The sequence below is a fragment of the Shewanella sp. W3-18-1 genome, assembly GCF_000015185.1.
GTDB classification, from domain to species: Bacteria; Pseudomonadota; Gammaproteobacteria; order Enterobacterales; family Shewanellaceae; genus Shewanella; species Shewanella putrefaciens.
Genome location: NC_008750.1, coordinates 4,607,922 through 4,708,380, shown reverse-complemented (window position 1 = coordinate 4,708,380; position 100,459 = coordinate 4,607,922). Strand labels below are relative to the sequence as shown.

Below are 100,459 nucleotides of genomic sequence, written 5' to 3'. Positions count from 1 at the left end.
CATTTCACGCAAATCCTGCTTTATTAAGCGATCCACATTGATCTATAATGGCGCCCCTTTGATCTCGTTGAAGATCCCCTACACTACTATATGTAGTGTCCATACACAGAGTTATCCACATCTTATGGTGTATAGTGGGGATGGATCTAAAGCTACACTGGCAGAAATAACCCACTTACCGACTTTCGTTGTTGACGGGACCAAGTAAAGTGATTACAATTCGGCCTCTTTTTTGCCCTTACCTCTATACCAGAGATAAGGAATGTTCACTAATAACAAAGACGGATTGCCATCATGAGTAAACGTACTTTTCAACCTAGCAACCTGAAGCGCAAGCGTTCTCACGGCTTCCGCGCTCGCATGGCTACTGTAGGCGGCCGTAAGGTGCTTGCACGTCGTCGTGCGAAAGGTCGCGCTCGTTTATCTGCTTAATAAGTGGATAACTAGTTGACTAGCTATACCTTTACGCGGGAGTTGCGTTTGCTAACTCCCGCGCAATTTAAATCTGTATTCTCCAACCCCATCAAAGCATCTTCTGCTGAAATTACCTTGCTCGCTATTCCTAATTCGGAGCAACATCCGCGTCTGGGCCTTACTGTGGCTAAACGCTACGTAAAGCGTGCTAATCAACGTAATCGCATTAAGCGTATCATCAGAGATAGTTTTCGTTTAAATCAGCACGATATTCCTCATCTTGATATTGTCGTGCTTGTCAGAAATGGCGTGATGGAAATGGAAAACGCAGAGATCAACAAATTGATAGAAAAGCTATGGCGCAAACTCAGTCGCCGCTACAATGGCTAGCGACCACGTTAATTCGTGGCTATCAAATCTTCATTAGCCCTATACTGGGCCCTCGTTGTCGTTTCAATCCCACTTGCTCTCATTACGCCATTGAAGCAATAAAAGTGCACGGAACCGCGAAAGGTTGTTGGTTTGCATTGAAACGCATATTAAAATGTCACCCTTTACATCCCGGCGGTAGCGATCCCGTCCCCCCTAAAAATGACAGGTGTAATAAATAGGCTATGGAATCTCAACGCAATATATTGCTCATAGGACTACTGTTTGTCAGCTTTTTGCTGTGGCAACAGTGGCAAGCAGACAAAGCTCCTAAACCCGTTGCAACAGAATCGTCCTTAGTGGCGAATGTGGCTAGCACTCACAGTGCCGATGTTCCAGAAGCTGATACAGGTGTACCAGCAGCAGTAGCTGCGAGTAAAAATCTTATCACAGTAAAAACTGATCAGCTTGATGTACAAATCAACCCTGTAGGTGGCGACATCGTCTTTGCTGCACTAGTTTCACACAAAATGGAGCAAGGTAAAGAGCAACCTTTTGTATTGCTTGAGCAGACAAAAGATTACACTTATATCGCCCAAAGCGGTTTGATCGGTCGTGATGGTATCGATAGCAGCGCCAACGGTCGTGCAGCATTCACAACCTCTGCAACTGAATTCACATTAGCCGAAGGCCAAGACACCTTAGAAGTGCCATTAACCTACGTGGCCGATAACGGCGTAACTTACACTAAAGTGTTTGTTTTCCATCGTGGTAAGTTCAACGTAGATGTTGACTATAAAATCAACAACACTTCAGCAGCACCGCTGCAAGTTCAGATGTACGGTCAGATTAAACAAACAATCAAGCCATCTGAAAGCAGTATGATGATGCCTACCTACCGTGGTGGTGCGTTCTCAACAAATGATGTGCGCTACGAGAAATACAACTTTGATGACATGGCCAAAAGCAACCTGAACCAAGCCACTTTAGGCGGTTGGGCTGCCATGTTACAGCACTATTTCGTTTCAGCTTGGGTGCCACCCGCAACTGACAGTAACACTATTTTTTCAAGTGTCAGTGCTGGCGGTTTAGCGAATATTGGTTTCCGCGGTGCGGTATACGATATCGCACCTGGTGCTAGCCAAGAAATTAGCTCACAGTTCTATGTTGGTCCTAAAGATCAAGCGGCACTATCCGCCATTTCAGAAACCTTGAACCTTGTCGTTGATTACGGTTTCTTATGGTGGTTAGCGGTACCAATCCACTGGTTATTGATGTTCTATCAATCATTTGTGGGTAACTGGGGTGTAGCAATTATCCTGATCACCTTAACCGTTCGTGGTTTACTGTTCCCGCTAACAAAAGCGCAGTACACCTCAATGGCTAAGATGCGCAATCTGCAACCTAAACTTGCCGACTTAAAAGAACGTTTTGGTGATGACCGTCAGAAGATGGGTCAAGCTATGATGGAACTGTATAAGAAAGAAAAAGTTAACCCCATGGGTGGCTGTTTACCTATTATTTTACAGATGCCAATCTTCATTGCCTTGTACTGGGTATTGCTAGAAAGTTTCGAACTACGTCACGCTCCCTTTATGTTATGGATCCACGATTTATCGGTACAAGATCCTTACTACATACTGCCGTTGCTGATGGGCGTATCTATGTTCATCATGCAGAAAATGCAACCTATCGCACCGACGATGGATCCAATGCAAGTGAAGATGATGCAATGGATGCCAGTAATCTTTACCGTATTCTTCCTGTGGTTCCCATCAGGTCTAGTACTATACTGGTTAGTGGGTAACATTGTTGCCATCATCCAGCAGAAGATTATTTATGCAGGTCTTGAGAAAAAAGGCTTAAAATAAGCCCTACCTTTAGCAAAGCATAAAGTGAAAATGACACTAAAGGCGGCTTAATTAGCCGCCTTTTCCTTTACAGGGTATTGGTAAATATTAGTTTGGTGGGTATTTCCGTGACAACTGACACTATCGTGGCTCAAGCCACCGCACCCGGACGTGGCGGCGTTGGCATCATTCGAATTTCAGGTGACAAGGCAACTGATGTTGCCATGGCAGTTTTAGGTCATTTACCTAAAACCCGATATGCCGATTATTGTGATTTTAAAAATGCAACAGGCCAAGTAATAGACCAAGGCATAGCGCTATTTTTTAAGGGGCCTAACTCCTTTACCGGTGAAGACGTATTGGAATTGCAAGGCCACGGCGGCCAAATAGTCCTCGACATGCTGATCAAACGTGTATTGGAAGTTGAAGGTATTCGTATCGCCAAACCCGGTGAATTTAGCGAACAAGCCTTTATGAATGATAAGCTCGACTTAACCCAAGCCGAGGCGATTGCCGATCTTATCGATGCCACCAGCGAGCAGGCCGCCAAAAGCGCGCTACAATCGCTGCAGGGTGAGTTTTCTAAGGAAGTCCATGAGCTGGTGGATCAAGTCACGAACCTGCGTTTATACGTTGAAGCCGCAATTGATTTCCCCGATGAAGAAGTCGACTTTTTAAGTGATGGCAAAATTGCCAATGCACTCTATAAAATCATCGACAAACTCAGCACCGTACAAGCTAGTGCTAAACAAGGTTCTATCATTCGTGAAGGCATGAAAGTGGTGATTGCCGGCCGCCCTAATGCCGGAAAATCCAGTTTATTAAATGCGTTAGCAGGTAAAGAATCGGCGATTGTCACCGAAATAGCCGGTACTACTCGCGATGTACTACGTGAACATATCCATTTAGATGGCATGCCACTGCATATTATCGATACAGCAGGCCTGCGTGATACCACTGATACCGTTGAACAAATTGGTATCGAGCGCGCTTGGAATGAAATCAACAGCGCTGATCGCGTGTTATTTATGGTCGATGGCACCACCACGGATGCTGTCGATCCCCATGATATTTGGCCAGATTTTATCAATCGACTGCCCGCTAATTTAGGGGTAACCGTAATCCGCAATAAAGCCGATCTTACCGGTGAAAACCTCGATATGACGGAAGAAAAAGGTTATAGCGTTTACCGGATCTCAGCCAAAACAGGGCTCGGTGTTGATGAGTTAAAACTGCACTTAAAGTCACTTATGGGCTACCAAAGTAACTTAGAAGGTGGATTTATCGCACGCCGCCGTCATCTTGAGGCCTTAGATGTAGCCGCAAGCCACCTGCAATTAGGTAAAGAGCAATTAGAGGTTTACCTCGCAGGAGAGCTATTAGCGGAAGAGCTCAGAATGGCACAAATAGCCCTATCTGAAATCACAGGCCGTTTTACCTCAGACGATCTATTGGGCAAAATTTTTAGCTCATTCTGTATCGGGAAGTGAAGCTCGCAATTCAGATGAAAAACAAAGCAAAACCCTTCAAAGCATATCAAAGCAACTTACTGTTATTTAGGTGATTTTATAGTGAACCTCTTATAGTTAGGTTTTACTTCCCTTTCCACGATTTTGCTCCGTTTTGCTAAATATTGATCCGTATTTGCTCCCGAGTTAAAATTTTGGAGTAACGGGAGCAAAGCGGAGCAATTATGAAGGTATCAGTAAACAAGCGTAATCCTAACTCGAAGGGGCTCCAGCAACTTAGGCTGGTGTACTACTACGGTGTTGTTGAAGGTGAGGATGGTAAAAAACGTGCAAAGCGCGACTACGAACCTTTAGAGCTCTATCTCTACGAGAACCCAAAGACACAAGCAGAGCGTCAACACAATAAAGAAATGTTGCGTCAGGCTGAGGCTGCGCGGTCAGCAAGGCTCGTTGAATCTCACAGTAATAAGTTCCAACTGGAAGACAGAGTAAAACTTGCTTCGAGCTTTTACGAATACTACGACAAGTTAACTGCCAGCAAAGAGTCTGGAAGTTCTTCAAACTATTCTATTTGGATCTCAGCAGGTAAACATCTTCGGAGCTATCACGGAAGAGCAGAGCTAACTTTTGAAGAACTTGATAAAAAATTCCTAGAAGGGTTTAGGAAATACCTTTTAGAGGAACCGCTAACGAAATCTAAGTCAAAGCTTGCCAAAAACACGGCCTCTAGTTACTTCAACAAAGTCAGAGCCGCCCTAAATGAAGCGTACAGAGAAGGCATCATAAGGGATAACCCAGTCCAGCGAGTAAAAAGTGTCAAAGCAGAAAATACCCAGCGAACCTACCTCACTCTGGATGAAGTTCGAGCTATGACAAGGGCGGAATGTCGCTATGATGTTCTTAAACGGGCATTTCTTTTTAGTTGCACAACTGGCTTGAGATGGAGCGATATTCAGAAGCTTACATGGAAAGAAATAGAAGAGTTTCAGGATGGGCACTACAGAATTATTTTCAAGCAGACTAAATTACTGAATGCCGGAAACAGCTTAGTCTACTTGGATCTACCAGACTCAGCAGTTAAGCTTATGGGAGAGCGCCAAGATAAAACCGAGCGAGTCTTTAAAGGGTTGAAATATAGTAGTTACACCAACGTCGCTTTACTACATTGGGCAATGCTAGCAGGCGTTCAAAAACATGTTACTTTCCACGTTGGCAGACATACATTTGCGGTGGCCCAGCTTAACCGTGGCGTTGATATCTATTCTCTCTCTCGCCTTCTTGGGCACTCCGAATTGAGAACAACGGAAATTTATGCTGATATCCTTGAAAGTCGCCGGGTAACAGCAATGAGAGGCTTTCCAGATATTTTTGAAGATAAGGTAAAAGAGCCTGAAACTTGCTGTCCTCACTGCGGAAAATCCGTACCCCATAAAACACTTTAAGATGCCCTACGGCTGCGAGGTGAGCACGCAATGTAATTTGCAACATCTTGGTGAAGTTCATCTTGGGACTTCACTCTGTTCTTTTCCAACCATGCTTGAAGGTCTGAGCGCTTAATTAGCACCCGATTACCACCCGGCTTAGTAAACGATAAGCGCTTTTCATGCGTCAGGCGGTAGATGTATGAGCGTTTTGCTCCAACTAATGCCGCCGCCTCATCGACGGTAAGATATTCTTTATCAGATGGAGGTAAGTTTGATTTGCTGCCGTCACTCACCGTATTTTCAACGACCTGAGCCAGTAATTGTTTCATTTCTGCAATTTCGCTTATCAAGGCATTCAAGGTTTCATTCATGTCTACATTCATCAGCCTATCCGTTACACACCAGTTATTGATAGACCTAGTTTATGAGAGGTAGCTACCAATCCTCGGCTCTGGATCTGCCTTTTTAGGGCGCGAACAGAGTTATTAACACCTGAGCATGGTTCAACTATAGGTATCTCTATAGGATTTTTTTAAAGGCAATACCTATAGGTTTAGGGGGGGGGTAATTATGCGTGGCAAGGGGGGGTGATTATGCGCAACTTGTCAGTAGTTAGGGGGGTAATTATGCGTAAAAAAGGGGGGGCGATTATGCGTGGACAAAATCCAAAACCAACAGGGTTTTCCACAACTTTGCAAAGCAATAACATAAAAAAACCGGCACATTGGCCGGTTATTAAGTCAATTACGGTATGGAATCGGTGGGGGGCTGGACATCATCAGAATTCCGCCAGTCACTTTCTTAACTTTTGCATCCGGATAAACAGTAAGGACTCTCTTTAGCGCAGGAAGGAATACCTTCTTAAAGTTCCTGTCAGCGTCGTCTCCGGTATATTCTTGACCAAACTGCTCGCGCAAATTACGCCAGTACAATACGACAGGCCTACCGCTAATTCGATGTAAACGATCCGAGAGCATGGCATAAATATCCATCGCAAGAGCACTGCTATTAAGCTGATTTAGAGCCCTTAAATCAAGCGGTACAGCATGTTCGCTTAGCGTCGTAAAGTACTCGTGTGAAAATGTAATAACACCAGGCCATAGAGCACCTTGACCTTGATTGTCGCTGTTACCAATCCAAGCTTCAAATTTTTGGATTGGCTTACCATCGTAAGTGAACGCTTTATCAGCGGTACTAAAACCAAGGGTAATACTACAAGCAGATAACGCCAAAAGCTGTTTACGGAAGTTTGTATAGCTCCCATTTTTTCCTCCTGATGACTCCTTGCCTAGTTGTTTAAGGAAAGCACTGGCGCTATTGCCGACATCAATCTCCGGTGATTTTGAACGCAACGCTTGAGTATTCAGATATGCCATTACCAAACGGGGCATTGGCCCATAGGGAACCGGCTGCTGAACAAACTGTTTTCCATCCCATATTTTACCCGCTCGAATGTATAGACCAGCAGCACCGCAGCGCCTTTCAAACTCAACTCCATTTACTCTTGAACGAGGTAAACCGATTTGGCACATTATTGAGTGCATAAAAGTGAAATCATTGGACAAGGGTGGATCTGATTTAATCCTTACAGAAGCATCTATTAATTCAGACTCAGCCCTACTCAAGCCTTGTGGTCTACTATTATTTTTTACTTCAATATCTGCCTGATACTGTGAAAAAAGTTGGCTAAATGGCTTCATTACTGATCCTGCGTGAATCAAGCCATGCTTCCAACTGATCTAATCTGTATCTTAGTGTTTTATCTCCACTGAGCTTGTATGGTTTGGGAAATGAAGGATCGTTTGTGCGGATTCGTTGAAGCGTTGGCGCTGAAATCTTTAGTAAAGCCGTGACTTCGTGCACTGACAGAAGCTGTAGATGCCTGTGACCAGTGCTACTTTCGATTTGGATTGTCTGCTGCATAAGTTCCCCTAACGAATTTGATTGCAGGGAAAATTTTGCGGGATAGCATCTAAAAACCTCGGCTCTGGATGTGCCCTATTCGGGCGCGAAGAAGAAGAAAAGGACAATGAGAAAACTTTCACATGTGAAAGTTTTCTCATTGATAAACATCAACCACCATTTCCATCCAAGTCAGGGAATATTTCACGCGCTTTGTCGTTTCTAATTTTGTCCACATTAATCCCTTCCAGCCGCTCCATGATACGTTCTGAGGCGTCTTGTCGAGTACCATCAATATTAAAATCACTTCCAGCTCCCGTTAAAGCATCCAAGTTTAACGATGCGGGATCAGGAAGTTTTCCATTTTGCTGAAGTATCCCCAACCACTCGTCTAGGTTGACCTTACTCCAATCAATATCCGCTATTCGATCCAATGGAATTCCGCCGCATTGAGGTGTACGCGCATCACCAAAGTTAAGGCCAAGTTGTGGCCGCACTTGCTCTTGGATGATTCGAGAGAGTGGCGAGTTGAAACAGCAATAGGACTCTCGCTCCTCGACACATGCTCCCAGTACTTTGGACTTGCAGTAAGATCCAACGTATGTGCAGCTATTTAGTGCTCTTTTAGCATTCATGGTGAATTCCTTTTCCTCACACTTCCAAATCATTTGGATCATGACCATTGACACTACATAGACTGTGTAAACAGTCATAACGGTGCTTAGCATGGCGGCACCTTGTTGGCCGAGGATTTGTTCAGTCATTGATTCAGGAGCACCAGCAGGTACGCCAGCGGCTCCCGTCGCAGAAGCATTCCCTAGAGCTTCAGAAGTCAGCTTGGTAATTTGCTCCTTTAATGCGCCAATAGTCTCCTTGGCAAACTGTTGAACAGGCTGGAGAAAACTATCAACCGCTCCACTAATGTTTTCGATATAACTTGCAAAAGGCTGTGTTATTTCGGTCCAGCCAGACATTACGGGGTCTCTTAATACTTGGTATGCTCCTTTCACGGCACTGCCATCAGAGAGTCCCATAACGGCACCGTCTAGCTTAGGCACGGCCATAATCAAATTGAGATAGTCAGCAAACGAAATATTCGTCGGTTTTTCACAACAATCTGAGACACCACCCACAGCAATCTTGCATTCCCCGGCCTCACCGGCAAAAGCTGAACACATCACATTTTCTTCACCCGTGGGGTTATCATTACCATTTTGACCAGTACAACTCATATCCTGAGTCATGAACTGAGCTGCATTCAACAATGCTGATGCACGAGCGAAATCAGTGCTTTGTGACTTTGTTATATCGAGACAATCATCCCCCATACACCTAATGGGTCCGCCACATTGATACGTCGTTTCTTTCTCTAAAGTAGGTATTGATACGTCCGTTCCGCAGTCGTAGGTATCTTTAAACACATAACACTTACCCGAGGAACCTTCTGCTCCATCAATACATTCCGAACTAATAAATCCACACTGAGGATTATCCTCGTACATCTGGCAACTGTTAAGATTTCCACCAGTATTTACAGGGCAGTGTGTTTCACCTTGAGGATCTGTCCAGCAGTCCATTTGCCCCTTATAAAAGTCATAGTCGGCTTTAACTCGAACCTTTTTGCACAGCTTTGGAATGCCAGGCAAAGGTGACGGTTTGAGTTGGGATTCGCAAACTTTGACCCCGTTGATGACTGTGCAGCCCGTAGCATCAGTCGGGTCATCTATACAAGTGATCTCACCTTCTGCAAAACCATCTACAACCCCTTTTGCCGAATCCATGCAGCTTTGTGGAGACCACTCATCCTTGGTAATAGCTTTGGCAGGGTCATAACGGAGTTTAATGCGTCCATAGCCTTCACCAGCACCACCAACGGAAACTCGTATTTTGAAATTGACAATTCCGTTACGATTTTGTCTTTTGAATATGTTCGTTACGTCTACATTTGGTGTGCTTTCCCATTCAGTTTTGAGCTCACATTTTCCACCTGTTTCAGGGGGGAAGTTATTATTCGGCCCATTCCACACTTGTACTTCTTTACCAGGCTCTCCTACCAGTACCTTAATATAGTCATCCCACTTAACATATTCTAAGGTCGCAGAAATTATTGCCTCAGGGTTACTTACTTGAACGCTGGTCTGTTCTTCAAATATTTTACAATTCCCTTCCCAGTAGTTGTTCCCTACCTTACCAATCCAGAGTTCTGTACATCCTTCACCACAAGATTTGAGGTTGTATGGGCCATCATGGTGCTTCACAACTGAGGCGTCGTAGTCATGAACAACTTCGCAATCGGCGCTTTGGTCCACAACTCGCTGGCATCGCTCATACTCTGGAATATGCGCGTTGATGGTATTCTGATTAATAGTTGTTTCGGCAGAACAATCCCCAAAGCCACCTGCGATGAGGTCCATATCCTCATAGGTCTTTTTGCTTAGATTTAGTACTGGGTCATTACTGAAATCAGGGCGTGAGCGATTGGCCGCATCCATAAGAACTTGATATGCAGAACCTGATATTGAGGGATTGGCGCTGTTGGCGTCTTGGAATAAATTGGCTTTTGCCTCATTACCAAACTGATCCATAGCATCAGCATCACTGAATATCTGTTCTAGCTCCTCCTGAGATGCTGCATCAGGGAAATACTCTGCGGTATTTTGCCCAGGTTGAACTCCAGGAAACAGTTCATTTATGTTTATGGATGTTGATTGGCCATTACCAACTGGTAGAGAAATTTTACCATCTTGAATCTGAGCAGAGTTTTGCTTAACTCCGTTCGCAATAGATAAACCAAATTGTTTGGCATCACGACCAACAGCTCCGATGTTAGGTTCCTGATTACCCGCATAAGAATGTATCGGAAGAACTGAGATGGTTAAACATAGGAGCGAGGCAACAAACCTCGCCATGATGGGCGGCATAGTGGACATAGCATTTCTCCAGCTTTTTATTTTGGATAATGCTATGCCGCTCTCTCATAAAAATTAGCATCGCTATTTGCCCTTTTGCGGCATACGCGGCTGTATTCAGGCAGCTTTTGAGACCCGGCAGAATGGGCATTCAACACATGTTCGCTGATTAATTGACGTAAAAAAAGTGCATTGGCATTGCTCGCAATGCTCTATCATTGCGTTCCCACTTCTCAGCTCCGAAGCAAGACACCAGGCATCTGTAATGTCGAAGGGCTCCCATTTTCCTCCTTTCATACCTGGTACTTCTTTACGGATAGCGTGATACATCCTAAACGCTTTATTCAGAGCGCTAATATCTACAGAACGCTTAACCTTTTCCCCTCCAAGATTTGAATAGAGCTGCATTAAAAGCGATGCTTGAATTTTAGATGTCTGACTGTGGATCAGCGTCGCTCCACCACGGAATGTCCTGGATTTCTTATCCTTCACATCATATCCGGAATATTGAAGCTCAGCGTACAGCCTGCGAACTTGCTTATAAGTCAAACCAGTCTCTAGGATAATTATCTTTGTGATATAACCCGCCAATGCCATGTGCCTTGCCTTTACCCAGCGAGATAAAGAACCAGATGTAAAACATTCACTCATGATTATCTCCACACCAAAGATTGCTGAATCTTTTTTAATAAAATCGGCGTTGTATCGGCAAGAGCTGCTGATAAGAATTGATCGAGTACGCCAATATCAAATCTCAATGAAAATCTAATAACGACCCTATGCGATAACGACCTTAACTGGCTGTTTGAGGAGGCGGCGACTGAGGAAGCAAGACCAGAAGATACACCAAAAATTTGCATCGCCATGTCCAAGTTTCTACTAGCTAACTTATTAAGCAATAGCCAGTACGCTGCGTCAAAGTCGTCCACAACATTTTTAAGGCATATGACAGAATCGTAGCTAACGGCAAGAGTATCGATCACTTCCATTTGATCTGTTTCAAGTTTAAAGCTTAGAAGAACTCCACTCGCTAATTGTGAAAGATAACTGTCAGGAGCTGACGCCAATTTATTAACAAGATCTTCTGGAAGAGAAAAATGATTACTTACCTCGGATGGTGCATTGACTGATAAAAGCTTCAGTAGTGTCCACAGAGTCAAATCGAACTCAAAAATATCTTGGTCCGGCCTTTCTTCACTTAATTGAATGGCAAACTTGTCAAAGCTACCAATAACATCACGTTCTAGCGGCTCTAGCGCATACATCAGCAGCTCTCCTTAACTTTCTTGATGCGGCCCAGATTGATTGAAGCTAACGCCACCCCGGCAATCAACGCCAGCAAGGTAAACCCATATTGGCCATCTCTCCACGACGAGATAACCAAATGGGTAAGAAAGCCTAGAATAAACAACGTTCCGATTGCCTTAACGACTGTGTTTAATCGCTTTTCAGTTTCACGATCTAAATGCTTCATATCTTTCTCCATAACACACCTGATCTATTCAATGGTTAACTTTGTCATCAATCATAAATACCATGACTTTTTAATAATGCAACGCCAAATACTGTGTTTTTTTACAGTATCATTTTATGGTGCTATGAAGATTTGCATTTCTGAACGATAATCTATAATCGGTTACATATTAATCAGGAGGCGTAAATGAAAAAGGCGCTATTCTCTTTGTTTTTAATCGTAAGTTTGTTCTATTCGTACAAACTTCTTGGCCTATGGTCGCTCATATTTTTTGTAGTCGGAGTTTCTCTGCTGGCATCTTTAAAGATTGGTAAAAGAGCCAATCTAATCAGTAGTTCCGGGAGTAAAACGAACACATTATCTGGGCGAGATCTGTTTGCAGACGTCACATACAACCCTGCCACAGGATCTCCAATGGTAAGTGACGTAGATGTATCCGGAAGCTTCTATGGATTGAATAAAAACAAAGGCTCCTGAGAGCCTTTGTTTCTATTAATTATAGACTTAACGTTAACTGCCTATCTTTATATCTTAATAACGGATACCGTTGAGGCGACGAAAAAAAACCTATCAAAATGTGTTTATTAAGTTCCGGATGCTCTCTGATTACATTGTTCAACACCGAACCATCGACGATAAATTTTTTATTTCCACAGGAGATTGGCTTTTCTTTTAGCCATCTCCCTTCCCCCAGTAATATCATCACTTTAAGCTCTTTAATGGCGCGTCTATATTCAGCTCGTCTGCTCATTAACGGCCTCCTTTGGCTACAGATAAGTATCTTGAAACAGGCGCTAAATATCCGCCCGCTTGGTCTTTACCTGCCCCCGCCGAACTTTCAATAATCGCAGCCATTTTATCTGCCAATGCGTTATCACCAACCTCTTCTCTGAGATTTTCTCTTAGTTCTCCAGAGCGCGATGAATCGCCGCCCATCAACGATGCAGCAAACAATTCTGCTCCTGCCTGACTATTCAAACCATAATCATATCTTGCAGTATCCATTGCTATCTGCCTGAATTCGTCACCATATTGCTGAACAAACTCAGCCGCCTTTCCAGCTCCAGCCTCGCTTGCACTTGCTAATGCAGAAGCAAAAAACATCCCTCTTTCTCTAACAGACATTCCCTGTGCTGCCTCTGAAAGATCTGACTTACCGGTTAACCATTCTTTACCGGCTTCAAATCCACTGATTCCCACACCAATGATATCCCTACCCAGATTTGCAGCACCTACAGCCAGGAAGCCTCCAAGACCATACTCTTGCTTGACGTAATCGTCCCCTTTCTTTGTGTCCTCAATAAACTGATCTCGTTGTGCTGGAGTCATCTGGGCTAACTTAGACATTGATTGCCCAAAATTCTCTGCGAACCCATCTTTGGCGGCTCCTGCGCCACCCACAACTTGCTGTACAAAACGACCAGCGCCTTCAGCACCTGCAAACAAAGTGCTGGATGTTGAAGGGGCTAAATCAGATGCCATGATCTGTGACTTTAAAGCAGGCAAGCGGTCATTAAGGTATTCATTTCTGCTGGACCCATAACTCTGCTCAAGTTGTTGGATACCCTTTTCATGAGCGTCACGAACAGAATTTTCAGATCCAATACTGCCTGATTCAGCCAAAAGCTTTTGTTCACTGCTCATTCTTTCCGGTGCCGAAAGTGAGCTCGTATTTTCGACCGGTGAAATATAGCGCGGAGCATCCTTTACCAACATTGCACTTTGACCTGGTTGATTAAAGTCGATGCCACTGTTGCCACCAGTCGCCTTTGCTATTGCACTGGCTGCAATTGCTTGTTCAGATGGAGAGTTGGAATTGAGCATAGCAAACAACTGCCCTCCAACTATTGCCCTCTGGGAATCAATGCCTAAATCTTGGTAATGCTGGGCTTTTCTTTGCGCAAAATCTCTTGTCTCTGGCGATGACTGTCTAACGCCATCTGACAATGACTTACCAGCTGACCAGTTGTTCAGAACTTTGTCAGCTAACGCGCTAATATTATTGTTGCTAGTAGTCCCGATAGTTTGCTGAGCCTGAGATAACTCTTGGTAGGTTTGTTGCGAAGACAAAAGATCAGAACTGGATTGCATGAGCTGCTTTCTCTGCTCTTCACCTAAGCTCTGGGTAAAACGTTGACCTTTATCAGTGGAAACTTGACGAGCCAAATCACTCGTTAATGCTGAACTGTCATCTTTTGTAAAACCAAGTCCGCGAGATAAAGAGTCAATATCAGAACTAAGCTGCTGCCTACTATCCTGACTCTGTGATTGCGCAGATACATCTAAACTACCGTTCATAGATACCGGGTTAGCGGCATTTACAGCGGCACCAACCGGTCCTGTAAAAGCAGCAGCAAGTTTTCCGGCATCCACACCAGCGCTGGCCCGCATAGCAATAGCTCCAGCCACAGCATCCGTGTGAGAGGAATTTAATCCATGATCACGAGAGTAGTTCTGAGCGGCGGACAAAATACTTTTAGCCTGAGTTGAATCGGACGCTCTCAGCGTTTGTCCTAATGATTGTAGTTGTGAATAAGTCTGTTCTGAACCATGTCCAGAAAACACACTATTACTTAATTGATTAGCGAAGCCTTTCTGAGCCTGTGCAGTAGCAGCAGAACTACTGCTAAGGGCATTACTTACGGTACTTCCTAAGTTAATACTATCAACTAACGACTCACCTCCAGAGGTCATTGTTCCAGCAATTCGGGATTGATTAAATTGTGGTTGTTGACTCAAAACAGAACCACGGTCCACTAAGTCTGGAGACATTAGTTTTTCATTGACTGTATCACTCGCCCCCACTCGTTGAGCAAGACTATTGAAGGCATATACTGAGCCAGTTACTAACATCAACGATAGGACTGGCGTTGCTGCGGCCATCATTCCACCTATCCCTATCCAACGCTCAATTTCGGCCCCAGCATATGCAACACCTTCAAATGAGGATAAGTTCCCTGTGGTATATTTTGCGAGCGCCTGCTGCCCCATTATGTAAATGAATAGATTGATTACCGACATAATTGGCAACCAAAGTTGTACCCATATAAGCATTTGAAGATACTTACCGACCAATAGCAAACCTTTAGAACCTAGCACCATAACAAATGCGGCTATGGGCGTAATCGCATAGGCAAACCCCTCTACCAAGGTCATAAGAGGTTGAATCGATTTTACAAACAAAGACTGTTCGGCTGCATATTGCGTATTTCGCTGAGACTCAGCTTGAGTGAGCATGATTTGTGCGTACGGATCATTCATATCACTGTAGTACTGAGCAAAGCCACGCTGTACGATAGGTTGTAGAAAATTGGCTTTTATAAAATCACCTGCGGCCACATTCGTAACCTGCAGGCGATATAAAGAGTCAGATGTAGCATTCAAAGCATCAGTGGTAGACAACAAATAGCCAAGAGCTTGTTGCGAAAGGCCAGAATTGAAGGCAGTTTCAAAGGATTGGCTCAACTGAATCCAGCCATCTGTACAACTGGGATCTGTCGGGCCAGATGGAGACAGGAACAATCGGGTCCCATATATTTGTGAATCAAATCTGAGAGCTGTACGCCAATTCTCTGTGTTGATTTGATCCTCATTTGACTCACCTAATGAAAATTTAATTGCTGTGCATTCTGATATGTAGTTAGTCAGGCTTTTCTTCATATCAACAGCACCGCCTCCTAGAGAATCATTCCAGACAGTCCATAGTGCTGACTCCATTTCGTGATTTCTGAGCTTTGATAATAACTCTAAAGAATCCATGAACTTTGATTCAGTCACACTCGCGACAGGGCTATATGCAACCTCAAAGAGTTTTGTGAGACCAAATCCAACGCTTGAGATTATAGAACCAGCGGCGGCTGGACCAACAGGTACGTTATCCACTACTCGCACTTGTCCGTTGTACGCGTCCTCAATAGTTACCGTAACGCCGGTTCCAAAGGAAATGGCATACACTAGCCAACAAGCAAAAACTTGATGTAAATCCCAGGATTTAGCGCCCTGGAATAACGACTGAAATGAGATGATAAGAGCGCCAATTAAAAGGCCAATACTTACCATGCGTTCAAAATCACCGGTGCCTGTAGCCATCGCCACAGCAATCATTATTTGCTCTAGAAATGCGGCATCACCGACGGAATAAATACTAAAATCCATTAGTTACTCCTTTTTCCCTGATGCTTGGGCCGCAAGTAAAAGCCGCTGCTTTTTTGTGACATCGAGTAAGCTGTTGTAATACCCCATCAGATCACTTAGCTTCCCGTGTCTCACAATTAATTGGTCATACTCTTGTCTGACAACAGCACGAGAAGCATCAAGTACATCAACAGCTTTTTGTTGATAGGCATTATCACTGTTAGCTAACGCAATAGTTGTTGCCCGGTATATCTCCTCAATAAACCTGTAGGTTATATCTAGCGCTATGATGGTCTGTGCTTGCTGAGCAAACTGCTCTGCTGTATCACTGGAAACAGCTGAAAGATTTCGGAAAAGTGAGCCAAAGCTACTGGGGAGATTTGATACAAAAGCTATCTCGGCAGAACTTAAAGCCCCAACATTGTTTGCATATTTATAAATCAATCCAGGTGAAGAATCAGAACCAAGAAGTAAATCTGACATTTGATTGCCAATACCCCTGAGCTGAACACTCTTCAGCTCAGAACCAGCAGAAATACAGTTAACCGTATCACTGTCACATGAATAAACTTTAACAGAGCCACCTGAAATGAGATCTCCAAGGGTAATTCGATTCCCCGGTAAGGTGACGATGGGATTAGTACTGTTGTTTGCTCCAGCAAGATTTGGATCATTAATTAAATCACCAATGACAACGGCACCAGTTATAGACATCATGGCTTCAAGCAGGCTGCTATCCCCGTACTGGAACCATGAACTTACACTATTCTTTTTGAGTTGCTTCCAGACAATATTACCTATCATCTCTTGGTAGGCCTGTGGCGAGTTGTCTTTCAGAGTCTTGATTGCCGTTTGTCCATCCGTTTCCTGCGTTGCAGAAAACATGTCTTCAAATAAGCCTTTGGTCGATGCTTTTGTACGAGTATCGTTTTTTAGTTTTGTGTCAAAAGCACTTAGTGAATCGTTAACAATACCCTGAGCTAACTGACAAGAATTGCCTAAATGTTGGTTCAAAGCCTGAACTTTTTTCTGAAAGTTTTCTATCCATTTGGCACCATCAGGAAAAACATTATCCAGAGCTAGTTGAAAAGCATAGCCCTTTGCATTTGCTGCCACAGCTCGCATCAGTTGAACAATCTGATCTGCATTCACAAACGATAAAGAACCACCGAATAGATCAACGCCACCACACCCAGCTTTCCAAGATGGAGGGACAAAGCTAACTAGGTTTTCATCAAAAATACGCGCTTTGGTGGTCACACGCCCACCCGCAATAACTCCACGGCGTTGTGTCTCATGAATACCAGGTCTGGTTGTATTACTCATTTCATTGAATAGTCTATCCATCTCGGACTGAAGTCCTTCAGCCGAGGCATGAGTGGCGACGACAGAGAAGATGATTAAACAAGAGGCAGATAGTGTTCTAATGTAAGGGGGAGAGACTCTCATACTGTTGCTCCAATAGGTTTCGTGTCACCCGAAAGCCTACCGAGCAAATGAGTACAAACCGAACTGCCAAACTGTCCAATTTGGGCAACCCAAATAAAACTTCCACATGTGAAATGTCGGTAACTTTGTCACGTCCGTACAAACTTATGATTTTTAAAAAGTTTTACTTAACCCTTGTTGCATTTTCACAAACCAATGGCACTCTATTTCTAAAAGAGGAGCTTTAAATGAAAATGAATATGTCAACTTCCGTAAGTTCAGCTACAGCCTTGTTCGCCGCCATTATGCTCGCAGGCTGTGCTACAACCCCAAAATCCTATAATCCAGAGATGTCCAGAGCGCTAAACTTGGCAAGAGCTGGAGGTATTTATGACCAAGATCTGAGAGACTCAGAAGATGGGCTGAACTCATATAAACAGTCTCTATTGATGAAAGCGCTAAATATCACAAGCCTGGCCTCATCGCTTGATGCTCCATTAAGAGGATTGAACGGTCAGCAAACTCTCATGTTTAACACTGCAAGCATTCTTACATCACCGGATAACCCATCCGCTAGGCCAAGTTTGATGGCATGGATGCCTGCATCAATGGCTAAATCCTCAGAAGAAGCTTATAGCAACTATATAAACCTAATTGATAATGCCGTTGCGGTAGCAGCGAAATCTATGAACCTGGATTTAACTAAAATAGTGGAAAGTACGGCGCCTAAGATTGATGGAAACCCCTTAATTATGTGGGCAGTAACGGCTCCGCAATTTGGCTGTGATGGCTCAAACTGCGTAATTGCATACAACGTTACAATGCCGAATCCTTGGAAAACACCAGCCTTTGTGGGCAGTGGTAATATTGATAGCTTTAATCTGGCTGCTAATAACACAACCAAATATTCTCGATTGATTTTCTCCCAGGTCAGCGACGTGAAATCATTTCCAATGGACGATTTTTACAAAAGTACGAGCCGAGCGCTGCCGGAATGGGCAGTCATATATTTCCCGCCCAATAGTGTGTTCCAGGATGGTAAAGCTTTGCCATATCCAGTTATCTATGAAAAAGGCCAGCAATTGCTATTCAGGAAGGCACAATGAGTCTGTGGCATGAAGAACTGGAGCTGGCTTTGCTAAATCTGGAGGATTCAAAAGCCAGTTGTGATGTGATGACTTACGTGATCAGCCACATTCTAGCCAAATCAGACATTCCACATCAGTGCAGAGTAGGGTTTGTTGAAACAGTGCATAGCAAGACACAAATCAATCCGCATTGCTGGATAGAGCTAAAGGATGGATGGGGTATAGATCTGACTTTACGCCGGTGGTTGGGTGACGAGGACCGATGGCCGCATGGAGTATTTAGGCTTTCAGACTATCCACAGGTTCAATTCTGGGGAACGCCCCTGTTTGCTCCGAAACTAGACGATGAGGAAATTAACGCTATGTCCGATCATCTAATTGAAACAGTAAAAATACCAGTTTGTTGCTGAATTATTCAGCATTGATAACAGGGCCGTTTAATACACATATAATTATTGTTCAGAGCGGTTTTGATTGTGTTTGTTGTATAAATACAAACTTCCGAACGTCACAATGGTAAAAAATGCGAGCAAACTTAACATTGCAATAGTAAAGGCATCCACGGAACTGAACCTCTCTTGTAAAACCTTATATACTTAGAGTCTAACTAAACTAGCGAGATTTACCAGTGGCAAAAACACTAGACCAGATCTTGGAGCAGGAGAAGCCAGAAATTGTAGCCGAGGCCAGACGCAAGGCGTCAGAGATGCTCCGCCTCTTGGATGAGCAAACGGCCAAGCAGGATCATGAAACCGATTCAGTAGATTCCTATCCCCAGAAGTAGCAAAGGGCCAGACAAGCTGGCCCTTTGCTTTTCTCAGTAATTACATCACTAAGTACGGTTCATCGTTGTCGCTTTCAGCTATCGTCAAGTCAATAGTGAAAGTGATATCGATGCGCTCAACAGTCCGATTACACTCACGAGCATACTCATCCTGCAGGCTTTTAAACATCGCTTCAGCTTCATCATGAGAAGTAGCTTCTACTGTTTCAACAGCCAACTCACCTTCTTTTTCAGTGTAGTTAACCCCACGATAATACACGCGGCCACACACATCGAATTGATGGATCTCTGTTTGATTTTGTCCCAACATATTAATTCTCCGAAAGTTTAATAGCCGGGACTTAGCCCAACCGGGCAAAGTACCCGGTTGGGTTATTTAATTAGGGATTAGGCTTCAGGTATGTTGCGTATAGTGAAGGACTCACAAACACCATGCCCGTAAAGCACTGCATTTCCCTGGGGGTTTTGTTCCAAAAACTTGCGCGTGGCTTTGAGAGCTGCCCTATAACCAGCATCAGAAGGCTGATACTCTCGAGTTCGCTTCTTTTGGTTTGATAGAATCAGTCGATACATTAAATCTCCCTCATCTTTGAGCTGACAATAATTTCCTGGTGGAACCTATTACAGCGCGTTCTGCAACCAGCTCACCCTCAAGCGGAGCGCATTCGACAGCATCGGAGACTCCAGGTTGATTGCTACCGGAGGTAGCTTTCAACCATTCACCACACAATGAACTGCTATTAGTTACCAATGGACTGACGACCCGTACGGGCCGCGTTTTTCTCAATGATCGATATGCAAGAATCGAAGCCTTATTTAGTAGTTTGGCGACAATGGTAGCCCCGAAAGCAATAACGCCCACGGTAACAATCATGATCAAAACGAACGTAGAAAAGTACATAAACACCTCCAATTAGTTGGAATTGAAGGGGTTACACCGCATAACCGGTGAACCCCGGTTACGGGATAAATTGATAAAATGCTGTTTGTTTTTGGCGACCAGCTATCGCACATACTCAGCACGGGGCTGAAGTTGATTCAAATTTAACAGCTCAGTTCTGAATCGACACGCGCTGTATTGGCCCTTTTTGGGCACAATTAAACAATGCAGGAACTATTTTTATTATGCAGAAGTCCCCATTCCACCTGCTTTTTATCGTAATTACGATAATTATGATAATACGGTAATTACAAACGGTAATGCGGCGAACGGAAGGTCTGATTAAGGAATATGACATAGGCATAGATGGCTTTTAATCAGCAGAGCCGGTGTTTTTTGGGCGTGGAGGCTCTCCGGGACGGTTAAGCAATTCCCACAAGAGTCGGAACGCATAAAAATGATCCCGTAATGTCGTTGTACTCAATCCTTGGTGCCTAGTGTAATACCGGTGGATATGAGCTCTTCCAATTTGCGATGGTGCGTTGACTCCTTTTTCATTGGCGGCAATATCGTTTAGAGCCGCAATTAGCCTTTTTACCATAGCTCGCCGAGCCGTCTTCCCTCCATGTCGCACATAAACATGGCTTCTTTCTCTTACCCATTTTTCCATCAATTACCCCAAATAACTATTTGTCACATCGATGCGACCGTGACCCAATTCCAAAGCCACTTCAGATCTGATTTCTTTGTCCAGCATTTTGGCGTGAGCTATTGATACTCCAAGTTCTTTGGCTAAATATTCATAGTGCTCTCGCCCATGTTTAACACCTGCTTTTACCGGGCAATCAGCACGCATCAAAGTTTTGTAGCGCGTTTGAGCGTAGTGGTGCCGTTCGCCGTGGAAGTTCACCGGATGGCGGCCGATCTCCCGGTAGGCTTCTTGCCGAAACTCACGATAATTCTTCTCTGCGGGGATCATGCTGCGGCCATCCTGTATGGCGGCGGCTCGCAGGAGTGCCGTAATTTGAGCATCACTGGTGATCGGAACAGTGCGCGCCCGGCCACCTTTGGTGCCATCTTTTATGCTCACGGAGCCAGTTTTCTCGGCCTCTCTTAGTGCTCTGGCTGCATCCAGCTTGGCCGATTCCTCGAACCGCAGACCGAAATTACGCTGTAGTTCCAGCAAAGCCCCAAGGCGCTCGGAGGCTGCCCCCATTGCGGCATTATGGGAAGCTTCCGAAACACTTCGGTCGCCAGTGGCGATACCTGAGCGCTTTGGAAGTCCCCCCTCGGAGACAGGATCTACACGTACCTGTCGGTCGCCACGCGCAATCTCCATCACCCGATTCACTGCGCTCAGGTAGTTCTGCGCCGTGGATGGCGCAATTTCTCCCCGCTCGTAGCGATCATTAAGGTGCGCCGCATAAGCGACCAAATGAGCCTTTTCTATGTCCCGCATGTCCTTTATGCCCTGTTCGGACTTAATCCAAGCGCTAAAAACGCTCCATCGGTCATGAATAGTGGCTATGGACTGAAAACTCTTCATCCCCTCCTTGAGAGCGTTCAGGGCTGCCTTGTTTATATCTCGACTACGAAGACCAAAATTCCGTGAATCCGGATTAGTCCGCTCTGAACGCATTGATCCCCCTAACTCTGTTAATCAAAATTGTTACTTTGTTGGCCCGTCCGTATCCGGTGGTAAGTGAAACGCAGTTTTTTAATTAGCTCTGCATGCTAAGGCCAACGTTGGGATCTTGCCCAAACACAGGACAGTTAAACCCGATGTCCACGGTCATTAATTACGAATTGTACTGCTATGGAGCGAACTGCTCATTCCATTGGCTGGTCTGTTCCGACGGAACAAACTGCCAGCAGATCCGGCTGGTACTGTCGTGTCATTCTTTGGAAAGGAAAGCGCGAAGCGCGCTAACCGCCGAAGGCGGTATAATTCGCGCACATTCGTGCGCGGTGCGAAAGCCTAGAGCCCTTGAGGCTCAAGGCTTCCGTCGGGGGCTCTACCCCCGTCTCTGTTTACGCCTACGGCGACAGAGACGGGGTGGAGCATCGAGCAAGTTGGGTATTCCAACACTCGTCCTGATGTTGAGGGTGGTCCTCTTTGGTTTGGCTGCTCGGAATCGAGTACCAAGGACACGACATTGCTTTGAGCAAAATCGCGGTATGGAAGCCTGTTAACTTGTGCAATACACAAGCACAGGCAGCAGCATAACGCTGCAAGCATAATGATGATAAACATCTGATTTTCCTCCGGGGAGATTGTTATAGACGGAGGAATGCCCATAGGGGGCAGTCCCCCTGAGGGTTAAGAAATGAAGGCAATCGCCTTAGTTTTGCAGAATGCTGTTTGAAGGCCAGCTACCAAAAACACTTTATATATTAATCAAACAGATAGAGGCGTCAAGTACATCGTAAAGTTGCTTTTGGGTTGCTTTTCAGTGCTTGTCTTTGGGGTGCGGTTTGTTCGTTGGGCTCGAATTTAACTCAACGGTCGCTTTTAGGTGGCTTTTCGGTAATGCTTAGAGCGATGACCAAATATTTAGTATCAATAGATTGCTTTTCGATGGGGTTTTAGTAGGTATATCAGATGTCAGTAAACTTTGAATTAGATGAATTGGAAAGTAGAGCAAAAATAATTGTTGAAGATTTCAGCGGTATTTTTTCTCCATACGACGCTTTTTATATACATTCGATAATTTATTCAGCTAGCCGATGTTTGGAAGCTTTTGAACACTACGAATTTGCAAAGGAAAAACAGGCTGATTCAGACTACTTAATTAGTTTGGTACAAGAGGCAATAGGGCATGCGGCGGCTTTATCTCGATACTTCTGGCCGGTTTGGTATCCGGGCAAGCTAAACAAAACCCATCCCTATCAAGCAGCTCTGAGAAAAAAACGAGGCGAAAAGTTAATATCTGCTTTTGGTATGGAAGAAGACTCACCTATTCATAACAGGGATCTACGGAACGCTTGGGAACATTTTGATGAAAACTTAGACGACTACCTTCTGAAAAATGATGCTGGACATTTTTTTCCTGACTCAGCAATTGGCAATCATACTCTTGCTGACGAACCGGCCTATCACTTGTTTAAACTTCTGGACCCAGAAGCAGAATGCCTTGTCCTAATGGGGAAAAAGTACTTTTTTGGTCCAATAAAATCTGAGATCGCAAGAATTTATGATAGGGCCAATTACCTACAGCAAAATGGATATAACTTGAAACCGTTATAGACCCCTGAGCTATAGAGCAATCATAAAGCTGGCTTACCAAACCAGCTTTATGATTATTATGTCCTATAAAAGCTCTGACAAGATTATAGAACTGCCATCTCTTAGCTCAATTAAATTATCTGGTTCAGAACAAAACCACGCATAAGTTCCCCACGCGAGTTCTGACATTGCTTTTTTGAATGGAGCGGCTGAACGATCTTGAAATGCAGTTACAAAAGCAAGATTCTGGGCAGAGAAGCCAGCTTCAATAGCTATCTCAGTTAGCTTCTGTTTACGCATAGAGTTAATTGGACCATCTGAAGCAACAATTTCAATAAAAACAAATAACATGTCACTACCGTCAGTCTTGGTCCCAAGATCAACTAAAATAACGTCAGGTAACGTTTTTGAAGGGTCAATTTTGAGCTTTAACCTACTCGCAAGATCAATACCAACCTTTTCCCCTGACTGAGACAACCATAATACGGCTGGCGTCTTTAAAAACTTCCGAGCGAATTGTTCGATCACCGCCTTACCTATTACGCCTGACGGACCAGACTCAAGCATTACTAACCCAGAATTAGGTAATGTCGCGGTTATCTGATCTGATGCTGCGGCAGTGGCATGCGCACCAAGTAATCGAATTCGACTTAAAGCGGCAGCATTAAGGTGAGAGTTCTGCCAGCTACGAATTAAAGCCTCTAAATCATCCCCAATTAAATCTACATTGAACAGAGCTGCAAATGCTTTTGACATTGCGTATTTAGGAAGAGGAGTTGTCACAGGCAAACCAGTGCGTTCAATAACGGCACCAAGGGCTATAAACCCATATCGAATAGTCTCATCTCTGACAGGTTCTCGAGAATTTGGAGCATACCAGGTCGTAACAGGCCTATCTTTCTTACTAGATAGCGCCTGCTTAACCCAAGACTGACGCTCCTCGTCCGTCAAGAGAGCAGCCTGAACATCAGACATGTCGGTTACTTGGCTTGGCCGAATCCAACGATCAGCACCTTCGACAGCTCCTGCGTAGAACATAACATAGAGAGTTCTTGCAGCCATTTCTCGGATGACATAATTACGATTTTCTGTCCCTTCAGGGAATATTAGAGGTAAGCGTTCAGCAATCACCTCCAGACTTGGTACATGTGGCCAGCTCAAGTTTGCTCTCTCCATACAATCCTGCGATACACTTCTCGATGGAGAGTCTATCAGAACCTGCTGCAATGATCTTCTCCAGCTTTTTCATATCGTCCAAGCTCGGTAAAGGCACGGCCATAAGCTCATAAGCAGAAACAGCTACACTACCGCTTATGCAACGGTATATACGGTCAAAGACCTGAGAATTAAGTAATCCGTTGATAGTTTCTACGCTTAACTCCCGTATAAGTGTATCTGCGTATACGATATTTAAATGATTTTCTACAACGACACCACCATATCGATCAATAAAGTCTTGTGGTATGACAGCACCGAGAACTCTTCGATTTTGTTCTTTAGATGTGGTTCGCTGCACCAAAACACATGAATCAGTAGTTACAAGATGTCGCTGGTTTTTTTCAATTTGAATATAAGGAACATGGTTTCTCTTCACCGAAGAGAATTTAAAGCCATTTGAAGTTACCGATTCAGCCCAAACAAGAGGTAGTGCCCCTTTTGTTTTTTCAGTACGTAACTGGCTTTTATGTCTATTCCAAACAAGTTTCCCAGTCGAAACAACGTAGCCCAGATCAGGGAGACGGGTCTTCATCTTCTTGAGTCGATTTAACAATGCAGCGTCTTCAGCTACTCTAGGGATTAGCCACGGACCATCACCTTTAATAATTGATACCTTTCCAATAGGCTCTACTCTTGCTTCGTTAAGCCCCTCCGGTACTAACAATGAAACCTTTGCCGGTGTTTTTCTTGCTGACTTTTTGAATGTTGCAAGAAGAGTTTCTTGTAAAACATCGTCAAAAACACCCTCTCTATTTGATATAAAATCAAAAGCTCGTGGCGCAGATTCATCAATTAACAGCTCACGTAATGCCTTGAAATATTGCCCACCCAAAAATGATGTAGGTGTTAAGTAAGCTATTACCCCTTCAGGCTTGGCGAGTCTTAAAGCGAGGTCGGTGAAAAGACCATATAAATTGGCATGACCAAACAGTGAGCGACTAAACTTCTCTCTAACTTCTGTATCAAGAGAAACTTTACCGTATGGAGGATTGCCTATTACCAGATCAAAATCTACAGGTGACTGGTACGTTAGAGCGTCACAAATACTGATAACGCTTTTTGCAAGCCGCCTCCTGGCAATAATGCAATGTTCTATTAATACACACTCTAATAAGACATGCGTCATCCAGGCAGCAAATGGATCTATCTCAACCCCCTTGAGCCTCTTGCCTATTTGCGCAAGCTTCCATTCACTTGAAGCATGTTTGGAACGTTGGAGCATTCGCATAGCGACTGGCGCAAGGAAAGCACCTCCGCCGCATGCAGGATCAATTACCGACGCGGTACTGAAATCAACGCCTGCTTCTTCTGCCAAATCAAGAAGCCTAGATACCAAAGGTGGCGGAGTGTAATAAGCTCCTAAATCAGATCGATAAGCAGTAGGCAACATGGCTGTATATATTGATCCGATAAGATAGCCCGCATCAATATCAGGGAATTGTGCAATCACTTTACCGGTATTTTTAGCAACATCCTCTGCATCGAGAGTAATTTCGGCCAATTCAGAATCAGTTGGGATTGAAAAAATTTTAAGCTTGCTATTGTGCCTAGCGTTAATTTCGTCCCAATAAGATTTTATTAAAGCTGCGCAATAAGACCTGGCGATTTTAAGTCGATACTGGTCATCTATGACAGAGTTAGCATAACCACGAGCCATACCTTTGCAGGCCTCATAACGAACGAGAGGCTCTGCTGACTCACTTAAAAGATCCTGAAAGTGGAAAGCGTTCATATACTTGCCCCCTCACGGTCAGGTTTTATGACCCCGACACTGTTATAAATTGTTGTTCTAGATACACCAAATCGTTTAGCTACATCGGAAACGGGTATGCTTGGATCTTTTAGTAATACCTTAATCTCTCGAATATCCTTTGGTGCGAGCTTCGGCTTTCTGCCACCTTTACGTCCCCGAGCCCTAGCAGCATCAAGTCCAGCTTTAGTCCGTTCACTAATTAAATTACGCTCAAACTCAGCTAAAGCTGCAAATACATGAAAAATCAACTTTCCAGAAGCACTATTGGTTTCAATCTGCTCTTGTAAGCTCAGGAATCCAACTCCCCGTTCATCAATCAAATTAGTCACGACTTTAACCAAATCACCCAGGCTGCGACCGAGTCTATCGAGCCTCCAAACAACTAACGTATCACCTGGCCTGAGAGCCTTTAGACAGTTATCTAGTTCTGGCCGGGCAGTACTTTTACCGCTGGCTTTGTCCTCATAAATGATTTCACAACCGGCAGCAACCAACGCATCCCGCTGGAGATGCAGGTTCTGGTCATCAGTTGATACTCTGGCATAGCCGATTCTTTGATTCATGCACGTTTTATTTACATAGTTTTTTATACGAGTATTTTAACAGATTATTGATTAAAAAACCAATCCATAGGTAAGTGTTCTAACTGTTCAATAAACGGTGGTTTGTTGGACAAAAATAAAAGATCTGCTCATTTTCTAAGAAAACTTGATCTATGAAATAAATCATATATAGTTCTATATATGATTAAACCTATGGAGGTATTAAGATGCCAGTCACAATAAGTATTTCCGATGACGTGTTCCGCAGATTGGAGGGGTTGGCTGTCGGGTTCGACACGCCAGAGAGAGTTATCGAGCGATTGCTCGATTTGGTTGAGGAGAGCGGATCTAAGTCCAGCGAAAGCAAACCGTCCCTAACTTTTGTTCCTGATGAAGCAGCTTTCAAAAATGAGCTGATAGCTCGCAAGAAAGCACAGGTCGTTCTTCATTTGAAAAACGGTGAACGAGATGTCATTCATTGGAATGCGTCTAGATTTCAACCCAGTTCAAATCTTCGAGCTAATTTGTGGTCTGGGATTCTGAGAAACTGGAAGGATAAAGGGATCATCTCTGCGGAACTTTCGGTTCTACCTCGGGGCCACAACCATCCTGACGACAACACAGATCTATTGATAGCTATTGCCGGAGAAGTTCACTGGACGCTCGAAGAGGTAGAGCAGTACTTCGTTGATTACGACCTGGTTAGCAGTGATGACGGCCATCCTTACTACTACCTTGCGACGTTCAGTGATGAAACACCTGACGAGCTGAAGCAAATTGCCGGGCTGAACAGCTCAAATCAACTTCACTTGGGTCTGAACATAGTTCCGGATGAAGATCAGGGAGAGTTCGAGTAAAGTAATAGCTTCAGATAATCAATACGTTATGTGTGTAGAGGCTGGCAAATCTTGATCCGCATTTGCTCCAAAAAGCATATAATCAATTGATTTATAAAAATTAATTACTTTCTGTATCGGGAAGTAAAATAGTAAAACGAATCAAACCAAATCAAAACAACATTATGATTTTAAAATAATTTTATTTTGTGGGATGTGATTTGAAGGGTTTTGTCGATTCTTGCGCCACGTGTGCTCCGAAGATAAATTCTGGAGCACATATGGCGCACAAGATGAGAAAAACCAATGAAAATCAGCATACATAAACGAGATTCAGATAAGAATGGCCTGCGCCCCATCAGGCTGTGTACTATTACGGCTCAAGAGCTCAGAAATGCTCATATGAGACGTTAACCTGTTCCTCTCTAACAAGCCAAAAAACGCAGTTGCGCGCGAACACAACAAAACCACATTACAAAAAGCAAAAGCCATTCGTGCCAAGCGTCTGCTGGAAATGGAATCAACCAAAAATGGTTTAGACGACCGTCAAAATCTTATTAGTCGATACTGGATTAAAGTTCATATTTAACAGGTTATCAGCCACTGCATCTGAGTGTTTTCGCTGTGTCGTCACCTTGTGAGCGCGTCGCTGATAACCTTGCTCTAGCACCATCAAGACGGCTTCATCTTTAAATGCCTGCGGATAACTCTTATGTGATTTTTCAGACTCATATAGACCTCTTAATTTATTGACCATACTGTCTCAAAATTAAGTGTCCGATGGGATTAATGATTACCTCCTGCTTTATAAAGATTCGCATGGAGGCCGTAAAACGCAAGAGGTTTAGTAAATTTATTATTTTAAAATCAATATCTTGCACTAAAAAAACAAACTTCAAAATAGTTAATGAACGGAAAAAGAAACTATTTACCCCACTGACTTAATAGATAATGGCCTGTAATATCTGAATTTTCTAGATTCAACAAAGCACATTATCAACTTGAAGGACAGAGCTAGCCTTAAAGAAAGATTATTTAACACAGTTACACAATGTAGCCCTTGCTAACGTGAATCATACGTATAGAAATAACTAAGCACGCTACCTTATTGTAGATTTAATGGCTTTTAAACTTGCCTTAACAGGCCAAGAAAGAACGAATATTGTTCCTCCATGGCCCGATGGCTGGCAAACCACGTGGCCGCCGTGAGCTTCAGCAATTGTCTTAACCACTGCGAGACCGAGTCCACTGCCACCACTTTTTCGAGAGCGAGACGGATCGACTCGGCGAAATGCTTCGAATACGTAGCTTGCAGCTTCATCAGGGATACCGGGGCCTTCATCTTCTACGCTGAGGTAACAGCTTGCCCCCGAGCGGTAGAATCGTACAGTCAAAGTGCCAGGATCAGCATGCTGGCGTGCATTTTCCAGCAGCGCCATCAGCGCCTGACATATTCGTATAGCATCACAGTAAACTTTAAGTCTTGTATCGAGTTCCTGCTTCAGTATGAGTCCCTTAGCGTCTAACACCGCAGCGAAAGTCTCAATCACTGCACTAAGTTCCTCGGCTAAACAGACCTCATCCCGCTGTAACTCTAGATGACCACTGTCATTAAGGCTCAGCACTCGTAAATCTTCGATCAGGTGATTAAGGCCTTCAACCTGGCGTAACAGTCCCTCGAAGAGCTCACTGCTGGGGCTAAAAACACCTTCCGCTAATCCCTGCAACCGACCACGCAGAATGGTGACTGGGGTACGGAGTTCGTGAGCGATTGCCGCGTTCCAAAACTCCCGTTCGCGAGTCATATACTCTAGGCGCTCGGCCATAGCATTAAAGTCACTCACCAGTTGCGCCGTCTCCCCCATCGCATGTTGGTCCATTCGCGCACGCGCGTTGAGCTTGCCTTGGGCGACTTCGCGTAGGCTATATGCCACAGAGTTCAGTGGTGTAAGAATGCGCCGTGACAGGCGAATGGCAACAAATAGCGCCATCCCCAATGCGGCTATGATAGTGCAAACTATCCATAGCATTTCCATCTGAGAAGGCATCCAGGTTTCAGATATACTGCCTGGCAGGTAGGCCACTGCAATGGCATAGAATACATAGGAGCCAAACACTGACAGGAAAATGATGCCTAATGTCATTACCGCTAGGGACTGGATAATTTGCCTGCGCAAACCCGGTGTTTGCCTCATACTTCACCACCAAAGCGATAGCCAACCCCCCAGACACTGAGCGGCACTCCTTGAATATCGAGGGCTTCAAGTTTTTTACGCAGCTTACTTATATGGCTGTCTACAGTGCGTTCCTGAGTATCGCCCTCAGGCAAGCAATTAATTAACAGCTCCTCACGGCTAAAAGCACGTTTCGGTGTACGCATCAAGCAAGCGAGCAGTTTGAACTCGGTCAAGGTCAGATCCAGTGCCTGCTGCTGACCGTTACAGATTACGCTAGCCTCGTGGCTGTCTAAGTCGATTTGGAACTGGCCGACGCGCAACATTTGGGTATTTATAGGCGTGTTAGTGCGGGCGCGTCGCAGTACCGCCTGCACCCTAGCCACCACCTCGGCGGGATTGAATGGTTTAACCACGTAGTCGTCAGCACCGAGGCGTAACCCCATTAATTTATCGATATCCTGATCAAGCGCGGTGAGCATGATCACCGGCGTGTCACCACGGGAGCGAATTTCATTCAGTACATTCCAGCCATCGAGATTGGGCATCTGTACATCGAGCAATAATAGATCGGGCTTAAATGTTTGGTGCATGGCTAACGCTTGGATACCATCGATAGCGTGTTGAGTTCGCAGCCCACTACGCTGCAAATAAGCGATAAGGATATCGGCAATCTCTGCTTCATCCTCTGCGATTAATACCAGTGCCGAAGTCATAGAACTTACGGATGCATTGAGATTAGACATGGATTGCCCCAACATTAAAATGGCTGAACTTTATCATCCCCTCCATACATTCTCCACAATGTCTCGAATAATTCGCAATAGTGACTCGTCATAATTCAGCATTAGTTCTCTAGCGTTTGATAAAACGCCATTAGTGAGATCGCTGTACATTGAGGAGAGTAGATTATGTACATCAAACAGCGGCACTTAAGCTTTGTATTAGTTGTAGGAATTGCCGTGTTGGGATTGGTAGGTTGTGATTCAGCGGTACAGGATGAAGAAACATCTGCTCCGGTTCAAGTGTCAGTAATGACATTAAAAAATGAAGAACTATTGGTGACTAAAGATCTGCCCGGTCGTGTCGCTGCGGTTCGCAGCGCTGAGATCCGCGCGCAAATTAGCGGCATAGTGCAAGGTCGCCTCTTCGAACAGGGCGCCGAGATAACATCTGGCACTGTGCTGTTCCAAATAAATCCAGCACCATTTAAAGCGGATGTCGATATTGCTGCGGCAGCGTTACTGCGTGCCGAAGCGGTATGGGTTCGGGCTCGTCAAGAAGCCGATCGCTTGGCCTCTTTGATACAAACCGAGGCCGTCAGCCAACAAATGTATGACGATGCTATTTCCCAGCGCGATCAGGCTGCCGCGGATGTAGCCCAAACCAAAGCGACGCTGGCACGGCGTCAGTTAGATCTACAGTTTGCCAGCGTCGAGGCACCAATCTCCGGACGTATAGATGAAGCATTAGTGAGTGAAGGTGCATTGGTCTCACCGACCGATACCACACCCATGGCGAGGATCCAACAAATCGACCAAGTGTACGTTGATGTACGTTTGCCAGCATCAATGTTGAAGGCGATGCGTCAGCAGGCCAACTCTGGAGCCCCGGAGTTGGCTGTTGAGATCCTTAGCAGTAGTGGCGAGCCTCTTGGCATGCAAGGGCATATCTTATTTTCCGGCATTCAAGTAGATGCAGGTACTGGCGATGTACTGCTGCGCGTACTGGTAGATAACCCGCAGCATCGTCTATTACCCGGTCTTTACGTAAAAGCTCGCATTCCACAAACTTACTATCCTACGACGCTGAACGTGCCTCAGCAGGCAGTGACTCGCAAGGCTGGTCAACCCCAAGTGTGGGTGCTTGATGAGCAAGCTAAAGTGCAACCTGTGGCCGTTAAGGTCGATGAATTGGTGGCAGGTCACTATCACGTAGTATCCGGCCTAAGCGCTGGTCAGCAGATAGTTGTTGAAGGCATCGAACGCCTAAGCCCTGCGGCGCAGGTCGTCGCGCGCCCTTGGCAACCTACTACTGCTAATCAGCAACTTAGCGCCGTCGTGCGCTAAATTTGGAGAAGTCGCCATGCCCCAGTTTTTCATCAACCGCCCAGTATTTGCTTGGGTGATAGCCTTATTTATCGTACTGATTGGCGTCATCGCCATTCCAAAATTACCCATCTCCCGCTACCCCTCAGTGGCACCCGTGTCGGTGAGCATTTATGCCGCTTATCCTGGAGCCACGCCACAGACACTTAATGACTCTGTAGTAAGCCTTGTCGAGCGTGAACTATCGGGGGTAAAAAACCTACTGTACTTCGAATCATCGGTGGACAGCTCGGGCAGTGCACAAATAACCGCTACCTTCAAACCAGGCACTGACGCGGAAATGGCCCAAGTTGATGTGCAAAATCGTATTAAGGCTGTCGAACCACGCCTACCTCAAGTTGTACGGCAGATCGGTCTGCAGGTTGAGTCGGCCGCTTCAAGCTTTTTGATGATGATTGGTATGACATCTCCAAACGGCCAATTCGACGAAATCGCGCTAAACGACTATTTAGCACGCAATATTGTCGAGGAACTGCGCCGAATCGACGGTGTTGGTCGCGTGCAATTATTCGGTGCCGAGCAAGCCATGCGCGTCTGGGTAGACCCGAATAAACTCACCGCCTATAGCCTGACAATGAACGACCTTGCTATCGCTATTGAGCAGCAAAACGCACAAATTGCCCCAGGGCGACTCGGTGATGAACCTGTCTTACAGGGACAACGACTGACGGTCCCCCTAACAGTGCAAGGACAACTCAGCACGCCCGAGGAGTTCGCTGCTATCGTCCTACGTGCCGGTGCCGATGGCGCAAAATTGGTGCTCGCAGATGTGGCTTGGGTCGAGCTTGGCGCTCAGTCCTATGGTTTTTCTAACCGTGAAAATGGTGTGGCGGCGACCAGTGCTGCTATCCAGCTCTCGCCAGGAGCCAACGCTGTACGCACAGCTTCTGCGGTACGTGAACGTCTAGCCGAACTGGCGCCGATGATGCCAGCTGGCATGAACTACTCAGTGCCATTCGATACAGCTCCCTTCGTCAAAGTGTCTATCGAAAAAGTAATCTATACCCTGTTTGAAGCTATGGCGCTGGTATTTATGGTGATGTTCCTGTTCCTGCAGAACCTGCGCTACACACTTATACCAGCTATCGTCGCACCCATAGCGCTACTCGGTACCTTCGCGGTGATGTTACTGGCTGGCTTCTCAATCAACTCGCTGACCATGTTCGGCATGGTGCTGGCCATTGGCATTATTGTTGACGATGCGATTGTGGTGGTGGAAAACGTTGAACGGCTGATGGCTACCCAAGGACTGTCGCCGCGGGAGGCAACCTCACAGGCGATGAAGGAAATTACCGGCGCGGTGATCGGTATCACGCTAGTGCTGACCGCCGTATTCATCCCCATGGCCTTCGGTAGCGGCTCGGTGGGAGTTATCTATCAACAATTCACTTTGTCGATGGCGGTGTCTATTCTGTTTTCGGCCTTCCTCGCACTGACCCTAACGCCAGCACTATGCGCCACGCTACTGCGCCCAGTCAGTGCTGATCACCATCAAAAAGGCGGTTTCTTCGGTACCTTCAACCGTGGATTTGAACACCTCACCGCTGGCTACAGTGAACGCGTAGCACGATTGGTTGGACGCAGTGGACGTATGATGGCGGCATTTGCCGTACTCTGCATGGTGCTGATCCTCGCTGCTGGGCAATTGCCGTCGTCCTTTCTACCAGAAGAGGATCAAGGCTATTTCATGACCTCCATCCAATTACCCACAGGCGCTACTAGCGAGCGCACGCTGGATGTGGTCAAAGCCTACGAGGCGCACGTCGCATCGCGCCCAACGCTGGATGCAAATATGGTAGTGCTGGGCTTTAGCTTTGCAGGCTCCGGCCCCAATGCAGCCATGGCCTTCACTATGCTCAAAGATTGGGATCAGCGTAATGGTGCTACGGCTGCCGAAGAAGCGGCACTGGCGCAGCAAGCTATGGCTGATAACGTTGAAGGCACAGTGATGAGCCTGATGCCGCCAGCCATCGACGAGCTGGGCACATCCTCCGGTTTCACTCTGTTCCTGCAGGATAGAGCTAACCGGGGCGAGGCTGCATTGATAGCTGCACAGACACAATTGCTGGCACTGGCTGCGCAGAGCGAGGTGGTCAGCGATGTCTACCCAGATGGCCTACCGCCCGGTGAGAGCATTAGCCTGAATATCAATCGGTCAAAAGCCGAGGCTATGGGTCTGTCCTTCGCCGCGGTCAGCAGCACACTTTCGGCGGCCATGGGATCACTGTATGTCAATGATTTCCCTAATAATGGACGTATGCAGCAGGTCATCCTGCAGGCCGACGCTACGGCACGAATGCAATTGGACGACGTGCTCAGCCTGCGCGTGCGTAATTCAAGTGGTGGCATGGTGCCTCTACGGGAAATAGTGACGGCTGAATGGAAAGAGTCGCCGCAGCAAATGATGCGCTTTCAGGGCTTCCCTGCTATGCGTATTTCCGGGGGTGCTGCAGCCGGCGTTTCCAGCGGCGCAGCGATGACCGAGATGGAACGCTTAGTGGCGCAATTGCCGCAAGGGTTCGCGGTAGCGTGGACGGGGGCATCATTGCAAGAGCGCCAATCGGCGGCGCAGGCACCATTGCTGATGTTGCTGTCCGCTCTAGTGGTATTTCTGGTACTCGCTGCGTTGTACGAAAGCTGGTCGATCCCACTGTCGGTGATGCTAGTAGTGCCGCTGGGTCTGCTGGGCGCGGTAGCGGCAGTAATATTGCGTGATATGCCTAACGATGTGTTCTTCAAGGTAGGAATGATCACCATCATCGGTCTATCGGCAAAAAATGCTATCCTCATCGTCGAGTTCGCCCGCCAATTGCATGCCGAGGGCCATACGCTGATAGATGCTGCAGTGACCGCTGCACGCCTGCGTCTGCGTCCAATTCTGATGACGTCACTGGCATTTACTCTCGGAGTGGTACCCTTAATGCTTGCGAGCGGCGCCAGCGCAGAAACTCAGCATGCTATCGGTACAGGCGTATTCGGTGGCATGCTCAGTGGCACCTTGCTGGCAATATTCTTCGTACCGGCATTTTTTGTCTTTGTCATCGGCACCCAAGAGCGCTTGAGTGCCTGGCTAGGAAGACGTAATCATTCCAAAATGGCCAAAGGATAAACACCTATACTGAGTGAAGACTCCTACGATCCCCACTGAACAGTAGTAAGCTAGCCCTAACAACGGCTGGCTTACTACTATCATGTAGTGGCGCAACCAAACAATAATAAATATTTTTATATCTAGAACTGAATATTGCCACTTATTAGCTAAATTAAGATTCAACTTGGCGATAGTGATCTTGCATCTGGTAGGATCTAGCATAAAGCGCAAATATCAATGCCGCCAAGATGGCAAAACCTGCGAAGAAAAACATCTGAAAAGCAGTAATGCTGATCCCTGTTTGAGCTATTTGTTCAGTGACCGCCGGACTTTTTACACTAACATTAGCAAGTAATACCCATAAGTTACCGACAGTAACCGACAAAGTCCAAAAACTCATAATAGTACCTTTCATAGCCTTTGGGGCTTGGCTATAGGCAAATTCTAATCCAGTAGCAGAAACTAATACCTCGCCAAATGTTAGAAGAGCATAAGGTAAAATTTGCCAAAAAATAGAGAGCACCGATCCTCCATCCATGACTAATTGAATGCTCCCTACCACAATCCAACTTAAACCAGTGATCGCGATACCCGCCCCCATTTTACGCAGTGCAGTTAACTTTATCCCCATGCGCTCAATAGCTGGATACAGCACAAAATTATTAAATGGGATCAGTAACATGACTAATAATGGATTCAATGCTTGCATCATCGCAGGTTCAAACCATTGAGGTTTAGACATATCATTGGCCTGCAAAATCCAAGTTGAAGCCTTTTGATCAAACAAGGACCAAAACGGCGTAACTAAAGCAAATAGCACTAAAATACGTAACACCGAGCGCACACCATCAACCGCAATATCAGGATGTATCCCTCTGGCACGCTCAAGTTGCAACGAAGCACCAACACCCGTGAATCCCATCAGTAGTACAAGCGCACTACATAAACCTGCAACAATCCCCAGTGTTGGAATATTCACTAAAGCATAGGCAGCAGAAATACACCCAATTAACGCTAAAACTAGCCCAACATTCGCTTGGCCAGCCACTTTAGTCAGTAATGCAGTGCGAATAACAGGTAAGAAACCATGGGGATTTTTAGGTTCGGGTGGCATATGCACATAACGCTTGCGACCTAACCAGAAGAATACTGTAGCGATGAACATCAATATTCCTGGGATCCCAAATGCAACAGCAGCCCCATAGTTTTTTAATAGAAGCGGCATAGATAATGAGGCAAAAAAGGATCCAAAATTAATCGTAAAATAAAACATATCAAACGCTTTTTGTGCTAATGATTTGTTCGTTTGATCAAACTGATCACCCATAAAGGAAGAAACTAAGGGTTTAATACCACCCGACCCTAATGCGATCAAAAATAATCCCGTATAAAACCCTTGAATACTGTGTTCAAAGATGGCCAAAAAAGCATGACCAACACAATAAAGTAAACTCAACCACAGAATCGTGTTGTACTTACCGAAAAAACGATCCGCAATCCAGCCTCCTAGTAGCGGAAAAAAATAGACCCCTATAACAAATGAATGGAATACATCCTTAGCGACTGCCCCACGAAGATCTTCAGGGATAGACAGCAACAGCGCCGTCATAAGGAATGGTGTTAGAATATTTCTCATACCGTAAAAGCTGAAACGCTCGCAAGCTTCACTGGCAATAATGTAAGGGATTTGACGTGGCCACTGTGGCGCATGAACAGGAGTTGTCATCGATTGTCCTATTATAATTGTTATAAAAACTGTCAGGTTATGAATTTAAAGCGAGAATATGCAGCAAAGAATACTAACAGACCAGATGTTAGCTGTGCCAAATTTATCCAAAAAACGGAAAAATCCTAAGCAAGTACAGTATCAAATACTAGATATTTAATGATCAAGAGAGTTGTAATAATGACAAATATAGCAATATTAGTAGGAACAACATTAGGTGGCAGTGAATATATTGCCGATGAAATGATGTCTCAATTAGAAGCATTAGGGCATCAAGTTAGCCTTTATCTCTCCCCTAATTTGAGTGAATTAGATTCTAAACATCTTTGGATCATCGTTTGTTCGACCCATGGAGCAGGCGATCTACCTGACAATATTCAACCATTTTGCTCTGAAATAATGCTCCACACCCCTGATCTTAGCCATATACAATTTGCTTTATGTGCTATTGGTGACTCAAGTTATGACACATTCTGCCAAGGCCCAGAAAAACTGATCTACGCTATAGAAAGCTGTGGTGGAAAAGCATTTGTGGATAAGATCCAGATCGATGTACAGCAAGATCCCGTTCCAGAAGACCCAGCCCTCGCATGGTTAAGCCAATGGCAAGATATAATTTAAGATCAAATTTTGATTATATTCAGAATAACACACAGTTTAGATCATATTTATCCACATATTAATCATTTAATGTATAAATATGTGGATAAGCTATTATTTAGATCTGATCAACCTCTGTGCTATTCACAAAGGGATCAGCTTAAAGATCCTCCTTGTGGATAAGTAGTCGATCTATCCCCATGTTATATGAGGTTAGATCGCTAGCAGATCACAGGATCGCGATCTCGTTATATTATGATTTATATAGTTAATTAGGCTTATGCACAGAAAACTGCGATCCTAATAGTAAACATAATAAGAAGATCTATATAAAGATCTTAAGATCTATTAGTCCGGATCAATTCGATCTTTCAACGTAAAATGATCATTCACCTAGCTCAAAGCAAATGCTAAAATACTCGGCTCGTGTTTAGTCTCTTAAGTTATTAAAGGTTGTGTCATGCATTTTCATGAACGGTTTGATGTTATTGTTGTTGGTGGTGGTCATGCCGGAACTGAAGCCGCATTAGCAGCTGCAAGAATGGGCTCAAAAACATTATTACTAACGCATAATATTGATACGTTAGGACAAATGTCATGTAACCCAGCAATTGGTGGTATCGGTAAAGGTCATTTAGTAAAAGAAATTGATGCTTTAGGCGGTGCAATGGCGATCGCAACCGACTATGCTGGGATCCAATTTCGTACCTTAAACTCAAGCAAAGGCCCCGCCGTTAGAGCGACACGAGCTCAAGCTGACCGTGCTTTATATCGTCAAAAAATCCAAAATATACTGCAAAATCAAGCTAATTTACGGATATTTCAACAAGCTGTAGATGATTTGATTGTCGAAAACGATCGTGTTGTTGGTGTTGTTACTCAAATGGGTTTAGCCTTTGAATCACCAGCAATAGTGTTGACAACTGGTACATTTTTAAGCGGAAAAATCCACATAGGTCTAGAAAACTACAGTGGAGGTCGTGCTGGCGATCCACCTGCGATAGCCTTAGCAAATCGTTTACGTGAATTACCTATTCGTGTTGGTCGTTTAAAAACCGGCACTCCACCACGTATTGATGCAAATACTATTGATTTTTCGCAAATGGCAGAACAAAAAGGTGATTCTCCATTACCCGTAATGTCATTTATGGGGGATGTAAGCCATCACCCTAAACAAATTTCTTGCTGGATCACCCATACCAATGAAAAAACCCATGAAATTATTCGTGGTGGTTTAGACAGAAGTCCTATGTATTCAGGTGTTATTGAAGGTATTGGTCCACGTTATTGCCCTTCAATTGAAGATAAAATTCATCGTTTTTCAGATAAATCTTCACATCAGATCTTTATCGAACCAGAAGGGCTAAATACGACAGAAATCTACCCTAACGGGATTTCGACCAGCCTCCCCTTTGATGTACAGTTGAATTTAGTTCGCTCAATCAAAGGGATGGAAAATGCAGAAATTGTCCGTCCAGGATATGCAATAGAATATGATTATTTTGATCCACGAGATCTTAAAAACTCATTAGAAACAAAAACGATCAATGGTTTATTTTTCGCTGGTCAAATTAATGGCACAACGGGATATGAAGAAGCTGCTGCTCAAGGCCTATTAGCAGGGATGAACGCTTCATTGCAGGTTCAGGGCAAAGATGCTTGGTGCCCACGCCGTGACGAAGCGTATCTTGGGGTGCTAGTTGATGATCTATCGACTCTAGGGACCAAAGAACCGTACCGCATGTTTACTAGCCGTGCGGAATACCGTTTGTTACTCCGTGAAGATAACGCTGATATTCGCTTAACGGCAAAAGGTCGTGAATTAGGTTTAGTGGATGACATTCGCTGGGCGGCATTTAGTGAAAAATTAGAGTCGATTGAACTTGAGTTACAACGTTTACGTGCTCAATGGGTGCATCCAAATTCACCTTTGATCCATGCATTAAACCCACACTTGAATACGCCGATCTCTCGCGAAGCGTCATTTGAAGAATTACTGCGTCGTCCAGAAATGGATTACAGCAAGTTGATGCAGATCGAAGGTTTTGGTCCAGGACTTGAAGATCCACTGGCCGCTGAACAAGTACAAATCCAAGTAAAATACTCTGGTTATATTCAGCGTCAGCAAGAAGAGATTAATAAAGCCGTACGTAATGAAAACACAGGTTTACCATTACACCTTGATTATAAAGAAGTTCCTGGTTTATCAAATGAAGTTATCGCTAAATTGAATAGCCATAAACCTGAAACGATAGGTCAAGCATCAAGGATCTCTGGAGTCACTCCAGCAGCAATTTCAATTTTACTTGTGCATCTTAAAAAGCGTGGCTTATTACGTAAGAGCGCGTAAAAGCTAGCTTAATCGATAGTTTGGTCGCAGAAGGGAAGCATTCAGGCTTCCCTTCGACGTTTCAGGGCTTCATAATAGCCTTCGAATTTATAATCGTATTTTTGTTGAGGTTGCTTAGTGTTATCAGCCCAGTTAGAGGCTTATTTAGCCGAAATTAATCTGTCCGCTACAGCGGAGCAGAAAAAACAACTAATTGATTTTGTTGGCATGCTCAACAAGTGGAATAAAGCCTACAATCTGACATCTGTGAGAGATCCTGAGGCTATGCTTGTCCGTCATATTATGGATAGCTTAGTCGTGTCAAAGCATTTACAGGGGGAACGCTTTATCGATGTTGGTACTGGCCCTGGTTTACCTGGTATTCCTTTAGCGATTATGAATCCAAATAAAACCTTTGTGTTGCTCGATAGCTTAGGAAAACGTATTCGTTTTCAAAAACAAGTGGCCTTTGAATTAGGGATCCGCAATATCAGTTCAGTTGAAAGCCGTGTCGAAGCCTATCAAGCTGAACAACAATTTGATGGTGTACTGAGTCGCGCTTTTGCATCCATTCAAGATATGCTGAGTTGGTGTCATCATTTACCTGCTGAGAATGGGCTGTTTTATGCGTTAAAAGGCCAATTGAACGACGAAGAATTGCAACAAATGCCCAGCGGATTTGTTATTAAAGAAATCATCGAACTTAAAGTACCAAAACTCGATGAACAGCGTCATTTATTAAAGATTATCAAAGAATAACAGGCTTAAAGGTCCTCCTATTGTGTGGATTTTTAAGTAGGCAATAAACCAGAATTTACATACAGGGTGATATTGTGGGTAAAGTAATTGCCGTGGCTAACCAGAAAGGTGGCGTAGGAAAAACAACTACTTGCGTTAACTTGGCTGCTTCATTAGCTGCAACAAAACGCAAAGTGCTACTGATAGATCTCGATCCACAAGGTAATGCCACAATGGGCAGTGGTGTCGATAAGTACGATGTCGAAAATACAGCTTATGAACTCTTGGTTGAAGATAAGCCATTTGATGAGATCGTAGTCAAAAATACCGCGGGTAAATATGATCTTATTGCCAGTAATGGCGATGTGACGGCTGCTGAAATTAAACTAATGGAGTTTTTTGCCCGTGAGATCCGTTTACGTAATGCTTTGGCACCGATAAAAGATCAATATGATTATATCTTCATCGATTGTCCCCCTTCATTGAATATGCTGACTGTTAATGCGATGTCTGCCGCAGATTCAGTGCTAGTGCCAATGCAGTGTGAATATTTTGCGCTCGAAGGCTTAACTGCACTTATCGATACCATAACCAAATTAGCCGCTTTTGTTAATCCAGGTTTGGGTATAGAAGGGATTTTGCGCACTATGTACGATCCCCGTAATCGATTATCTAATGATGTGTCAGATCAGCTAAAACAACATTTTGGGGATAAAGTATATCGCACAGTGATCCCTCGTAATGTGAGGCTGGCAGAAGCACCAAGTTTTGGCGCGCCAGCGATGTATTACGATAAATCCAGCGCAGGTGCTAAGGCATATCTTGCACTCGCAGGTGAGATGATCCGCCGCTCAGAACAGAAAAATCAGGCTAAGCAAGCGTAAAGGATAACCATGACGTTAAAGAAAAGAGGGTTAGGTAAAGGGTTAGATGCCCTGCTGAGTAACAGTCATGCTGCCAGTAAAAAGCACACAGATGAAATGGCTGTTATTGATAAAAATGAAGAACTTATACATCTTGATCTCGACCTGTTGCAGCCTGGGAAGTATCAGCCGCGTAAGGATATGTCCCCTGAGGCATTAGAAGAGTTAGCTCATTCCATACGTAATCAAGGTATTATCCAGCCTATTGTTGTACGTCAAGTGAATGATACCCAATATGAGATCATTGCAGGTGAACGCCGCTGGCGCGCATCACAACTTGCTGGTATTGATAAAATTCCTTGTATTGTTAAGCAAGTGCCTGATGAAGCTGCAATTGCTATCGCTCTTATTGAAAATATTCAACGAGAAGATCTTAATGCCATGGAAGAAGCCATTGCATTACAACGTTTAATGCAAGAATTTGAACTGACTCACCAACAGGTTGCCGATGTTGTGGGAAAATCCAGAGCGAGTGTATCTAATTTGTTGCGTTTAAATGGCTTAAATGAGCCAGTAAAGCGTTTACTCGAGTATGGCGATATCGATATGGGTCATGCTCGCGCCTTGTTAGCAATTGAGGGTGAAGAACAAACAAATTTAGCAAGATTAGTAGCAGCTAAGGAATTAACCGTTCGCGAAACTGAACGATTGATTAACCAAACCTTAAATCCGCCTAAACAAGCCGAAACTACGACTAAAGATCAAGATGTTTGTCGTTTAGAGCAGCAGTTAATTGAAAGATTAGGTGCCAAAGTTTCTATTGCTCACAGCAGTAAGGGCAAAGGTAAAATTGTAATTAACTATCAGAATCTGGCTGAATTAGACGGAATTCTTAGCAAAATTCATTAAGGTCTGTAGATTAACAGTTTTTAATGTAAATTTGTGACAAATGTTAATTTTACATTTTGGCTGTTTAGACGCTATATCACGTTAAAAGTGTTGTTTTTCCTTATCTCAAAGTTGCAATGAAGGCGTGAAAAGGTATACTTTCGCAAGCTTTTTGTGCATCGACAAAAATACGGATATTTGTCATCCGGTCATCGAAACAAAAAGTATAAATGCGGAGAGGATGAATTGAGTAAGGTTTTAGCGCGTCGTGGCCAGTGGTCAGCCTATAAATTGGTGTTGATGCAGGCGGCGGTCGCTGGGGGTGCTTCAATTCTCTTTTTCGCTGTGTGGGGAGTTCAGTTTGGCTATTCTGCATTAGCAGGTGGTTCAATCGCTGTACTCCCTAATTTTGTATTCGCAACCTTTGCTTTCTCTCATATGGGGGCAAGTTCATCGGGAAAAGTTGTTAAATCATTTTTCCTGGGGGAAGCGGTAAAGTTGCTGTTAACTATAGTATTGTTTGGACTTGTATTCAGTACGTTAGATGTAGATTTTACATCTTTGTTTGTCTGTTATGCATTAAGCCTCATAGTACCTTTTACAGCCTCTTTATATTTCAAGCAAAATTAAGTGAGATTAATCATGGCGACAACTGGTGAAGCCTTAAATGCTTCTGAGTACATCCAGCATCACCTGACTAATGCGAAAATGTGCTCTACTGATGGTGGAGTTGCTTTTAATCATGCATGTCAAGATGCTGGATTTTGGACTTGGCACATTGACTCACTTTTATTTTCAGTAGGCCTTGGGGTTCTGTTTTTATGGTTGTTTTATAAAACAGGACAAAAAGCAACGGCTGGTGTTCCAGGTAAACTTCAATGTTTTGTTGAAATGTGCGTGGAAGGTGTTGATAAGATAGCAAAAGAATCATTTCATGGTAAAAATGTTGTCATCGCACCATTAGCTCTTACGATTTTCATTTGGGTTTTCCTGATGAATTTCATGGATCTAATACCTGTTGATTTTATTCCCGAAGCTGCAAACAGATTTTTAGGTGTTCCTTATCTAAAAGTTGTGCCAACAACTGACCTCAATGTCACTCTCGGTTTATCTTTGAGTGTATTTGTGTTGATTGTTTTCTACAGCATTAAAGCTAAGGGAATTGGTGGCTTCACTAAGGAGCTAACCTTGCAACCTTTCAATCATTGGTCATTGATTCCTGTAAACTTTATTTTGGAATCAGTAACCTTGATTGCGAAGCCTATTTCTTTAGCGCTTCGTCTGTTTGGTAACCTGTATGCGGGTGAGTTGATCTTTATTCTGATAGCACTAATGCCTTGGTGGGCTCAGTTCGCACTTTCTGTGCCTTGGGCAATTTTCCACATTTTGATCATTGTGTTACAGGCCTTTATTTTCATGATGCTTACGATTGTTTACCTAAGCATGGCGCATGAAGAACATTAATTTTATTAAAAAATTTGATATAAATTGGAGATAACATGGAAACGGTAATTAGTTTTACGGCAATCGCTGTTGCTATCATGATTGGTTTAGCTGCACTAGGTACTGCTATTGGTTTTGCTATCTTAGGTGGTAAATTCTTAGAAGCTTCAGCTCGTCAACCTGAATTGGCTCCAGCTTTACAAATTAAAATGTTTATCGTTGCTGGTCTGCTCGATGCGATTTCTATGATCGCAGTGGGTGTTGCACTATTCTTCGTATTTGCTAACCCATTCTTAGCTCAACTTGGCTAATTTTGCACCCTGTAAGGAGTTGTCGTTATGAGTATTAACGCTACCCTGCTAGGCCAGGCAATTTCTTTTGCGCTGTTCGTGTGGTTCTGCATTAAATTTGTGTGGCCACCGTTGATGAATGCAATCGAAGAGCGCCAGAAGAAAATTGCTGATGGTCTAGCTGATGCTGGTCGTGCAGCAAAAGATCTTGAATTGGCACAAGCGAAAGCAACCGAGCAACTAAAAGAAGCCAAGGTAACTGCTAACGAAATTATTGAGCAAGCGAATAAACGCAAAGCTCAAATAGTCGAAGAAGCAAAAGCTGAAGCCGATGCTGAGCGTGCAAAAATTATCGCTCAGGGTAAAGCTGAAATTGAGAATGAACGTAGTCGCGTAAAAGATGACTTGCGTAAGCAAGTAGCTGCTCTGGCTGTTTTAGGTGCAGAAAGAATTCTTGAGCGTTCGATTGATCAAGCCGCCCACAGTGACATAGTTGATAAACTAGTCGCTGAAATTTGATAAGGGAGTAGAGTCATGGCTGAATTAACTACCATCGCTCGCCCTTACGCAAAAGCAGCTTTTGACTTTGCTATTGAACACAATGCAGTGGATAACTGGGCTGAAATGCTCACGTTTGCCGCGCTGGTAAGTGAAAACGAAACCATGCAGCCCCTGCTTAATGGCGCTTTAGCCAATACAAAACTTGCTGCACTTTTTATTAATGTGTGTGGTGAGCAAATCAATAAGCAAGGTCAAAACTTGATAAAGGTAATGGCTGAAAACGGTCGCTTGAGTGTTCTACCTACGGTATCGAAATTATTTTCAGATTTCCGTAATGAGTGGGCAAAAGAAGTTGAAGCTAATGTGGTTTCGGCAACTGAGCTTAGCTTAGAACAACAGCAGCATATTAGTGTTTCTCTAGAGAAACGTCTCGCACGCAAAGTTAAGCTGAATTGCAGCACGGACACCGCGCTTATCGCCGGTGCAATTATTCAGGTGGGTGATCTGGTCATTGATGGCTCGGTCCGCGGTAAATTATCGCGCCTGTCTGATACGCTGCAGTCGTAATTGGGAGTTTGAGCATGCAACTGAATTCCACTGAAATCAGCGATCTGATTAAGCAGCGGATCGAGCAGTTCGAAGTCGTTAGCGAATCTCGTAACGAAGGTACTATCGTTGCGGTAAGTGACGGCATCATCCGCATCCACGGCCTAGCCGATGTGATGCAAGGTGAAATGATCGAACTGCCTGGTAACCGTTTTGCAATCGCGTTGAACCTTGAACGTGATTCTGTCGGTGCCGTAGTAATGGGTCCTTATGCTGATTTAGCAGAAGGCGTAAAAGTTAAAACGACTGGCCGTATTCTGGAAGTTCCAGTAGGCCGTGGTTTGCTAGGCCGTGTCGTTAACACTCTGGGTGAGCCAATTGACGGTAAAGGACCTATCGATAACGATGGTTTCTCTCCTGTTGAAGTGATTGCACCTGGTGTTATTGAGCGCCAATCAGTATCACAACCTGTTCAAACGGGTTATAAAGCCGTTGACGCTATGATCCCTATCGGTCGTGGTCAACGTGAATTGATCATCGGTGACCGTCAAACTGGTAAAACAGCGATGGCGATCGATGCAATTATCAACCAAAAAGATTCTGGCATTAAGTGTGTGTACGTTGCGATTGGCCAAAAAGCCTCTACTATCGCCAACGTAGTGCGCAAGCTAGAAGAACATGGTGCGTTAGCTAATACTATTGTTGTGGTTGCAACGGCTTCTGAAGCTGCAGCGCTGCAATTCTTAGCACCATATTCTGGTTGTTCTATGGGTGAATACTTCCGTGATCGCGGTGAAGATGCTTTGATCGTATACGATGACCTGTCTAAGCAAGCTGTTGCTTACCGTCAGATCTCGTTACTACTGAAGCGCCCACCTGGTCGTGAAGCTTACCCTGGTGACGTATTCTATCTACACTCTCGTTTACTTGAACGTGCTTCACGTGTAAACGAAATCTATGTAGAAAAGTTCACTAAAGGTGCAGTAACGGGCAAAACCGGTTCTTTAACCGCGTTGCCAATTATTGAAACTCAAGCGGGTGACGTATCTGCATTCGTACCGACCAACGTAATTTCTATTACAGACGGTCAGATCTTCCTTGAGACTGATCTGTTTAACTCAGGCCTACGTCCTGCAGTTAACCCAGGTATTTCTGTTTCTCGTGTTGGTGGTGCGGCTCAGACTAAGATCATCAAGAAACTGTCTGGTGGTATTCGTACCGCACTAGCACAGTATCGTGAACTTGCTGCGTTCTCACAGTTTGCATCTGATCTTGACGATGCAACTCGTGCTCAGCTAGAGCATGGTGTGCGTGTTACCGAACTGATGAAGCAAAAGCAATATGCTCCGATGAGTGTAGCCGCTCAGTCTGTGTCTATTTTCGCAGCTGAAAAAGGTTATCTGAAGAGTGTTGAGCTGAAGAAGGTCGGTGATTTCGAAGCCGCTCTGCTCTCGTTCATGAACAGCGAGCATGCTGCTTTAATGAAGCTTATTAACGAAACTGGCGATTATAACGCTGAGATCGAAGCTGAATTAAAAGCTGGCCTCGACAAGTTCGTAGCAACCCAAACCTGGTAACAATGATAGAGGTGTCTTAAGACACCTCAGGTCCAGATTGGAGAGTAGAGATGGCCGGCGCTAAAGAGATTAAAACCAAGATCGCGAGTGTTAAAAACACTCAAAAGATCACGTCCGCCATGGAAATGGTGGCAGCCAGCAAAATGCGCAGAGCGCAGGAACGTATGGCTGCGAGCCGTCCATATGCGGAAAGCATGCGTAAGGTGATCGGTCACGTTGCGCAAGGTTCTCTCGAATACAAACACCCCTATTTAGAGGTGCGAGAGGCTAAGCGGGTTGGTTACATTGTTGTCGCAACCGACCGTGGCCTTTGTGGTGGTCTAAACGTTAACCTATTTAAAAAGGTTCTTTTAGATCTGAAAAACTGGAAAGAGCAAGGTGCAGAAGTTGAATTTTGCCCAATTGGCGCTCGTAGTGTGCAGTTTTTCAAAAGCTTCGGTGGCACTATGCCTGCTCATGCATCAGGTTTAGGTGATGCTCCTAGCATCGCTGATCTGATCGGAACAGTGCGTGTGATGCTTAAAGCTTACAACGAAGGCAAACTGGATCGTCTGTTTATTGTGTTTAATAAATTTGTTAACACTATGACTCAGGCTCCTGTGATCGAGCAGCTGCTACCTTTGCCTAAATCAGAAGAAGTGGCTAATAAACATCCTTGGGATTACATCTACGAACCTGATCCAAAAGTACTTTTGGATACGCTGTTGGTTCGCTATATAGAATCACAAGTATATCAAGGTGTTGTTGAAAACATTGCCTCTGAACAAGCTGCCCGTATGGTGGCGATGAAAGCGGCAACGGACAACGCTGGTGAGCTGATCAACGACTTGCAATTGGTATATAACAAGGCTCGTCAGGCTGCTATTACGCAGGAACTGTCGGAAATTGTTTCAGGTGCCTCTGCGGTTTAGGTTAGGTAACGAATACAAGTTTTAGAGGATTTATCATGAGCACAGGTACTGTTGTCCAAGTAATTGGCGCGGTTGTGGACGTAGAGTTTCCGCAAGATGCCGTACCTCAGGTATATGACGCTCTGAAGATCACAGGTGAAGGCGCCTGTAATGGTTTGGTGCTGGAAGTTCAGCAACAGCTAGGCGGTGGTGTAGTTCGTACTATCGCTATGGGTTCTTCTGATGGTCTGCGTCGTGGTCTTGAGGTTGTTAACTCAGGTTCACCTATTTCTGTTCCTGTTGGTACCGCCACGCTTGGCCGTATCATGAACGTATTAGGTGAGCCTATTGATGAAGCGGGTCCAATCGGTGAAGAAGAGCGTTATGTTATTCACCGTGCAGCACCTTCATATGAAGATCAATCGAACACTACTGAACTGTTAGAGACAGGTATCAAGGTTATTGACCTTGTTTGTCCATTCGCTAAGGGTGGTAAAGTAGGTCTGTTCGGTGGTGCGGGTGTTGGTAAAACAGTTAACATGATGGAACTGATTAACAACATCGCTAAAGCTCACTCGGGTCTTTCTGTGTTCGCCGGTGTGGGTGAACGTACTCGTGAAGGTAACGATTTCTACTACGAGATGAAAGATTCTGGCGTTCTCGACAAAGTGGCCATGGTTTATGGTCAGATGAACGAGCCACCAGGAAACCGTTTACGCGTAGCACTGTCAGGTCTGACAATGGCTGAGAAGTTCCGTGACGAAGGTCGTGACGTATTGTTGTTCGTTGACAACATCTACCGTTATACCTTAGCCGGTACTGAAGTATCTGCACTGTTAGGTCGTATGCCTTCTGCGGTAGGTTATCAACCAACATTGGCTGAAGAAATGGGCGTTCTGCAAGAGCGTATTACTTCAACTAAGACGGGTTCTATTACCTCTGTACAAGCGGTATACGTACCAGCGGATGACTTGACTGACCCATCACCAGCAACAACCTTCGCTCACTTAGATGCGACTGTTGTACTGTCTCGTCAAATTGCTTCTCTGGGTATTTACCCAGCGGTTGACCCATTGGATTCGACTTCACGTCAATTAGATCCATTGGTTGTTGGCCAAGAGCATTATGATGTTGCTAACGGTGTACAAACGGTATTGCAACGTTACAAAGAGCTGAAAGACATTATTGCGATTTTGGGTATGGATGAATTGTCAGATGATGACAAGACCACTGTATTCCGTGCTCGTAAGATTGAGCGTTTCTTGTCTCAGCCTTTCTTCGTAGCAGAAGTCTTTACAGGTTCTCCTGGTAAGTACGTTTCTCTTAAAGACACTATCCGTGGCTTTAAGGGTATTCTGAATGGTGAGTTTGATCATCTGCCAGAACAAGCGTTCTATATGGTTGGTTCTATCGATGAAGTCATCGAAAAAGCCAACAAAAAGAAATAACTAAGTTTTTACTTAGTTTTTTAAGGAGAACCGGATGGCAGCCATGACAGTACATCTTGATATTGTAAGTGCAGAAAACAGCATTTTTAAAGGTCGAGTAGCATGTCTACAAGTGACTGGTGTTGAAGGGGAATTAGGTATTTTACCTGGTCACGCCCCTCTGCTGACCACTATCAAACCTGGCATGGCGCGCATCATCAAGCAAGATGGCAGTGAAGAGGTTATTTATCTTTCAGGCGGTTTTCTGGAAGTACAACCCAATTCTATTGCCGTTCTCGCGGATGTCGTAATGCGTGCCGATGAAATTGATGAGCAGGCAGCATTAGAAGCAAAACGCCGTGCAGAAGCCCATATGGCCGATGCAGGTGCTGATTTTGATTATGATGCAGCTATGGTTGAGTTAGCGAAAGCAATGGCTCAATTACGTGTTGTTGAAACCATCAAGAAAAACATTGCCAGATAAGGTTATTGTTTATGAAAAAAGGCGACCATAGGGTCGCCTTTTTGTTTCTAAAATCGGGATAGATTGGCATTTTTGTACGTCTTTGATTGATTAGCATCGCTATCCGCTTCGCTTTTCGATGGGCTTTCCGCTAAAATTACGCCACAAAATCGACGGTAATTTTTTCACCCTCTTGGAATTTGTTCAAGGATATGGCAATGGCATTAAATGTAGTGATCTTAGCGGCAGGTAAAGGAACTCGGATGCGCTCAGATCTTCCTAAAGTATTACATCCTATCGCCCATAAAAGCATGGTACAGCATGTGATTGATACAGCACATAGCATTGGCAGTGATGCGATTCAATTGGTCTACGGCTACGGTGCCGACAAACTACAAGCCAGCTTAGGTGAACAACAACTTAATTGGGTATTACAAGCTGAGCAATTGGGTACAGGTCATGCGGTTGCACAGGCTAGTCCATATATCGCCGACAACGATACTGTACTGATTCTTTACGGTGATGTGCCGTTGATCCAAGCATCGACTCTTGAAGCATTACTCGCCGCTCGTCCTGAAAATGGTGTTGCTATTTTGACAGTTAACCTTGCTAATCCAACAGGTTATGGTCGTATTGTTCGTGAGCAAGGAAAAGTGGTAGGTATTATTGAGCAAAAAGATGCGAACCCAGAGCAGTTGCTGATCAACGAAATCAATACTGGCATCATGGCAGTTCCAGGTAAACAACTTAAAACTTGGTTGAGCCGTTTATCGAACAATAATGCTCAAGGCGAATACTATCTAACGGATATTATTGCTATGGCGCACGCAGATGGCGTTGCTATTGATACTGCTCAGCCACAATCGGCCATTGAAGTGGAAGGCGCCAATAATCGCGTGCAATTAGCGCAACTTGAACGAGCTTACCAAGCTCGTGAAGCCGAAAAACTGATGTTGGCGGGGGCGAATCTTCGCGATCCACATCGCATTGATATCCGCGGTGAAGTCACCGTCGGTATGGATGTGATGATCGATATTAACGTGATATTCGAAGGCAAAGTTATTCTTGGTAATAACGTCACCATTGGCGCTGGTGCAATATTGATTGATTGTGAGATTGCCGATGGCGCCGAGATTAAGCCTTACTCTATTATCGAAGGGGCTAAACTGGGTGTTGCTGCCAGTGCCGGCCCATTTGCCCGTTTACGCCCGGGAGCAGAACTTAAGCAAGATGCCCATATCGGCAACTTTGTTGAAGTCAAAAAAGCGATTATTGGTGTAGGTTCTAAAGCTGGGCACTTAGCCTATTTAGGTGATGCTATTATTGGTGATGGCGTTAATATTGGCGCTGGTACTATTACCTGTAACTATGATGGCGCTAATAAGCATTTAACCGTTATCGAAGATAATGTCTTTGTTGGCAGTGATACTCAGTTGGTGGCACCTGTGACTATCGGTAAAGGTGCTACTTTAGGGGCCGGTTCAACGATTACCCGTGATGTGGGTGAGAATGAGTTAGTGATCACTCGTGTAAAACAAAAGCATCTCTTGGATTGGAAGCGCCCCGTTAAAATAAAAAAGTGAATCTAACTTCGTAACATTAAAAACTAAAAGCGGCTCTGTGCCGCTTTTGTCTTTACAGATATTCAAGATTAAGCATTAAAAACCTTTTTATTAAGAAATGCTTAATAATTAAGGTTTGATTAACATTTGTATGTTATGTGCAACTTGTTAGTTTTTAAGCTAATTTGATCGGTATCACACTCAATTGTAAATTCACGTAAAGAAGATAAAATAAAAACACTTCTCATTTATATTGCCAGCAATTCTAAGACTAAAGATTTATTCGAGGTGTTGGCAATGGTATTTAAATATTCAATCGTAGGTCTTGCTGTTGGCGCAGCATTAATGGCTATGCCTGTTTTAGCTGATGATGCAACAGATGCCAATATTGAACGTATTAAAGTCACTGGCCGTACTTTTAACGACTATAAAGTGGGTTCTGCATCGGGTGCTATGCGTGGTGATATCAACTTAATGGATACTCCACAGTCCGTTAATGTTATCCCCGATTTTGTTACAGATGAACAGTTAGCCACTAACCTCGCTGAAGTCTTAGTCAACGACTCAAGCGTAACTGCTGGTACAACGCGTTGGAACCGCCAAGTCTTTAGTATCCGTGGTTTCGAGATTGATTCCGGTAATGGTTATCTTATCAATGGCCATCAGCAGTGGTCTCACTATGTACAACCTATTGAAACCCTACAGCAAGTTGAGGTGTTAAAAGGCCCTTCTAGCATGCTTTATGGTCAGTCTGGTCCTGGTGGTTTAGTGAATATGGTCACTAAAAAGCCTACCTATGACTCCATGTTGGATCTTGGTTTTGATACCGATGGCTACGGCTCAACCCGCGCACAATTAGACGCTGGTGGCAGCTTAAATGATGCTCAAAGTATTCGTTACCGTGGTGTGTTAGTGAAACAAGACACTAAATACTGGCGTGAGTATTCGACCACTGAAGAAAACCAAGAGCGTGACCGTTGGTTAGGTTACCTAAACCTAGAGTTTGATGTCAGCGACGATGTTACTCTGTCGGTTAAATACGATCATACCCAAGATAAAGCGGGTATTGATGCTGGTGGTTGGCTAGATGCTCAAGGTAATGTGATAGGTGGACGTAAAACCGTTTGGGATGCGCCATGGGCCTTTACTGATAATACTATTTCAAATTTAGGTGCCGATATTACTTGGCAAATGACTGACGATTGGAAAGTTAAAGTAGGTTATAACGATCAACAATTTGACCGTCAACGTTTCGATTCTGCGCCTGTTTATACGGCAGATCCTTTCACAAATGGTTATCGGATCAGCCCATTTGATCGTTACGATGATTGGCAACATAAAACGGCTTTTGTGGACTTTACAGGTGAGTTTTCTTTAGCAGGTATGGAGCATCAATTCCTTATTGGTGCTAACTACTTAGACTATTTCTACCAACAGCAAATTAAGCGTGGCACAGCACAAACCGTCATTCCTGGGCAAGTGGTGATTAAGCCAGAGCTTGATTACCATCAAGGAAACTTGAGTATTCCAAGTGAATACAAATATTACGGTTTCTATCTGCAGGATTTAATGACCTTAAATGAACAATGGAAATTGCTTGCTGGTGTGCGTTATGACGAGCAGAAGAAAGATGGTGTAGGCGGCAACAGTTATGCCGTATCGCCTAAGTTTGGGGTGATCTACTCACCAATGAGCAATGGTAGTATTTACGTTAACTATTCAAAAAGCTTCGCACCAAAAGGTTCTGTCACCAGTTCTGAAGATGTTAATGAAGGTGATAACCTTAAGCCTGAGTATGGAACTCAATATGAATTAGGGACTAAGTGGGAGTTATTTAATGATAGCTTACTATTAACTGCTGCTGTGTTTGATATTACGGTTTCAAACGTTGTCATTGAACTTGACAGCCCTATACCGAGTAAAAAAACAATGACAACCCAAGGTGGTGAGCAACATCACCGTGGCTTTGAAATTGGTGCCCAAGGTCAGTTAGGTGATAGCTGGTTTGTGACTTCATCTATGATGTATTTAGATGCGGAATATAATACTGGTGCAGGCAAAATCGGTGGCAAGAGCTTAGATGGTAAAACCCCTATTGATGCTCCTGAGTGGTCAGCCAATATTTGGACTCGCTATGAAGTGACAGACAACTTTGCGATGAACTTTGGTGCTATCTATGTCGGAGAGCGTTTTGCTGATGATGTAAATACTATCACCAAAGATGGCTATGTACGTTTTGATATCGGTGCGGCCTACACTATGGATATCATGGGTAAAGATGTGAGCCTTCGCGCCAACGTCAGAAACCTCTTTGATACTGAGTACCTAGACGGTGGCAGTGATAGAATGGTCACTATCGGCCAAGACCGTAACTTCAGTGTTGCTGTTGAAGCTAAGTTCTAAAATTTATTAGGTTTTTAATCCATTTAAAGCAGTTTATCCCTAAAGGATAAGCTGCTTTTTTATTGGCTTATTTCCAAGTTGACTAGCTAGACAGATAAAAAATTGCTCGGATCATGCAAAAGTGTGTTTCCCACGACTAGCAAAAAAGTTTCGTTTCACTATAATGTATCTTTCGAATCGAAACTTAACTGAAAGGTTTTATGAACAAACGAAACACACAGCAGCGTCGCCACAGTATAATCACCATATTGAACGAACAGGGTGAAGTAAGTGTCGATGAATTGTCGTTACGTTTTGAAACCTCAGAAGTGACGATTCGTAAGGATCTCGCCGCGCTTGAGAAAACGGGTTTATTATTGCGCCGTTACGGTGGCGCCGTGGCGATTCCAGACGAAGTCACTCAACAGTTCTCTGCCAAGATCGCGCCTAATAAACTTTCTATTGCGAAAACTGCCGCGCAGCTGATTAAAGATCACAATCGCATCATTATCGATAGTGGCACTACGACGTCAGGTTTGATTGAACAGTTGAACGATAAGCGTGGGCTGGTGGTGATGACGAATGCGCTGCACCTTGCCAATGCCATCCATGAACTCGAAAACGAGCCAACTTTATTGATGACCGGTGGGACTTGGGACCCGCATTCTGAATCCTTTCAAGGCCAAGTCGCCGAGCAAGTGCTGCGTTCCTATAACTTCGACCAACTGTTTATTGGTGCCGATGGTATCGATCTTGAACGCGGGACCACCACCTTTAACGAGTTAACAGGCCTAAGTAAAGTGATGGCCGAAGTTTCCCGCGAAGTGATCGTTATGGTCGATTCTGACAAAATCGGCAAGCGGATCCCTAACTTAGAGTTACCGTGGGCCAAGGTCAGTGTGTTGGTCACCGACTCACGTATCGACGAGAGTGCGCTCAAACAAATTTCAGATCAGGGCGTGCGAGTTATGTTAGCGCCCTACGCTCAATAGACAAAATAGCTTAACAACTTCATTTTAATTTATAGGTAAAGACTATGTGTGGAATCGTAGGCGCCGTGGCGCAAAGGGATGTGGCTGAAATTCTGGTAGAAGGCTTACGCCGTTTAGAATATCGCGGATATGACTCTGCAGGTGTTGCGGTTATTCACAATGGTGAACTCAACCGTACGCGCCGCGTTGGCAAAGTACAAGAGTTGTCGGCTGCGCTTGAAACTGACCCATTAGCGGGCGGAACTGGTATCGCGCACACTCGTTGGGCGACCCACGGTGAGCCGAGTGAGCGTAATGCTCATCCGCATTTATCGGAAGGTGATATTGCCGTGGTGCACAACGGTATTATCGAAAACCACAATAAACTGCGCGAAATGCTTAAAGGTTTAGGTTACAACTTTAGTTCAGATACCGATACCGAAGTGATTTGTCACTTAGTGCACCATGAGCTGAAAACCCATAGCACTCTGCTTGGTGCTGTACAAGCCACAGTTAAACAACTCGAAGGCGCCTATGGCACAGTCGTTATTGACCGTCGTGACAGTGATCGTATGGTTGTGGCTCGCTCTGGTAGTCCATTGGTGATTGGTTTTGGTTTAGGTGAAAACTTTGTCGCTTCAGATCAACTTGCCTTATTACCCGTCACTCGCTCATTTGCTTTCCTAGAAGAAGGTGATGTGGCCGAAGTGACCCGTCGCAGCGTGAGTATTTTCGACTTAAACGGTAATGCCGTTGAGCGTGAAGTCAAAGAATCTGAAATTACCCACGATGCCGGTGACAAAGGCGAATATCGCCACTATATGCTTAAAGAAATTTACGAGCAGCCATTGGCACTGACGCGCACAATTGAAGGTCGTATTGCTAATAAGCAAGTGCTAGACACGGCTTTTGGTGACAACGCTGCTGAGTTTTTAAAAGATATCAAACATGTGCAAATCATCGCCTGTGGTACTAGTTACCATGCGGGCATGGCGGCACGTTACTGGTTAGAAGATTGGGCAGGTGTGTCTTGTAACGTCGAAATTGCCTCTGAATTCCGTTATCGCAAGTCGCATTTATTCCCAAATAGCCTGTTGGTGACGATTTCACAATCGGGTGAAACTGCCGATACCTTAGCGGCCATGCGCTTAGCGAAAGAAATGGGTTACAAAGCCACATTGACGATTTGTAATGCGCCAGGTTCATCACTGGTTCGCGAATCTGACATGGCTTACATGATGAAAGCGGGCGCCGAGATTGGCGTGGCATCGACTAAAGCCTTCACAGTACAACTTGCTGGCTTATTAATGTTGACTGCGGTGATCGGTCGCCACAATGGTATGTCTGATCAAATGCAAGCCCAAATCACTCAAAGCCTACAATCTGTGCCAGCAAAAGTGGAACAAGCTTTAGGTTTAGATGCTGCTATTGCAGAATTGGCTGAAGATTTTGCCGATAAACACCATGCATTATTCCTCGGCCGTGGCGATCAATATCCGATTGCGATGGAAGGCGCGTTAAAGTTGAAAGAGATTTCTTATATTCATGCTGAAGCTTATGCCTCTGGCGAATTAAAACACGGCCCACTAGCGCTTATCGATGCCGATATGCCAGTGATTGTCGTTGCGCCAAACAATGAATTGCTCGAAAAACTGAAATCGAATGTTGAAGAAGTGCGTGCCCGTGGCGGCTTAATGTATGTGTTTGCCGATGTGGATGCCGAGTTTGAGTCGGATGATACGATGAAAGTGATCCCTGTGCCACACTGTGACATCTTTATGGCGCCACTGATCTACACTATTCCTTTGCAGCTATTGTCGTACCATGTTGCATTAATCAAAGGTACCGACGTGGATCAACCACGTAACTTGGCAAAATCTGTAACAGTAGAATAAATAGAGATATTTAAATGAAAACCGCCTTTATTGGCGGTTTTTTTATATAGAGTTCACGACAAAATGACGATAACTTACAGTAATAGCAAATGCTGGTGACTTAGCTTGCTATGCTGGAATGGTTTCTAGCTCGTGCTGCTTTTTTGCCTCAATGCGTTTCCACACTTTGTCATGGAAGTAAAATACAACAGTGTTAACCGCGGGTTCTACTAAGGCCACTGCGCCACCGACGAGCACACTGCCAGTTAATAAATAGGTTACGGTAAAAGCGACGCTAAAATGCAGTACGGCAAACGTGAGTGTCTTAGTCATGATCTTGTCCTCTAAATAGGCTCCCAGCGGGAATATTTAGATGATAACAATTCTCATTAAAAATAAAAGCTGTGTTTTCAGATTAGTTTAAACGGTTTTATCTATTTATCCGTTGTAAAAAACATAAAGCCCTCACGATGGAGGGCTTTGAGCATTTAAACGTAAATTAATACGATTCTAAAATTAGTAGTGCCAAGGGAAGGCTGAAAAATCTTGATCGCGTTTTTCGAGGAAGGCATCACGCCCTTCCTGTGCTTCGGCGCTCGCATAGGCTAAACGCGTTGCTTCACCGGCAAATAATTGCTGACCAACCATACCATCATCGGTCATGTTAAAGCCGTATTTAAGCATACGCATAGCCGTAGGTGATTTAGAATTAATCTCTTTCGCCCACATCAATGCTTCGGTTTCTAGCTCGGCGTGGGGGACGGACTTATTGACCATCCCCATGGCAAAGGCTTCATCGGCACTGTAGTTAAAACCGCAGAAGAAGATTTCTCTGGCGCGTTTTTGGCCGATCATCTTGGCGAGATAAGCACTGCCATAACCTGAGTCGAAGCTCGCAACATCGGGATCGGTTTGTTTAAATATTGCATGTTCTTTCGAGGCTAAGGTTAAGTCGCACACTACGTGTAAACTATGGCCGCCACCCACCGCCCAACCTGGCACAACGGCGATGACCACTTTAGGCATAAAGCGGATAAGGCGTTGCACTTCTAATATATGTAAGCGGCCCATTCTGGCTTGATCGGCTTTACCTTCTTCGGCGCCTTCATATTTATAGCCATCTTTGCCGCGAATACGTTGATCGCCACCGGAAGAAAAGGAATATTGACCTTTAGCAGAGGGACCATTGCCTGTGAGTAATACACAACCTACATCAGACCATTGACGTGCATGGTCGAGTGCAATGTAAAGCTCATCGACGGTTTTGGGCCTAAAGGCATTAAGGCATTCGGGACGATTGATAGCAATACGCACTGTGCCGTGTGCTTTGGCTCTGTGGTAGGTAATGTCGTCAAAATTAAATCCACTGACTTCATCCCATAAAGTGGGATCAAAAATGTCTGATACTTGTTGGGTCATGGTACTTGGCCTATGTCTGTCGGGTCTCAAAGGCTAGGTGGAATCATATAAGGTCAATCAACTAAGCATAAAGCTTAGTGTTATATGGCAAAATTCCCTTTTAACCCGAGGAAAGTGATTAGAGATGATCGCAAATATAAAGCAGATTGTCTCGGCTGAAAACAGGATGTTCTGGTGCTTTTGTACCACAGTAGGTTTTCTTAAAGTCTGCTATGGCGTCTGGGGTGAAGGGTATTTTGTTAAACTCTTCAAGTTCAGGCGCCGATAAGCGCTCTACGATTTCCTTTCTCGCTTTTGCTAATTGTTGATCGATTTTAATGATTTGTGTCCCAGAGATGGATTGCGCTTTATTCTTCACGTCTTTAATTATCGTTTGTACCTCTGCAATTGGTGCATCTAATTTGTCTGTTTCTGTGTAGAGGTAATATAATGCGCCTGCAAGTAATGCGAGTATGATCCAACCTTTCATCTTTTAGTCCAACATAAGTGAATAACCATTAATTATATGGGTATAATAAGCCCGTTTTCGTCCAATATTAAAGCAGTAAAAGGCTGTCAAGATGAGCACAGAATCTAATAACAAGGACTATTCGAAAACCAATCGAATTAAGATTCACCAGCCAGATGCGAGTAAAGCTGATCGCTTTAACCCTCGCAACCGGATTTATGTCCGAGCCATCGACGGATTGTGGACTTCTTTGCGCCGCCGTATGGGGTGGGTTGCAATGTTATTCTTCCTGATACTCCCGTGGATCCCGTGGGGAAATCGCCAAGCCGTATGGTTTAACTTAGGTGAGCAAAAGTTCCACGTATTCGGCTTAACCATTTGGCCTCAGGATCTTACCTTACTCGCCGCCCTCTTTATGATAGCTGCTTTTGCTCTTTTCTTTGTGACAACTTACCTTGGCCGAGTTTGGTGTGGTTATACATGCCCCCAGACAGTATGGACTTTTATGTTCATTTGGTTTGAGGAAAAACTCGAGGGTGCGCGTAATAAGCGTATAAAGCTCGATCAAATGCCATGGAGTTTCGATAAAATTTGGCGAAAAGTGGCTAAACATACAGCTTGGATACTGCTTTCTTTCGTCACTGCGATGACCTTTGTGTCTTATTTTGTACCGAGCCGCGAGGTTTATCTCGACGTATTTACCCTTAACGCTTCTGGTGGCATCTATTTCTGGGTCGTGTTTTTTACACTTGCCACCTACGGGAATGCTGGCTGGATGCGTGAAATCATGTGTATTCACATGTGTCCATATGCTCGTTTCCAAGCCGCTATGTTTGATAAGAATACATTTATTGTTGGTTACGATACTAAACGTGGTGAAACTCGTGGCCCGCGTTCACGTAAAGCCGATCCGAAAGAAATAGGCTTAGGCGACTGTATTGATTGCGATCTCTGTGTGCAGGTGTGCCCAACAGGAATCGATATTCGTAATGGTTTACAGTATGAATGTATTAACTGTGGTGCTTGTATCGATGCTTGTGATCAAACGATGGAGCGTATGGGTTATCCATTAGGACTTATTAGTTACACCACGGAAAACAAGCTTGAAGGTATAAAAGAGAAAGTACTAAGGCCCAAGTTAATCGGATACGGTGTTGTGCTGGTGGTTATGATACTGGTATTCATCTATGCCAGTGCAACTATTGCGCCTGTGCGTATGGATATTATCCGTGATCGTAATCAGCTATATAGAGAAAATAACCAAGGGCTGATTGAAAATACATTCACCCTTAAGATCCTCAACAAAACGGAAGAAGCACACGAATACACTATGAGTGTCGAAGGCTTAAACAACTATAAATGGTATGGCCCAAACTCAGTTACCATTGCGGCGGGCGAGGTATTTACATTACCTATTAGCGTTGGAGTCGACCCAGTAGAGTTAGCTCGTTCAGTGACGAATATTGAAATTAAAGTGAAAACGCATATTAACGGTGAAGAAGTAGAAGTTAAGCAAGAATCTCGTTTCTTCAGCCCTTAGTATCCATTGTTCATTCTTGATGTATTAGATAGTTGAGTTTCGTTACATCAGGAAATAAACCTTAAAAAGGGACTTTATAGTCCCTTTTTTATTCGCTTCGTTCGATAAATAGCCGTCTAAACGCCTTGTTGCCATTTTATTTTAAAAAGCACTTGCAGAAAAAGTTTCGCTGCCTATAATGCGCATCCACTGACACGGCAGACAGCGTTAAGCAGCCTGATGTGACAGTTCATTGATGAGTTTACTGATTGATGAGCGAAAAGAAAGTTTGCAAAAACTCCTTGACGCGAAACGGGAAATGCGTAAAATACGCAGCCCTAGCCAGCTGGAAGCGTTCGGCGCTCAGTGTGGTACTCACCTTCTCTTACGAGGTTGAGTTGCTCTTTAACAAGATAAAACAAGAAATCTGTGTGGACACTCACAGGTGTTGAGTTAATCGAAACTGCTTAACCTTCGGGTTGGCAGTCAAAAATTTAAATCAATGTAATAATGAGTGTTCATAGCAATATGTACATAATTTTGATTTCGCTTTTTTAAAAGCGGAAACAAATGACAGAATTCATTGAGCCGCTGAAGTCGCAAGACGGAAGCAACAAAACTTTAATTGAAGAGTTTGATCATGGCTCAGATTGAACGCTGGCGGCAGGCCTAACACATGCAAGTCGAGCGGCAGCACAAGGGAGTTTACTTCTGAGGTGGCGAGCGGCGGACGGGTGAGTAATGCCTAGGGATCTGCCCAGTCGAGGGGGATAACAGTTGGAAACGACTGCTAATACCGCATACGCCCTACGGGGGAAAGGAGGGGACCTTCGGGCCTTCCGCGATTGGATGAACCTAGGTGGGATTAGCTAGTTGGTGAGGTAATGGCTCACCAAGGCGACGATCCCTAGCTGTTCTGAGAGGATGATCAGCCACACTGGGACTGAGACACGGCCCAGACTCCTACGGGAGGCAGCAGTGGGGAATATTGCACAATGGGGGAAACCCTGATGCAGCCATGCCGCGTGTGTGAAGAAGGCCTTCGGGTTGTAAAGCACTTTCAGTAGGGAGGAAAGGGTAAGGTTTAATACGCCTTATCTGTGACGTTACCTACAGAAGAAGGACCGGCTAACTCCGTGCCAGCAGCCGCGGTAATACGGAGGGTCCGAGCGTTAATCGGAATTACTGGGCGTAAAGCGTGCGCAGGCGGTTTGTTAAGCGAGATGTGAAAGCCCTGGGCTCAACCTAGGAATAGCATTTCGAACTGGCGAACTAGAGTCTTGTAGAGGGGGGTAGAATTCCAGGTGTAGCGGTGAAATGCGTAGAGATCTGGAGGAATACCGGTGGCGAAGGCGGCCCCCTGGACAAAGACTGACGCTCATGCACGAAAGCGTGGGGAGCAAACAGGATTAGATACCCTGGTAGTCCACGCCGTAAACGATGTCTACTCGGAGTTTGGTGTCTTGAACACTGGGCTCTCAAGCTAACGCATTAAGTAGACCGCCTGGGGAGTACGGCCGCAAGGTTAAAACTCAAATGAATTGACGGGGGCCCGCACAAGCGGTGGAGCATGTGGTTTAATTCGATGCAACGCGAAGAACCTTACCTACTCTTGACATCCACAGAACTTTCCAGAGATGGATTGGTGCCTTCGGGAACTGTGAGACAGGTGCTGCATGGCTGTCGTCAGCTCGTGTTGTGAAATGTTGGGTTAAGTCCCGCAACGAGCGCAACCCCTATCCTTATTTGCCAGCACGTAATGGTGGGAACTCTAGGGAGACTGCCGGTGATAAACCGGAGGAAGGTGGGGACGACGTCAAGTCATCATGGCCCTTACGAGTAGGGCTACACACGTGCTACAATGGCGAGTACAGAGGGTTGCAAAGCCGCGAGGTGGAGCTAATCTCACAAAGCTCGTCGTAGTCCGGATTGGAGTCTGCAACTCGACTCCATGAAGTCGGAATCGCTAGTAATCGTGGATCAGAATGCCACGGTGAATACGTTCCCGGGCCTTGTACACACCGCCCGTCACACCATGGGAGTGGGCTGCAAAAGAAGTGGGTAGCTTAACCTTCGGGGGGGCGCTCACCACTTTGTGGTTCATGACTGGGGTGAAGTCGTAACAAGGTAGCCCTAGGGGAACCTGGGGCTGGATCACCTCCTTACCTATACGACTAGCTCGATGCTTGGTCGAAAAATGCTCCTGCATTTTCGACATTCGGTACATCCGTGTACCTTTTGAGTGTTCACACAGATTGCTTGTTTATCCTGTCTTAGGACGGGTAGAGCGAAACATCCCTCTAGCAGGTCGATGTAGTTCTTTAACAATTTGGAAAGCTGATAGTAATTAATGGCATGAGTCTGTCATGTGATTAATTACAAAAAGTTTAATGCGAAAGCATTGAACATTGAGTTCTCAAACACTTTATTAAGTGTCTTGAATATTCAAGTCTAAGGCGCGTCCACTTCTTTGGTCAGAAGTGAGACAAGTAAAACCAGCTGGTCGCAACAATTCAAGTGAAACTCATTTGGGTTGTATGGTTAAGCGACTAAGCGTATACGGTGGATGCCTTGGCAGTCAGAGGCGATGAAGGACGTAGTAACTTGCGAAAAGCGTTGGCGAGCTAGTAACAAGCATTTGAGCTAACGATGTCCGAATGGGGGAACCCGGCCGCATAAGCGGTCATCATGTAGTGAATACATAGCTACATGAGGCGAACGAGGGGAACTGAAACATCTAAGTACCCTTAGGAAAAGAAATCAACCGAGATTCCCCTAGTAGCGGCGAGCGAACGGGGATTAGCCCTTAAGTCTATGGGGTGTTAGTGGAATGGTCTGGAAAGTCCAGCGGCACAGGGTGATAGCCCCGTACACGAAAACTAACCGTAGATGAAAACGAGTAAGGCGGGACACGTGACATCCTGTTTGAATATGGGGGGACCATCCTCCAAGGCTAAATACTCCTGACTGACCGATAGTGAACCAGTACCGTGAGGGAAAGGCGAAAAGAACCCCTGTGAGGGGAGTGAAATAGAACCTGAAACCGTATACGTACAAGCAGTGGGAGCGGTCCTTGAGACCGTGACTGCGTACCTTTTGTATAATGGGTCAGCGACTTACATTTTGTAGCGAGGTTAAGCGAATAGCGGAGCCGTAGGGAAACCGAGTGTTAACTGCGCGTTTAGTTGCAAGGTGTAGACCCGAAACCCGGTGATCTAGCCATGGGCAGGTTGAAGGTTGAGTAACATCAACTGGAGGACCGAACCGACTAATGTTGAAAAATTAGCGGATGACTTGTGGCTGGGGGTGAAAGGCCAATCAAACCGGGAGATATCTGGTTCTCCTCGAAAGCTATTTAGGTAGCGCCTCGAGCGAATACCATTGGGGGTAGAGCACTGTTAAGGCTAGGGGGTCATCCCGACTTACCAACCCTTTGCAAACTCCGAATACCAATGAGTACTACTCGGGAGACAGACGGCGGGTGCTAACGTCCGTCGTCAAAAGGGAAACAACCCAGACCGTCAGCTAAGGTCCCAAAGTGTATGTTAAGTGGGAAACGATGTGGGAAGGCTTAGACAGCTAGGATGTTGGCTTAGAAGCAGCCATCATTTAAAGAAAGCGTAATAGCTCACTAGTCGAGTCGGCCTGCGCGGAAGATGTAACGGGGCTAAACATACCACCGAAGCTACGGGTGCAGCCCATTAGGGTTGCGCGGTAGAGGAGCGTTCTGTAAGCCGTTGAAGGTGAAGGGGTAACCCACGCTGGAGGTATCAGAAGTGCGAATGCTGACATGAGTAACGATAAAGGGGGTGAAAAACCCCCTCGCCGAAAGACCAAGGGTTCCTGTCCAACGTTAATCGGGGCAGGGTGAGTCGACCCCTAAGGTGAGGCCGAAAGGCGTAATCGATGGGAAACAGATTAATATTTCTGTACTTCCGCTAACTGCGATGGAGAGACGGAGAAGGCTAGGCTAGCGCGGCGTTGGTAGTCCGCGTTTAAGGTGGTAGGTGGGTGACTTAGGCAAATCCGGGTTGCTATACACTGAGAGCTGATGACGAGGTCCTAAGGGACTGAAGTAGTTGATGCCATGCTTCCAGGAAAATCTTCTAAGCTTCAGGTTAGTGGGAATCGTACCCCAAACCGACACAGGTGGTCGGGTAGAGAATACCAAGGCGCTTGAGAGAACTCGGCTGAAGGAACTAGGCAAAATGGTACCGTAACTTCGGGAGAAGGTACGCTCCTGTTGGTGATGAGACTTGCTCTCTAAGCTGACGGGAGTCGCAGATACCAGGTGGCTGCAACTGTTTATCAAAAACACAGCACTGTGCAAACTCGCAAGAGGAAGTATACGGTGTGACGCCTGCCCGGTGCCGGAAGGTTAATTGATTGGGTTATCGCAAGAGAAGCTCATGATCGAAGCCCCGGTAAACGGCGGCCGTAACTATAACGGTCCTAAGGTAGCGAAATTCCTTGTCGGGTAAGTTCCGACCTGCACGAATGGCGTAATGATGGCCACGCTGTCTCCAGCCGAGACTCAGTGAAGTTGAAATTGCGGTGAAGATGCCGTATACCCGCGGCTAGACGGAAAGACCCCGTGAACCTTTACTATAGCTTGGCACTGAACATTGAACCTACATGTGTAGGATAGGTGGGAGACTATGAAGTTGGGACGCTAGTCCTGATGGAGTCGTCCTTGAAATACCACCCTTGTAGTTTTGATGTTCTAACCTAGACCCCTAATCGGGGTTAGGGACAGTGCCTGGTGGGTAGTTTGACTGGGGCGGTCTCCTCCCAAAGAGTAACGGAGGAGCACGAAGGTTGGCTAAGTACGGTCGGACATCGTACGGTTAGTGCAATGGCATAAGCCAGCTTAACTGCGAGACATACACGTCGAGCAGGTACGAAAGTAGGTCATAGTGATCCGGTGGTTCTGAATGGAAGGGCCATCGCTCAACGGATAAAAGGTACTCCGGGGATAACAGGCTGATACCGCCCAAGAGTTCATATCGACGGCGGTGTTTGGCACCTCGATGTCGGCTCATCACATCCTGGGGCTGAAGTCGGTCCCAAGGGTATGGCTGTTCGCCATTTAAAGTGGTACGCGAGCTGGGTTCAGAACGTCGTGAGACAGTTCGGTCCCTATCTGCCGTGGGCGTTGGATGATTGAGGGGAGTTGCTCCTAGTACGAGAGGACCGGAGTGAACGAACCGCTGGTGTTCGGGTTGTCATGCCAATGGCATTGCCCGGTAGCTACGTTCGGAATCGATAACCGCTGAAAGCATCTAAGCGGGAAGCGAGCCCCAAGATGAGTCATCCCTTGGACTATAAGTCCACTAAAGAGCCGTTCGAGACTAGGACGTTGATAGGCATGGTGTGTAAGCGTTGTGAGGCGTTGAGCTAACATGTACTAATGACTCGAGAGGCTTAACCATACAACCCAGATGGGTTTTACAAAGAAGCCTTAGACAGAATATAAACACTTAATGAAGTGTGGACTCAAAAAACAATCAGTTTTCCGAATTATTAAATAAGATAAGAGCAGGTTTTAGTTCCTAGAATCTAGCAGCACGCAGTGCGCTCTCGAGTCTTGTTTAAAACCAAATATGCTTGGTGACAATAGCATTGTGGAACCACCTGATCCCATCCCGAACTCAGAAGTGAAACGCAATCGCGCCGATGGTAGTGTGGGGTCTCCCCATGTGAGAGTAGGTCATCGCCAAGCGCCTAATTTAGGTTAACGTGCAAACGTTAAGCTAAAGGAGCGGTAGTTCAGTTGGTTAGAATACCGGCCTGTCACGCCGGGGGTCGCGGGTTCGAGTCCCGTCCGCTCCGCCAACATTAAGAGATAAGCCTCATCGAAAGATGAGGCTTTTTTCGTTTTGCTAATATGACTCTACAATCTTTTTATCTAGGATTGTGTAGTCGGCCATTTGAGCCAATTATTAACATGGTTTCTTTCACTAATAGAATGGCTCTTGTGCGCGACTTGGCAGTATTGAGTTGTAACACTTATCTCGGACAAATTAAGCGGTATAATCCCTTATGTCTTTCATGAGTAACAAAAATGAATTGTCGTCTTGGTTGTGGTGCTTGCTGTATTGCACCTTCAATTAGCAGTGTTATTCCGGGTATGCCTAATGGCAAAGCTGCAGGAGAGCGCTGTGTTCAACTCAGTGATGATAATTTATGTTTGATTTTCGGCTCACCAGCTCGTCCCGCCGTTTGTAGTGATTTTGATGCATCTCTGGATGCATGTGGTAATACAAATGAAGAGGCGTTTTGGTTGATCACTAACCTTGAATCTCAGACTTCTCATTAGGTTTATCGCTGACAGGTGAATTATGCAGTTAACACGCTATACCGATTTTGGCGTTCGTACACTTATGTATTTGGCTGTCCAGCCCGATAGGACGACGCTGTTTAGAATTGCTGAAATTACCCAGGTATTTGATTTATCACCTAATCATGTTTCTAAAATTGTGCATCATCTCGGTAAGCTAGGCTATTTAGAAACCATTCGAGGAAAAATGGGTGGCTTTCGTCTCGGCAAGCCAGCTTGCGAGATCAACTTAGGCCAATTAGTGCGAGTTCTTGAAAATTCATTAGCACCAATTGACTGTAGTAAACCTTACTGCCGGTTTACACCAGCCTGTAAGCTTAAAGGCGTCTTGGCGCATGCGGTTGATGCTTATTTAAATGTGCTCGATCAATATAGTTTGCAAGATATAGTCAGTAATCGTGATGAGCTGTTAGTTTTGCTGCCGGATTTGTCTATTTCTGTTTTACAGTTGGATTAGTCTATTTTCCTGAGCTATATCAATAGGCAATAAATCTGATACGGGTACCAGATCTATTCCTTCTGCTTCAAGTAGTGGTAAATTCGCTTGTAAGAAGCGAATGGTTTCAGGATACGGATGAGCTATTACCACTAGACTTCCTTGCATGTGTGCATTGCTAATCATGAGATTAAATTGCTTTTCAAGGGCTTTTTTACTGACGTTGTTATCGAGAAAGAGTTGGCGTTTCAAACTTGGGATACCTAATTGATCTGCTTTCTCTCCCGCTTTAGAAAATGGTGTAGTCATACTATCCACAAAATACAGTTGATTTTGCTTTAGGCATTCCATAACCCAAAGCATGTGTGAATCGAGTTGTGTTAATAAACTCCCCATATGGTTATTTGCACCCTTAGCAAAAGGGATATTCGCAATCGCACTCGATACGTTAGCGCGGATCTCTGCTTCATCCATACCCTTGGTTAAGCCTCCGGGACCTAATGCTTTACCGTTAATAGCTTGCATAGGTAAATGCAGCATTATTTCATGCCCTTTACTGTGACCCACTTTTGCGAGATTTTCACCTAGAGGCGTATGAGGTAACACTGAAAGAGTTACTGTGTGAGGCAGTGACAATACTGCTTCATCTGTTTGACGATAACCTATGTCATCGATGATCAGTGCAATTTTAGCCGCGTAAGATGGCGCAACATATAAGATGAAGACAATAAAGATATAAAATAAACGCACTGTTTCTGCTTATTCGTCATGGTGTTGTATCCAAGCTATAGCAGAGTTGACTATATAGTCATGGGCAACATCGCTTGGAGTTGAGTTGGCGTCGATTATAGCCATATTCTCTTTGTTTGAGCTAGTTTCGGGGTTGACTTTCACATCTGGTACTATGCCAATCTCGTGGATATTTCCACCTTTTGGCGTGTTGTATTGGGCTATTGTCAGTTTTACAGCGTTGCCATCGTTTAGTATTGGGATCAAACTTTGGACGGTTCCTTTACCAAAACTGGTTTCACCTAATAGCTTAGCGCGACCATTTTCTTGCAATGCGGCTGCAAGCACTTCGGCTGCAGAGGCTGAACCTTTGTTGATCAACACTAATATTGGCACTTTGTTGAACATTGTTTGAGGTGAAGCGTAGTAGTCTGAATTCGCATCAAAAAATCGCCCAGAAGTTGAGACGATACGGCCCTTAGCGAGGAAGATATCCGCAATTTTTATTGCTTGGTCGAGTAGCCCTCCGGGATTATTACGCAAATCGAGAATAAGCCCTGTCAACTCTGTGCTTTGCCATTGGCTTAGTGAATGCAACACATCTTTGGTGGAGTTTTCTTGAAAGCTACTGAGTCTAATGTAGCCAATATTGCCTTTTAGCAGTGTGCTACTCACAGATTGCATAGTGATCATGCTAGGTCTGAGTGAAACCTTAAACTCTGTACTATCGTTTAGATGTTTTAGTGTTAAATCAATCGGTTGATTACGTAGGCTGTGCTGTTTTATTTCTGCAAGAATATCGGAGAGATTCGCTTCAGTTGATAGAGTATTATTGAGTTTGATAATAGTGTCCCCAGCTCTTATCCCCGCTTTTTCTGCGGGGGAATTAGCGAAGGGCGCTATGATACTGATCTGATTTTTATTGCTGGCGACTTCAAACCCAAAACCAAAGTACTCACCTCGGTTGGCATCTTTTAAATCGAGGAATTCTTGGTGATTTAAAAAGCTAGAGTAAGGATCTAAATGTTCAAAAATTCCCTTGATGGCCGCTTGGACCAATTCTTCCTTTGAAACGGTTTTAACATAATAAGTTTCAACTGTTTCAATAACATCCTGCAGCAATGGATAGTCAAAATTATTTAAAGAAGATTTTGTATTCTCTTTACTGGATAGGCTAATAGACAGGCCTAGTACTAGGCCTAATCCAACACAACCAATGTCGCGGAACACATGTTTCATAGCCGCCCCCTATTGTTAGGGCTGCCATGTTAGCGACAGTATTTCGCTGGATCGACGGCTTGCCCTTTATGCCTTATTTCAAAGTATAGGCCAGGCTCGGTTTGTCCACCCGAACGTCCGACTAAAGCAATTGCGTCGCCACTTTTTACCATGTCACCAGGGCTTTTTAGTAGTGTTTGTGCATGGCCGTAAAGACTCATATAGCCCTTACCGTGGTCGATGACCATCACCATACCAAACCCCTTTAACCAATCGGCATAGATGACTTTTCCTCCTGAAATTGCATGTATATTTTGTCCTTCAGGTGCCGATAGCATAGTGCCTTTCCACACTACTTGCCCTGAACGTGGGCTGCCAAAGCTGGCACTGACTCGGCCTTTGGTCGGCCATTTCAGCTTACCTCCCTGTTTGCCAAAACCTTCCATTGATGGACTGTCTTTCATGGCACGTAGTGCTTGTTCTACCACGCGTTTTAAGCTGGCTTCCTCAATTTGTAGTTGTTCAAGTTCAGCGCCCTTAGTGTTGAGGGTACGTTGCAATTCATTGAGGGTGAGTTGGCGCTGACTTTGTTCCTGGCTTAAGCGCTTAGACTGAACTTGTTGCTCTGCTATCAACTTAGTGAGCTGCTGCTGTTTACTGATCTGTGAAGCCTTGATGTCATCAAGCTCGGTAAGAGTCTGTTTTAATTCGTTTATCGACTTCATTCGAGCTTTGTTCAGGTATTGATAATAAGCCAGCATTCGCTCAATAGTGGCAGGACTTTGTTGATTTAGCATCATCTTGGTGTAATCGTGATTGCCAGCTAAATAGGCGCTAGAAAGCTGTTTTGAAAGTGTTTTTTGCTGGCTAATTTTCAGTGTTTCTAACTCATCTTGGCGTTGTTTTAGCTCTGCGAGTTTATTGTCTATTTGTTTTAAACTATTTTTTGTGTTGTTTACTTTTTTTGCCGCGGCAGCAATGGCTTCTTCATCACTTCGCAGTAATGAAAGTAATTTTTCTCGTTGTTTACTGGTGCTTTTTAGTGCGCTTTGTTGTTGGTTTATTTGCGCTTGGATTGATTTCAACTCGGACTGACGCTTCTGTAAGTCAGAAGCGTTGGCCGAGAAAGATAACATCATAAAGCCAGCAATAATGCTGGCTTTCACAAGGAGTCGAGTACTCACTAGGTAACAATTACTCTTTAATGTGGATTAAGGGTTTGCCCTTCATCTCTGCAGGAATAGTTTCACCAATTAACTGCAAGATGGTCGGTGCGACATCGCTGAGTTTACCACCTTTATCTATAGTCGCATCGCGTCCAACAAAGATAAAAGGCACCAGTTCACTGGTGTGGGCAGTATGGGCTTGACCTGTGGTTTCGTCAGTCATTTGCTCTGCGTTACCGTGGTCGGCGGTAATAATACATTCACCACCCACTTTAGCCAGTGCTTCGACAACGCGGCCAATACAAGTATCAACCGCTTCACAGGCTTTGACTGCGGCATCGAAGTTACCCGTGTGGCCAACCATATCGCCATTGGGGTAGTTACAGATGATCACATCGTATTTTGTTGATTCAATTGCTGCAACTAACTTATCAGTCAGCTCGGTTGAACTCATCTCTGGTTGTAGATCGTAAGTTGCCACTTTAGGTGAATTGATTAGGATGCGATCTTCGCCCTCAAATGGTTCTTCTTTACCGCCGTTGAAGAAGAAAGTGACATGGGCATACTTTTCTGTTTCAGAGATCCGTAGCTGTGTACGACCACGATTTTGCAGTACTTCACCTAAAGTATTCACTAAGTTTTCGGATGGATAAGCGATAGGTGCCGTTATGTCGCCAGCGTACTCAGTGAGGGTGACAAAGTGCATTTTAGGCACAACTGCGCGTTCGAAACCATCAAAGTCTGGGTGAATAAAGCTACGGGTAATTTGGCGGGCGCGGTCAGCGCGGAAGTTCATAAATATTAGTGCGTCGCCATCCTGTAGTGTTGCTACTTTACCATCGACATCGGTAATGGCCGATGAAGACACAAACTCGTCGTTTTCATCACGGGCATATGCGGCTTCTAACGCCGTCACAGCGTTATCGTATTGGAATTTAGCCTTACCTTGGGTGATTAACTCATAGGCTTGGGATACACGATCCCAACGGTTATCACGGTCCATTGCAAAGTAACGGCCTATGATTGATGCGACACGGCCATGGCCTAATGTAGTAAACAGATCATCAAAATGACTCAAGCTAGCTTTAGCGCTACGGGGTGGTGTGTCACGGCCATCTAAGAACGCGTGTAAATAGACCTTGGTTGCACCGCGTGCAACGGCCATGCGGCACATGGCTTCGATATGCTCTTCATGGCTATGTACACCACCGGGAGAAAGTAAGCCCATAATGTGTACCGCGCCGCCAGCATTAATTGCCGAATCAACGGCATCGCATAGGGCTGGGTTTGTCTCAAACTCATGGTCGCTAATCGCTTTACTGATGCGAGTAAGCTCTTGATAGACAATGCGGCCAGAGCCTAAATTGATATGGCCTACTTCAGAGTTGCCCATTTGACCATCGGGCAAACCTACATCTAAGCCTGAGCCAGAAATCAAACCGTGGGGATATTGAGCGTTGAGTCGGTCGAGCACTGGTGTTTTGGCGTGAAAAATCGCGTTCATGTGCGTGTTTTCACGGTAGCCCCAGCCATCGAGGATCAACAGCGCGATCGGACGTTTAGTTGTCGTCATGGTGATACCTTTAAGTTTTGAAGAAGCGGTAGAAATCTGAAATTGGTTAAATATTACTACGTAAGCAGGGTACGAAAAAGCGCTTTACCTAGATTAAGGTCATCGAATCGTTAATTAGGCAGAATATTGGCGAATGGTCGGATAATCGCTTTGCTACAAGGTTCAAACTGTGTTCTCTAACTGTGACTAAACTGCTGCAATCTGCCAAGGCAATGGGTATACTCTGTGCCCTTATTGAATTTTCGCCATTTATACGGGCTGTAATCATGCAAGAATATATCGAATTTTTTAAAGCTCACTCTATGTTAAGTCTTGCTTGGGTGGGATTATTTGTTGTACTCGTGATAAGTGTCATCAAATCGAGCTTCTCGAAAATCAAAAATATTAGTCATCAAGAGTTAACCATTATGGTGAACAGACAGGATGCCAAAGTGGTTGATGTGCGTTCAAGCGATGAGTTCCGTAAGGGCCATATTGTTGATGCACTTAACGTTACGCTCGCGGATATCAAAAATAATCAGACTTCGGCACTTGAAAAGTTTAAAGCCAGTCCCATTATACTTGTATGCAATGCTGGCATGACCTCGTCTCAAGCGGCTCAGCTTTTAAGTAAACAGGGTTTTGAAAATCTGTATAACTTAAAAGGTGGTATGGGTGAATGGCAGGCAGCTAATATGCCTGTTTCAAAAAGCAAAAGATAAGTTGTCGGCGGCAGTTATGATTTGTGCTACAAAGGCCATCTTGCCATGGTAGCAATAGGAGTCATCATTGTTTGGCATACTGATCCTGTGGTCGCTAAGGGCTTAAATTAAGTTTTGAAAGATGCACTTTAGGGTTAAATATTGGGATGGCACTGGGATCTAAGATTGGCCTTAAGTCGCAAAGCCCGAGCTAAATAGACATATAAGCCAGCCTTCAACGAAAAGCTGGCATAACATTGATAGGATAGGTAGGAAATTATGGCTGAAGTAGCAAACAACGAACAACAAGCCCCACAATTCAACATCCAACGTGTTTACACTAAAGATGTGTCTTTTGAAACACCTAACAGCCCAGCGGTATTCCAAAAAGAATGGAATCCAGAAGTGAAGTTAGATTTAGATACACGCAGTGCTAAATTAGCCGATGATGTGTATGAAGTGGTTCTGTCTTTGACTGTAACTGCACAAAATGGCGGTGAAACCGCATTCCTGTGTGAAGTACAACAGGCGGGTATCTTCTCTATTTCTGGTTTAACTGAGCCACAATTGGCGCACTCCTTAGGTGCATATTGCCCTAATATTCTATTCCCATATGCTCGCGAAGCGGTAGGCAGCTTAGTAGGTCGTGGTACTTTCCCACAACTGAACCTTGCACCTGTAAACTTTGATGCTTTGTTCGCGCAATATGTGCAACAACGTCAAGCCGCTGCGACTGCCCCTGCAGCCGAAGAAGCAAACGCTTAATTACATGAAAAACTCTGCCGATATCACGGTATTAGGGGCGGGTTCATATGGCACCGCCCTTGCCATTTCTTTAGCCAGCAATGGTCATAAGACCTTGTTGTGGGGACACGATCCTGTCCACATGCAAACGCTCGCACAAGACAAGTGCAACCAAGCTTTTTTGCCTGATATTGCGTTTCCAGACTGTTTACAGATCGAAGCCGATTTAGCCAAAGCCTTAGCCGCCAGTAACAATGTGTTAGTGGTCGTGCCAAGCCATGTGTTTGGTACTGTGCTTGAGCAAGCGAAACCGTTATTGCGTAGCGATGCGCGTATCGTGTGGGCAACTAAAGGACTTGAGCCTGAAACGGGACGTTTACTGCAAGATGTAGCCCGTGATGTATTGGGCGAACAATATCCGCTAGCGGTATTATCTGGGCCAACCTTTGCTAAAGAACTTGCTATGGGTTTACCTACGGCGATTTCGGTTGCAGGAACCTGTCCACAGTTTACTGAAGATTTAGTGGAATTGCTGCACAGCCCAAAACGCTTGCGGGTTTACGCCAATGATGATTTTACGGGGTTGCAACTTGGCGGCGCGGTAAAGAACGTGATCGCCATTGGTGCAGGTATGTCTGACGGCATTGGCTTTGGTGCTAATGCTAGAACGGCCTTAATCACCCGTGGTCTAGTCGAACTAACGCGCTTAGGCGAAGCCCTAGGCGCCAGCACAGCTACTTTTATGGGCATGGCTGGGTTAGGCGACTTAGTGTTGACCTGTACCGACAACCAATCCCGTAACCGCCGCTTTGGTTTAGCCTTAGGTAAAGGCTGTGATGTGATGACTGCACAGGCTGAGATCGGCCAAGTGGTTGAAGGTTATCGCAATACCAAAGAAGTGTTTACTCTGGCGAAACGCCTTGGTGTTGAAATGCCGATCACTGAGCAGATTTACCAAGTTTTGTATCAAGGTAAATCACCGGTTGATGCCGCAAAAGAACTGCTCGGCAGAGAGAAAAAATCAGAAACGCCAACCCAGTAAGTGTATTTATTACGAGGTAATAGCGGTTCGTCGAAAGGGTGCTAAAATAGCGCCCTTTTTTATGCTCGGACTTCTGGTGTGCAAGATGTATCCCCGGTCACCAGGGTCCTTGATGTTCCCGACATCAGACGGGCATTTCCTCCATCCTTGGAGGTCAGATGGTGAAAGAGGGGATTTGTGTCTAACGTTTGAGCTTATCTTTGCTCCGTTTAGCTGTTGCATGACTTGCTTGCTAAAGGTTCGCGAGTCATCAAATTGCCCGTTGGCAGCCAATACCAATCAATTTTCTGTGTGGAGTAAGAGCGTGAAACATCATGATGTGATTATTATCGGAGCCGGCGCCGCAGGATTAATGTGTGCTGCAACAGCGGGTTACCGAGGCCGTGATGTACTCGTACTCGATAACGCCAAGCAAGCGGGGCGTAAAATCCTCATTAGCGGTGGCGGCCGTTGTAACTTCACTAACCTTAAAGTTGAGCCCGCTAACTTTATCTGTAGCAATCCGCACTTTGTAAAATCGGCACTTGCGCGTTATCCCTCACAGCAGTTTATCGAACTGGTTGAGCGCCACGGCATTGAATACCACGAGCGCGATCATGGCCAGCTATTCTGTAATGACTCGGCCAAAGAAATTGTCACTATGCTGCTGACTGAATGCGAATGGGCTGGTGTGAGTATAAAGCTGCGCACCGATATTCTGGCCGTTAAAAAGACCGAAGTTGGGCGCTTTGAGCTTAACACTTCTAATGGCGAGTTAAGTTGCGATTCATTGGTGGTTGCTACTGGCGGCTTATCTATGCCCAAACTCGGCGCCACGCCTTATGGTTATCAACTGGCCGAGCAATTTGGCCTCAAAGTATTACCAACCCACGCAGGGCTAGTACCTTTTACCTGGCACAGTGAAGATAAAATTCGTTTCGAGCCCTTATCGGGCATAGCCGTACCTAGCCGCATTACCGCCAAAGACGGCACTAGCTTTAGTGAAGCTCTGCTATTCACCCATCGCGGCTTATCTGGCCCCGCGATTTTGCAGATTTCCAACTATTGGAAAGCGGGCGAAACCATAGAAATCAATCTATTACCCAATATGGATTTGGCGCAGACGCTAGAGCAACAATTGGCTGCACATCCAAAGCAGAGTCTGCGTAATACCTTAAGCCAGTGGTTACCTAAGCGGCTGGTGGAAGTATTATTCGATGAGGCGTTATTAAACAAAGCGTTAAATCAGCTTGTGCATGCAGAGCGCGCTAAGCTGGTCGACGATCTGCACCGCTGGACAGTATTAATGAATGGCACCGAAGGCTACCGCACCGCCGAAGTGACGTTAGGCGGTGTGGATACCCATGAACTATCCTCCAAAACCATGGAAGCTAGCAAAGTGCCTGGACTCTACTTTATCGGTGAAGTGATGGATGTAAGTGGTTGGTTAGGTGGGTTTAATTTCCAATGGTCTTGGGCCTCCGGCGTCGCAGCAGGGCAAGTAGTGTAAAAATCAGCTTTCTCGGCTTGTGACAAAAACAGAGCAATTTAGGGCTAATGGAAAAGTCTGGTATTTATGTGCGTTATTGACTCACAGGAATATGGTATGTTGTAAAATACCTACCAGCAAGCTCGGTTTTATGAACTTTCATCGCTATTTTGTTGAGTGTTTTATAAGCAGGTCTACTGTCAAGTAGATGAAATATGACTTCTTTATGTCCTAGTTCTCTCGCCCAACAAATCAGCGTTTTGAAAATAGATATACCAAACCCCCAAAATCTCTTAGCGATAACAATCGCTAATTCAAAGCCATTATCATCTGGTTGAATTCCGCACCAACCAGCTAACATCCCATCTATATAAACGGCACGTATACGACAACCATTTGTTGCATCGAGCTTAATTTTATCCTCCATCCATACTCTAACGCTGGTGGCATCAAAATATGGATGTTCTATCAGATGTATTCTTAGAGAGTCTTCATTGATAATAGATATGAAATCTTCAGGCTTTACTTGATCAAAAAATAGATATTCAATTTTACTCATGTTGTGATACTTCCTACCTACCTCGGTTTCACTTGATAGGTAAACTTAACCTATCAGCTTCTGGCATGATTTGATTTTGGCATATGGCGATATTGGCCCATTTTTCTTTTGTTATTCCACTATTGGGCCTGTGTAAAGGAGCTCACTATCAGTGCTTAAGCATATAGTGAGCACTCCTATTTTCACAATGTAATGGTTTGTTGATACATCAACATTATTGTTCTGTATTCTTTTACTCAGTCAAGAAGGTTTAGAGTTTGATGATATTGCTGACAACAGAGATAGCGTCTTCACCTTCAGTTACCCAATCGCCAATTTGGTTTCTGCGTAGCGCAGTTTTTTCACTCTTGGGTTGGCGAGGAAGTAGGCCAGCATCAGTGGGCCTAGGCGTCCCATATACATCATAAAGATAATGATCCCTAGGCCCATATCTGAAAGACTCCCTGTTAAACCGCGTGATAAACCGACAGTGCCCAGTGCTGAAACCGCTTCAAATACAATATCGACTAGCGGCGCTTTTTCAGTTAACACTAAAGCAAAAATAGCGAGCCAAGTCACGCCGATGGAGATCATGGTAAGGGCTAAGGCCTTACTAATGGTGTCTTTGGGAATTTCCCGCTTAAACACGTAGACAGCTTCATCACGGCGCAAGTAGCCATAAGTTGCCAAAATCAACACCATAAAAGTGACTACCTTAATCCCGCTGGCGGTACTGAGAGAGCCACCGCCGATAAACATCAATACCAGCATAAGTAGTGTTGAGCCATCTTCGAGCTGGTCAATGGCTAAGGTATTAAAGCCAGCAGTGCGAGGGGTAACGGCTTGAAACCAAGAGGCTAACCATTTACCGAGTTCGCTTAAGGGCGCGAGAGTATTGGGGTTGTTGTACTCAATCAGGTAAATAGCAATCACTGCTACGGCATTGATCAGTATGGTGCCTGTAATCATCATTCGGCTGTAGACGGTCAATTTCGACCAACATTTATTGCGGCGAAGGTCAATCCAGACTGAAAACCCTAAACCGCCAATGATAAATAAACCTGTGATGGTGAGGTTAATTACAGGATCGGCCACATAGGGCATTAAGCTGTCGGCACTGAGGGCAAAACCTGCGTTATTAAAGGCGCTAATCGTATAGAAAAAACCGTGGAATAAGCTGGTTTGCCAACCGAGTTCATTGCTCCAATGCACTGATAAAATCAACATGCCTATGGCTTCTACCAAGAGCGAAAACAGTAATACGGCCTTAGCAGTCGAGACTAATGTTGAAGTATCGGTTTGATTAAAAGCCTCTTTTGCGACGGTTTGCTGTAAAAAGCCAATCTTACCGCCAAGGGCGATAAGGGTAACAATCGCAAAGGTCATCAGCCCCAGCCCGCCGCATTGGATTAAAAGCGCGATGACGATTTGGCCAAATGGCGTAAATACTGTCCCAGTGTCGACAACGACTAGCCCAGTCACTGTGACCGCCGAGGTTGCAGTGAACAGACTTTGTAACCAAGTAATAGGCGCTTCGGTCGCTATGGGCAGTTTCAGTAAGCAAGTACCAAGGATGATCAGTAGTGCAAAGCTCACGCTTAAAATAAAGGGTGGCGCACCGAACAGTTTTCTATCCGACCTTGGATGATGTTCTATTGCCATGATGGAGGGATGCCATTGAACCACCTTACACCAACCTTGGTGCGAGATATTTAAGCTCGCTACGGCTACCACATAGCAACAATGCATCGTTAGCTTGCAACACAAAACTACCATCGATCTTGCTAAATACCGCTAAATCACGTTTAACCATAATGGCTGCAACTTTACCTTTAGGGTTGCGCTTTATATTGGTTAATTCATCACTAAAACCATCTTGAACTGAGCCTAGAAGTTGGGCAACGGTGGTTTTATCTAGGTGGGGTTTAATATGAATTTCAACAATATATAGTCCATCACCAATGGCGAGAAAGTTATTGACCATAGGATAATTGAGCGACTGAGCGACACGTATCCCCATTTCTTCTTCAGGGTGAATGATGCGTGCAACGCCGAGTTTTGACACGATAGTGTGATGCGCTTTAGTGCTAGCCTTGACCCAAATGGTTTGTACACCCAGATTCTTAAGCGCCAAGGTGCATAGTAGGCTGGATTGCATATCCTCACCGATAGCGACAAGTACGGCTTCGCTGTTGTTGAGGTCAAGCTCACGCAGCGATGCCTCATCGGAACAGTCGCAAATCACGGCTTCAGTTAGGTTCTCTACATATTTTTCAACCATTTTAGGGTCACTGTCGACACCTGTGACCGTGTGGCCTAAGTGGATCAATTCAAGGCTGGCTGCAACGCCAAATCGCCCTAAACCAATAACGGTAAAATGCGCCATACAAATATCCTTTTATGTTTGCTTTTGTGATGATGAGAACGCTTACTGCTGATTGATGTCTGTTAAGCGGTAACCTAAACCCGCTTCTGTTTTAATCAGTTGCTGCTCGTTATTGTCATTGAGTTTTTTGCGTAACTGGCTGACTAAAATCCGCAGATAGTGACTGTCTTCTTGATGGGTTTCGCCCCAAATTTTTCGCAGTAATACAGTTTGCTTGACTAACTGACCAGGGGGAGACATTAAGGTCTCCATCAGGGCGAATTCCTTTTTGGTCAAAGCGATTTCTTGCTTATTGATCCAAAGCTGGTGGGTGCTTTTTTGTAGCTTAAGTGTGGCAAAGTGCAGCACATCACTTAAAGATGACTCGTCCACTAAATCGCGGACTAATACTTTGATACGGGCAATTAATTCTCTTATCCCAAAAGGCTTGCTGAGATAGTCATTGGCGCCAGCGTCTAATAGGCGAATTTTCTCTTCCTCTTGATCGCGGGCAGTTAACACCAATACGGGGATTTTGTCGTTTCGCCTTAGGGTTTGTAGTAGCTCAATACCATCACCATCCGGTAATCCAAGGTCGAGTATCAATATGTGTGGTTGCTGTCCCCGATATTGGGCAAGGGCTGTGGTTATTGATGATGCGCCAATATATTCAAAGCCTTCTGCTTCTAAGGATATTCGCATAAATGTGTGGATTTGCGCTTCATCATCCACCACTAACACTTTGTAGGCCATTTATTCACAGTCCTTTTTTATCGGCAAAGCAATACGAATAAGGCTGCCCTTAGTGACAGGTTCGGCGCTGATTTGGCCTTGGTGTGCGGTAATAATTCCTTTCGCAACAGCCAAACCTAGACCAGCACCACCATCCGTTGATGGATGTTGGCGATAAAAGAGTTCAAAAATGGCTTCCATATCTGCGGTGGCTATACCGCAGCCTTGATCTTGGATATCCAATCTCAACATATTTTCATACCGATAAACCTTAACGGTGACTTTTTCATCTTGTGGTGAGTAGCACAATGCATTGTCCAGTACATTAAAAATAGCTTGCTCAATCAATGAACTGCATATCATCACTGTGGGTAGCTCTGATTCACTCTTGATAACAATGCGTGGTTGTGTGGCCGGAAAACGGGCAATAGCTTGGTGTAACACATGAGTAATAGAGTCTTCATTCAAACTAAACTTGAGTGCGCCATGCTGTAATTTAGTGGCCTGTAATAGATTTTCGATATATTGGTGCAGACGGTGGCTTTCTGCCGCAGCGCTGTCAATTAGCTCATCTTTTTGGGATGGGCTCAGCTTAGGCATATATTCTTTTAGCGTAGTTAAAGTGCCAATAATGGTGGCGAGTGGAGTACGTAAATCGTGGGAGACCGACAGCAAAATACTATTACGTAACTGGGCTTGTTCAAGTGCATCTTGCTGACGCCGATAAAGTTCCGCCAGTTTGCTGGTGGTGAGCGCTACTAAGAGAAATACGGCTAAGTTAAGAATATCCTCAAGATTAAACATCTGTAGCGAATAGCGCGGTGTGGTAAATAAAAAGTTATAACTTGCCGCTTCATACACTGCAGTAAAATAGGCGTAATGGGCATTACATTGTAGGGCGACAACCACCACAGCGAGTTGCAAAATCAGTAACACGGCGATGGTTGAGCCTGAGAGCAAATCAATAAAAAAACTGCTGAAAATGGCGATGACTAACACAACGAAGGTGAATGAAGATGGATGTGAACGCCAGTATTGAGTCATAGGTACGGCTATGGATGAAGTCATAAAAAAGAAAGAAGCATTAAAAATGTTGTCCGTACTCTAACAAAGGCATTTTAAGATAGCGCGTAAAAAATCCGTAAAATTTAGTCGATTGTTAGTGGCTTAGCTTGCGATTAACTCGAGGGGATTGAACTTACTCATATCAAGCTATAGGCGAATGATAAGGCTTACTGCGTAGACATCTGCTGTAAGCCTCACCTTAGGCGCTGGTTTAATGCTAAAGCGTCATTGATTCCTTGATTACCACGGAATGGGTGGTGGGACTAAACGCTCACCATTGTAGCCGGGAACGACGGCAAAGCGTGGGGAGTGTGCTTCCCACTCGGCTTGAGCTTTCGCTATTTCCTCTTTGCTATGGCCGACAAAGTTCCACCAAATACTAACAGGATCGGCCAGTGGTGCCCCGCCAATCAGCAGTATGCGACAACCTGCTTCGAGTTCAACTGTAATGGTCTCACGTAACATACCGAGATACGCGAGATCATTATTATCGAAGCTTTCATCCTCGATCTGGAAGCGGCCTTCGAGTGGCATTAGGGCATATTCGAAACTGGGATCAAGGCGCAGCGTGAGTTTAGTGCTATTAACAGCATAAATATCCATGGCGACAATGGGTGAAAAGTGTAATGTGGGTGCCTGTTTATGCTGCCAAGTGCCAATCAGTAAGGTGAAGTCAACGCCTGCCTCGTGCCAAGTCGGGAGTTCGGGATAGTGATCGAATCTTGGGGTTGTGTCTTTATGCTCAAGCGGCAGGGCAATCCATAACTGCGCTGCGTGCATAGTGCTTTTGCCTTTAACAGATTCCTCCGTGTGTGCGATACCATGTCCTGCCGTCATTAGGTTGACTTGCTTGGGGCGGATCACTTGGGCGCTGCCGAGACTATCTCTGTGCATAATTTCGCCTTCGAGCATCCAAGTAAATGTTTGCAGTCCAATATGTGGATGCTGGCCGACATTCAATAAGGGGCCGTCGGTGACTGGGCCAATATGGTCGAGGAAGCACCAAGGGCCGATAAGACGGCGGTCTTTTTGTGGAATCGCCCGCGCGACGGGAATACCGCCAACATCACTGATTTTTGCGGCGATTCGTTGGACTTGAATCCGACCATTTTCAATGGGACATTCCCTTGGACCACCAAAAAATTGCGCTTGTTGCTCATTCATATTGGTTCCTTACTCTTTTGCTATGGACACTGAGTGAGTGTTTGTCTGAAATGATGACTAGGTTTCAGATTCTATCTTGCATTCGAGCTGAAGGTTTTAGCTTCGGGCATTCTGGGTGATTTTGCAAATTACCGCCCAAATTGACGTTGATCACTTTATTATTTGAACTATCACGCCAATCATTTGCACTTTTACGCCAAACCTGCTTTTCCCCTTGTAACTTCAAATGTTAATGCGTTAAATTGCGCCGCAAATAACCCTAACCATTGGTTAACAAAGGAATCATGATGAAAAAGAGTGTAATAGCATTATCGGTATTGGCTTCTATTTCCAACGCTACTTGGGCAAATAGTTTTGATGCTCGCAAAGATGCGATGGGTGGAGTAGGTGTCGCGAGTGCCCACTATAGTGCCGCCACCCCCCGTCAATCCTGCACTAGTCGCTAAATATAATGAGAGTGATGATTTCTCATTCGTATTGCCTTCTATTGGTGCTCAAGGTACGGATAAGGACAAGTTGATCGACAATATAGATAATATCAAAGATGCCTATGATGCATTTCGTATTGGGGCGAATAGTGCCACAGCGAATAAATTAGCCAGTGAATTGGCTGCGGTAGATGGCAAGCTCGCTATGGTGAATGTTGGTGTAAATGTCCAAGTTGCTGTACCTAATAAATTGGTTAGTTTAGGTTTTATGGCAAATGGTTATGCGTCAGCTATGGTTGGTGCTGATGTTGCTCAAAGCGATCTTGACTATCTGCAAGATGTGATTGATGGCACCAGCGCCGCAGATCCTTCCCGTTCATTGAACTCCCAAGCCCTAGGTGTTGTTGCACTGGTTCAGGACTATGGCGTGGCGTTGGCACATCAATTTGAACTCATGGATATGCCCTTATATGTAGGGGTAACAACTAAAGTGCAAAAAGTTGAAACCTACAACTACAGTGCCACTATCACTGACTATGATGATTCTGACCTCAGTGATGACCAATATCGTTCTAGCGACTCAGGCTTTAATGCTGACCTCGGTTTAGCGCTTGATGCTGGCAATATGACCTACGGTTTAGCGGTACGAAATCTGGTGAGCAGGGATGTTGATACTGCAACGGTGAATGGCGTTACATACACTTACCAAATTTCACCTGTGGCAACCCTTGCTGCGGCCTATCGTACGGATTGGTTAACGGCGGTCATCGAGTTAGATGTTAATAAAAGCAAAGCATGGCTTGGGAAGGATGAATCCATGTTCGCTGCTGTAGAAGAATCTCAATTTGCAGCAGTAGGCGTAGAGTTTAATGCCTTTGATTGGGCACAGCTTCGCGCAGGATTCCGCTCTGACATTGCCGGTGAACAACCCGATCTTTTCACCGCAGGTTTTGGATTATCGCCATGGAGTGTATTCCACCTCGATTTAGCAGGACAAGTCGGTTCAGATAAAGCCGTTGGTGCCGCTTTGACTATGAGCTACACCTTCTAATCTAGCGAAAACTTGAAGGCCATCAAAAAGATGGCCTTCATCAAAAAGTCTGCTCTGTGAGTTATTGGGTGCTTCAAACTCAGATAGGCTGAGGTTATAGTATTTAAGCCTTTGATATCTAGAATTGACCTGATAAAAACGTCAAATTAGGTTAAGGTAAAACCCGCCTGTAATGAGTAGCGTTTTATGAAGATATTATTGATCGTTATCTTAGCCTTAGGTCTTGGCGCTTGTGCTAGCGCGCCAGAACCTAAGCCTGTGGTAAAGCAAGTTGAGCCTGTTTCTGTTTGGGATGATAGTAATATTGCAGAGCTACACTCAGAGTGGCGCGGTGTTCCCTATCGTTTAGGTGGTGGCACTAAAAAAGGGATTGATTGTTCCGCCTTTGTGTCTGTCGCATACCAAAAAATGTTAGGGATGGTGTTACCACGCACAGTTGAAGAGCAACAAACACTGGGTAGGCCTGTACCTAGGGATCAACTTCGTCGGGGTGACTTAGTTTTTTTCAAAACAGGTTGGAGCACCCATCATGTTGGCATTTATGTGGGGGATGATAATTTCCTCCATGTTTCCACTAGCCAAGGGGTGAAAATTTCCAGCTTACTTAATAGCTATTGGGCCTCTAAATATTGGAATGCGCGGCGGATTTAACCACAATGCTGCCTGTCACTACCATAGTGGCCTTTTTAATGAGATGAATTAAAAGCATTAATTACGCTATTTTTCATCGACTAAGCATATTTACAAGCTCGGTTTTATATAAACTTTTTGCCCAGATACTGCCTGCGCGAGACAAGTCACGTTTTAGCCCCCACTTTTATTGCGCATTTATGCTATTTTAGCTGCGACTTATGGTCTAGAGATTTAGCCTTCAACTGCGCTTAGCTCTAGCGTCTATGCTTTTTCAATCTTGTTTATTTCAACACCATTGGGGATATCCTATGAGTAAAGCAAAAATCGGTATAGTGACGGTAAGCGATCGCGCCAGCGCGGGAATTTATGAGGATATTTCTGGCAAGGCGATTATCGACACGCTTAACGATTACCTGACTAGCGAGTGGGAGCCGATTTATCAAGTGATCCCCGATGAGCAGGATGTGATTGAAGCCACGCTCATCAAGATGGCCGATGAGCAAGATTGCTGTTTGATTGTGACCACGGGTGGCACAGGCCCTGCTAAACGCGACGTTACGCCAGAAGCCACAGAAGCTGTATGCGATCGCATGATGCCAGGCTTTGGCGAGTTGATGCGTGCTGAGTCATTAAAATTTGTGCCCACTGCCATTTTATCCCGCCAAACCGCAGGCTTACGGGGTGATTCTTTGATCGTGAACTTGCCCGGCAAACCCAAATCGATTCGTGAATGTTTAGATGCCGTGTTCCCAGCTATTCCTTACTGCATCGACTTGATGGAAGGCCCGTATTTAGAGTGCAACGAAGCCGTGATCAAGCCGTTCAGGCCTAAGGCTAAGTAATCTTGCTATTGAGCCTGTAAAAACAAAAGCCACCGCATATTGAGTGGCTTTATTGTTTTTGGAGCTTAGGATTTATAACTGACTAATCTGCTGCTTTAGCTCGTATTCAGATTCAGTGACTATTTTTTCCAGTACTTGTACTCGCTCAATAAGCACTTGGTTTTGCAGACTTAACTGAGTCACTTTATCTTCTAGTTGCTTGTCGCCAGTGGGATTGACGCCAAGTTGGCGCGCCTTCAAATAGTGCTTAAACATTTCTGTAGCACTGAAGCCTATAATGAAGGTGACCATAATCACCATTAAGATATATTCTTTTTCCATAATAACCTCCAGTTTTTATTGAGATTTTTAATTTTTGAACGAGAGATAACCCGTTCCAAAGTTTATCGAGAAAAGCACCTTACAAACCGAAGATGACCTTTTCACTCTTGAGCGATCTTTCCATACCAAAGGCGAGTAATATCGCAATGGCGAGGGTGCCTAAGGTCGACACCAGTAATTGCAGCATGGGCAAGTCTTTACCTTTGATAAAGTCCATCAATGCTTGTTGCTGGCCAGAGACGGGCAACCATTGCAGCATATCTGGCGCTATGTTGTAGCTGGCGGCCATTGATAATGCTAAGGGCACAAATAGCACTATAGTGAGATAGGACTGGGCTTCTTTAAAGGTTTTTGCCATAAAAGACACGAACAATTGCAGGCATGCGGCCATCAAAGCGACGGGGATGCCGACGATTAACATTAAGGCGATAAATTCGCTGGTGATATTGACGCTAAAGCCTAATTCCTGCCATGGCACAAAGGTGTAGGCGATTTTAGACACCAGCAAGATCAGCACTAAACCGAGCAGGGCAAATAGGCCAACAGCGATGATCTTAGAGAGCACTAATTGGCGCGTGGTCAGTGGATGGCTAAGTAACAAAGCCAGAGAGTTACGCTCACGTTCCCCTGCGCTGGTATCTATGGCAAGGTTCATCCCCGAGATAAATACCGAGTAAATCATAGTAAAAATAGCGATACCTAAGATCATCCCGCCTTTAGAATCAGGTGTGGCTTGATCTTGCACATTCACTTTTAGTGGCTGTACCACACGCGGGTCGATACCGCGAGCGATTAAACGTAGGCTACCCATTTCGGCGCTGTAGGCTTGTAATTGTTTCTCTAAGCGGCGAATGGAGTTCTGTAATTTTTCCTCCGAATTATCGGCCACGATAGTAATTTCGGCGGCTTTGCCTTGATTCATTTGCTCGGCATAGTCGGTGCTGATGATAAGCTCTATGGCTTTCAGATCCTTAGCGCCAACGTCACCTTGAGTAATGCCCTTGTTGGATAAAAACCTCACTAGATCAGGTGCGTTATCTGGGTTGGTGATAGTGATTTTAAGATCATCAGGGCTGGTTAATTGGCCAATTAACACCATAAACAGGCCACACATGATCAGCGGTGTGCCAATGGCGTAATAAAGTCCCGCCATCACAGAACGCTTATCGCGAGCGGCATCGATAAGTTCCTTACGAACCATAGCGATTATTTTATTCATGCTGTTATTCCTTTATCCATGAGCATATCTATCTGAGTTTGTACATCATTGATACTGCTTACATTGTTGTAAGTTTGAGTCATCATGCTGCGATTCCTTCATCCGTGCCGATAAGTTGAATAAAGGCTTCTTCGAGCGAGTCTTTGCCTGTTTGGATGCAAAGTTCAGTTGGGCTGCCAATGGCAACAACTCTACCCTGGGCCATGACGATGACTTGGTCGCATAATGCAGCCACTTCTTGCATCACATGGCTAGAGAACAGCACGCAATGTCCTTGATTTTTTAGGTCGATAAGAATATCGCGCAGTAAGCGAGTGCTCATTACATCTAATCCACGGGTCGGTTCGTCGAGGATAATATTGCTGGGGCAGTGGACAATTGCCTGTGCAAGTGCTGTTTTCATCCTTTGCCCTTGGGAGAAGCCTTTGCAACGGCGATCGCTAATATCTTCGAGGCGTAATTTTGCAATCACTTGGCTGGTGGCCTCTTTAGCTTCGCGGGCTGATAAGCCGCTCAACTCGGCAAAATAGCGAATGTATTCCCGTGGTGTTAAGCGCTCATACAGACCAAAAGGATCGGGAAATAACCCGAGCTGTTGTTTCGCGCCGATAGGATCGATGGTGACATCGATGCCTTCAATTTCAGCTTTACCGTTATCGGGTTTTAGTAAGCCAAAGATAGTGCGTAAACAGGTGGTTTTGCCTGCACCATTGGGGCCAAGTAATCCTGTGATTTGGCCATTTTGTGCGACAAAACTTAAGTCATTAAGCGCCTGCACTTCTCCTATACGCTTGGAAAGATTGGATACTTTAATCATGGCTTACTCCTTGGTCCCAGTGCTGGCGTTATTATTTGTTGTTGTGGTTTTTGTGCTGGTCGCATTAAGCGGCTCGACTGAGCTGGCATTTAAATAAAAGCTGCGGCGCACATCTTTGTTTAAACATTCGCCGTCGAGGTCGTTTATTGAGCCCGTACGAACTAAATCCGCCACCAATCCATTGGCACAGGATTGATAAGCGACACCGTGGGTGGCATAGGGAGCGATAAAGTGTTTGGCGTTAGTGAGTTTTTCCATGGCTAACTCGCCCCAACTAGGCGGTGTGGCGGGGTCGATTTCACCGGATAACAGTAAGGTTGGAATATTGCTGCTAATGGGTTCGCTAAAGCTGTTATCTACCGCGGGGACTTTCCAGATTGCACAGGTTTTTTCCATTGAGTCCAACATGGTTTGACCAACATAAGAGCTTGCTGCTTTTTCTCGCATAGCAGGCGTGATGCGATGGATATCTTCACCGCAAACCACAGAGGTGTGCATGCCCATTGCTATGCCAGCGTTATCAACTGTGAGGGCATATAACCCCAGAAGTGGTTGAAAATGATTGTTTGCAGCTTGATGGATTGCGTGGGGCACAAGGGCGCGCACATTGGTTTGATACAGTGCCATACGGATGGCTCCGTAAAATTTTCCGCGTGTTATGGTGAGTTGGTTTTTTTCCCCTGTGACGGGATCGAACACATTTTCTGTGATTGCTCCCTTCGCCAGAGTGTTTGCTACCTGTTCAAATTCGGCCTTAAGTTGTGGAAACTGCTGTTTGCAGGCGGTATTTTCTTGGCAATCTTTAAACAGTAATTCAAAACCACGATCAATTGCCGAGCCTATCTCTAACACGCTTTGCTGCATGGGCACTACACCGTCTAAGGTGACTGTGGCTAGCTGCTCTGGATACAAACGCATATAAAGCTGCGCCATGCGAGTACCGTAGGAGATACCGTAGATATGCAGTTTTTTATAACCTAAGTGCGCTCGCACAGCTTCAAAATCTTTGACTGCGTTAAGGCTGCCATACTGGCTAACATCGGCATCGATTTTATCTAAGCATTTTTGTGTTTCAGCACTAGGATCGATACTGTCATCATCTAAGGAGAGTGGATTAGCGCTTTCATCACAGGTCAATAGATTGGAACGGCCAGTTCCCCGTTGGTCTATCAGTAGAATATCCCGTTGTTGACGGACTTTACTCAGCATGGCATCAAAACCCGCTGCGTTATCTATGGCCGACTGTCCTGGGCCGCCAGCAATGGCTAGTAAGGCTTCTTCATGGTTGGCATTTTTCACCGCGGGTAATACCACGTAATGCACTTGGATCTGTTTGCCATCGGGTTTGTTAGGGTTTTCGGGTACGGTCACAAACCCGCAATTTAAACGATCGGATACGCCTTCCACATAACAGGTATTGCTCTTGCTCGCCGCTTGTATATCTTGGTTTTTTACCTCATTCGCCCAAGTTGCTGTACTTGTTATTGCCAGTATGAGTGCGCTTATGCTTAAGCGCTTTTGGCTTAAGCTCCATGTGCTTAACATGGCGCTATAGCATGTAGCCTTGGTGCTATGCCATGGTCGCGTTGGCGAAAGGGGCTGAGCTGTTTTGCTTAACTTCCTGTGTGTCATGCTATCTATCATGAGCGCTTTCCTTTTTGCATTTCAGGACGAATGTGTTAATTTAAATACCAGTGTATCGGTGTATCAATGTATTAATACAGTGTGTAAAGGCTAATGTTAGAACTTTTAAATGTCAACCCCAGTAGTGGCGAACCCATCTATAAACAATTACACGAGCAAATCGTGCGCTTAATTGTGGGTGGTCAACTGCAAGTGGAAGACGTATTACCCTCTGTACGCCAAATTGCCGAGCATTTAGCCGTAAATCCCATGACCGTTTCCAGGGCGATTCAACAACTTGTCGATCAAGGTTGGCTCGAACGCCGCCGTGGTCAAGCGACAAAAGTCGCGTTGCGAACAGAAACAATGGCATCGGGTATCAGTCTGCTCGAACCCCAGCTCGATGCCTTGTTATCACAGGCAAAACAGTTAGGCGTCAGCTTGCCTGAGTTGCAGCAACTGCTGAACGAACGCTGGCAAGATTAGAAAGTAACGTATCGATAAATAGAATAAAAAGGATGAAATTCGATGGACCAAGAGCGCACGCCAATTCTTGAATTTAACCAAGTCAATAAAGTCTTTCGCGGTAAAAATGCGAGTGAAAAGTGGGCGCTTAAGGATTTATCATTAACCTTGTCAGCGGGAATGGTGGTGGGGTTACTAGGGCAAAATGGGGCGGGTAAATCGACTCTGATGCGCTGTGCATTGGGTATTTTAACGCCGGATGCTGGCAGCATTACGACCTTAGGTGAAGCACCAAACGATTTAAGCTCACAGGCAAAGGAGCGTATAGGTTATGTACCGCAGCAACCCTTTGGTTATGAAGGTTTTACCATTGAGCGAGCCCTCGACTTACACCGCAGTTTTTACCCTAATTGGGATATGCAATTAGAGCAAGATTGGTTGGTACGTTTCGAGTTAGATGTGACCCAACAGGTGCAGCGTTTATCGGTTGGGCAAAGGCAATCCCTAGCCTTGATTATGGCGATGGCCTATCGCCCTGAGTTGTTGATCCTCGATGAGCCCGTCGCCAGTCTCGACCCTATAGTCCGGCGCAAGTTTATGGTCGATTTGTTCGATCTCGCCCTCGAATCTGGTTCTGCCGTACTGTTTTCATCCCATATCACCTCAGATATAGAGCGAGTTGCTAGCCATGTGGCACTAATTAAACAGGGCGAGTTAGTGCTGTTTAAGGAAATCGATGCTCTGCGAGAAGAAGTGCGTTTGTTAACTCTCGCTCCTGAAACTATTTTGCCCGAGCCAATTACCGTGCTGAGCCGTGTAGGTGACTCAGTACTGGTGGATTTAGGTGAGCACTGCGCGCCAATAGCGGGCGTGTTAAAGAATGAAGCCTTAAACCTTGAGCAACTATTTATGGAGCTACACAGATGAGTGCGGCGCACCATAAGCAGATACAAGTCGCGAAGGGCAAAAGAACGAGTCAGCGAATGCATCCTTTTATGGGTATATTGCGCCTTTGGTGCTTTGATATCGGCAGTATTAGTTTTTTGGGAACGGGTTTGCTGAGTCTTGTGTTGGGTGGTGTAGCGGGTTGGTTCGGTCAAAAGGACAGCTTGGAATTATTCCTATCAATGGGAGTTGTGTCAGTCTCCGCGGCAATTGCATGGCAATTTATCCGTTTAATGGCGAGTGAATGCTCACAACTGATACCAAATTACAGGCGGAATATTTTTATCCAAAGTGGGCTGATCCTAAGTAGTGTAATTGGCATCCTCTTGATTTTATGTGTTAGTTTTGGGTTTGTTGCAAGTCTGCCGATCTTAGTGTTGGCGCTGGTCATCAGTTTAGGGTTTATCGGGTTATGTTTATTGGCCGCGCAATGGTTTTATGCCGCATTTTTATTATTCATGTTAATGCCATTTATCTCCTTGATTGAACGTCATATTCCACTATGGCTAAGTTTGAGTGTATTGCTGATTATGGGCATTGTTATTATCTATCAATGTCGTACTTTACCTTGGCGTGGTAATGCGAGGGTCGTGTATCTTAATGGTCTTGAAATGGGCTGGTTTTGGCTACCCAATCTGCAATCCATGCGCATCTTGAGCCGTTTTGAGCGTTATCTGCATCCAACCAATTTTTTTATTGGCCCTATGCTCACCATTCTATTGTTATTATTGCCTATTTTTACCTTAGGGCTTGGGGCGTTATCACTGCAATTGCAGTGGGATTTTCCAATATTATTACTTTTGGCGCAGTTTAGTGTGATTAGTTGTTCGCTAGTACATTGGAGCCGCGTGCAACGCTCACGGGCAACAGAGACCCTGTTATTAATGCCGGGATTTAACGGTCGTCAAGGGCTTATCAATGCTTTTTACCATGGGCAGCAGCGGTTACTGAATGTGATTGCAGGTATGATCTTTGTCTGTAGCTTGTTGCTTGGGTGGATTAACGGCGATGTGAGTTTGCTATTGGTCGCTCACCTGACGTTGAGTACTTACTGCGCTTGCGCCTTGATACTCGGTTTTGGCTGTATGTGTCGGCGAGTTTTACATGTCACACTGACAATGATGATAGTGGCGGGGCATTCCCTGTGGGTGTCTATCAGTCTTGCCTCTTTACGGGGTGGTAGTAATCTAACCGATTGGTTGTTATGGGATATACTCTTATCGCTTGTGGCACAAGTGGTGCTGGTTTGGGGTAAGAAAACCCTCTGGAAAAGCGATATTATGGGAGCGAATTGACGTTTATAGATTAAATGTTGTTCGCTCTGATAAGCGAGTGAAACGAGGGGTGGCATACCGTAAAAGGCGATTTACAGCGTGATTTGGGCGACATTTGCATAACATTAGAGCAAAAACTCTTAGTTTTTGGCTTGCCTTCAGGTAGAATGCTGCAAAAGCGGTACACTTGTAAGCTAAAAAGGTGAGTCTCTTATGTCTCTCGAACAATATCATGTAATTCAACTTTTACGGCAGCAAAGCGCGTCCTTAAAGGATGCCATCGCGCTGGAAGGTTTTGAAATGGCTGCTCCTTGGCATCAGGTGAGCTGGCAAGCATTTGATCATACTAGTAGCAAAATTGCACAGGTGTTGATCGAGCTTGGCGTACAAGTGCAAGACCGTTGTGTCATCCTATCGCAAAACTGCCCGCAGTGGACTTGTGCCGATATAGGTACACTTAAGAGTCGCGCCATTGTGGTGCCTATTTATCCTACCAGTACCATAGAGCAAGCGAGTTTTATCGTTAACGATGCCGCTGCCAAAGTAATTTTTGTCGACGACGCTAAGCAATACGCCATGGCGTGTGAGTTGCAGACAATTTGCCCAAGCCTTGAGCATGTGATTGTTTTCGATTCGAGCGTGACACTCGCTGCCGATAAAGGCAATCAACACTGGCATTTAGATACCTTACTCGCTGGCGGCTATACGCAAGAAGCAGAGCTAAACCAGCGTTTAGAGGCTGCAAATCTCGATGATTTACTGACGTTAATTTATACCTCTGGCACCACGGGCGATCCTAAAGGCGTAATGCTGGATTACCGTAATATGGCGTCTACCATACGTCAGCATGATCAAAAACTGGCGTTTAGCTCTGGGGATGTGTCTTTGGCATTTTTGCCATTGAGCCATGTATTTGAGCGCAGTTGGAGCTTCTACGTGTTGTGTCGTGGTGGCCATAACGTGTATCTGCAAAACACGCAAAGAGTAAAAGAGGCAATCAGCGCCGTGCGCCCACATACCTTATGTGTCGTGCCGCGTTTTCTCGAAAAAGTGTACAGTGCAGTGCAAGACAAAGTGGCTAAATCCCCCGAAAGCCGTAAAAAAATGTTTGCTTGGGCGATGCGTGTGGGTGAGCGTCAGTTCGAAGCCGGACAGCGCCGTGCGAAGGGAAGCTTATGGTTATCTCTGCAATGGCAACTGGCAAATAAGCTGGTTTACAGCAAGCTACAGGCTGTACTGGGTGGACGTTTGAAATTTATGCCCTGTGGTGGTGCCGCATTAGATCTCAATGTCGGCTCTTTCTTCCATGCTATTGGTATTCCTGTACTTTGTGGTTACGGCATGACAGAAACCAACGCGACTGTGACCTGTAATACCTTAGATAATCGTGTGCCAGGTTCTAATGGTCAACCACTGCTTGAAACCGAAATCAAGCTAGGTAAGGATGATGAGATTTTAGTTCGCGGTGCCACTGTGATGCGTGGTTATTACAATCGCCCCGAAGACACTGCCGCTGCATTTGAAGATGGTTGGTTAAAAACCGGTGATGCAGGGCGTTTTGATGCGAACGGTAATTTATTTATTACCGATCGTATTAAAGAATTGATGAAAACCTCTAACGGCAAATATATTGCGCCACAAAGAGTGGAAGGTACCGTTGGACGTTGTCCATTTATCGAACAAGTGGCGATTATTGCCGATGCTCGCAACTATGTGACGGCTTTGATTGTACCTGCGTTTGAGTCTTTGGAAGCTTGGGCGAAAGAAAAGGGACTGAAGTACGAATCATCCCTAGAATTGTTACGCCATAGCCATGTGGTTGAGCATTTTGAGCAGCGTCTTAAGCAATTGCAGCATGAATTGGCGGGGTTTGAGCAGATTAAAAAGTTCACTCTGTTGCCTGAAGCATTTTCAATGGAAGCAGGTTTAATCACCCCAACGCTCAAGCTGCGGCGCAAGATGATTTACCATAAATACGCCCATGAAATTAATGCTATGTATAGTAATTGATTGTTAAAACAATGATCTAATAAGGCCGCCTTCGCGGCCTTTTTTATCTCTGCTACTTCCTGAATAACGTATCTTAGCTTAAAATCCGCTCCGTTTACTGGTGCGCATGAGGCGCGAGGCGTCGGGATAAAAGGTGTAGTTAAATGGAACTTTCGATTCGTAGTTTATTCGCTGCAGTGAGTGCGGTGTTGTTATCTCTTTTGACTGTCATTCCTGTGGCTGACGCTGAGGATTACGACAAAATTGTCCATGGTCCAGTCGATTTACCTAACGGGCAATGGCTTAATTTCTATCAAAAAGATCATAAAGTGTGGAGTGAAATGCTCTACGGTGATGCGCCCGGCGTGCGTGTTGATGATTATGGTGCTGCTGAAATCGTAGCGGTTTTTTATCTCGATTTTGATAAAGGCGGCACCAAAGAAGTGGTTGTCATGCTCAGGGATGCCGATGGTCAGCATTTACGGGGCTATGGTTTTGAAGGGGATGAGCTCACAAAACTCCCTCGCCTACAGATTGTGCTTGATGAAGTGGCACCAACCTTAACCTCGTTTACCGTGGGTAGCGTTCGTAAAGTGTTAAGCCAAATTCCTCCGCAACAATACCGTATGACCTATGATGTTGAGGCGGTTGAAGATCCCGCCATTAAAGCGATTGTCGATGGTTCTACTAAGCTCAAGCCGACCTTAGTGGGTTATCGTAATTCCGAAGGTTCACCCGTCGATGTGAAGACAGCCGTCGAATATAAATTACGTTATCCACTCACTCGTAAAGATAAAGATGCCCAAGGTAATGATCGTCAATATAGCTTAGTGACCACCTTTGACCGCAGTGGATATAGTGAAGAAGACGCTAGCTTTGTATTAGTGAGCGTGGCCTTTGAGGCCGATGACTTTGATTGGCTTAAAAGTGGTGGTGCCGTGATCCCTAAAACAGGCCCATCCTACGATTTTATGAGTATGGGCATGGGGAGCACTTGGGCAGGGCTTGCCAGTGAAAGTCATTATGCCCAAGGTGTGCTCGATGGCCCGTATGCAGCCTACGATGGTCGCAATGGTAGCGTGGTTTACTCTGGTAACTACAAACAGGGCAAAAAAGTCGGTAAGTGGATGGAGACTGAAAACCAAGCCATTTATTGGGAAGGCGAATATCTTGACGGTAAAAAGCAAGGTAAATGGATTGCACAGTCGATGTTTAATGAGGCCGATAGCTTTGGTTTTGCCCATTACAATCAGGATGTGCTCGACGGCCCCTACGAAGTCTATGAACCCGATTATGACTCCAGTACAGAAGGCGATAAGCGATTAGTGGCAAAAGGTATTTATCTTAATGGCGTAAAAGATGGCGAGTGGCTTGAGGCTGATGGCAGCAAAGGCCAATATCAAAAGGGTGTGAAGCAAGGCGCTTGGGTCGATAAAGTGACGAGCGGACATTTCCGTGATCAAGTAGGCGAAGGTGCCTATCTTGCAGGAAAACGCACTGGCCCTTGGGTATTTAAAGCCGAAGATGGGACTCGTACCGAAGTGAGCTATGTCAATGGCTTACGTCAAGGAGAGTCTAGATCATTCGACAAAAATAATCTGATGTTTAATGTCCGCCATTATGAACAAGGCCGCCTTAATGGTCAGAGTATTTGGTATTCAAGTCCGAATGTCGTGGTGGATATCGCTAACTACCGCCAAGGAGAGTTTGATGGTCAGCAAATGCGCTTTAATCCCCAGAACGGTGAACTGACTGAACTCACGAGTTATCAATTTAATGAAGCGGTGACGCTTAAGCCTTCGCACGATGAATGTATTATGCGTGAAAATCCCTACTCAGATGATTGTGAAGGGGTGATCAATGGCAAAAATGAAGCCTCTTCATCGATAAAACACGGTGAACAGCGTGAATATTATAGCAGCGGCACCTTGTATAAATTGGCTTATTACACCAATGGCGCTGTAGATAAAGAATATCAGTTTGATTCCAATGGCCGTTTATTAAATTTAAAAACGTACAAAGCGGGTAAGGAATACGGCCCAAGTATCAGTTATTCCACTGATGGTGGTTACTCACTCTCCCGATATGGTCACCAAGTGAATAACCGTGTCTCTGGCCCCCATTACAGTTTCTATCCCAATGGGCAATTAAGAAGCCTGTGGAACTACTGCCAGCAAGAAGGCGAAATGTGGAACGGTGAACCTTACTACTGGGATAACGCCATTGCGCGCTGCGGTATACAGCGCGAGTACTTTGATAATGGTGCCGTGAGTTGTATTGAAGATCTCGATAGCAATTATGCCGTTGATAAAGTGTGTTACGACATGAATGGCAAGATAGCGAATGAAATGCTGCGTATCGATGAGCAGCATGTGATCCACAAGCGCTACATTAACGGTGTCATCTATTCCGAAGAGCCGGGTTTTGCCGATTACTCACATATCACTAAGGGCCGTAAGATTTATCACTTAGAGAACCCAAAAACTCATGGGGTGTATAAGTCTTATAAAAATGGCAAGTTAGAATATGAGAAAATGTATGATATGGGTAAGGCTGGATGCCTTAAAAAGTACGATGCTAACGGCAAGCAAACCCCAGAAACGGCGAGTTGTCAGTTTTAAAATGCTAGGTTTGGGCTAGTGGCTAGAACCTGTTTGACCTAGGATAATGGATGAGTTTGGTGGTTTGGTTTCATTGCGATAATCATCACGCTCTTCCATTTATAAAATAATAAAAAGGAAGTTTGCATGTCAGCCACAGAATACAGTCTCGAAATCAATCCAAGATTTACTGAAACCGACGGCCTCGGGCATATCAACAACACTGTTATCCCCGTATGGTGCGAAGCGGCGCGCACACCAATCTTTGAGATTTTCAATCCCGAGTTAGATTTACATCAGTGGAATCTTATCGTGGCGGGGTTTACCGTGACCTTTATCGCGCCGACTTACTATGGCAAGAGTGTCACAGTAAAAACCTATGTCAGCCGTATTGGTAATAGCAGCTTCGAGCTGACCCAAACCTGTTGGCAAGCGAGCAATAAAACCGCCGAAGTGAAAACTACCTTAGTGCACTACGATTACAGCAGTGAAAAAAGCCGCCCGATTCCTGAAGATATCCGCGAAATGCTTGCCAATTTAAGCGGTGAAGCTGTTTCCATATAAGCCATTAAGAGGTTAATGCATCAAAGTTCCTCGCAGAGAGTAAACCCTATACCTAGGATTAAGCACTCGCATTCCAGTGACTCGCAGCAAGTACGTCCGTGTATGCTCGAACGTGGCATCCATGCCACGGACGGTCACATCCATGCGGGTGCTTAATCTAGTTAGGACCTGTGTATACCCGCTTGTGTTCTACACTAACTCAACATTTTTTCCCGCAAGACGATTGTAGTTGGATTTGTAATTGATTGTTCGCAAAGTTTAAATTGAAAGGGTAATGTAGACTTATTCGTTATTTTATTGAATCCACTAAAGAGTTATATCGCTATTTGGGGTGAAAATGGACACAAGCCATGTTCCGCTGAAACGGACTTTCTCGCTAGTCGCTCGCGATACTGCATCAGAAGAAAATTTTGGAATGTTTCTTGGCTTCGAGAAGCCAAAAGACTGGTCTGATTTAGAGGCGGAATATCGAGTCGTCATTCTGGCTGATGCGGGCGCAGGTAAAACTTTCGAGATGCGTACACAAGCCGAATATGCGATTGAGCAAGGTCGTGCAGCATTTTTTATTCGTATTGAAGATATAGACGTTAATTTTGAAGATGCTTTTGAAGTTGGTACGGCATTGCAATTTGAATTGTGGCTGGAGTCTTCGGAAGATGCTTGGTTTTTCCTTGATTCAGTTGATGAAGCTCGTTTGGATAACGCGAGAACTTTTGAAAAGGCTATAAAGCTCTTTTCACAAAAGATAAAAAAGGCTGGTCATCGAGCACATGTCTATATTTCTAGTCGACCCTATGCTTGGCGTTTTCAAGCCGATAAAAAAATTGTTGAAGATTCGCTTCCTTTTGCTTCCACGCAACAGATAGATTCATGTGAAGAGGGAGAATTAAGTTCTGATCTTGACGAAAGTGCGTCAGATGGCCCTCTTCGGGTTTATCAACTTAGGCCATTAGACTTGGATGCTATACGGCAGTTTGCCGAATATAGATCTACACCTAACGTTGATAAATTAATTGCAGATATCACACGCACAAACCTTCTAACTATTGCAGAAAGGCCTTTTGACCTAGAAGGTTTGCTTGAGAAATGGAAAGACGATGGCCAACTTGGCAGTAGGCTTGAGTCATTACAGCACAATATCGGACTACGTCTTAAAGAAGTTAATCTTGATCGTAAACAGCAACAACCGCTAAATAGTGTGAAAGCGCGTGAGGGAGCTAGAATTTTGGCTGCGGCAGTTACCTTGACTGGCGAAGCTGGAATTTTCGTACCTGATCAAACCCATGAAAAAGTGGGTATTGATGCCGAGAGTGTGCTGCATGATTGGAATTCAAATGATGTAAAAGCATTGCTTGAACGTGGCTTATTTAATGACATTATTTACGGCGCTGTACGTTTTCGGCATCGAGAGATAAAAGAGCTACTTACTGCCGAGTGGCTCTATTCTCTAATTGAAACAGGGAATTCACGATGCGCAGTTGAGTCATTGATCTTCAAAGATCAATATGGTGAGCAAGTTGTTACCCCTAGATTAAGACCTATTCTGCCTTGGCTTATTTTATTCGATCCACCTATTTGTAAAAAAGCTCTTGCTCTTCATCCCGAAATTGCTGTCGAAGGCGGCGATATAGCTCGCCTACCACTTAATGAAAGGAAAAGTATTCTTATCGATATCGTTAGGCGAATCGTTGCTGATGAGGATGATCGCTCAGCCCGAAACAACAGTGCTATTGCGCGAATTGCTCAGCCAGATCTGTCTGATGAGGTTAGGCAGCTTATCGTCGAATATGCAAATAACGACGATGCGATTTTCTTTCTGGGTAGGCTTGTCTGGCAAGGCAATATGAAAGCATGTGTTGAGGATTTTATGCCTATCGCGATAGCGCCAGAAAGGGGGAAATATGCTCGGATTGCCTCGGTAAGAGCGATTTCAACAACGGGTACAGTTGAGCAAAAAATGACACTTTGGAAAGCGTTAAATGAAGTGCCTGCTGAACTTCCGCGAGAGCTGTTGGCCGAATTGTTAAATGATGCTTCCGCCAACTTACGAAGTATCAATTTTTTATTGTCATCGATTGATAAACTCCCACCTTATGAACGACGCAGTTATTCAGGGTTAAGTACATCTTTACATACTTTTATTGAGCGAATCTCCAACAGTGTAGATCTTTCTAAAGAGAGCGTTCTTTATGAGCTTGTGGTTGGTATAAATCATTTTTTAGGCCGAAAACCACATCTTGAACATAGCGAATGTAAGGTTTCTCAAGAGTTCACTTGGTTGATTGGCCCTGCTTGTCATGTTGTTGAACGACTAATTACAGCGCGTGCAGTTGAAAGCTTGAGTGATGCAATACTCTCTATTTTGCTTAAAATGCCTGCAATTTGTTATAGGCATGGAGAAGATTCAAGTGAATATAAGCATAAACTTCATGATCTGGTTCCAAGGTGGCCAGAGTTAAACGATGCTTTGTTTTGGAAAAATGTTACGGAGTCACGTGAAACTAATAAACGCAGTGATGACCGATTGACGAATATATGGCAAGTGGATTGGCTTGAGCATTATTGGCAATTTAACTCCGATGCCTTTGCGCGAGTACTGGCGTTTATAACATCTCAGCAGTTTGGGGATGACAAACTGATCGCTCTTTCGTTAGCGTTTCGCCTTTATGAGCAAGAAAATGAGCCAGAAGAATGGTTGGAAGGCATACGACAGGCCATTTTAGATAATCCAATATTGGCGTTGTCACTTGAGGAACGTTTAGCTTCCTTAAAACAGCGGAATATCAACCGAGAAGAGAGCCCTTATGAGCGCCAATACCAGGCCAAACGCCAAAAGGAGGAACGCAATCGGGCTCTATGGATAAAAAGATTGCGTGCAAATCCGGATTTTATTAGAAATCCGCAAAACCTTAGTCCTGGGGAATTAAGTGATGACTTAGGTTGGTTGCTAAGGGAAATAGAAGGGGGACACGGAATTAGAATGAGAATGAACCGTGGAAGAAAAGTCGACTGGCATTCACTCATCAATGAGTTTGGTGAGGACGTTGCCTATGCATTTCGTGACGCAGCAATTGCACATTGGCGAGCTTATCAACCGGCGCTGCGTTCTGACGGAGCAGATACAAGATCTGTAAGTTATTCGCTTACTTTTGCTATGGTCGGGTTGGAGTTCGAGGCTCAAGAAGTTGCAGGATTTCCACTAAATCTTACCGATGCTGAAGTTGAGCATGCTTTACGCTATACCACATATGAACTTAATGGTTTTCCAAGTTGGCTGGATAGCATGTAAAAGGCGCACCCGCATCACGTAAAAGCCGCCGTAATTAAAGAGCTTTATTGGGAGTTGGAAAATAGCAAAGCCGATAAACCTTTGCATTACATTCTGCACGATCTAGCTTATTACGCTCCTTGGTTGCACTCCGAGTTAGTTGAGCCCATTAGCCAATGGGTCTCTATCAATCAGATAAGTCATCAGCAAAATTTACGGTATTGCCTTCAAATTCTGAATAATGGTGGCGCTGCTACCGAGTTTCTTGCTGATTTGGCGAAGTCTAAAGTTGAACACTGTGACTCAGAGGATTTATTACCCAACTGGTATGCACTCTGGGTGGATATGGAGCCTGAAACGGGTATTCAAGCTGTTGAGTCTTGGTTGGAAGAAAAAGATACAGATACAGATACGGCAACGTTGGCTGCGCAACTCTTTATCACAGCCTTAATAGGCGGACGACGTGATGATTTAGGGAATGGTACAACTGCAGGAAAATTTCGTACAGCTTCTAATCTCAAATCATTATATCTAATGATGCACTGTTTTATTCGTGCGAGTGATGATACAGACCATTCAGGTGATGATTTCTACTCTCCAGAGTTGCGTGATGATGCACAAGATGCTCGAAATCAATTATTTAATTATCTGGTAGAAATCCCAGGTAAGGATACTTATCTAGCTTTAATTGAGTTAGCTCGACTCCATCCTGATGATAGTTATCGACAATGGATGAAAAAACGCGCGTACAAACGGGCAGAGGAAGATGCCGAACGTGAACTTTGGTTACCTCAACAAGTTCGAGATTTTGGGACGGCACTTGAAATGACTCCAGCCACTCATCGACAGCTTTTTGATCTTGGCGTATTGCGTTTAAATGATTTCAAAAACTGGGTTGAACGTGGCAATGATAGCCTAGCGGAAACGTATCAAAAGGCTGCTGATGAAACAGAGATGCGCAAAATTATTGCGCATTGGTTGAACGAAAAAGCGCATGGCCGCTATACATGTGCTGAAGAGGCTAACTTGGCTAATAATCAACGGCCAGATATTTGGTTCCAACATCCGAGTATAAAATCACCAGTACCGATAGAACTAAAGTTATTAGATAAAGGTTGGACTGGACCTGATTTATGTGAACGTTTGAGAAATCAGCTTGCAGGAGATTACCTGCGTGAGGACACTGCTGGTTGTGGGATTTTTTTACTGGTTTGGCAAGGTAAAGAGCCCGGTAAGTGTTGGGGAATTGAAGGTAAAAGAACCAATGTTTCTGAGCTAAAAAAAGCTTTGGAAGAATACTGGCTTAGGATATCGGACCAATTCCCAAATGTATCTTCAATTGAAATTATTGTGATTGATTTAACTTTGAGAGCAGAGCGGTCAGCCACTTAACTGATTATATTGATGTTGACAGTAGATCTTTGCAGTTGTTGTAAAATTTTAATTATCACCGAGTGTTACCGTCACTTGAGTTCAGGTATAAGCACGATTTGGCCTTCGAAAACATGGATGTTTTCGTAGAGCGTATAGGGATATATTCACAGCGTGCCAAAGGAGTACTTATTGCCTGAAGCGTACGAAGACGGCCATTAACTCAGGCAACTACGGTTCAACCCTGTCTCGTCTTTGCT

82 protein-coding genes, 1 tRNA gene, 3 rRNA genes and 1 pseudogene are annotated in these 100,459 nt (G+C 44.8%); 52 read left to right on the top strand and 35 right to left on the bottom strand.

The features are described 5' to 3' along the window. Positions 1-294 precede the first annotated feature (294 nt). From rpmH to SPUTW3181_RS21265, 6 genes are all read left to right on the top strand, one after another. Complete coding sequence (gene rpmH / locus SPUTW3181_RS21290) at positions 295-432, top strand: 50S ribosomal protein L34 (protein WP_006083827.1); 138 nt, start codon at positions 295-297, stop codon at positions 430-432. Positions 433-447: 15 nt separating this feature from the next. After that, positions 448-804: a ribonuclease P protein component gene (gene rnpA, locus SPUTW3181_RS21285; RefSeq protein ID WP_011791314.1), complete on the top strand. Its 357-nt coding sequence runs from the start codon at positions 448-450 to the stop codon at positions 802-804. Next, positions 771-1,025 carry a membrane protein insertion efficiency factor YidD gene (gene yidD / locus SPUTW3181_RS21280; protein WP_011070421.1) on the top strand — a complete coding sequence of 85 codons (255 nt, stop codon included), beginning with the start codon at positions 771-773 and terminating at the stop codon, positions 1,023-1,025. The genes rnpA and yidD overlap by 34 nt, the downstream gene beginning before the upstream one ends. A 3-nt stretch (positions 1,026-1,028) precedes the next feature. Then, positions 1,029-2,654: a membrane protein insertase YidC gene (yidC, locus tag SPUTW3181_RS21275; protein ID WP_011791313.1), complete on the top strand. Its 1,626-nt coding sequence runs from the start codon at positions 1,029-1,031 to the stop codon at positions 2,652-2,654. 107 nt (positions 2,655-2,761) lie between these two features. After that, entirely contained in the window at positions 2,762-4,123 is a 1,362-nt protein-coding gene (gene mnmE, locus SPUTW3181_RS21270; protein WP_011791312.1) for a tRNA uridine-5-carboxymethylaminomethyl(34) synthesis GTPase MnmE, read from the top strand. A gap of 203 nt (positions 4,124-4,326) precedes the next feature. Then, the gene (locus SPUTW3181_RS21265) at positions 4,327-5,544 is read left to right on the top strand and encodes a site-specific integrase (protein WP_011791311.1); all 1,218 of its coding nucleotides are present in this window, start codon (positions 4,327-4,329) and stop codon (positions 5,542-5,544) included. Here SPUTW3181_RS21265 and SPUTW3181_RS21260 read toward each other — a convergent pair. The 9 genes from SPUTW3181_RS21260 to SPUTW3181_RS21210 all read right to left on the bottom strand — a co-directional run bounded on the left by SPUTW3181_RS21260 (position 5,541) and on the right by SPUTW3181_RS21210 (position 17,394). Then, complete coding sequence (locus tag SPUTW3181_RS21260) at positions 5,541-5,909, bottom strand: helix-turn-helix domain-containing protein (RefSeq protein ID WP_011791310.1); 369 nt, start codon at positions 5,907-5,909, stop codon at positions 5,541-5,543. The two genes, SPUTW3181_RS21265 and SPUTW3181_RS21260, sit on opposite strands and share 4 nt — an antisense overlap. 357 nt (positions 5,910-6,266) lie before the next feature. Next, positions 6,267-7,226 (bottom strand): replication protein RepA, encoded by a 960-nt coding sequence (locus tag SPUTW3181_RS21255; RefSeq protein WP_011791309.1) that lies wholly within the window; start codon positions 7,224-7,226, stop codon positions 6,267-6,269. Between the two features lie 372 nt (positions 7,227-7,598). Continuing rightward, complete coding sequence (gene traN, locus SPUTW3181_RS21245; RefSeq protein WP_011791307.1) at positions 7,599-10,358, bottom strand: conjugal transfer mating pair stabilization protein TraN; 2,760 nt, start codon at positions 10,356-10,358, stop codon at positions 7,599-7,601. A 96-nt stretch (positions 10,359-10,454) separates the two neighbouring features. Then, positions 10,455-10,988 carry a FlhC family transcriptional regulator gene (locus tag SPUTW3181_RS21240; RefSeq protein ID WP_011791306.1) on the bottom strand — a complete coding sequence of 178 codons (534 nt, stop codon included), beginning with the start codon at positions 10,986-10,988 and terminating at the stop codon, positions 10,455-10,457. Between the two features lie 2 nt (positions 10,989-10,990). Next, positions 10,991-11,602 (bottom strand): hypothetical protein, encoded by a 612-nt coding sequence (locus tag SPUTW3181_RS21235; protein WP_011791305.1) that lies wholly within the window; start codon positions 11,600-11,602, stop codon positions 10,991-10,993. Then, the gene (locus tag SPUTW3181_RS21230) at positions 11,602-11,811 is read right to left on the bottom strand and encodes a hypothetical protein (protein ID WP_041408285.1); all 210 of its coding nucleotides are present in this window, start codon (positions 11,809-11,811) and stop codon (positions 11,602-11,604) included. Before SPUTW3181_RS21230 ends, SPUTW3181_RS21235 begins: the two co-directional genes overlap by 1 nt. A gap of 496 nt (positions 11,812-12,307) precedes the next feature. Continuing rightward, positions 12,308-12,562: a hypothetical protein gene (locus SPUTW3181_RS21220; protein WP_041408282.1), complete on the bottom strand. Its 255-nt coding sequence runs from the start codon at positions 12,560-12,562 to the stop codon at positions 12,308-12,310. Further along, on the bottom strand, positions 12,562-15,966 hold the full coding sequence (locus SPUTW3181_RS21215) for a conjugal transfer protein TraG N-terminal domain-containing protein (RefSeq protein WP_011791304.1): 3,405 nt from the start codon (positions 15,964-15,966) through the stop codon (positions 12,562-12,564). The genes SPUTW3181_RS21220 and SPUTW3181_RS21215 overlap by 1 nt, the downstream gene beginning before the upstream one ends. A 3-nt stretch (positions 15,967-15,969) precedes the next feature. Continuing rightward, a complete protein-coding gene (locus SPUTW3181_RS21210; protein ID WP_011791303.1) occupies positions 15,970-17,394 on the bottom strand; it encodes a conjugal transfer protein TraH in 1,425 nt (474 codons plus the stop codon). 227 nt (positions 17,395-17,621) lie between these two features. Between SPUTW3181_RS21210 and SPUTW3181_RS21205 the strand changes: the two genes are divergently transcribed. Both SPUTW3181_RS21205 and SPUTW3181_RS21200 read left to right on the top strand, forming a co-directional pair. Further along, on the top strand, positions 17,622-18,479 hold the full coding sequence (locus SPUTW3181_RS21205) for a hypothetical protein (protein WP_011791302.1): 858 nt from the start codon (positions 17,622-17,624) through the stop codon (positions 18,477-18,479). Next, entirely contained in the window at positions 18,476-18,871 is a 396-nt protein-coding gene (locus SPUTW3181_RS21200) for a hypothetical protein (protein ID WP_011791301.1), read from the top strand. Before SPUTW3181_RS21205 ends, SPUTW3181_RS21200 begins: the two co-directional genes overlap by 4 nt. Positions 18,872-19,285: 414 nt before the next feature. On the opposite strand, the gene SPUTW3181_RS21195 is transcribed toward SPUTW3181_RS21200, so the two are convergent. Together SPUTW3181_RS21195 and SPUTW3181_RS21175 are read right to left on the bottom strand one after the other, a co-directional pair. Beyond that, positions 19,286-19,555 carry a hypothetical protein gene (locus tag SPUTW3181_RS21195; protein WP_011791300.1) on the bottom strand — a complete coding sequence of 90 codons (270 nt, stop codon included), beginning with the start codon at positions 19,553-19,555 and terminating at the stop codon, positions 19,286-19,288. Positions 19,556-20,798: 1,243 nt separating this feature from the next. After that, positions 20,799-21,764, bottom strand: coding sequence for an integrase domain-containing protein (locus SPUTW3181_RS21175; RefSeq protein ID WP_011791299.1), 966 nt, complete (start codon positions 21,762-21,764; stop codon positions 20,799-20,801). A 963-nt stretch (positions 21,765-22,727) separates the two neighbouring features. Here SPUTW3181_RS21175 and SPUTW3181_RS21170 point away from each other — a divergent pair. Further along, positions 22,728-23,372: a hypothetical protein gene (locus SPUTW3181_RS21170; RefSeq protein WP_011791297.1), complete on the top strand. Its 645-nt coding sequence runs from the start codon at positions 22,728-22,730 to the stop codon at positions 23,370-23,372. A gap of 63 nt (positions 23,373-23,435) precedes the next feature. Here the strand turns inward: SPUTW3181_RS21170 and SPUTW3181_RS21165 are convergent, their stop codons facing one another. The 3 genes from SPUTW3181_RS21165 to SPUTW3181_RS21155 are packed head-to-tail and all read right to left on the bottom strand — an operon-like array spanning position 23,436 to position 26,885. Next, positions 23,436-24,512 (bottom strand): BsuBI/PstI family type II restriction endonuclease, encoded by a 1,077-nt coding sequence (locus tag SPUTW3181_RS21165; protein WP_002015199.1) that lies wholly within the window; start codon positions 24,510-24,512, stop codon positions 23,436-23,438. Further along, complete coding sequence (locus tag SPUTW3181_RS21160) at positions 24,472-26,301, bottom strand: class I SAM-dependent DNA methyltransferase (protein ID WP_001747920.1); 1,830 nt, start codon at positions 26,299-26,301, stop codon at positions 24,472-24,474. Before SPUTW3181_RS21160 ends, SPUTW3181_RS21165 begins: the two co-directional genes overlap by 41 nt. Continuing rightward, the gene (locus SPUTW3181_RS21155) at positions 26,298-26,885 is read right to left on the bottom strand and encodes a recombinase family protein (protein WP_011791296.1); all 588 of its coding nucleotides are present in this window, start codon (positions 26,883-26,885) and stop codon (positions 26,298-26,300) included. The genes SPUTW3181_RS21160 and SPUTW3181_RS21155 overlap by 4 nt, the downstream gene beginning before the upstream one ends. A 206-nt stretch (positions 26,886-27,091) precedes the next feature. Here SPUTW3181_RS21155 and SPUTW3181_RS21150 point away from each other — a divergent pair, with 206 nt between their 5' ends. Beyond that, positions 27,092-27,721, top strand: a complete 630-nt coding sequence (locus SPUTW3181_RS21150) for a hypothetical protein (RefSeq protein ID WP_011791295.1) — start codon at positions 27,092-27,094, stop codon at positions 27,719-27,721. Positions 27,722-28,235: 514 nt separating this feature from the next. Here the strand turns inward: SPUTW3181_RS21150 and SPUTW3181_RS22035 are convergent. The 3 genes from SPUTW3181_RS22035 to SPUTW3181_RS21135 form a co-directional block, all read right to left on the bottom strand. Continuing rightward, positions 28,236-28,457 (bottom strand): hypothetical protein, encoded by a 222-nt coding sequence (locus SPUTW3181_RS22035; RefSeq protein ID WP_011791294.1) that lies wholly within the window; start codon positions 28,455-28,457, stop codon positions 28,236-28,238. A gap of 343 nt (positions 28,458-28,800) precedes the next feature. Continuing rightward, entirely contained in the window at positions 28,801-29,895 is a 1,095-nt protein-coding gene (locus SPUTW3181_RS21140; RefSeq protein WP_011791293.1) for an ATP-binding protein, read from the bottom strand. Beyond that, entirely contained in the window at positions 29,892-30,620 is a 729-nt protein-coding gene (locus SPUTW3181_RS21135) for a response regulator (RefSeq protein WP_011791292.1), read from the bottom strand. The genes SPUTW3181_RS21140 and SPUTW3181_RS21135 overlap by 4 nt, the downstream gene beginning before the upstream one ends. A gap of 165 nt (positions 30,621-30,785) precedes the next feature. Between SPUTW3181_RS21135 and SPUTW3181_RS21130 the strand changes: the two genes are divergently transcribed. Both SPUTW3181_RS21130 and SPUTW3181_RS21125 read left to right on the top strand, forming a co-directional pair. Next, positions 30,786-31,943, top strand: a complete 1,158-nt coding sequence (locus SPUTW3181_RS21130; protein WP_011791291.1) for an efflux RND transporter periplasmic adaptor subunit — start codon at positions 30,786-30,788, stop codon at positions 31,941-31,943. Positions 31,944-31,959: 16 nt separating this feature from the next. Continuing rightward, positions 31,960-35,091, top strand: coding sequence for a multidrug efflux RND transporter permease subunit (locus tag SPUTW3181_RS21125; RefSeq protein WP_011791290.1), 3,132 nt, complete (start codon positions 31,960-31,962; stop codon positions 35,089-35,091). A 154-nt stretch (positions 35,092-35,245) separates the two neighbouring features. Here the strand turns inward: SPUTW3181_RS21125 and SPUTW3181_RS21120 are convergent, their stop codons facing one another. Continuing rightward, a complete protein-coding gene (locus SPUTW3181_RS21120) occupies positions 35,246-36,799 on the bottom strand; it encodes a POT family MFS transporter (protein WP_011791289.1) in 1,554 nt (517 codons plus the stop codon). A gap of 180 nt (positions 36,800-36,979) precedes the next feature. On the opposite strand from SPUTW3181_RS21120, the gene mioC reads away from it, so the two are divergent. From mioC to glmS, 18 genes are all read left to right on the top strand, one after another. Beyond that, complete coding sequence (gene mioC, locus SPUTW3181_RS21115; protein ID WP_041408279.1) at positions 36,980-37,420, top strand: FMN-binding protein MioC; 441 nt, start codon at positions 36,980-36,982, stop codon at positions 37,418-37,420. A 439-nt stretch (positions 37,421-37,859) separates the two neighbouring features. Then, positions 37,860-39,749 (top strand): tRNA uridine-5-carboxymethylaminomethyl(34) synthesis enzyme MnmG, encoded by a 1,890-nt coding sequence (gene mnmG / locus SPUTW3181_RS21110; protein WP_011791287.1) that lies wholly within the window; start codon positions 37,860-37,862, stop codon positions 39,747-39,749. Positions 39,750-39,866: 117 nt separating this feature from the next. Beyond that, on the top strand, positions 39,867-40,487 hold the full coding sequence (rsmG, locus tag SPUTW3181_RS21105; protein WP_011791286.1) for a 16S rRNA (guanine(527)-N(7))-methyltransferase RsmG: 621 nt from the start codon (positions 39,867-39,869) through the stop codon (positions 40,485-40,487). A 74-nt stretch (positions 40,488-40,561) separates the two neighbouring features. Further along, the gene (locus SPUTW3181_RS21100) at positions 40,562-41,350 is read left to right on the top strand and encodes a ParA family protein (protein WP_011791285.1); all 789 of its coding nucleotides are present in this window, start codon (positions 40,562-40,564) and stop codon (positions 41,348-41,350) included. A 9-nt stretch (positions 41,351-41,359) separates the two neighbouring features. Next, positions 41,360-42,238 (top strand): ParB/RepB/Spo0J family partition protein, encoded by an 879-nt coding sequence (locus tag SPUTW3181_RS21095; protein ID WP_011791284.1) that lies wholly within the window; start codon positions 41,360-41,362, stop codon positions 42,236-42,238. Positions 42,239-42,463: 225 nt separating this feature from the next. Continuing rightward, positions 42,464-42,847 (top strand): ATP synthase subunit I, encoded by a 384-nt coding sequence (locus tag SPUTW3181_RS21090; RefSeq protein WP_014611875.1) that lies wholly within the window; start codon positions 42,464-42,466, stop codon positions 42,845-42,847. 12 nt (positions 42,848-42,859) lie between these two features. Beyond that, positions 42,860-43,681, top strand: coding sequence for a F0F1 ATP synthase subunit A (gene atpB, locus SPUTW3181_RS21085; protein WP_011791282.1), 822 nt, complete (start codon positions 42,860-42,862; stop codon positions 43,679-43,681). A gap of 35 nt (positions 43,682-43,716) precedes the next feature. Continuing rightward, entirely contained in the window at positions 43,717-43,971 is a 255-nt protein-coding gene (gene atpE, locus SPUTW3181_RS21080) for a F0F1 ATP synthase subunit C (protein WP_011791281.1), read from the top strand. Between the two features lie 27 nt (positions 43,972-43,998). Further along, complete coding sequence (gene atpF / locus SPUTW3181_RS21075; RefSeq protein ID WP_011791280.1) at positions 43,999-44,469, top strand: F0F1 ATP synthase subunit B; 471 nt, start codon at positions 43,999-44,001, stop codon at positions 44,467-44,469. A 15-nt stretch (positions 44,470-44,484) separates the two neighbouring features. Then, positions 44,485-45,018, top strand: coding sequence for a F0F1 ATP synthase subunit delta (atpH, locus tag SPUTW3181_RS21070; protein ID WP_011791279.1), 534 nt, complete (start codon positions 44,485-44,487; stop codon positions 45,016-45,018). Between the two features lie 14 nt (positions 45,019-45,032). Next, positions 45,033-46,574 (top strand): F0F1 ATP synthase subunit alpha, encoded by a 1,542-nt coding sequence (gene atpA, locus SPUTW3181_RS21065; RefSeq protein ID WP_011791278.1) that lies wholly within the window; start codon positions 45,033-45,035, stop codon positions 46,572-46,574. Positions 46,575-46,624: 50 nt separating this feature from the next. Next, positions 46,625-47,485 (top strand): F0F1 ATP synthase subunit gamma, encoded by an 861-nt coding sequence (gene atpG, locus SPUTW3181_RS21060; protein ID WP_011791277.1) that lies wholly within the window; start codon positions 46,625-46,627, stop codon positions 47,483-47,485. 35 nt (positions 47,486-47,520) lie between these two features. Next, positions 47,521-48,912 carry a F0F1 ATP synthase subunit beta gene (gene atpD / locus SPUTW3181_RS21055; RefSeq protein WP_011791276.1) on the top strand — a complete coding sequence of 464 codons (1,392 nt, stop codon included), beginning with the start codon at positions 47,521-47,523 and terminating at the stop codon, positions 48,910-48,912. A gap of 34 nt (positions 48,913-48,946) precedes the next feature. Then, a complete protein-coding gene (locus SPUTW3181_RS21050; protein WP_011791275.1) occupies positions 48,947-49,375 on the top strand; it encodes a F0F1 ATP synthase subunit epsilon in 429 nt (142 codons plus the stop codon). Between the two features lie 197 nt (positions 49,376-49,572). Continuing rightward, on the top strand, positions 49,573-50,937 hold the full coding sequence (gene glmU, locus SPUTW3181_RS21045) for a bifunctional UDP-N-acetylglucosamine diphosphorylase/glucosamine-1-phosphate N-acetyltransferase GlmU (protein WP_011791274.1): 1,365 nt from the start codon (positions 49,573-49,575) through the stop codon (positions 50,935-50,937). Between the two features lie 276 nt (positions 50,938-51,213). After that, a complete protein-coding gene (locus tag SPUTW3181_RS21040) occupies positions 51,214-53,319 on the top strand; it encodes a TonB-dependent receptor (protein WP_011791273.1) in 2,106 nt (701 codons plus the stop codon). A 200-nt stretch (positions 53,320-53,519) separates the two neighbouring features. Next, positions 53,520-54,290, top strand: coding sequence for a DeoR/GlpR family DNA-binding transcription regulator (locus SPUTW3181_RS21035; RefSeq protein ID WP_011791272.1), 771 nt, complete (start codon positions 53,520-53,522; stop codon positions 54,288-54,290). A gap of 44 nt (positions 54,291-54,334) precedes the next feature. Continuing rightward, positions 54,335-56,164, top strand: a complete 1,830-nt coding sequence (gene glmS, locus SPUTW3181_RS21030) for a glutamine--fructose-6-phosphate transaminase (isomerizing) (protein WP_011791271.1) — start codon at positions 54,335-54,337, stop codon at positions 56,162-56,164. Between the two features lie 108 nt (positions 56,165-56,272). Here glmS and SPUTW3181_RS21025 read toward each other — a convergent pair whose 3' ends face one another. The 3 genes from SPUTW3181_RS21025 to SPUTW3181_RS21015 form a co-directional block, all read right to left on the bottom strand. Then, positions 56,273-56,476, bottom strand: a complete 204-nt coding sequence (locus SPUTW3181_RS21025) for a DUF2061 domain-containing protein (protein WP_011791270.1) — start codon at positions 56,474-56,476, stop codon at positions 56,273-56,275. A gap of 183 nt (positions 56,477-56,659) precedes the next feature. Beyond that, on the bottom strand, positions 56,660-57,562 hold the full coding sequence (locus SPUTW3181_RS21020; protein ID WP_011791269.1) for a 1,4-dihydroxy-2-naphthoyl-CoA synthase: 903 nt from the start codon (positions 57,560-57,562) through the stop codon (positions 56,660-56,662). A 118-nt stretch (positions 57,563-57,680) separates the two neighbouring features. Beyond that, the gene (locus SPUTW3181_RS21015) at positions 57,681-58,031 is read right to left on the bottom strand and encodes a hypothetical protein (protein WP_011791268.1); all 351 of its coding nucleotides are present in this window, start codon (positions 58,029-58,031) and stop codon (positions 57,681-57,683) included. Positions 58,032-58,122: 91 nt separating this feature from the next. Here SPUTW3181_RS21015 and ccoG point away from each other — a divergent pair, with 91 nt between their 5' ends. From ccoG to SPUTW3181_RS20980, 7 genes are all read left to right on the top strand, one after another. Next, entirely contained in the window at positions 58,123-59,550 is a 1,428-nt protein-coding gene (gene ccoG, locus SPUTW3181_RS21010; RefSeq protein ID WP_011791267.1) for a cytochrome c oxidase accessory protein CcoG, read from the top strand. A gap of 601 nt (positions 59,551-60,151) precedes the next feature. Beyond that, positions 60,152-61,694, top strand: a 16S ribosomal RNA gene (locus SPUTW3181_RS21005). Positions 61,695-62,068: 374 nt separating this feature from the next. Next, positions 62,069-64,961 (top strand): 23S ribosomal RNA (locus SPUTW3181_RS21000). A gap of 174 nt (positions 64,962-65,135) precedes the next feature. Further along, positions 65,136-65,251, top strand: a 5S ribosomal RNA gene (gene rrf / locus SPUTW3181_RS20995). Together the 16S, 23S and 5S rRNA genes with 1 tRNA gene alongside form the textbook arrangement of a ribosomal RNA operon. A 36-nt stretch (positions 65,252-65,287) precedes the next feature. Next, positions 65,288-65,364, top strand: a tRNA-Asp gene (locus SPUTW3181_RS20990). A 229-nt stretch (positions 65,365-65,593) separates the two neighbouring features. Continuing rightward, positions 65,594-65,848, top strand: a complete 255-nt coding sequence (locus SPUTW3181_RS20985; protein ID WP_011791266.1) for a YkgJ family cysteine cluster protein — start codon at positions 65,594-65,596, stop codon at positions 65,846-65,848. Between the two features lie 22 nt (positions 65,849-65,870). Further along, positions 65,871-66,326 carry an Rrf2 family transcriptional regulator gene (locus tag SPUTW3181_RS20980; RefSeq protein WP_011791265.1) on the top strand — a complete coding sequence of 152 codons (456 nt, stop codon included), beginning with the start codon at positions 65,871-65,873 and terminating at the stop codon, positions 66,324-66,326. Here the strand turns inward: SPUTW3181_RS20980 and SPUTW3181_RS20975 are convergent. Genes SPUTW3181_RS20975 through gpmM form a run of 4 tightly spaced genes read right to left on the bottom strand, consistent with a single transcriptional unit; the run spans position 66,312 to position 70,991 of the window. Continuing rightward, positions 66,312-67,055: a divergent polysaccharide deacetylase family protein gene (locus SPUTW3181_RS20975; RefSeq protein ID WP_011791264.1), complete on the bottom strand. Its 744-nt coding sequence runs from the start codon at positions 67,053-67,055 to the stop codon at positions 66,312-66,314. The genes SPUTW3181_RS20980 and SPUTW3181_RS20975 overlap by 15 nt on opposite strands. A gap of 9 nt (positions 67,056-67,064) precedes the next feature. Continuing rightward, positions 67,065-68,273: a S41 family peptidase gene (locus SPUTW3181_RS20970; protein ID WP_011791263.1), complete on the bottom strand. Its 1,209-nt coding sequence runs from the start codon at positions 68,271-68,273 to the stop codon at positions 67,065-67,067. Positions 68,274-68,302: 29 nt separating this feature from the next. Next, a complete protein-coding gene (locus tag SPUTW3181_RS20965; protein WP_011791262.1) occupies positions 68,303-69,436 on the bottom strand; it encodes a murein hydrolase activator EnvC family protein in 1,134 nt (377 codons plus the stop codon). A gap of 10 nt (positions 69,437-69,446) precedes the next feature. Beyond that, on the bottom strand, positions 69,447-70,991 hold the full coding sequence (gpmM, locus tag SPUTW3181_RS20960) for a 2,3-bisphosphoglycerate-independent phosphoglycerate mutase (protein ID WP_011791261.1): 1,545 nt from the start codon (positions 70,989-70,991) through the stop codon (positions 69,447-69,449). 266 nt (positions 70,992-71,257) lie between these two features. Here gpmM and SPUTW3181_RS20955 point away from each other — a divergent pair, with 266 nt between their 5' ends. The 4 genes from SPUTW3181_RS20955 to SPUTW3181_RS20940 all read left to right on the top strand — a co-directional run bounded on the left by SPUTW3181_RS20955 (position 71,258) and on the right by SPUTW3181_RS20940 (position 74,946). Beyond that, on the top strand, positions 71,258-71,692 hold the full coding sequence (locus SPUTW3181_RS20955) for a rhodanese-like domain-containing protein (RefSeq protein WP_011791260.1): 435 nt from the start codon (positions 71,258-71,260) through the stop codon (positions 71,690-71,692). Between the two features lie 258 nt (positions 71,693-71,950). Beyond that, on the top strand, positions 71,951-72,436 hold the full coding sequence (secB, locus tag SPUTW3181_RS20950) for a protein-export chaperone SecB (protein ID WP_011791259.1): 486 nt from the start codon (positions 71,951-71,953) through the stop codon (positions 72,434-72,436). 4 nt (positions 72,437-72,440) lie between these two features. Next, positions 72,441-73,457 carry an NAD(P)H-dependent glycerol-3-phosphate dehydrogenase gene (gene gpsA / locus SPUTW3181_RS20945; RefSeq protein ID WP_011791258.1) on the top strand — a complete coding sequence of 339 codons (1,017 nt, stop codon included), beginning with the start codon at positions 72,441-72,443 and terminating at the stop codon, positions 73,455-73,457. Between the two features lie 304 nt (positions 73,458-73,761). Next, positions 73,762-74,946, top strand: coding sequence for an NAD(P)/FAD-dependent oxidoreductase (locus SPUTW3181_RS20940; RefSeq protein WP_011918276.1), 1,185 nt, complete (start codon positions 73,762-73,764; stop codon positions 74,944-74,946). A 73-nt stretch (positions 74,947-75,019) separates the two neighbouring features. Here SPUTW3181_RS20940 and SPUTW3181_RS20935 read toward each other — a convergent pair whose 3' ends face one another. From SPUTW3181_RS20935 to SPUTW3181_RS20910, 6 genes are all read right to left on the bottom strand, one after another. After that, positions 75,020-75,484 (bottom strand): hypothetical protein, encoded by a 465-nt coding sequence (locus tag SPUTW3181_RS20935; protein ID WP_011791256.1) that lies wholly within the window; start codon positions 75,482-75,484, stop codon positions 75,020-75,022. A 300-nt stretch (positions 75,485-75,784) separates the two neighbouring features. Further along, complete coding sequence (locus SPUTW3181_RS20930) at positions 75,785-77,149, bottom strand: TrkH family potassium uptake protein (protein ID WP_011791255.1); 1,365 nt, start codon at positions 77,147-77,149, stop codon at positions 75,785-75,787. Position 77,150: 1 nt separating this feature from the next. Next, positions 77,151-77,849 (bottom strand): potassium channel family protein, encoded by a 699-nt coding sequence (locus tag SPUTW3181_RS20925; RefSeq protein ID WP_011791254.1) that lies wholly within the window; start codon positions 77,847-77,849, stop codon positions 77,151-77,153. 42 nt (positions 77,850-77,891) lie between these two features. Further along, positions 77,892-78,581, bottom strand: coding sequence for a response regulator transcription factor (locus tag SPUTW3181_RS20920; protein ID WP_011791253.1), 690 nt, complete (start codon positions 78,579-78,581; stop codon positions 77,892-77,894). Further along, positions 78,582-79,628, bottom strand: coding sequence for an ATP-binding protein (locus tag SPUTW3181_RS20915; RefSeq protein ID WP_011791252.1), 1,047 nt, complete (start codon positions 79,626-79,628; stop codon positions 78,582-78,584). It lies immediately after the preceding gene. Positions 79,629-79,865: 237 nt separating this feature from the next. Continuing rightward, positions 79,866-80,789, bottom strand: coding sequence for a pirin family protein (locus SPUTW3181_RS20910; RefSeq protein WP_011791251.1), 924 nt, complete (start codon positions 80,787-80,789; stop codon positions 79,866-79,868). Positions 80,790-81,076: 287 nt separating this feature from the next. Here SPUTW3181_RS20910 and SPUTW3181_RS20905 point away from each other — a divergent pair. The 3 genes and pseudogenes from SPUTW3181_RS20905 (at position 81,077) to mog (ending at position 83,743) form a co-directional block, all read left to right on the top strand. Beyond that, positions 81,077-82,268: pseudogene (locus SPUTW3181_RS20905) on the top strand (conjugal transfer protein TraF). 186 nt (positions 82,269-82,454) lie between these two features. Then, positions 82,455-82,919, top strand: a complete 465-nt coding sequence (locus tag SPUTW3181_RS20900; RefSeq protein ID WP_011791249.1) for an NlpC/P60 family protein — start codon at positions 82,455-82,457, stop codon at positions 82,917-82,919. Between the two features lie 290 nt (positions 82,920-83,209). After that, positions 83,210-83,743, top strand: coding sequence for a molybdopterin adenylyltransferase (gene mog / locus SPUTW3181_RS20895; RefSeq protein ID WP_006083754.1), 534 nt, complete (start codon positions 83,210-83,212; stop codon positions 83,741-83,743). Positions 83,744-83,815: 72 nt separating this feature from the next. On the opposite strand, the gene SPUTW3181_RS20890 is transcribed toward mog, so the two are convergent. The 4 genes from SPUTW3181_RS20890 to SPUTW3181_RS20875 form a co-directional block, all read right to left on the bottom strand. Beyond that, positions 83,816-84,064 (bottom strand): hypothetical protein, encoded by a 249-nt coding sequence (locus SPUTW3181_RS20890; protein ID WP_011791248.1) that lies wholly within the window; start codon positions 84,062-84,064, stop codon positions 83,816-83,818. Between the two features lie 79 nt (positions 84,065-84,143). Then, positions 84,144-85,283, bottom strand: a complete 1,140-nt coding sequence (locus SPUTW3181_RS20885) for an ABC transporter permease (RefSeq protein ID WP_011791247.1) — start codon at positions 85,281-85,283, stop codon at positions 84,144-84,146. Between the two features lie 82 nt (positions 85,284-85,365). Next, positions 85,366-86,100, bottom strand: coding sequence for an ATP-binding cassette domain-containing protein (locus SPUTW3181_RS20880; protein ID WP_011791246.1), 735 nt, complete (start codon positions 86,098-86,100; stop codon positions 85,366-85,368). A gap of 3 nt (positions 86,101-86,103) precedes the next feature. Beyond that, complete coding sequence (locus SPUTW3181_RS20875; RefSeq protein ID WP_011791245.1) at positions 86,104-87,744, bottom strand: alpha/beta hydrolase; 1,641 nt, start codon at positions 87,742-87,744, stop codon at positions 86,104-86,106. Positions 87,745-87,837: 93 nt separating this feature from the next. On the opposite strand from SPUTW3181_RS20875, the gene SPUTW3181_RS20870 reads away from it, so the two are divergent. The 8 genes from SPUTW3181_RS20870 (at position 87,838) to SPUTW3181_RS21375 (ending at position 100,220) form a co-directional block, all read left to right on the top strand. Continuing rightward, a complete protein-coding gene (locus SPUTW3181_RS20870; RefSeq protein WP_011791244.1) occupies positions 87,838-88,209 on the top strand; it encodes a GntR family transcriptional regulator in 372 nt (123 codons plus the stop codon). 42 nt (positions 88,210-88,251) lie between these two features. Further along, the gene (locus SPUTW3181_RS20865) at positions 88,252-89,115 is read left to right on the top strand and encodes an ABC transporter ATP-binding protein (protein WP_011791243.1); all 864 of its coding nucleotides are present in this window, start codon (positions 88,252-88,254) and stop codon (positions 89,113-89,115) included. Then, the gene (locus tag SPUTW3181_RS20860; RefSeq protein WP_011791242.1) at positions 89,112-90,428 is read left to right on the top strand and encodes a hypothetical protein; all 1,317 of its coding nucleotides are present in this window, start codon (positions 89,112-89,114) and stop codon (positions 90,426-90,428) included. The genes SPUTW3181_RS20865 and SPUTW3181_RS20860 overlap by 4 nt, the downstream gene beginning before the upstream one ends. Positions 90,429-90,620: 192 nt before the next feature. Then, positions 90,621-92,417, top strand: coding sequence for an AMP-dependent synthetase/ligase (locus tag SPUTW3181_RS20855; RefSeq protein WP_011791241.1), 1,797 nt, complete (start codon positions 90,621-90,623; stop codon positions 92,415-92,417). A gap of 143 nt (positions 92,418-92,560) precedes the next feature. Continuing rightward, entirely contained in the window at positions 92,561-95,017 is a 2,457-nt protein-coding gene (locus SPUTW3181_RS20850; RefSeq protein WP_011791240.1) for a toxin-antitoxin system YwqK family antitoxin, read from the top strand. A 126-nt stretch (positions 95,018-95,143) separates the two neighbouring features. Further along, on the top strand, positions 95,144-95,560 hold the full coding sequence (locus SPUTW3181_RS20845) for an acyl-CoA thioesterase (protein ID WP_011791239.1): 417 nt from the start codon (positions 95,144-95,146) through the stop codon (positions 95,558-95,560). 337 nt (positions 95,561-95,897) lie between these two features. Then, positions 95,898-98,849 carry a hypothetical protein gene (locus SPUTW3181_RS20840; protein ID WP_049824081.1) on the top strand — a complete coding sequence of 984 codons (2,952 nt, stop codon included), beginning with the start codon at positions 95,898-95,900 and terminating at the stop codon, positions 98,847-98,849. A 54-nt stretch (positions 98,850-98,903) separates the two neighbouring features. Beyond that, positions 98,904-100,220, top strand: coding sequence for a hypothetical protein (locus tag SPUTW3181_RS21375; protein WP_049824080.1), 1,317 nt, complete (start codon positions 98,904-98,906; stop codon positions 100,218-100,220). Positions 100,221-100,459: the final 239 nt, after the last annotated feature.

What these genes read in the sequence shown, in the direction of transcription:
- SPUTW3181_RS21160 (WP_001747920.1), bottom strand. Translation starts at nt 26,301, where the DNA reads ATGAACGCTTTCCACTTTCAGGATCTTTTAAGTGAGTCAGCAGAGCCT.
- atpA (WP_011791278.1), top strand. Translation starts at nt 45,033, where the DNA reads ATGCAACTGAATTCCACTGAAATCAGCGATCTGATTAAGCAGCGGATC.
- SPUTW3181_RS21050 (WP_011791275.1), top strand. Translation starts at nt 48,947, where the DNA reads ATGGCAGCCATGACAGTACATCTTGATATTGTAAGTGCAGAAAACAGC.
- SPUTW3181_RS21130 (WP_011791291.1), top strand. Translation starts at nt 30,786, where the DNA reads ATGTACATCAAACAGCGGCACTTAAGCTTTGTATTAGTTGTAGGAATT.
- SPUTW3181_RS21170 (WP_011791297.1), top strand. Translation starts at nt 22,728, where the DNA reads ATGTCAGTAAACTTTGAATTAGATGAATTGGAAAGTAGAGCAAAAATA.
- SPUTW3181_RS20920 (WP_011791253.1), bottom strand. Translation starts at nt 78,581, where the DNA reads ATGGCCTACAAAGTGTTAGTGGTGGATGATGAAGCGCAAATCCACACA.
- SPUTW3181_RS21035 (WP_011791272.1), top strand. Translation starts at nt 53,520, where the DNA reads ATGAACAAACGAAACACACAGCAGCGTCGCCACAGTATAATCACCATA.
- atpG (WP_011791277.1), top strand. Translation starts at nt 46,625, where the DNA reads ATGGCCGGCGCTAAAGAGATTAAAACCAAGATCGCGAGTGTTAAAAAC.
- SPUTW3181_RS20860 (WP_011791242.1), top strand. Translation starts at nt 89,112, where the DNA reads ATGAGTGCGGCGCACCATAAGCAGATACAAGTCGCGAAGGGCAAAAGA.
- SPUTW3181_RS21025 (WP_011791270.1), bottom strand. Translation starts at nt 56,476, where the DNA reads ATGACTAAGACACTCACGTTTGCCGTACTGCATTTTAGCGTCGCTTTT.
- mog (WP_006083754.1), top strand. Translation starts at nt 83,210, where the DNA reads ATGAGTAAAGCAAAAATCGGTATAGTGACGGTAAGCGATCGCGCCAGC.
- SPUTW3181_RS21195 (WP_011791300.1), bottom strand. Translation starts at nt 19,555, where the DNA reads ATGTTGGGACAAAATCAAACAGAGATCCATCAATTCGATGTGTGTGGC.
- yidD (WP_011070421.1), top strand. Translation starts at nt 771, where the DNA reads ATGGCGCAAACTCAGTCGCCGCTACAATGGCTAGCGACCACGTTAATT.
- ccoG (WP_011791267.1), top strand. Translation starts at nt 58,123, where the DNA reads ATGAGCACAGAATCTAATAACAAGGACTATTCGAAAACCAATCGAATT.
- SPUTW3181_RS21040 (WP_011791273.1), top strand. Translation starts at nt 51,214, where the DNA reads ATGGTATTTAAATATTCAATCGTAGGTCTTGCTGTTGGCGCAGCATTA.
- glmS (WP_011791271.1), top strand. Translation starts at nt 54,335, where the DNA reads ATGTGTGGAATCGTAGGCGCCGTGGCGCAAAGGGATGTGGCTGAAATT.
- SPUTW3181_RS21095 (WP_011791284.1), top strand. Translation starts at nt 41,360, where the DNA reads ATGACGTTAAAGAAAAGAGGGTTAGGTAAAGGGTTAGATGCCCTGCTG.
- atpD (WP_011791276.1), top strand. Translation starts at nt 47,521, where the DNA reads ATGAGCACAGGTACTGTTGTCCAAGTAATTGGCGCGGTTGTGGACGTA.
- SPUTW3181_RS20985 (WP_011791266.1), top strand. Translation starts at nt 65,594, where the DNA reads ATGAATTGTCGTCTTGGTTGTGGTGCTTGCTGTATTGCACCTTCAATT.
- SPUTW3181_RS20935 (WP_011791256.1), bottom strand. Translation starts at nt 75,484, where the DNA reads ATGAGTAAAATTGAATATCTATTTTTTGATCAAGTAAAGCCTGAAGAT.
- SPUTW3181_RS21235 (WP_011791305.1), bottom strand. Translation starts at nt 11,602, where the DNA reads ATGTATGCGCTAGAGCCGCTAGAACGTGATGTTATTGGTAGCTTTGAC.
- SPUTW3181_RS21265 (WP_011791311.1), top strand. Translation starts at nt 4,327, where the DNA reads ATGAAGGTATCAGTAAACAAGCGTAATCCTAACTCGAAGGGGCTCCAG.
- SPUTW3181_RS20955 (WP_011791260.1), top strand. Translation starts at nt 71,258, where the DNA reads ATGCAAGAATATATCGAATTTTTTAAAGCTCACTCTATGTTAAGTCTT.
- SPUTW3181_RS21220 (WP_041408282.1), bottom strand. Translation starts at nt 12,562, where the DNA reads ATGAGCAGACGAGCTGAATATAGACGCGCCATTAAAGAGCTTAAAGTG.
- SPUTW3181_RS21175 (WP_011791299.1), bottom strand. Translation starts at nt 21,764, where the DNA reads ATGCGTTCAGAGCGGACTAATCCGGATTCACGGAATTTTGGTCTTCGT.
- SPUTW3181_RS20880 (WP_011791246.1), bottom strand. Translation starts at nt 86,100, where the DNA reads ATGATTAAAGTATCCAATCTTTCCAAGCGTATAGGAGAAGTGCAGGCG.
- SPUTW3181_RS20890 (WP_011791248.1), bottom strand. Translation starts at nt 84,064, where the DNA reads ATGGAAAAAGAATATATCTTAATGGTGATTATGGTCACCTTCATTATA.
- SPUTW3181_RS21210 (WP_011791303.1), bottom strand. Translation starts at nt 17,394, where the DNA reads ATGAGAGTCTCTCCCCCTTACATTAGAACACTATCTGCCTCTTGTTTA.
- SPUTW3181_RS21150 (WP_011791295.1), top strand. Translation starts at nt 27,092, where the DNA reads ATGCCAGTCACAATAAGTATTTCCGATGACGTGTTCCGCAGATTGGAG.
- SPUTW3181_RS20875 (WP_011791245.1), bottom strand. Translation starts at nt 87,744, where the DNA reads ATGATAGATAGCATGACACACAGGAAGTTAAGCAAAACAGCTCAGCCC.
- SPUTW3181_RS21135 (WP_011791292.1), bottom strand. Translation starts at nt 30,620, where the DNA reads ATGTCTAATCTCAATGCATCCGTAAGTTCTATGACTTCGGCACTGGTA.
- mnmG (WP_011791287.1), top strand. Translation starts at nt 37,860, where the DNA reads ATGCATTTTCATGAACGGTTTGATGTTATTGTTGTTGGTGGTGGTCAT.
- SPUTW3181_RS20845 (WP_011791239.1), top strand. Translation starts at nt 95,144, where the DNA reads ATGTCAGCCACAGAATACAGTCTCGAAATCAATCCAAGATTTACTGAA.
- SPUTW3181_RS21125 (WP_011791290.1), top strand. Translation starts at nt 31,960, where the DNA reads ATGCCCCAGTTTTTCATCAACCGCCCAGTATTTGCTTGGGTGATAGCC.
- SPUTW3181_RS20870 (WP_011791244.1), top strand. Translation starts at nt 87,838, where the DNA reads ATGTTAGAACTTTTAAATGTCAACCCCAGTAGTGGCGAACCCATCTAT.
- atpF (WP_011791280.1), top strand. Translation starts at nt 43,999, where the DNA reads ATGAGTATTAACGCTACCCTGCTAGGCCAGGCAATTTCTTTTGCGCTG.
- SPUTW3181_RS20970 (WP_011791263.1), bottom strand. Translation starts at nt 68,273, where the DNA reads ATGAAACATGTGTTCCGCGACATTGGTTGTGTTGGATTAGGCCTAGTA.
- glmU (WP_011791274.1), top strand. Translation starts at nt 49,573, where the DNA reads ATGGCATTAAATGTAGTGATCTTAGCGGCAGGTAAAGGAACTCGGATG.
- rpmH (WP_006083827.1), top strand. Translation starts at nt 295, where the DNA reads ATGAGTAAACGTACTTTTCAACCTAGCAACCTGAAGCGCAAGCGTTCT.
- SPUTW3181_RS20910 (WP_011791251.1), bottom strand. Translation starts at nt 80,789, where the DNA reads ATGAATGAGCAACAAGCGCAATTTTTTGGTGGTCCAAGGGAATGTCCC.
- SPUTW3181_RS21205 (WP_011791302.1), top strand. Translation starts at nt 17,622, where the DNA reads ATGAAAATGAATATGTCAACTTCCGTAAGTTCAGCTACAGCCTTGTTC.
- SPUTW3181_RS21200 (WP_011791301.1), top strand. Translation starts at nt 18,476, where the DNA reads ATGAGTCTGTGGCATGAAGAACTGGAGCTGGCTTTGCTAAATCTGGAG.
- SPUTW3181_RS21020 (WP_011791269.1), bottom strand. Translation starts at nt 57,562, where the DNA reads ATGACCCAACAAGTATCAGACATTTTTGATCCCACTTTATGGGATGAA.
- SPUTW3181_RS20925 (WP_011791254.1), bottom strand. Translation starts at nt 77,849, where the DNA reads ATGGCGCATTTTACCGTTATTGGTTTAGGGCGATTTGGCGTTGCAGCC.
- atpH (WP_011791279.1), top strand. Translation starts at nt 44,485, where the DNA reads ATGGCTGAATTAACTACCATCGCTCGCCCTTACGCAAAAGCAGCTTTT.
- SPUTW3181_RS20915 (WP_011791252.1), bottom strand. Translation starts at nt 79,628, where the DNA reads ATGACTTCATCCATAGCCGTACCTATGACTCAATACTGGCGTTCACAT.
- SPUTW3181_RS21260 (WP_011791310.1), bottom strand. Translation starts at nt 5,909, where the DNA reads ATGAATGTAGACATGAATGAAACCTTGAATGCCTTGATAAGCGAAATT.
- SPUTW3181_RS20850 (WP_011791240.1), top strand. Translation starts at nt 92,561, where the DNA reads ATGGAACTTTCGATTCGTAGTTTATTCGCTGCAGTGAGTGCGGTGTTG.
- SPUTW3181_RS21230 (WP_041408285.1), bottom strand. Translation starts at nt 11,811, where the DNA reads ATGAAGCATTTAGATCGTGAAACTGAAAAGCGATTAAACACAGTCGTT.
- SPUTW3181_RS21015 (WP_011791268.1), bottom strand. Translation starts at nt 58,031, where the DNA reads ATGAAAGGTTGGATCATACTCGCATTACTTGCAGGCGCATTATATTAC.
- mioC (WP_041408279.1), top strand. Translation starts at nt 36,980, where the DNA reads ATGACAAATATAGCAATATTAGTAGGAACAACATTAGGTGGCAGTGAA.
- SPUTW3181_RS21215 (WP_011791304.1), bottom strand. Translation starts at nt 15,966, where the DNA reads ATGGATTTTAGTATTTATTCCGTCGGTGATGCCGCATTTCTAGAGCAA.
- SPUTW3181_RS20840 (WP_049824081.1), top strand. Translation starts at nt 95,898, where the DNA reads ATGGACACAAGCCATGTTCCGCTGAAACGGACTTTCTCGCTAGTCGCT.
- gpsA (WP_011791258.1), top strand. Translation starts at nt 72,441, where the DNA reads ATGAAAAACTCTGCCGATATCACGGTATTAGGGGCGGGTTCATATGGC.
- secB (WP_011791259.1), top strand. Translation starts at nt 71,951, where the DNA reads ATGGCTGAAGTAGCAAACAACGAACAACAAGCCCCACAATTCAACATC.
- SPUTW3181_RS20855 (WP_011791241.1), top strand. Translation starts at nt 90,621, where the DNA reads ATGTCTCTCGAACAATATCATGTAATTCAACTTTTACGGCAGCAAAGC.
- atpB (WP_011791282.1), top strand. Translation starts at nt 42,860, where the DNA reads ATGGCGACAACTGGTGAAGCCTTAAATGCTTCTGAGTACATCCAGCAT.
- SPUTW3181_RS21255 (WP_011791309.1), bottom strand. Translation starts at nt 7,226, where the DNA reads ATGAAGCCATTTAGCCAACTTTTTTCACAGTATCAGGCAGATATTGAA.
- gpmM (WP_011791261.1), bottom strand. Translation starts at nt 70,991, where the DNA reads ATGACGACAACTAAACGTCCGATCGCGCTGTTGATCCTCGATGGCTGG.
- SPUTW3181_RS20885 (WP_011791247.1), bottom strand. Translation starts at nt 85,283, where the DNA reads ATGAATAAAATAATCGCTATGGTTCGTAAGGAACTTATCGATGCCGCT.
- SPUTW3181_RS22035 (WP_011791294.1), bottom strand. Translation starts at nt 28,457, where the DNA reads ATGGTCAATAAATTAAGAGGTCTATATGAGTCTGAAAAATCACATAAG.
- yidC (WP_011791313.1), top strand. Translation starts at nt 1,029, where the DNA reads ATGGAATCTCAACGCAATATATTGCTCATAGGACTACTGTTTGTCAGC.
- traN (WP_011791307.1), bottom strand. Translation starts at nt 10,358, where the DNA reads ATGTCCACTATGCCGCCCATCATGGCGAGGTTTGTTGCCTCGCTCCTA.
- SPUTW3181_RS21240 (WP_011791306.1), bottom strand. Translation starts at nt 10,988, where the DNA reads ATGAGTGAATGTTTTACATCTGGTTCTTTATCTCGCTGGGTAAAGGCA.
- SPUTW3181_RS20980 (WP_011791265.1), top strand. Translation starts at nt 65,871, where the DNA reads ATGCAGTTAACACGCTATACCGATTTTGGCGTTCGTACACTTATGTAT.
- atpE (WP_011791281.1), top strand. Translation starts at nt 43,717, where the DNA reads ATGGAAACGGTAATTAGTTTTACGGCAATCGCTGTTGCTATCATGATT.
- SPUTW3181_RS20900 (WP_011791249.1), top strand. Translation starts at nt 82,455, where the DNA reads ATGAAGATATTATTGATCGTTATCTTAGCCTTAGGTCTTGGCGCTTGT.
- SPUTW3181_RS21120 (WP_011791289.1), bottom strand. Translation starts at nt 36,799, where the DNA reads ATGACAACTCCTGTTCATGCGCCACAGTGGCCACGTCAAATCCCTTAC.
- SPUTW3181_RS20865 (WP_011791243.1), top strand. Translation starts at nt 88,252, where the DNA reads ATGGACCAAGAGCGCACGCCAATTCTTGAATTTAACCAAGTCAATAAA.
- SPUTW3181_RS21140 (WP_011791293.1), bottom strand. Translation starts at nt 29,895, where the DNA reads ATGAGGCAAACACCGGGTTTGCGCAGGCAAATTATCCAGTCCCTAGCG.
- SPUTW3181_RS21155 (WP_011791296.1), bottom strand. Translation starts at nt 26,885, where the DNA reads ATGAATCAAAGAATCGGCTATGCCAGAGTATCAACTGATGACCAGAAC.